Below are 115343 nucleotides of genomic sequence, written 5' to 3' on the forward strand. Positions count from 1 at the left end.
AGGACAATAGCGATCTGGCTTTGCTCATTAGAAGCTTTACCGGTCATATCTTCCCAGATCTTGGCTCCGGTTCCGTCCATTTGCATACTTACTGCAATACGACCTAACTGGTCATAAGTTTGCTGTGCATCGGTGATCACACTACCACTCAATGGCGGCTCCATGTTTCGGTTACCTTTTAAGGCGTATAACCCGGTAGTTTGAGTTTCTTCGTCTGGTACTCCCCAAACGAATTTGGCATATCTTTGCTCTGAAGGTAATAATGAACGAATTTGAGGATTTTGAAGGTAATCCATCACTTTCGCTGTATCCTGAACCTTGAAAGTTGCAAGTACAGGACCTCCCTGCATTCCTGGAGATACGATCAGATCAAAAATCGGGTTATTCCCGGTTTCTACCTGAGTAGTATCGTCAGCTTCTGCAAGTAATTCATCGATTTCATCATCTCCTGAAGTTTCGGTAGTATCTACCTCTTCAGTAGCCTGGTTAGCCTGACGCATTTCAGCAAGCCTGTTATTTGCCTGAACCAGGAAATTACCCAGTTCGTTGCTCTTATAAACATGCCAGAATTCTAACTGAGCCGTGCTTTGAAGAAGGTTCTTTACCCTGCTAATATCTTTAGCTCCCGGAAGTTCAACAAGGATTCTTCCTGAATTCCCTAAACGCTGAATATTGGGCTGAGTAACACCAAATTTATCGATACGCTTTCTTAATATCTCGAAAGCCGAAGTAATGGACTCATCGATCTTTCTGCGGATGATTGGCTCAACTTCATCATTGGTCATGTTGAAATTAACCTCATCGCTAAGAGTTTTATTTGCAAAAATATCTGGAGATGCCAGTTTTGCATTCGGGATCTCGTTGAACTTTTGAAAGAAAAGGTCTACATAATTTTCCTGACTATCGGTTTGAGCAGCATCGGCTTCAGCCAGAGCTTTTCTAAATGCCGGGTCGTTCGAATCATTAGCCAGCCCGCTTAAAATATCTTTAACCGAGATCTGAAGGATCACGTTGATACCTCCCTTTAAATCCAGACCTTTGTTAAGCTCTTTGTCTTTCGCCGCGTTATAAGTGATCCCGGCAATGATCTCTTCATTCCCGATTGAATCCAAATAACGGGCTTCTGCCTGGTCCCGTAGCTCTGAATAGTTTTCTACGTCCTCTCCAATTTTCTGCGCGGCAAACTCCTCAGCTTCAGTCTCTACATTATTTGTAATGAATGTGAAAGACAGCTGGTAAAGACATACCAGTCCGAACAAAATTGCAAAAACTTTAATCAGTCCTTTATTCTGCATTATTCCTCAAATTATTGATTATAGGTCTATTTTAAAAACGGACAAATATAGGACTTCAATAATCAAATCCCAATATTTTTTTTTTGATAATTTTAACTTTTAAAAGCATGAAAAAAGCCACAAAAATTGTGGCTTTTCATTAGATATTCACTGTATTTTTCTAAAAGAACTAAATTTCCAGCAGGCCGTTGGTTTTCTTCACTCCTTCAGCACTCTCCTTCATTTTAGCAATTTCGGCATCATCCAGCTTTAGCTCCACAATTTTCTCCAAACCATCTTTTCCAAGAATGGCAGGGACTCCAATACAAATATCATTCAGTCCATATTCACCATCCAGCATGGCTGAACATGGGAACATTTTTTTCTGATCGCAGGCAATAGCCTGAACCAATCCAGACACTGCTGCTCCTGGAGCATACCAAGCACTGGTTCCTAATAATTTAGTTAAGGTCGCCCCTCCTACTTTGGTATCTTCTGAAACCTGGTTCAATCTTTCTTCTGAAAGGAATGCAGAAACAGGAACCGAATTTCTGGTAGCCAGCCTGGTAAGAGGCACCATTCCGGTGTCGCTGTGACCCCCAATTACCATTCCGTCGACATCAGATGGAGGACACTCAAGAGCCTCGCTCAATCTGTATTTAAAGCGTGCACTGTCAAGTGCTCCACCCATTCCTATAATTTTATTCTTTGGAAGTCCCGTAGTTTTATGAACCAAATAGGTCATCGTATCCATTGGATTACTCACCACGATCAGGGTTACATTTGGAGAATGCTTGATCAGGTTAGAAGAAACTTCTTTTACGATCCCTGCATTGATCCCTATCAATTCTTCGCGTGTCATCCCTGGTTTTCTTGGAATACCACTGGTAATTACAGCGATGTCTGAATTTGCGGTTTTTGAGTAATCATTAGTACTTCCTGTGATTTTGGTATCGAAGCCATTAAGAGTAGCTGTTTGCATAAGGTCCATCGCTTTTCCTTCAGCATATCCCTCTTTAATGTCCAGTAAAACAACTTCAGAAGCAAAATTTTTAATGGCAACATATTCGGCACAGCTGGCACCTACGGCACCGGCTCCTACTATGGTAACTTTCATGTTAAAATATTATTTAATTTCTAATTAATGTGACTGCGAAATTACGAATAATGAAGCAGTATTAATAATAAGGAATGGTTAAAGTGGTCTCTTACAGGATAAAGTGCAAACCTAAATTGGCGTTTACGAATTTTCCGGCAGTAGCCATGGCAGAGATCTTAAATCTGTTGAAATACAGGTTAAAACCGATATCACCTTTAAATTGAGCTTCTTTGTCATTAAGCCTTGTTATTTCCGAATTGATCAGCGGAAGCGCTATACCACTACCTCCGAATTCGTATTCAAAATCTGACTGAGCCATTCCTAGTGCACCAAAAATTTCAAAATTTTCATACCTTTTTGATGCTAAAACTTCGGCCATCCATACGTTCGCTGAAACATCTATCAAATTCAACTGAACCACCTGCTCTATTGAAATTGGATCAAAATCATATTTAACATCGAATATATTATAAGATAGAATTGCAGCTACCTGAAGATTCTCCTCATCATCAAATCTGAAATATTGATTAAAATTATGTTTTAATCCGATCCCATAAGTACTAAACTCAGAACCATCGATTTCCATTGCAGGCAGAGCACGAACACCAATCTCAGTACCGTAGGGCAATCCAACAGATACCTGAGCGAAGGGATATATTAAAGCTCCTTTATCGATACCATCAATAGCGTCAAATCCACTAATCTGGATCATCTGTCCATTGTAATTGACCTCTCCTTCGAATTGCACATCAGTACTTTCACCAAAGGCTGTAGGCAGGACTGCTCTATTATCTCCTGTTATTGAAAGAATATTAAAATCATTATTATTAATAGTAAATTCCTTTTTACTATTTGGAACAAAAATTCCGTTACCATGTAAGGAAACATCAACCTTCCATTTTTCTAAGGCTCTGGCTGATGTAAACCATCCTGCGGTAGCCTGGTATGCCGCACTTTCGGAAGCCGGAGACGCAAAACCATCTGCCAGAAACAGCATATCATTAACGAAAAGCTCAAGATCGGTTTCTTCCTGTGCATTTACCTGCACTGAAAACAATACAATCCCAAGAAGGATTAGTCTGGATAAGTTTTTCAAAATAAGTAGGTTTAGTTGCTTCAAAATTAATAAAATATCTGTCTCATAACGCCTGAGACCTAAAAAAACCCACACTTTTAATTTAGGTGTGGGTCTTTTTTAATTAATCTATGTTTATTAACGAAAACTAAGCGTCAATATTGGCATATTTTGCATTCTTTTCGATGAATTCACGCCTTGGTGGCACTTCATCTCCCATCAACATGGAGAAAATCCTATCTGCCTCACCACCGTTATCGATATTCACCTGTCTAAGTTTCCTGAACTGCGGATCCATGGTGGTATCCCATAACTGCTCGGCGTTCATCTCCCCTAGACCCTTATATCGCTGTATCTGTACACCTCCGCTATATTCTGCAGCGATCTCATCACGCTCCTTTTCGTTCCACGCGTAGCGCTTCTTCTGTCCTTTCTTTACAAGGTAAAGCGGGGGAGTCGCAATATAGATATGACCGTTTTCGATCAACTCCTTCATATAACGGAAGAAAAAAGTCAGGATCAGGGTTTCAATGTGACTACCATCAACATCCGCATCACACATGATCACGATCTTATGGTATCTGAGCTTATCAAGGTTCAATGCCTTACTATCTTCCTCGGTCCCGATGGTTACACCAAGAGCAGTATAGATATTCTTGATCTCTTCGTTATCAAAAACCTTATGAGACATGGCCTTTTCAACGTTCAGGATCTTACCTCTAAGTGGAAGTATCGCCTGGAATTTACGGTCACGCCCCTGTTTGGCCGTTCCACCTGCCGAGTCTCCCTCAACAAGGAATACTTCACACTGGGCTGGATCCTGCTCAGAGCAGTCTGATAATTTCCCGGGCAGGCCACCAACACTCATGGCCGTTTTACGCTGAACCATTTCACGGGCTTTTTTCGCAGCATTTCTGGCCTGCGCAGCAAGTATCACTTTTTGAACGATGGTTTTCGCATCATTCGGATTTTCTTCTAAATAATTCTCAAGCATTTCAGAAACCGCCTGAGACACTGCTGAAGTTACCTCGCGATTACCTAGCTTGGTCTTTGTTTGACCCTCGAACTGAGGCTCGGCCACTTTTACTGAAATAATCGCCGTTAATCCTTCACGGAAATCATCTCCGGTGATCTCAAACTTCACTTTATCCAAAAGCCCGGAAGCATCAGCATATTTCTTCAGGGTAGTGGTAAGACCTCTTCTGAATCCTGAAAGGTGAGTTCCCCCTTCATGAGTATTGATATTGTTCACATACGAATGAAGATTCTCGTTGAAGGAAGTATTATAGATCATGGCAACCTCAACCGGGATATCATTCTTTTCACCTTCCATAGAGATCACATCTCCAATGATAGGCTCACGGTTTCCATCTAAAAACCGGATGAATTCTTTTAATCCATCTTCTGAATGAAAGTCTTCATGAACAAATTCACCATTATCTTCCTTATTCCTTTTATCGGTAAGGCTGATACGGATTCCCTTATTCAGGAATGCAAGTTCACGCATACGGCTTGCCAGCGTATCATAACTATACTCAAGAGTCTGCTGGAAGATACTTGGATCTGGTTTAAAGGTAACAACCGTACCACTGAGATCAGTCTCTCCAACTGGTTTTACCGGGTAAAGCGGCTTACCTATTTCATATTCCTGCTCCCAGATTTGATTATCCCTGTAAACCGTAGCCTTTAAATGAGTAGAAAGTGCATTCACACAACTAACCCCTACACCGTGCAGACCTCCGGAAACTTTATAGGAATCCTTATCGAATTTACCTCCAGCACCAATCTTGGTCATTACGACCTGAAGGGCAGAAACTCCTTCTTTTTTATGCATATCAATAGGAATTCCCCTACCGTTATCTTCCACGGTAATGGAATTATCCTCATTGATGGTAACTTTTATATTATCACAGTGTCCTGCAAGGGCCTCATCGATGGAGTTATCAACAACCTCATACACCAAATGATGCAGACCTCTAACACCGGTATCCCCGATGTACATAGAGGGTCGCATCCTCACGTGCTCCATACCCTCCAGCGCCTGAATACTATCGGCTGAATAGTTATGTTTTTTAGCTTCTTCGCTCATAAAATATCCTGATTAATTTCGTCTCTTTTGGATAACGAACAAATATAACAATTCGGATATTTTTAACAGGATACCACAGCCTTATACCCCCCTAAGTTATCAACAAAAAATGTGGAAAAACCCGAAACCGGAAATAGATTTTCCATGTTTCGGGTTCAAAAGATGTAAGGTGGGTAAAACTAAACTTTCAACATCTCCTTTTTCATACCGGGAGCCACGTGGGTCTCGTTGGCTCTTCCGCTCGGATCCAGGTCTTTTTGCCATTTTGGAACCCATCTTTTTACGGTTTTGGCGGCTGATTCCTGAGGGAAGTGTTTATGGAACAGTTCACGGTAGAAATACGCCTCCTTGGTCATAGGAGTATTCACCGGATATTTAAGTGCTGCAGTTTCCATTTGAACGTCGCTCACCTGCTTTGAAGCGTATTCGATAAGCTGATCTATCCAGTTGTAACCAACACCGTCGCTAAACTGTTCTTTCTGTCTCCACAAAACCTCATCTGGCAGGAATGGTCTTTCAGGAGTATCGAAGGCCTTTCTAAGAATATACTTCTCAACACCGTCATAGGTTTTGGGCATTTTTTCTTCTGGTACCATCTCCATAGCCGTTTTTAGAAATGCTTTGTCCAGGAATGGAACCCTTGCCTCCAGTCCATGAGCCATCGTTGATTTATCGGCTCTTAAACAGTCGGCTGTGGCGAGTCTCTGAACCCTTCTGATGGTTTCTTTCTGAAATTCTTCAGCCGAAGGTGCATTTTTGAAGTACAGGTAGCCACCAAAGATCTCGTCTGAACCTTCTCCAGATAATACCACCTTAATGCCCTTTTCGGCTATAGACTTAGAAAGAAAATACATTGGAGTACTTGCCCTGATCGAGGTCACATCATAGGTTTCAAGATGCCACACAAGTTTACTCAGGATCTCAATTCCATCTTCAACTGTGAAATGAATTTCATGATGTTCGGTTCCTAGGTATTCGGCCACTTTTCTTGCGGCGATCAAATCTGGAGCCTCAGGGTCTAATCCAATCGAAAAGGAATGCAATTTTTGACCGGTTCCCTCGATCAACCTGGCAGCGATTGAAGAGGTAAGGGAAGAATCCAGACCTCCGCTTAATAAAACGCCTAGCGGCACATCGGCCATCAAACGTTTCCTGGTAGCATCGATAAGGCTTTCTCTTAATTTAGTAAGATCGGCCGGTTGCACCGCTTTTTCAGAATCGAACCACTCAGGCGTATAGTACCTTACAAAACCAGTTGAAGGTGTGTAATAATGGCCTGGAGGAAAAGTGGAAAATTCCACACAACTTTCTGCAAGGGCCTTCATTTCACTGGCAAACCACATTGCCCCGGACTCATCTGTACCGTAATAAAGTGGTTTTACCCCAATAGGGTCTCTTCCCGCAATAAAATCATCTCCGTCTATCACCACAAAAGAGAACACGCCATCCAGTTTATCTACAAAATCATAACCGTACTTCTCGTACATATGAACGATCACTTCTGAATCTCCTGTTGTCCTGAAGCTATGATCTTTCAATTCATTATTCCTAAGTGACATTTGGTTATAGATCTCGCCGTTATGAACCATCCATGCCGAACCAGTTCCCTGGATAGGCTGAATTCCGGTTGTAAGATCTACAATTGAAAGGCGTTCATGAGATAGAACGTATCCTTTTTCTGTAATTTTTAATCCGCTTTCATCGGGTCCTCTATGGGACATTCTTTTTGACAGAGCGCTTATTTTTCCTGCTTCGATGTCTTTTCCGATTACTGCTAAAATTCCACACATGACTTGTTTGTTTTTAATTACAAGGCAAATATGACTACTTACTTATCTTTATAAAACATTCACGAAGTATTAGGTTATATTTACAAACAATTTTTTTGATTTTTAGATTCAGAATAAACCAAATTCCGCAAAAACAGCCCTGAAACTACCAGATATAAAGCTGATCAAATTTTAACACCTACTTTATTCTTTTTTAACAATTAGGACTACAAGCTTCAACTATCTTTATTAAAAATTAAAAAATCTAAGATTCAAGACATGAAAAAACTGATTATAGGTGGCTTTAGCGCCATTTGCTTACTGATTGCAAATCCGGTAAATGCTCAGGAAGACCAGGTTAATTTTTCGAAAGAAGAATTGAAGTTCTCAAAAATGGATGCCAGTCCAATGGATATGGCCGTATACCGGGACGGGGAGGAAAAAGCAGTAGCCAGAGTGATTTACAGTCGGCCACAAAAAAGAAACCGCGAGATCTTCGGAAAACTGATCCCTTATGGAGAAGTTTGGAGAACCGGGGCTAATGAAGCTACTGAGGTCACCCTGTACAAGGATATGACAGTGGCGAATGCTAAAATTCCTGCCGGCACCTACACTCTTTATACGATACCTGGTGAAAAAGAATGGACTGTAATTCTGAATAATAAAACCAACACCTGGGGAGCATACGAGTATTCCGAAAAACAGGATATCGCACGAATCACCGTTCCAGTTAGACAGGCTTCCTATACGATCGAATCGCTTTCCATGGCCTTTCACGAAGCAGATAATGGAACTGACCTGGTTATTGGCTGGGATGATCAATTCGTAAAAGTACCATTTAAGGCAGCAAACTAGTCCTTATTAAAAGTATTGAACTGAAAAACGCCCGTTTTGGGCGTTTTTTTATGGGATATTAAGATATTTATGAGTTTGCAGGGAAACCTTCCACTGTGGATTTTTCATTACATAATCCACGATTAATGGTATCATTTTTTCACGGTTGCTCCATTCGGGCTGCAGATAAAGAATACAATCCTTGCCTACGTTCTCAGCCTGTTCCTCAGCAAATTTAAAATCGTGCTTATTAAAAATGATGACCTTTAATTCATTAGCCTTTGAATAGATCTCAGGTTTTGGAAGCTTGATCTTTTTAGGAGATAAACAAATCCAGTCCCATGTTCCGGTTAGATCATAAGCCCCCGAAGTTTCTATATGAATATCACAGCCCTGCTTTTTTAAGTTTCCTGTTAACTGGGTCATATCCCAGGTTAAAGGCTCTCCCCCTGTGATCACAATTGTTTTACTATACTTAACAGCATTCTCCACAATCTGGCCAATGTGGGTTGGCGGATGCACATTGGCATCCCAGCTTTCCTTTACGTCACACCAGTGGCAGCCCACATCACAACCTCCAATACGAATAAAATAGGCAGCGGTACCTTTATGGTAACCCTCGCCCTGGATAGTATAAAACTCTTCCATTAACGGGAGCATCACTCCCCTGTCTACCAGCTCCTTTGTCTCTTCTGAAATCATAGCCTGCAAAGATACGTAATATCTAACATCTTACAATCTGGCAGACATTCCCTTTATACGAGGATCATTTACCGAAAGATCAGCGCATTCTCAACCTGCAATTCAGCGTTTTCAGGAGAACTTAAAAAGCCGTTCATCACAACAAATTCTACCTTTCCTTCACGAGTAAGGAAGAAACAGGCATTCATCCCAGGTTGCAGAGTTTTACTCACTTCAAACTCCCTGGAAACGAGGTTAATTGGAAAATCTGTATAGGCCTGCTCCGGTAATTTTTCCATTCGAATGTAAGCAACGCCCTTTTTTAAAAGCTCCTTCACATCAAGATTCGAAAGCTCTGTAGTATCTTTCAAGACTTCTGAATAAATCTTTCCAAACTCAAGTTTGTAACCTGAAGCATCAAAATTCTCATAGCCATAGCTGGTAGAAAGGTCTCCCTGGTCGATGATCCCGGCGGAATAATAAAAGCTGGTATTATCATCCAGATCTCTTTCGTATAGGTTAATCCCAAGGTCCAACACATATTCCTTCCCATTCAACTCGTATTTCACGGCCTCCAGCTTAAGATCAAAAAGCATTCGGTCGTTATTAGGTATCTCTTCATATTGTGCAATATCCGCATCACTATAGGCTCCGGTTGCAATGCTTTTAAGTGCACTAAGAATTGCAACAAAATTCAGTTTCCTGATCTCCTGTTTCTCGCGATCCCCGGGAAATCCTCCAGATTCGATTAGCACTGTACTCGTCCCCCATTTTTGAATATTATCGCCAAAAGCACGCGGTTCGAAATCGTCGTTATACCGACCTACCTGGCCAGGCGCGTATTTTTGAAGCACATCGTTCATTACCACGATTAATTTCATCGCATTTCCACGTACCTCATTGATATCCTTTTCATAATTATAGGCTGGCGCCAGGAATGAAATGGTCGCCGGTTTATCAGTGCGTTCAGCGTTGTAATATCGACTTTGGTCATGCAGATTAAAACCGAAATCGGCTTCCAGGCTATCGCGAACTCGCTTCAGGGTTTTAGCTTCAGGAGACTGCAACCTCAGCGCATCACGATTCACATCGATTCCAAGTGCATTGCGACGGGTGAATTCTTCCGCGCCATCGGGATTGAGCATCGGCAGGAAATGTACACGAAGGTTTTCGGATATTGATGCTACTGATTCGTCATCCTTTTCGGAATCTAAAAAATTCAGAATATCGAAAATAGCTATGGTGGCTGTAGATTCATCACCATGCATTTGTGACCATAGGAAAACATCAATATCTCCTTTGCCGAAACTAATAAGATCAAGGCTCCTGCCTTCTATGGATTCGCCTACTTTGCGAACCTCAAAATCAGCTTTGGTTCTGTAATTATCAATTAAAGGTTGAATATCCTGGTGCTTGAATCTTCTTTGGTCGAGATCCTCAGTTTTATAAGTCTCGTAATTTTCATAAAAAATATGATCAGAGTCAATTTGAGAAAAAATGCTATTCGGAATCATTAGAATAAGCAGCAGGACTTTATGAAGGCCTAATAATTTTTTATTCATAGGGTAAACTTTTAAATTTTGATTCTTTGAACTCACTTCTAAGTTTTCGCATAAATTCCTTTCCAGGATAGGTCTTTCATATAATCCACTGGAAACCTCAGACCGATCAGAATATCGCTTCAATTTTCATGGTTTTGAGAATAAAAAAAAGCCCTGTTCTCACAGGGCTTTAAATTAAACTATTTTTCTACTCATCCCAGAAGATAGGATCTAATAAAGTCACATCAGGAACATTGCTTCCATTTCTTGTAACTTCGGTATCTGGATAAGCCAGTCTTCTTAAGAAGTTTCCATTCAAATCCGGATTGAGATTAGCAGGTAAGTCAAAGTCTTCGTAATCATAATCATGACGACGCGCATCTACCCATGACTCGGGATTGAGGAACATAGCCACCCATTTCTCTTTAAAGATATCATCGATAGTGAACGCATCCACACCCATACTAACTTCAGGATTATTCATGTAAGCCTCGATCTCTGACTGTCCCACACCTATTTTATTCATATGAGCTCTTATTCCATCAAGATAGGCCTGATAAGACCTCGCTTTATCGATACCAAAAGCAGCTTCGGCCTCAATGAATTTTTGCTCAGCATATGTAGCGATCAGCACAGGCCCCTGTCTTTGGGTATAATAATCACCTTCTTCCAGTACCGATCGTGCTCCTTCTTCAGGTGCATCTCCACGGCCAGCTCCATTTTCGGTTCCTATATATTCACCATCGTCAGTAGCTCCAACCATAAGGGGTAATCTTGGATCATCATATCCATAAATTGTCCCATCCATGGCCTGAATAAATTGTTCAGATATCCACCCTCCAAGAAATAGATTCGCATTATCTATAGCCACTTGCGCCCAGGGATTAAAAGCCTGCTCAAAATATTCCATTTGAGCATCATCTTCGTTACCGTCGAAGCCGTTTTCAACAGCTGAAAGAACCGCGGCAGGGTCATAACTACCAGTTTCACTAAAATGATTTAGATAACGTGCCTTCAACATATTCCCAAATTTTATCCAATTGGAGATCTCGCCCTGATAAATAAAGTCATCTTCACCAACAGAAATACTGCTATCAGCCGAAAGATTTGCAAGGCCCTCATCCAGCAATCCCAGGATATTTGAATAAAGCTGGGCATCATCATCGTAGGAAGGTGTCACGGTAACAAAATTGAATGCCTCACTATAAGGAACATTCCCCCAGGCATCTACCGTTAAGCCCAGGTTATAAGCCATTAAAATCTGACCAATTCCCTCATAATGAGCAGCCTCTTCTTCCTGGGCTTTCAAAATCATATCATTGATATCTGTCATCACATTGTACAGCGCTCCCCAGGATCCACTATAACTAACGGGCTCCATCACATCAGATGCACTTGCAGCATTTGGAGATGCCAGATACTGTACGTAATTACTCGTAATATTCCCCATTCTGAAGGTATTCTGTGTAGACTCATAGGTAGAATTAACCAATAACGAAGACAGCGGAGCATCTATTGGGTTATTTGGATTATCATTGATATCCAGGTAATCATCACAGGAAGTAAAGGCGAAGGCCGCTGCGAGGATTACATATTTATATTTTTTGATCTTAAATTTCATATCTAAAATTTTTAATATTAAAGTCCTAGGTTAAGTGTAAAGAAATAACTTTTAACACCTGGATAACCTAAGCCTGTTAAACCTGTAGCATTTCCTCCAGCACCTGCGCTAAAGGATTCAGGATCAAATCCATCCCAGGGAGTATAAAGAATAATATTATTAGCTGCTACCGATAATCTTACCGATTCGAATGGCAAAACTGCAAGAGCATTTTCCTGTAAGCTATAACCCAGGGTAATATTTCTCAGTTTAATGAAAGATGCATCCTGTACAAAATTTTCACTGATCGTACGGTAGGTATTTCTATAGAATCCCGCTCCGTAGTTTCTATCATCCGGGCCTACACCCTGCCCAAGCCAAACAGGCTGGGTATTTGGTGAACCATCAGCAAGAACTCCGTCGAAAACGATGGTCTCATTCCTGTTCAAAGTATATTCAGAAATTCCGAAGGCAGAGAAGAAGTTATCGTACTGGTTGTACTGATCTACCCCAGCCCTGAAATCCATCAGAAAAGAGAAATCAATTCCTTTGAATGAAAAACTATTCTTTAGACCTCCAATCCATTTAGGTGTTGTGTTACCAAGCACTAATTGAGCTGGATTCCTCTCCGGGAATCCATTTGGACCAATAATAATAGGCAGATCCTCGTCAAGATAGATGCTATTATTATCAGCACCATACCTGGCATAACTTGTTCCGAATATATTTCCATAAGGCTCACCTTCTAGCAGGGTAATACTTACTGTAGAACCTGCATATCCAAATTGACTACCAATAGGAATAGCCTCAATTCCTTCCCGAATACTAACTACCTCATTTCTATTGTAGGCAGCGTTAAAGGAGACATCCCAACTAAAATCTTCGTTTCTAACAGGAGAGCCACGTAAAATGAATTCCCATCCACGGTTCTCGATCTCACCCGCATTAGTTACGAAAGTTGTAAACCCGGCTGTGGGACTTACCGGAACCGGAATGATCTGATCTTTACTATTGGATTTATACCAGGTTACATCCAGCCCTAAACGGTTTTCGAAAAAACTAAGATCGGCTCCAAACTCTATAGCGGTAGTTCTTTCAGGTTTAAGCTCAAGGTCACCAAAGCGGTCAAATCGAGAGAAACCTACATTTCCATTCAACGGGAATACTCCTGGAGAAGAATAGGTTTGTCCAATTTGATAAGGATCTGTATCCTTCCCTACTTCTGCCCAGGATGCTCTTAACTTTCCAAAAGTGAACCAGTCACCTGGATCGAATGTTTCTGTAAACACATATCCAAGGTTTACAGAAGGATAAAAGAATGAATTATTTCCGATTGGTAAAGTAGAGGTCCAGTCATTTCTTGCAGTAACATTAAGAAATAGGGTTTCATCATAATTCACCATAAGGTCGCCATAGACACCAACAAGCCTTCTTTTTCTTTTATCCTGGTCATTAAAGACCTGGTTCACATTGCTAAGATCATAGAACTCCGGGATCACAAATTCTCTACCAGTTGCATCAACCCTTTCGTAATCTCTTTCAAAAATATCATTACCTACTCTTAAGGTAGTATTCAATTTCTCTGTCCAGTCGTTTTTAAAGGTCACAAAGAAGTTGGAGTTGATATCACGGCTGGTAATTCTTGTTTCTGTTATAAAGCCCTGCGAGTCTAAAGGAAGTTCTCCATCTATTCCTAATGGTCCAGGTGTAATTTCCGTTCTCTTATCACTATAGTAATCTGTACCTACCAAATAAGTTAAATCTAACCATTTTGTCGGGCTGTAGGTAAACCTTAAATTTCCTACCGTTCTGTTCACCTCATCCTCGAAAGTACTGAAACGGGCATCATATATAGGATTAGTATTTCCGTAGGTCTTCATAGTACCATCCTCGTTGATATAATCGGTCACATCATGGTTGGGAGCCCAGTACACCAGGCGTTCCATAAACCTGTCATGTGGCACCCGATTTCCCCCGGTTATACTATAATTTATATTACCAGAGAATTTGAATTTATCACTCATCTTTACCTCTCCGCTTAATTTGGCTGAAGTACGGCCCCAATCACTAAAGGGTATGATACCTTCCTGATCTAATTTACCAATAGAACCATAAAAAGTAGCATTTTCACTACCTCCCGAAACGCTTATCGTATTATCTATTTGAGTTCCGGTCCTCATAGCATCATCCCATATATCGTAAAACCGAACATCGGGATCTATTTCGTTGATTTCCTCCATTGAAGGACCCCAATTTGGCCAAAAAGAACTCGCGTCATATACTCCAGAAAATCCCTGTCCGTAAGTTTCCTGAAAATCAGGAAATTGATTTACCTCATCAAAGCCTACAGAACTATTGATGTTTACCCTAACGCTTCCAGCCTGACCTTTTTTAGTGGTGATGATAACAGCACCATTGGCAGCTCTCACCCCGTAAAGAGCAGTTGCAGCCGCCCCTTTAAGAATATTAAGCGATTCTATATCATTCGGATTTAAATCTGCCGCACGGTTAGAAAGCCCCCTGGGAGTTCCACCAGATTCTATGGTAGAGTTATCGATAGGTACCCCATCTATAACGAACAAAGGCTGATTATCTGCCGTAGGATCCAGGGAGTTCACACCCCGAATAATGATTCTCGCACTCATCCCGGGAGCTCCTCCCGAGTTGGTGATCTGAACCCCTGCTGCCTGCCCCTGCAAAGCACTTACAAGGTTTTGCTGTTTAGTACTCGTGATCTCTTCAGAACTTATTTCCTGAACAGCATATCCCAGTGACTTCTTTTCCTGCTCTATACCGAAAGAAGTTACCACCACTTCTTCCAGGCTCTGAAGGTCTGGTGCCAGACTTACATCTATAGTTGTTTGATTTGCTGCTGTAATTTCCTTTCTTTCAAATCCCATGGAAGAGAAGACCAGGACTTCCCCGGAACTCACTTCGATTGAATAATTACCATCAAAATCGGTTACAGTACCCCGATCGGTGTCCTTAACCTGCACCGTTACCCCAGGTAAGGGCATCCCATCATCTGAAGAAGTCACTGTACCAGAAACCGTACGTTCCTGAGCAAATGTCGCAGACACCTGAATAACCGCCAGAATTAGTAAAAAAATAAGTTTGTTTTTCATTCTTTAGTTGTTATTGATTATCGATTGACTTTAAATATAAAGAAAAAGTTTTCACAAACTCTTAAGATTTTACATTAACGTATGTACTTTTATTAAATTATAAGTTAACCTACTATATTTATAAAAATTTTACTTAAATATGCATCAAAATTTCAAACATTTTAAAAGGAAGTTTTCCGGTCTTTACTTATTACTGTTGTTTCTTGTGGTAGCAACATCATGTTCATCGGTTAAGAGAACCAATAAGGAAATAAAGAAAAACCTCAATACCACCAGGGTTTTCGAGAATGGTTTTACCGGCCTGGCCGTGTATGACCCGGTTAAAAACGAGATGGTCTATGCCTATAATGCAGACAAATATTTCACCCCGGCTTCCAACACCAAACTATTTACTTTTTACGCCGGGTTAAAGATGCTTGGCGATTCGATTCCGGCTTTGAAATATGCAAAAAGAGAGGATTCTCTTATTTTTAAAGCCACCGGGGACCCTTCCCTGTTAAATCCAAATCTACCCGAATCCAGGGTGATCGATTTCCTTTCGAAAGCTGAAGAAAACCTATATTATATCGCTCCTGTTTTTACCGAAAAGTATTTTGGCCCGGGATGGTCATGGGACGATTATAATTACTCCTATTCTTCGGAAAGAACTCCCATGCCTATTTACGGGAACAATATTACTTTCGATTTTGATGAAAATTCAGATTTTGAAGTGATGCCGACTGTATTTAAAGATTCCGTAACGATTTCCGCCAATGGAAATGAGGCATCCCTAAAACGTGCGATGACTTCAAACAAATTCAAAATGAATAAAGGTTACACCAGCCGAAGCAGGGAAATCCCGCTAAAATATTCTGATCTTACCTTTACAAGATTGCTGGAAGACACTCTCAAAAAAGACATTACTATAATAGAGAAGTATTCTACCAACAAAGAATTCAAAACTCTTTACAGCATTCCAGCAGACAGCGTCTACAAAAAAATGCTGGAAGATTCTGATAATTTCATAGCCGAACAGATTCTCCTTATGGCTTCCGGAACCATTTCAGATAGTCTGAAGACCGAGATCACCATTGATTATATGAAAGAAAATCACTTAAAGGACCTGCCGGACGAACCGGTTTGGAGAGACGGGTCGGGCCTTTCCAGGTATAATCTTTTTACTCCGCGAAGTATGGTCAAACTGCTTGAAAAGATCCTGGCGGAACGTTCACATGAAGATCTTTTCAGTTTGATGGCGACTGGTGGCGAATCTGGAACACTTAAGAATTATTACAAGGCCGACGAACCATATATTTTTGCCAAAACAGGAACCCTGAGCAATAATCACAGCCTTAGCGGTTACCTGAAAACCCAATCGGGAAAAATACTCATTTTTAGTTTTATGAATAGCAATTACACCATTCCTACTTCAGAACTCAAGGCCGGAATGGAAAAGATCCTCGAAAACATCAGGGATAATTATTAAGTTTATCAAAACTTCAGCATGCAAAGAAGAAAATTCATTCAGAATATAGGAATAGGCAGTTTAGCCTTTCCACTCAGCTCATTCAATACCTCAGAAATCCTGGAAGATCGAATTTCAGAAGATGATATTCTTATTCCCTCAAGCCTTAAAGAAGGAGACACGATCGGGATCGTGAGCCCGGCAAGTGCGATCTTTGAAACCGAACCTTACGAGGTCGCCCGTGACACTTTTGAAGCCATGGGCTTAAAAGTCAAATTTGGGCAGTTCACCTCCAACAGGTACGGACATTTAGCGGGTACCGACGAAGAACGTGCCGAAGAACTGAACGACATGTTCAGAAACCAGGACGTAAAAGCTATTATTGCGCTAAGAGGCGGATCAGGTTCGGCTCGAATTCTTGATAAACTCGATTATGAAGCGATCCGGAACAATCCGAAGATCTTTGCGGGATACAGCGATATCACTGCCCTCCACCTTGCTATTTTCAAAAAGACTGGACTGGTTACTTTTCACAGCCCGGTAGCGGTGTCTACCTGGAATTCCTTCAGTTTTGATTATTTTAAAAAACTATTGTTTGACGGGGAGCAGATCAGTTACGAAAATCCACAGGAAAAAGGAGATAATCTGGCGATCACTAAAAACAGAATCAGAACCATCAATCCGGGAAAAGCAAGCGGACAGCTGCTTGGCGGAAACCTTTCGGTGATGACCGGCATCATGGGATCGAACTATTTCCCGGAAGACTGGAAGGGAAAGATCCTGTACCTGGAGGATGTGGGCGAAAAGATCTATGCCGTAGACCGGATGATGTCGCAACTTTATCTTGGCGGAATCTTTGAGCAAATTAGCGGTTTCGTCTTCGGAAAATGTACCGATTGTGATCCCGGTGGAAGTGGCTATGGTTCGCTCACCCTGGAAGAAGTGATTGACCACTATATAAAACCGCTTGGAATTCCGGCCTATTCCGGGGCTATGATAGGTCATATTGATGATAATGCCACCATTCCGAATGGTATACAGGCTGAAATCGATGCCGATAAAGGAACAATCAAACTGCTTCAGGCACCAACCAAATAGCTTATTGCTGAGATTTCATTTTTAATTCATACTCATAGATCTGGCGTCCCATTTCAGCAAGAAATGGGATTCCTTTTTGGTCATACTCGTATTCACCGTCATTAAAAATACCATTTTCATTAACAAGCAGGGTGGCCGTTAGAAAGAATTCCACCCCGTTGGCTGGATCGTATACATAGGCGTTATCTGTAAGGGTACCATAGGCGTAACCTACCTTATTATAGATCTTAACAGCCGAATTAATAGGCTCCTTGGAATCCCCGAACATAAAAAACTTCCCATAACTATCGTAAAATTCTGTACGATCGTACCCCTCTTTAAAAGGATAGGTCGCCATCTTTCCCTTAAGAAAAGCCACATCTTCCTTCTTTAGATCAAAGCGTTCCGATTCCTGGTAAACTTCTGGAAAGAATAGTCGTTTCATTAATTCCTGCTGGGTTCTAACAGGGAAATAATTCTTCAGGGAAAAATCGAAAACTCCTTTATGAAGGCTGTCATTTGCCATATACCCCTTTCCTTTTTTTATGGATTCCATATCCAGAGGCTTTGCTTCGGTATTCGTGGTGACCGGCAATTCAAATGTTCCGTCTTCCTGTACAAAGCTTATTTTCTGGGTAACCAGGTCTCGGGATCGGTCGCCAGCAAATCGATGTGATATCCTAACGGGTTCCAGCCCTTTCTCTTCTAATTTGGATTGGATATAGTCCTGGCCCAAAAATTCAAAGATCCGATTATAAGCATCATTATCGCTCACTGCAAAAATCTGCCTGATATCGTCTGCGATCGTATGCGAAATACTATCCCCTTCTATGGAATAAGGAGTATCCCGGCTTAATTCTGAATCCATTTCATTGATTTTTTCAAGCGCGAGAATAGCCAGTGGCAACTTTACGGTACTTGCCGGGTAGAAATAAGCACTGTCCTGAAGCCTGAATGACATTTCCTTAAATTGGGGTTCCCCGGAGGCATTTCGTTTAACCGAAGTATACAGGATCTGTAATTCATATTTAGCTGCATCGTTCATGATCACATCCACGATGCTATCATCAGATTTCCTAATAATTTCGACCAGCTTATTTTGAGCAGTTAATGAAAAGCTTAAAAAAAGTAAATACAGTAAGGCTAATTTTTTCATAATTGAGGGTGCTTATTCAAATATATTCAATTTTAGAAATTACTTCAATTCAACCGACAAAATTTTCAATCTCCGGACTTTTTAGCATTTTTATAATAAATTAGCCTCTAATGGAAACCAGTGAAAAATTCAAAGCTTCTGTTCAGGAAGGCTACAGGATAAAAGGCGAAAGCATTTACCTTGGTGCCGGAATGATCAACGGAACCGTGATTCCTGAAGCCGCCGTAAAACTCCCTTTAAAAACTCTTAACCGGCATGGCCTGATCGCGGGAGCCACCGGAACAGGAAAGTCTAAAACCCTCCAGATCATTGCTGAAAACCTTTCTGATAACGGGGTTCCTGTTTTACTAATGGACATCAAGGGAGACCTGAGCGGTGTGGCAAAGGCTTCGGAAGGAGCCGATTTTATTGACAAACGGCACCAATTGCTCAATTTCCCCTTCGAGCCTAAAGGATCACCCGTAGAGATCCTGAGCCTGTCTGATGAGCCCGGTATTAGGTTGAGAGCAACGGTAAGCGAGTTTGGCCCGGTTCTGTTATCCAGGATCCTGGACCTTACAGACACCCAGACCGGCATCATGGCCATTGTCTTCAAATATTGCGATGACAAGAAATTACCCCTACTGGACCTGAAGGATTTGAAGAAGATCCTTCAATATGCTACCGAAGAAGGAAAGGAAGAGTTTGAAAAAGAATATGGCCGTATCTCTTCTGCCTCTACCGGTGCGATCTTACGAAAGATCGTAGCCCTGGAGCAGCAAGGTGCAGACCGGTTTTTTGGAGAGCGCTCTTTTGAAGTGAACGACCTGCTTCAGAAAAATTCTGATGGGAAAGCCTATATCAATATTCTCAGGCTTACAGATATACAGGACAGGCCTAAATTATTCTCAACTTTTATGCTGAGCCTCCTGGCAGAGATCTATAGTACCTTTCCGGAACGCGGTGATCTTGAAAAGCCAGAACTGGTATTGTTCATCGATGAGGCTCACCTTATTTTCGAGCAGGCTTCAGATGCTTTACTGGACCAGATCGAAAGCATCGTGAAACTTATTCGTTCCAAGGGAGTGGGAATCTTTTTTGTTACCCAGAACCCGGCAGATATACCTGAGGAAGTACTAGGACAGCTCGGCCTTAAAGTTCAGCATGCCTTACGCGCCTTTACGGCAAAAGACAGGAAAGCGATCAAACTGGCTGCTGAAAATTACCCGCTTTCAGAATTTTACGATACCAAAAATATGCTTACTGCGTTAGGTATCGGAGAAGCTTTGGTTTCGGCACTCGATGAAAAAGGAAGACCAACTCCGCTTGTAGCCACGATGCTAAGAGCTCCTATGAGCCGGATGGATATTCTTAATGAGAATGAGTTAGATGAACTGATCAAAAAATCTGAATTATCAGTCAAATACAATGATCAACCAGACAGGGAAAGCGCCTACGAGATCCTGAACCGCAAGATAGAACAGGCCGAAGAAGAAAAGGCCAGGGAGAAAGCCGAAAAAGAAAGAAAAGAAGTTATAAAAACCAGTTCCCGACGAAGAAGTTCAAGCACGGAGGGAGCGGTAATAAAAGTATTAACCAGCGCCACCTTCATTAGAGGCGTGCTGGGAATTCTGAATAAAATTTTAAAGTAAACCCATCAAATTAAACATGTACAAAAGAACCTTATTCACCCTTGGCCTACTGGCAAGTTTAACTGCCTGCACCAGTGACGAAGAAAACCCTTTTCTAATTTCATCCACACAGGTTGGTCCGCTGAATAAAAACGTAAAGATAAACCAGCTGGATTCTATTTTTAAAGAAGACAGTATAGTGAGGCAAACCAGTGGCCCTGAGCAACTTAGGTCTACCGATGAGATCAAGATCTTTGACCGGGATGGGAATGCCCTTTTAAGCCTGGAACCCCTGCAGGAATTTGATTCTACCAGTACCATAGGTTATGTAAGGATTCTCGACCCCAGGTTTGAAACCAAAAGCGGGCTTACCATACAGAGCACCTTTAAGGATATCGTTGAAAATTATACGATTTCAAGGATTGAAAATACCATCAATTCGGCCGTGGTTTTCCTTGACGAGATCAATGCCTATGTCACTATCGACAAGAACCAGCTTCCTACCAGTTTACGTTATGACACTGACAGTAAGATCATGGCTTCACAAATTCCAGATGACGCCAAGATCAAATATTTTATGATCTACTGGAATTAAAATGAGAATACTGGGAATTCTTGTCATGCTTGTTCTTGTTGGCTGTAAGAGTCCTTATGATTACCTGAATACAGATCTTATATCAGAAAACGGTCATTACCGCGCAGTGATCGAGATACCGGCCGGCACAAATTCCAAGATCGAATACGATAAGAATTTAAAAGAATTCAAACCCTCATTTCGCAATGGCGAGGAACGAACCATCGACTTCCTCGCCTATCCTGCGAATTACGGATTTATCCCTTCCACTTACTCCGATCCTCAATCTGGAGGTGATGGCGACCCTTTAGACATTCTGGTACTAAGTTCTTCCCTGAATCCAGGTGATATTGTCGAAGTTCTTCCCATCGCTATTCTAAAATTAACCGATAACGACGAACAGGACTTCAAGGTAATCGCGATCCCCACAGATGCTTCTAAACAAACCATCAGGGTAGCCAACTATGAAGAATTCGTTAAAAAATACGACCCTGCCCGCAAAATAATAGAAACCTGGTTTTTAAACTACGATCTTCAGGACGATACAGTTTTACTGGGCTGGGGAGATGAAAAGGAAGCAATTCGGGAAATCGAGCGCTGGCGCGTAAAATCGTAAAGTGTGTTAATTAAGTATATCCTTTTAATTCTTTATCTACTTTTAGAACATAACCAATACGATATGTTATGATTAAAATCCTAGCACTTGTTATGACCATTGGAGGCGCCATCGCACTCGTAATGGGAGTACTTGGAATTTTTGGCAGTGTTGCCCTAATGCTTAGCCCATGGGCGCTTACTATTCTCGGGTTCATTTTCTTTGTAGCAGGAATAAGTATGCTCAAATACCGAAAAGACACCGATGAGGTCCAGGCACAGCGCCAGAGTTCTTAAAAGGTATCAGAATAAAAAAGGGACGCTAAATTGCGTCCCTTTTTTTCTGGCTAGGTTGAAATTAATCTACATTATCATGTAGAAAAGAATTGTTGGTTCTAAAGTGCAGTTCATTGTTTTCGTCCTGCTCGATGCTGGTTCGGGAAAGCTTTCCTTCCCCAGGTCTTGAGTTATCCAACTCGATCCCGGCACGCTTATAAGCAGGCTGCTTTTCGATCTCATCGATCTGTGCTGAACTACTTCTGAACTTATAATTGAATTCCTTCATTTTTGCCTTTCTTTCTGCAGTTCTTTTACGAACTACTTCTGAAGAAATAGGATTATCGAAAGGATTATCGTTTTCAGAAGGATTCGCTTCAGGTTTTGGCTCTACGGTTTTCTTCTTGAATTCAACAGATTCGTCCTTAGGCTCTTCTTTCTTAGGAGCCTTAGATCGCTCTAATTTTTGCTCCATTTCCATATAATCATCAAGGCTGTAACGCTTGATGCCCTGGGTAGAACTTTCAGTCACCGGTACGATCTCAACAGGCTCGTTAACCTTGATATCCTTCGCCTTCTTTTCCTCGTCTTCTAACTGGAATCTTTTTACGTCCTCTTCCTTCTTAGGCTTTTCTTCCTGATTAGGATTGGCTGGCATATCAAAAGTGAACATGAACTGCTCTTCTTTCTCCACACGCACTTCTTCAGGTTCGTTCACCTCCATGTTCCTGGCCTGTTCACTGGTGTCGTTGATGATGAAATCATCAGGATTCACCTCTTCAAAACTAACCTCGAGATCCCGCGCATATTCCGGAGTTCGCAAAGGATCGTCTTCCTTTGCAGCTTCCTGTCTTACCTCCTGAATTTCTTCTTCGGTTTCATCCAGGGTATGAACGATCTTTTCTTCTTTTTCGGGCTCATCGAACTGCAATTCGTTCCTGGTCTGGCCAGGAATAGGCCCGTTAGTAGTCTTTGAAATTGGAGCTGACTTTGGAGACAGGTCATGCTCTGCTTTCTGCTCATCCTCCAACGTATGAATGATCTTTTTGGTTTCAGTATTCGTAATCTCATTTTGCTGCTCCACATCGAAACCAGTAGCGATGATGGTAACAGCAATAGCATCTTCCAAAGCCTCGTCTTCACCCACACCCATAATGATGTTGGCACTGTGACCGGCTTCTGCCTGGATATGATCGTTGATTTCTCCAATTTCATCAATGGTGATCTCTTCATTACCAGAAACGATGAGCAGTAATACGTTCTTGGCACCAGTGATCTTATTATCGTTCAGTAACGGAGAGTCCAGGGCTTTCATGATCGCATCTGTTGCCCTGTTGGCTCCAGATGCCTGGGCAGACCCCATGATAGCTGTTCCAGAATTGCTGAGAACGGTCTTGGCGTCTCGCAAGTCAATGTTCTGGGTATAGTGATGAGTAATTACTTCAGCTATACCTCTTGAAGCGGTAGCAAGAACTTCGTCGGCTTTTGAGAATCCGGCCTTAAAACCAAGGTTACCGTAAACTTCCCTTAGCTTATTGTTATTGATAACGATTAGTGAGTCTACGTGCTTTCGAAGTCTTTCCACTCCTAGCTGGGCCTGCTCGTTACGGTTGCGACCTTCGAACATGAATGGAATGGTGACGATCCCAACAGTAAGAATATCCAGTTCCTTCGCCTGTTTGGCAATGATGGGCGCTGCCCCGGTTCCGGTACCACCACCCATTCCGGCAGTGATGAACACCATCTTAGTATTGGAATCAAGCATTTGCTTGATCTCCTCAAAACTCTCCACTGCGGCCTTCTCCCCGATCTCTGGATTGGCTCCTGCTCCAAGACCTTCGGTAAGGGTAACCCCTAACTGGATCTTATTGGGAACCGGACTGTTCTCAAGTGCCTGGGAATCGGTGTTACATACCACGAAATCGACTCCTTTAATCCCTAACTGGAACATGTGGTTAATGGCATTGCTTCCTCCTCCGCCAACTCCAATCACTTTGATGACGTTCGATTGATTCTTCGGTAAATCGAAAGAGATGTCTCCAAATTCTGTACTGCTCATATACTCTGTTTTACTGGTTGTATTGTATTTACTCTGCGTTATCTAAAAAATCTTTGAATTTCTCGGCCCACTTGTCAAAAATACTTTTTCGGGCCACCCGTTTCGAGGTGGTTTCTTCTTCCTCCTCATGACTGCTCATCTTCTCTTCAGTTTCTTCTCCCTCTACTTCTTCTGAAGGCGATTCTGAAAGAACAGCTTCTTCCTGATACCTGCTTTTCCCTTTTTCCAGGCTGTTCATCACCAGTCCTACTGCCGTAGCAAAAACCGGGCTGGTAGTTTCTGAATCATTGGTGCCGGCCAGATGTTCGTTCGGAAATCCTATACGGGTATCCATTCCGGTAATATATTCGGCCAGTTGCTTTAAATGTTTCAGCTGGGCACCACCACCGGTCAAAACGAGACCGGCAATCAGTTTTTTCTTCTGCTCATCATGCCCGTAGTTCTTGATCTCCAGGTAAACCTGCTCGATGATCTCTACTACCCGCGCGTGGATGATCTTGGAAAGGTTCTTTAGGGTTATTTCCTTAGGCTCCCTTCCGCGTAAACCGGGAATGGAAACGATCTCGTTATCCTTATTTTCACCAGGCCATGCTGAACCAAATTTGATCTTCAGCAATTCTGCCTGTTTTTCGATGATCGAACAACCTTCCTTGATATCTTCGGTGATCACATTTCCGCCGAAAGGGATCACTGCGGTATGGCGAATGATTCCATCTTTAAAGATAGCCAGATCGGTAGTACCTCCACCTATATCGATCAGGGCTACTCCCGCTTCTTTTTCTTCCTGGCTCAAAACTGCATTTGCTGAAGCCAGTGGCTCCAGTGTTACGGCCGAAAGTTCAAGGCCGGCGCTTTTCACACACCTCCCAATATTCCGAATAGAGGAAACCTGTCCCACCACCACGTGAAAATTGGCTTCCAGCCTGCCTCCGTACATCCCGATAGGCTCCTTGATCTCGGCCTGGCCGTCTACCTTGAATTCCTGCGGAAGAACATGTATGATCTCTTCTCCTGGAAGCATCACCAGTTTATGTACCTGGTTGCAAAGACTATGAATGTCCTCGGCATCTATAACCTCTTCAGGGTTTGGCCGTGTTATATAATCGCTATGCTGCAGACTTCTGATATGCTGCCCTGCAATTCCAACAACGACTTCACTGATCTTAAGACCGCTATCGGCTTCTGCTTCCTGTATTGCCTGCTGGATAGACTGGATGGTCTGGGTGATATTATTAACCACACCCCTGTGTACGCCCAGAGATTTGGATTTTCCAATCCCGATGATCTCTACCTTGCCATACTCATTCTTGCGACCAATCATAGCCACAATCTTTGTTGTTCCAATATCTAATCCTACTGCAATATCGTTATGCTCCATAAACTATTTTTTCGTGCACACAACCTGGTCTCCAAATTGTAAGTTCACTTTTTTGTAGGTATCTAATTTTTTGTCTTTCTGTGCTTTTTTATAAAATGCCTTGAAATTGTTGAATTTCAAAGCAACATTGCTTGAATCTCCGAAATAGACCTGAAAATCATGCTCACGGAGTTCCAGCAAATAGGCGTCCCCCTTTAATCGGCTAAGCCCGGTAATGTGACGGGTTAAAAATTCATCTTCCCTGATAGATTTCACAACCGGATAGGCCTTTTTTAGGTTCTTACCATCAAAACCGAACAAAAGCGGCACCCTGGCCGAATAATTCGGCGAAAGCGGCATGATCTCTCCATTTCTGTCTAAATAGTACGAAGAATTGCCAACCACTCTGCCGATGGGTTTTCTCTGACCGACGGTTGCATTCAGTTTTCCATCCAATGAAAGAAAAACCTCTGCACTTTCGATCATATCATGCTGATTTAACAGGGCTTCGACCCTATTCAAATCTAAAGTTTCTTTATCTATACCTGAGGCGGAGCCGTTATTTTGTATTAACAACTTATTAACCACTTCCTCAGTCACATAGAGGTTCTCACCTTCTGTGAATCGTACACTTATCTCGCTAATTTTGCGGTCTTTATGCCTTTTTTCAGCAAAACCGTATAACAGGCAAACCATTGCCAGCAGCCCAAAAGCTTTTATGTAACCTAAACTACGCTTCATTTAAAAGGCCCATTTTTACTTTTTCAACTTCTTCGCCAATATCTCCGGCTCCCATCATTACTACGATTGGAGCTTCTGAAGATCGAATCCTTTCGATAAGATCTTGCTTACTAACCAATGCCTTTTCAGGATTGGAAATTTTATCCAGCAACCAGGCTGAAGAAATGCCTTCGAGGGGTAGTTCTCTGGCCGGATATATATCCAGAAGGAGAATTTCATCGAATTTCGATAAGCTGGAGGCAAATTCTTCAGCGAAGTCACGGGTACGGCTAAACAAGTGGGGTTGAAAAACCGCAATATTCTTTTTGTTGGGGTACATTTCCCGAACCGCCTGGTGAACGGCGTCGATCTCCTGTGGATGATGTGCGTAGTCATCGATCAACACCAGATCGTCGGTTTTGATTTTATAGGTAAATCTACGCTTAACTCCCTTGAAGGAATATAAAGCCCTGGCCAGGTCGTTGGTTGGGGATCCAAAATCGATAGCCATCGCCAGGGCTGTTATAGCATTTAGCAAGTTGTGTTTGCCGGGTAGATTAAATCTTAAGTCTGTTAGGGTCGCAGATGGTGTCTTTAGATCAAAAACATAATGCCCATCCTCAATCCTGATATGTTGTGCTGAATAATCACTCTCATCATTTATGCCAATTGTGACTCCATCGAGAGGTAATCCGTTTTTTATATAAAGTTTTCCCTTTTTATCTATTCTCGCCGCAAAGTCCCTGAACGTCTTCTCCAGTTCTCCCTTATCGCCATAAATATCCAGGTGATCGGCATCCATAGAATTGATGGCGGCCAGATTTGGGGAAAGATGGAGGAATGAACGGTCAAATTCGTCCGCTTCCACCACAATAACCTCGTCGCCCTGCAGGATCAGGTTAGATTGAATATCTTCGCTGATCCCTCCAAGAAATGCGGTCACTTTAGCACCGGTTTCTTTAAGAAGGTGACCCAAAATAGCAGTTGTCGTGGTCTTTCCATGAGTACCGGCAACGGCCAGTGTATATTTTTGAGCGGTTACCATACCAAGCAGCTCGGCACGCTTAACGACCTGGAATCCTTCAGATTTCAAATAATTGAATTGCCTGTGGTCTTTTGGAATCGCCGGGGTATAGACGATCAGGCTGTTTTCCTTATTTTCCAGAACTCGCTTCGGAATAACATCAACAGAATCGGTAAAATTCAGCTCGATGCCTTCATCCTCAAGTTTTTTGGTCAATTCAGAAGTGGTTCGATCATAACCCGAAACAAACATATCCTGGGCATTGAAATACCTCGCCAGGGCACTCATGCCAATTCCACCGATTCCGATGAAATAGAGGTTTTCTATGTTATCCAGGGTTTTCATTATTTGTTCTTTTCGATTAATTTTTCAACTTCATCAACAATGGCTGAAGTTGCGTTTGGCAAAGCCATTTTTTTAATATTGGATGCAAATTTTTGCAAACGTTTTTCATCTTTCAGCAAGCTGAAAAAAGAAGGCTCAAAGGTTTCTGTTAGTTCATCTTCGGTTATGGTCAATCCCGCATCATGCTCAGTAACCGCCATGGCGTTCTTAGCCTGGTGATTTTCAGCCACATTGGGAGAAGGAATGAATACAACCGGTTTGCCCACGATACATAATTCTGAAACGCTTCCGGCACCTGCCCTGGAGATGATCACATCTGCAGCGGCATAAGCCAGGTCCATCCGGTTGATGAACTCCTTGGTTCTTATTATCGGGGATTCGTATTTTTTATATTCTGAAAAATATAATTTCCCGATCTGCCAGATCAACTGTACATTCTCCTGCTCAAACTTTTTCAGATAGGTCTCTACCAGTTTGTTGATCCTTCTCGCTCCAAGACTTCCGCCCAGAACCAAAACGGTTTTTCGATCTGCAGACAAATTAAAATGTTCCAGTGCTTCCTTTCGAAGCTCGTTCACATTCAGCAGATCCTGCCTCACCGGGTTCCCGGTAATAATTGTCTTTTCAGCAGGAAAAACCTCTTTCACTTTTTCATAAGCCGCGCAAATGGTATTGGCATATTTCGCCAGGATTCTATTGGTGATCCCAGGGATGGAATTCTGTTCCTGGATAAGGGTTGGAATTCCCTTTGAGATCGCCACTCGCAATAATGGCCCGCTGGCGAATCCGCCCGTACCAATAACCACGTCTGGTTTAAACTTTTTTATGATCTTTCTTGATCTTGAAAGACTGCTCATCAACTTGAACGGAAATACAAAATTCTTAAGACTGAACGAGCGGTCGATTCCGCTGATCCATAATCCTTCGATCTCGTAACCGGCCTGAGGCACTTTTTCCATTTCCATACGGTCTTTCGCGCCCACAAAAAGGATCTCCGATTCCGGGTATCTTCTTTTGATCTCATCTGCAATGGCGATCGCAGGGTAGATATGCCCACCTGTTCCACCACCAGATAATATGACGCGTAAACCTTTTTTCATATCGCTTCGCTTAAGATGTCCAGAGGATTCTCTTCCTCACCATCTATTTCTTTATTTTCAGATTCTTTGATCTCTTCCCGCTTTGCGCTTACACTAAGAATAATTCCCAGGGCAATGCAGGTCATCCAGATCGAGGTTCCCCCGCTACTTACCAGCGGCAGGGTTTGCCCGGTAACCGGAAATAATTCAACCGCTACTCCCATATTGATGAGCGCCTGGAAAACCACCGGCAGCCCAACTCCCATTACCACCAGTTTCCCAAAAACCGTATTAGCCTTGGTGGCCACGATCACTATTCGGAATAACAACAGCAAATATGCCAGCATGACAGCGAATCCTCCTACCAGCCCCATTTCTTCCACGATGATCGCATAGATAAAGTCTGAAGAAGACTGGGGTAAAAAATTTCTTTGAACGCTTTTTCCAATTCCCATCCCTGCAATGCCGCCACGTGCGATAGCGGTTTTTGCCCTTTCAACCTGGTACTGCTCCTGCCCCTCTTCATCATCGAAAAAAGTTTCGATACGACTGCTCCAGGTATCCACCCGGTTTGGGAGAAGTCCAGGAAAAGCTTTTGCGGTAAGGATGAAAATACTCAGCATCACGATACCCACTCCAACAATTGCGGCAAGGTATTTTATAGGGTATCCACCTAAGAACATCAGCACCAGAGTCATAGCGAAAATGATGGCTGTAGTGGAAAAATTGGCCGGCAAAATTAGTACTAAAACAGCAAATACGGGCAACCAAAGCGGAAGAATTGTTTCCTTAAAAGTGACCGTTCTTTCGGTTATTTTAGATAAGTACCTGGCAACGTAAACCATAAGCACTACGGCTGCGAGTGTTGAAGACTGAAATGATACATTCAGTACTGGTATCTGTATCCACCGGCTCGCATAGGAACCTTCTATGGTAGTTCCCTGGGCGATCGTAAAGATCAACAATACGATCACCACGGGTAGCAGGAGAATGGAAATTCCCCTGAAATAATGATACGGGATCTTATGAACGGCAAACAATACGCAAAATCCTAAAAGCAGGTGAAAGAAATGCATCACCAGGTATCCTGATGTGCTTCCATCTCCATGAAGATATGCAAGGTTACTACTGGCGCTGTAAACCGGCAAAAATGAAAATATCGCCAACAGCCCGGCTACTGCCCAGATCACCTTGTCTCCTTTAAGATTTGCAAAAAGATTGCTCATTAATCTTTCTTTATTCTTTAGACCTCACAGGTTTTTGAAACCTGTGAGGTCTGGTTTTACTTTATAGATTCCTTACCGCTTCCTTGAACTGTCTTCCACGATCTTCATAATTCTCAAAAAGATCAAAACTAGCACATGCCGGTGAAAGCAATACATTGTCACCTTTTTCAGCCAGCCTGTATGCCATTTGTACGGCTTCGTTCATAGAGGTGGTTTCCACTAGGGTTTCCACGATGTTACCGAACGAGGCCTTAATTTTTTCATTGTCCACTCCCAGGCAAATGATCGCCTTTACCTTTTCGTTTACAAGCGGGAGCAGGTCGTCATAAACATTTCCTTTATCTACCCCACCAAGGATCCAAACTGTTTCAGATTCCATGCTTTCCAGGGCGTAATAGGTTGCATTAACATTGGTCGCTTTAGAATCATTGATATAAAGCACATTATTGATCTTCAGTACTTTTTCAAGGCGATGTTCCACTCCCTGGAAATTGGCCATACTTTCACGAATGGTTTGCTTTCTAATTCTAAGGAGCTGAGCCGCCATACCGGCAGCCATGGCATTTTTAGTATTGTGTTTGCCTTGAAGGGCAAGATCTGATGTTGGCATAGTAGATTTGGTATTATTAATTGTTATGACAATGTTTTCATTTTCTAAGTAGGCACCATTTTCGATCTTCTTTTCTATCGAAAACGGAAGCTTTTGAGATTTTACAGGATGCCTCTCCAGCCAGCTGGTTATGTTCTTATCATCTGCATCATAGATGAAATAGTCTTCTTCGGTTTGATTCCTTGTAATTCGGAATTTTGATTCTATATAGTTTTCAAGTTTATAATCATATCGATCTAAATGGTCTGGTGTGATATTGGTCAAAATCGCGATATGTGGCCTGAACCTGTCGATCCCATCCAGCTGAAAACTGCTGATCTCCAGCACGAACCAGTCACGATCTTCTTCAGTGACCATTTTCGCAAAGGAATTACCGATGTTACCCCCCATTCCTGAATTAACACCTCCCTGCTTCAATACATGCTGAACGAGGCTCGTAACAGTGGTTTTTCCATTGCTGCCAGTGATCCCGATAACCGGAGTATCAGAAAACCAGCTCGCAAATTCGATCTCCGAAATAACCGGAATTCCCTTTTCTCGTAGTTCTATGATCATTGGAACCGAATCAGGGATTCCCGGGCTTTTCATCACCACATCTGCATCGAAAATTTTCGACTTTGTGTGCTGCTCTTCCTCCCAATCGATCTCATTATTTTCAAGAACGTCCTTATATTTTTGCTTGATCTTTCCTTTATCTGAAAGAAAGATCACGTAGCCTTCCTTTTTCGCAAGCAACGCGGTTCCCACGCCACTTTCACCACCACCCAGTATTGCTATCTTTTTGGCCATTATCTTACTTTTAGGGTGACAATGGTTAAAATAGCCAGCATGATCCCGATGATCCAGAACCTAACCACGATCTTGCTTTCATGCTTTCCTTTCTTCTGGTAATGATGATGCAAAGGAGACATCAAAAAAATCCTTCGGCCTTCTCCGTATTTCTTTTTGGTATACTTGAACCAGCCTACCTGCAATACAACTGAAAGGTTCTCTATCAAAAATATTCCGCATAAAAGCGGGATCAGTAATTCTTTTCTCGTGGCGATTGCCAATACCGCGATGATCCCTCCTATGGTCAAACTCCCTGTATCCCCCATAAAAACCTGGGCAGGGAAGGTGTTATACCATAGGAAACCAACCAATGCTCCTGCAAAAGCGGTGATGAAAATGGTCATTTCACCCGATCGTGGGATATACATGATATTCAGGTAATCTGAAAAGATTATGTTACCAGAAACCCAGGCAAAAATGCCCAATGTCAATACGATTATTGCTGAAGAACCCGCAGCCAGGCCATCGATCCCATCGGTTAGATTCGCTCCATTTGAAACCGCGGTCACGATAAAGATCACGATCGGGATAAAGATGATCCAGGCATAATTAACCAGGGAGGGATTGATCCAGGTTATCAGGCTGGAATATTCGAATTCGTTGTTCTTTACAAAAGGAATGGTAGTGCTGGTATCTTTAACCTCTGGCCCCATATCCACGACTTCAGCCCTGGCAATAATATTTTCCGTTGGACTAGTTTCAGTGATAACTTCCTTTGTAGTGATCTGCGGATGAAAATACATCGTACCTCCTACGATAAGTCCAAGACCTATCTGGCCTATCACTTTGAAAATGCCTTTCAGGCCTTCCTTGTCCTTTTTAAATGTTTTGATATAGTCATCCAGGAACCCGATCGCGCCCATCCAAAGAGTAGTTACGATCAAAAGGATGACATAGATATTTTCAAGCTTTGCGAACAACAAAACCGGGATCAGGGTGGAAATGATGATGATCACTCCTCCCATGGTTGGGGTACCGGCCTTTTCAGTCTGTCCTTTTAAGCCAAGGTCGCGAACACTTTCACCAATTTGTTTCCTTCGTAAATAATTGATGATCCTTTTTCCGTAAATGGTAGAAATGGCAAGGGACAAAATAATAGCCATAGCCGACCTGAACGAGAGGAACTCGAACAACTGCGCACCAGGTAACTGGTATTCTTCTTCCAGAAATTTGAATAAATAATACAGCATTATTTATCGAGTTGTTTTAAAAATTCATTCACGATCTTGAGGTCATCAAAATCGAATCGTTCTCCGTTGATCTCCTGGTAGGTTTCATGCCCTTTTCCGGCAATCAGGATTATATCATTCTTACCGGCGATCTGGCAGGCCGTTTTAATGGCCTGTTTCCGGTTTGTGACGCTCATTGTTTTCTTAAAATTCTGCGGTTCCACACCAGCTTCCACCTCCTGGATGATCTTATCTGGATCTTCGGTACGAGGATTATCGCTGGTAAAGATCACCTTGCTGCTCAGAGCTGAGGCGATATGCCCCATTTTTGGCCGCTTGGTTCTATCACGATCTCCACCACATCCCACAACGGTGATCAGATCTTCGTTTTTGGTTCGGATACTGTTGATGGTTTCCAGAACATTTTTCAAGGCATCAGGAGTATGTGCATAGTCCACGATGGCCGTAATTTTTTCCTTTTCTGAAATCAGATACTGGAATCTTCCGCTTACCGAATTCAATTCACTGATAATTCTAAGGATCTCAAGGGTTTCCAATCCTAAAAGATCGGCAGCTGCATAGATCGCCAGGATGTTATACGCATTGAAATTACCGATAAGCCGCGTCCACAATTCCTGGTCGTCGATCTTAAGCAACAACCCGGTAAAGTTATTTTCGAGGATCTGCGCCTTATAATCGGCATAGGATTTAAGGGCGTAGGTATATTTTTTCGCCTTTGTATTCTGAAGCATCACCGCGCCGTTCTTATCATCGGCATTAGTAAGCGCAAAAGCCGAAGAAGGAAGCTCATCGAAAAATCGCTTTTTCACGTCACGATATTCCGCGAAATCCTTGTGATAATCCAGGTGATCATGCGAAAGATTGGTGAAGATCCCTCCCCTGAATTTAAGCCCTGTAGTTCGGTGCTGATCAATCCCATGGGAACTTACCTCCATAAAACAGAACTCCACTCCAGCCTCATTCATTTTTTTCAGATACGAATTAATGGTAATCGAATCTGGTGTAGTCCTGATAGCTGTGTGTTCATCGCTTCCCACCATTACCTTTACCGTGGAAAGCAGACCGCATTTGAATCCGGCCTTAGTAAAAAGGTCATATAAAAGAGTAGCAATGGTAGTTTTCCCATTGGTTCCGGTAACTCCTACAAGCTTCAGTTTTTCTGAAGGATTGTCATAATAATTAGCTGCTATATAGGCCAGTGCCTTTTTGGTATCCTGTACTTCAATATAGGTGACGCCATTGATCTTCTCAGCTGGCATTTCTTCACAAACGATGGCCAGTGCACCCTGATTTTCGGCATTTTTGATAAAGTCATGACCATCTGAGATCGTTCCGCGTATGGCAACAAAGACATCATTCAACTTAACCTTCCTGGAATCAAAATGAACGTCATTGATGGTTACACCGGTATCTCCGGTCACCGCCTTCATATTCACCTTGTATAATATGTCTTTTAAAACGCTCATTAACTCAACTCCAGTTTTACTGTTTGATTATTCTTGATCTGCTGCCCGGCAGAAACCGACTGTCTTTTCACTATGCCTTTCCCGTTGAATCTCACTTCCAGGCCTAAATTCTCAAGGAGAGAGATCGCATCCATGGCCGGCATCCCGGTCACATCTGGCATTAGTAATTTCTCATTCTGGATCTTGGCGTAGTACTTTTCAAAATCGGTATTCACCTCATTATCCTCAACCTCCAGGCTCTCCAATTCTTCCATCACAGGCGTGTCTGTATAGATCTTCCTGGCGATATCCTTAAAGACCGGGGCGGCAACGATATTCCCATAATAGCCTTTTCTCCTGTTAGGTTTATGAATGACCACTATACAGGAATATTTTGGATCTTCAGCTGGGAAATAACCCGCAAAAGATGCGATATATCGTCCTGGTTCGATCCAGTATTCGGTCTGGCAGGTACCGGTTTTACCGGCCATGGAGAAATTATCGGTATAAATATTCGAAGCCGTTCCGCGGATCACCGTATTCTTCATCATCTCCCTTACTTTTTTGGCAGTCTCCGGGGAGCAAATTGAAGGATTAATCACTTCTTTATCTTTAACAAGAACAGGCTTATCCCGGTCTTTTACCTCTTTGATAAAACGAGGCTTGATCATTTCACCATCATTTGCGATGGCATTGTAAAAAGTAAGAGTTTGCAATGGCGTTAGGGAAACACCATAGCCAAATGCCATCCAAGGCAGGCTTAAACCATTCCAGGATTTGTCTTGAGGATGAGGGATTCGGGGGGATCCCTCACCTTTGATTTCAAGACCAATCTTACGGTTAAGTTGCATTGAATAAAGCCTGTCTACAAATTTTGAAGGATCCTTCTTATATCCTTCAGTGATCATTTTTGTGAATGCCGTGTTGGAAGAAACTTCAAAAGCCTTGGCAGCTGAGATCTTGCCATAGCCGCCATGATGTGAATCTCTTACTGGCCTTCCATAATATCTCACCACTCCTTTTTCGGTATCTACGATCTGGCTCGTGTCGATCACCTTATCCTCGAGTCCGGCAACCATGGCCATCAACTTAAAGGTTGACCCCGGCTCGTGTGATTCGTATACCGCGTAATTTCTTTTTTCAAAATAGGTTCCTTCCTTGGTACGCCCAAGGTTAGACATGGCCTTGATCTCACCGGTTTTGGTCTCCATGACCACTACCGTACCATGATCTGCTTCAAAATATTCAAGCTGGCGAAGCAGTGAGTGATGCGCAATATCCTGGATGTTCACATCTATGGTAGAAACCACATCAAATCCGTCTTTAGGCTCCAGTTCATTATTATCACTGATAGGCTTCCACTGACCTTTGGCGATCTTCTGCTTCAGTCTTCTTCCATCGGTGCCCCGCAAATAATTGCTAAAGGCTCCTTCCAGGCCCACCCTGGTGAAATAGCCATTTTCGTCCCTTCTTTCATAACCAACCGTTCTTTCTCCCATTTTACCAAGCGGATGCTCTCTAACGGTACTCTGCTCGGTGATCATCCCACCTTTGTAAGGCCCCAGGTTGAACATGGGAAACTGCCTGATCTTCATATAATCTGAATACCCAAGGTTCTTTGCTATTAACACATAACGCTGATGGTTAGCTCTGGCAGTTCTTAATTTCTGAGAATAGTAAGAAGGAGAATTTCCCAGCATTTTGGCCAGCTTATCGGAAAGCGGACCAATATTTTCTTCAAAGTTCTTATCAGATACCGTTACGGCATCAAATCGTATATCATATTTAGGAACCGAGGTAGCCAGGAGGTTTCCGTTCGCATCATAAAGATTACCCCGGTTAGCGGGAATTTTGAAATTCCGAAGGGTGCGCTCTTCAGCCAACTCCTTATAATAATCGCCCTGAACAAATTGAATATTGACCAACTTGAAACCTACCGCCGCTGCAAATAGAAACAGACAGGCAGCCACCAAATACATTCGATTCAGGATGCTTTTTTCAGTTGTTGCCATCGCAGGTTAGTCTTTAATTATCACTCGTATCTTATTGGGCGGGGTATCTGAAGGCCCAATTCCCTTTTCTACCATCTTTTCAGTTATGGTAGATTCCATTTTAATCTTCATCAGGTCTGAACGTCTTTCAACGAATTCACTCCTCAACTCTCTTACCTCATCGTTCAACCTTGCTATTTCATGTACTTTTTTCTCTGCACTATGCGAACTGGCTATCATCACGATGGCCAGGATGGTACAGAAAACAATAAAACGCCAGTTTTTATAAGCATCTTCACTTATCAGAAAATTCGCCTTCAATATGTTATAAAAACCCTTCTTCATATATCTATAGCTTTTTGGCTATTCTCAACTTTGCACTTCGGGCGCGGTTATTACTTTTGATCTCTTCTTTGGAAGGAACTATTAACCCACCTACTTTTTTAAAAGGAACCGAAATATTCCCAAACATGTCCTTCTCTGGCTCTCCCTCAAAAAGGCCACTCCTTATATATCGCTTCACCAGCCTGTCTTCAAGCGAGTGATACGAAATAAGACTTAATCTGCCTCCGGGCTTTACCACCTCTTCAGTTTGCTTAAGAAATTCCTTTAAGACCTCGATCTCCTGGTTCACTTCGATCCTGATCGCCTGGTAGATCTGGGCCAGTATCTTGTTTTCCTTCCCCTTAAAAAGCAAAGGTTTTAAAAGTTCGTTCAGCTGCTCGCTGGTCTCGATAGGTCCATTTCTTCTTTCCCCAACGATCACCCTGGCAAGCTTGGGAGCATTCTTGAGATCGGCATAATCATAGAACAACTTCTTCAATTGCTCCTCATCATACTCGTTGATCACCTCGTAGGCACTCAAAGCACTCCCCTGGTTCATCCTCATATCCAGCTTCGCATCGAACCTCGTGGAGAAACCTCTTTCGGCTTCATTGAACTGATGGGAGGAAACACCAAAGTCTCCCAGGATCCCATCCACCTGCTTCACACCATAGAATCTCAAGAAACGCTTCAGAAACCTGAAGTTCTCATTGATAAGCGTGAATCGCGGATCGTTAATCTTATTTTCAAGAGCGTCTTTATCCTGATCGAAAGCGAACAATTTTCCACCTTCTCCCAGCCTGTTCAATATTTCCCTGGAGTGTCCGCCACCACCAAAAGTGACATCCACATAAACCCCTTCTGGCTTTATATCAAGGCCATCAACAGATTCATGCAATAGAACGGGGTTATGATACTCCATCGAAATCGAAATCATCATTGCCCATCACCTCTTCGGCTAATTCTGCAAAATCTTCCGGAGAGTCTTCAAGGCTTTGTTCATATTTATCCTTATCCCAGATCTCAACGATATTAATTGCCGAAGAAAGAACGATCTCTTTCTCAATCCCGGCAAAACCAACGAGATCTCTAGGTATCAAAAGCCTGCCATTGGTATCCACCTCAACGGTTTTAACCCCGGCAGTAAATTTTCTTATGAAATCATTATTTTTTTTCTTGAACCTGTTCAGCTTGTTCATTTTCGCCATTAGACCATTCCATTGATCCATGGGATAAAGTTCAAGACAGTTTTGAAATACCGAGCGTTTGATGACAAATCCATGCTGCATGGCGGGAGCCAATTGCTTCTTCAAGGCAGAAGGCACCATCATACGGCCCTTTGCATCGACTTTGCATTCGTATGTCCCAATTAGATTTATCACGGTTAGGTATTATAGAGCCAAATATATTGAAAAAATTACCACATTTTACCACTTTTTACCACAATGTTGATAAATTTTGCCACCCTATATGTTTGAAAACCTTCTCAATAGCCCTATTTACTTAGGATTCAGTAAATTGAAAAAAGGTGGGAGAGTTTTTAACTTTTCAGCATAAAATGAAGCTAAAACGCAAGACCTCCGGAGCCGGAATTAACCGCTCCAGTTAAGCAAAATTGTTTATACTTGTATCGAAATCGCTATATTTGCGATTGCTAACCGCAAAGGCTATCAATGAAAGATCACTTAAGGCAAGAGGGGAAATTCACGTATCTTGAAAAAGGGGAAGGAACTCCAATCGTTATTCTGCATGGACTTATGGGCGGCTTAAGCAATTTTGACGGGGTTATAGATTATTTCCCGGAAAATGGCTACAAGGTACTTATTCCAGAACTTCCTTTATATTCTATGTCTTTATTAAAGACCAGTGTTGGCACATTTGCCAAGTACCTGAAGGAATTTATTGACTTCAAGGGCTTCGAAAAAGTGATCCTTTTAGGGAATTCCCTTGGTGGTCATATCGCACTTCTCGCGACTAAAATGTTTCCTGAAATTGTGGAAGCACTAGTCATCACCGGTAGCTCCGGGCTTTATGAGAATGCGATGGGTGAAAGTTACCCCAGGCGTGGTGATTACGATTTCATCAAAAAGAAAGCCCAGGCAGTATTTTACGATCCGGAGGTTGCAACCAAGGAGATCGTAGACGAGGTTTATGAGACCGTGAGCGATCGAAACAAACTGGTTAAAACACTGGCAATCGCTAAAAGTGCAATAAGGCACAATATGGCCAAGGACCTTCCAAAAATGAAAACCCCAACCTGTATAATCTGGGGTAAGAATGACACAGTTACTCCACCCGAGGTTGCAGAAGATTTTGATAGACTCCTACCCGATGCCAACCTATACTGGATCGACAAATGCGGGCATGCAGCCATGATGGAGCATCCCGAAGAATTCAACGAGCTCCTTCATACCTGGCTGAAGCAACGAAAAATATAAATTCACGATCCCATGAAGATCAAGTCAGCCGATTTTGTGATCAGCAATTCCAAGGTAGAACTCTGCCCGAAGAGCCATTTGCCTGAATACGCCTTTATTGGTCGTAGTAATGTTGGGAAGTCGTCTCTTATCAATATGCTTACCGGGAGAAAATCCCTCGCAAAAACCTCCGCCAAACCGGGAAAGACCCAATTGATCAATCATTTTTTGATCAATAAGAACTGGCACCTGGTAGACCTGCCAGGTTATGGATACGCGAAGGTTTCAAAATCTACTAAAAGGGTTTTCCAGAAGTTCATTACCGCCTATTTCGAAAAAAGAGAACAAATGGTTTGTGCGTTCGTACTGATCGATTCACGCCATAAACCGCAGGCCATCGATATGGAATTCATGCAATGGCTGGGAGAAAAGGCTATTCCTTTCTGCATTATTTTCACCAAAGCCGATAAGTTAAAGCCGAAGGAACTGGAAAAGAACCTGGCTAATTACAAGGCTGAAATGCTGGAAACCTGGGAAGAAATGCCCGAATATTTCGTCACTTCGGCGACATCGGGAATGGGACAGGATGAGATCCTGGATTATATCGATAAGTTAAATGAACTGCCAGCTATTCAATAGTTAAAACTTCTACTCTATTGGTTTAACCAAAACTAAAAACCGTATTTTAGAATGAAAACATTCATAACATTTTCAGTTCTTTTTATTCTAATATCGGGAAATATGGCTGCACAAACCAATAACGATACAGAAAAGGCCTTAACCATATATGACGTCGATGGCTTTGTTAATTCGGATGAAAACGGACTATTCCATTATATAATTAGTCTAAAAAGTAAAGACTCCTTATTCACAAGTGATGGCTATAAATTTATTATAGATAACCGCTTAGGTTTTGATAAATATGCAGACCTGAAAGGTATTGGTGAAGAGGTATCTTTAGATTCCGTAAAGTATCTAGATATTTCAGAACTATCTAAATTCACCAATTGTGAACTGCATAATTTTTTGAGCCTGCAAACGAAGATATTCGTCATTTTCAAACCTAAGGATAAAGCCCAATTTTATAAATACCCAATCATTTATACGGGTACTCAAAAAAATATTGAAATGCTAAAGAATTAATCTAACTTCAGTTTTGAAAATCGTATTCTGAAAGATAATGAACCAGAAGGGTATTCTAAAAACAGTCCAAATAATCTTCCTTTCAATTTTGCTAATACTATTTCAAAGTTGTGAAAACAAAATTGGGACCGAAGAAATCTTTAATGATTCCTTTAAGGAGATTTTGGAAAAAACTGTAATTGATCTCAGGAATAATATTCCTCCCAGGTATAAAAAAGATTCAGAAGAAGTTAAAAAGCCAATTGAGAAATGGAAGGTCGAGGTTTCGAAAACTCCAATAGCATTTGATTTTAGTTACATCGACAGGTTACCTCCGGAATTTTCCTTTGTCAGGAATAATGATGAAAACCTAGAAATCGGTTATTTACCCGAATCAGTCGAAAGCTTCACTCATGAAAACTTTGAGGTAAGCTTTACACCTACTAATGCAACTGAATCTCAATATGATGAAAAAATACTGGTAAGTGATCTTATCCTGAACAGCAGCCGGGATAAAGCTGTTCTGTTTTATGTAACATCAACATCCAGCAAGAATGTGGGAGGTGAATATATTCTATTTAAGAAATTAAACAACGAATGGCAGGTCATCGATTATATCGCCCTGTTTTTTTCATAGAAATTTTCTTTTCACCAAAAGACTTAAATAGCATTCAAGCGAGAATCTATCAATCTCATTAATTCTTGAATGGAATTAAGCTGACTTATCTCTTCTTTAGAAACAAAAACCTCCAATCCCTTATTCCCCCGAAACAATATCAGCGGGAATTCAAATTTGTGTCCGAATTTGGAAGCATACTGTTTTCGAAATTCATCGCGATGAAGAAACTCGGTTTCCAGATCAAGATTCTGCCTGAATTCCCGCCAGCTTTTCTTTTCTTCGGTCAAACCATGAGTCAGCGCACATAATTTGCAGTCGTAAGTCGAAGGACTAACCACCTTATGCAGGCTGTCCAGCAAACTGTTCAGCTTACCCGAATCGGCATTATAGACAAAAATGAGTTTTTCCAATTACTGTTTTTTGATCTCGGTCTTTTCTGCGAAATAATCACAAAAATCTTTCATCGTATCCCGCATCTTATCATCCTGGGTGGCCCTGTAATAAGTCTCGCTCATGGAAACCAGGGTCTGGTGAAAGAATTTTTTCATTTCATCAACTGGCATTTCCTTCGTCCAAAGGTCTATACGCAGGGTTTCCTGCTGTTTGCTATCCCAGACAGAAAGCATCAATGCCTTGGCCTCCTCCTTATACACATTCCCATCTTCAGCAGTCCAGGTGATGGTTTCCGGTACGTGGTTCTCATCGGTAACCACTTCAATATTGATATCAGATTTCTTGTATTGAGACATTATTTCTTCGGTTTATATTTTGCGTTATTGAATAGTTCTTCGGCTGAAGTGTTCAGCATTTTTTGAATGGAAACATCATTCTTGTCCATATAGGACCTTACGATCATCCAGCCAATATATTGCCCTAGCCTGGCAGGGGATTCGGCATCCAGCTGCAGGTAAAATTTGGAAAATGGCGCCGGGTATAAAAACCGGCTGTATAATTGGGAATCGGTATCGAAGATCAATTCATTTTCTACAAAATATCTCCAAACCTGGCCTTCATTGGAAACCGCCCAATCCAGCTCCTCCTGGGTATAGCCAATTTTTTCGGCATCGCTTTTAAACGGAATGAGCTTATCCTTCAGGTACAGGATCTTGCCGTAGTATAACAAGTGAGCCAGGAATGTCCTGGAATTGGGCCCTGGTACATATTCCTCCGCTAATTCGGTAGCTGCATCCACGGTGATCTGCTCTTTCCTGAAATTCTTTTTGAGGTATTCCTGTATCCCAATATAAAATTTATGCTCTTCACCAAGATAATTATCCAGGGCTATAAAAAGATAATCGCCCGTGTAGATCACCTTGTTCTTATAGTCTACTTCTGAAGTTACCGTGATCACATCGGGCGCCTCGAAAGCAGGAAAATAAAATTTTGTATGCTGAAACAGGCTGTGAAGTTCATCGTTAACAGCAGAGAACTCCGGAAAAGCCTTTTCCACTTCGGTCTCGATCTCCAGCTGAAGGCTATCATTCAGTTTCTGAACCCACATGCTATCGGGATATTGCTCGGGGAAAAGAAAGGGAAAGTCAGCCTTTAATTCTGAAAGATTTTCTTCTGTAGCCTCTGCAAATAATCGGTCAAATCTTACCAATTCAAAATCCACGTTCACTTGCTCGATCTTTTCTTCGACTTCAGAAGCTTCGTTACATGAAATTAGATTGAAGGCTAGTAATAATATCAAAAATCTCTTCAGCATAAATCCGTACTTTGAAGGCTTTAACGCCAGTGCCTTTCAAAAATTGAGTTTTAGTATTAGATTTGTGTGGCAAAGGTATTACTTACAATTAAAAACACCCAACATTTATGCAGACAGAAAAGGTTGCCGATCATATCATAAACTGGCTAAAGGAATACGCCACCAGGGCGAACATGAACGGATTTGTTGTAGGTGTAAGTGGCGGGATCGATTCAGCTGTAACCTCTACTCTTTGCGCTAAAACAGGTATGAACACGCTTTGCCTGGAAATGCCAATTCACCAGGATAAGGGCCAGATCACGCGTGCAAGAAAACACATCGATGAATTACAACATAACTTCGCCAATGTAAGCAGCCTGGAGGTGAATCTTACACCGGTTTTTGACGAATTCAGGAATGCAATGCCACAGCATCGCGAAACGGCTCCACTGGACCTGGCTTTGGCAAATTCCCGTGCCCGGCTTAGAATGACCACTCTTTATTATTTCGCCGGACTTCACAAATACCTGGTTGCCGGTACCGGCAATAAAGTTGAAGATTTTGGGGTTGGTTTTTATACAAAATATGGAGATGGAGGCGTTGACCTGAGCCCTATTGCAGACCTGGTTAAAAGCGAGGTTTACGAACTAGGGAAATACCTGAACATCATCGACGAAATCATGGTGGCACCACCTACCGATGGTTTATTTGGCGACAGCCGCAGCGATGAAGACCAGCTGGGTGCTTCTTACGATGAATTGGAGTGGGCAATGCTAGAAAAAGACGGTGGAAGAACTTCAGGTGATTTTGAAGGAAGGCAGCGTGAAGTTTTTGATATCTACTCCAGATTGAACAGCGCAAACCAGCATAAAATGCTCCCGATTCCAGTCTGCGAAATACCCGTTCATCTTAAGAAATAGGCTTCTTATCGAATATGTTAACAACTCTTATGGTTTAATTAACCAAAGCATTATTTTAGGTTAACAAAAGCAATCTCAACGAGTTACCCCCGGACTTGTTTTTAACTTAAAATCATGTATCGAGTACTAATTGCAGACCACCATCCTATAATTTTAGAAGGTGTAAAATGTGTATTACAAAACAACCCGGCATTACAGGTAACAGGAAGAGTTGGTAGCGGAACACAGCTATTCAACCAGTTGGAGAAGGATGCGCCAGATGTTTTGATCATTGAACTGGATCTCCCCCAAATTAACGGAATCAACGCCATACGACGAATCAAGCAGGAATATCCTGATGTAAAAACCCTGATTTTTAGCTCTCATCCTGAAGAAATGTATGCCCTGAGTGCCATCAAAGCCGGTGCTGCAGGATATATTTCCAAACATGCCGAGAACGACACTTTAGAGAAAGCGATCTACCAGGTTGCAAGGGGCGGAATTTACCTGAATCGCAAGATCACCGAAAAATTGAATTCAGGCATTTCGCGAGGTAAGAGTTTGATTACAAAATTCAAGAAGCTTTCTACAAGAGAATCGGAAGTTCTTAATTTGTTATCATCAGGAAAACGGAACAAGGATATCGCAGAAGCCCTGGATATCAACGAAAAAACCGTAAGCACCTATAAGACCAGGTTACTTAAAAAGCTCAAGGTAGATAATGTGGCAGATCTTATCACGCAGTCAAGACTGCTTCAACTTAATACTACATAACGCGACCAAGTCTTTCAGAAAGCAAGGTACGTAGTTTATTGAAGCCTACTACTTCATTCTTAATATCGGTTCGTTCGTCCTCGGTTTCGGCGGTGCGTATGCCTTCCAGAAGTTCCTGAAGCTTTCTGTCTATTAAATGACGCCTTAAATTGAGAATGGTCTGCGTCACATACTGGTTCACGGCCTGCTCCTTCTTCTTGACCGGTATATCATGGCGATCCCAGCTATGAAGTTCATACTGCTCTTCCTGCATCAGGATATCTGTGATCTCCTTAGACTGAGAAGGCTCCAGTTCGTTTACCACATTACCAATTTCGAACTCCTCCCCGGTATTGAGCCTGTTGATAAGGACCTGATACAATTCCCGGAAATCTTCATTGGAAAAAGCGATCTCATCTTCCTGCAAATCCAAAAATACCTTCTCAAAGACCTTTGATTGCTGAACATCGGGTTCTAAAATCAACTCGCCCGTATCATCATTTTGTTTGAGCAAAAGATCTTCAAAATCTTCCACTTCGTTTCCATATAGCATCAGGATCTTAATGATGTTTCTTTCCAGGATGTAGAGCTGATCAACTTTAGGAGTTGTAACTGGTTTTTCCCGGACCACTTCCATTTTTTGTTTGCCCTGCCTGGATGAAGATGGCACCTCTTTATTCTGAATTTGAGCCAGCGTTGCGTACAATACCTCGTCTGAAATATCCATGATACGGGAACATTCCTGCAGATAAACTTCCTGCTGGATATTATCGGGGATCTTGGCAATACTATTGACCATATCCCTGATCAATCCGGCCTTTTTCACCGGATCGTTCTTGGCCTCATCCATCAACAGCGAAGCCTTGTATTTGATGAAATCCTGGGAGTTCTCTTCAAGAAATTCCCTGATCTCCTCTTCCGAATTGGCTCGTGCAAAACTATCTGGATCTTCACCTTCCGGAAACGGACAAACTTTCACATTCATCCCCTGCTCCAGGATCAAATCGATACCTCTTAAAGAAGCACGGGTTCCTGCCGCATCCCCGTCAAAAAGAACGGTAATGTTTTTAGTAAGCCTGTTGATCAGTCTTATCTGTTCGGGAGTCAGGGCAGTTCCAGATGATGAGACCGTGTTCTCGATCCCGCTCTGGAAAAACTGGATCACATCGGTATAACCTTCAACCAGGTAACAGTTATCTTCTTTAGAGATTGCCTGTTTCGCATGATAAATACCGTAAAGCACCTTGCTTTTATGGTAAATATCGCTTTCAGGAGAATTCAGGTATTTCGCGGCTTTCTTGGTGTTGTTGAGTATCCTTCCGCCAAATCCCAGCACACGGCCAGACATGGAATGTATGGGAAACATCACCCTGCCTTTAAACCGGTCGAACTTTTTATCTTCCTTTACGATGGTCAAGCCGGTCTTTTCGAGGTATTCGAGCTTATAGCCATCATCACGAGCCTTATTGGTAAAGGCGTCCCATTTATCGGGTGAATAACCCAGATCAAATTTTTTGATCGTTTCAGAAGTAAAGCCACGTTCCTTAAAATAACTAAGGCCAATCGCCTTGCCCTCATCTGTTTCAAGCAGGGAATGCTGGAAAAATTTACTGGCATATTCCGAAACCAGGTACATGCTCTCCCGCTCATTGGCCTGCTCCTTCTGTTCGTCACTTTGCTGGGTCTCCTCGATCTCGATCCCATATTTCTTAGCCAGGTAACGAATGGCTTCCGGATAGGTGAAATGCTCGTGTTCCATTAAAAATGCCACCACATTACCACCTTTCCCACTACTGAAATCCTTCCAGATCTGCTTCACCGGTGAGACCATAAAACTGGGAGTTCGCTCATCGGTGAACGGACTCAAGCCTTTGAGGTTACTTCCCGATCTTTTCAATTGAACAAAATCACCAATAACCTCCTCTACCCGGGCGGTTTCAAAAACAGTATCTATAGTAGATTTAGAGATCAAAGATCAGGAATTTTGGGATCAGGTTTCAAAAATAAAGTTTTAAAACCAACTATTAAATTAAAAAAGGCTTCCTTTCGAAAACCTTTTTTAGTCATTAAAAATGAAGCTATAACTAATCCAAAATTTCGTTCAATTCAATGACCTTCCAGCCCCTGGTATATGAAAGTAACTGATCGAATATCGCAGCATGGCCCGCTCCTACCAGTATCATTATCTTATCATCTGAGTCTTCGGTTAATTTTTGAATTATGGACCACATATAAATGTTACGTCGATACCATTCAGAAGCAAGGTAAGCACCTACAAATTCGTCAACTTTCCCTACTTCGGTAGCAATTCCTGTATAGAAAGAAATATTTGCCTCCCGGCTCTCCCTGGTGTTTAAATTCAATAGAATCCTTTTTAATGACCAGCCACTACTTATTTGCGAATTAAACTCTTCTTCATATTTTTCAATTTCGCTTTCAATCTGCTTTTTTAATCCTAACTGCTCATTTTTATCAATCGTAGCCATTAAACTATCATAAGGAAAGTTGGTTCCCCTGTAATCCATCGGGTATACTTTAGGATGATCCAGTTTTTTCGCAGTCCTGAAGGCTAATTGAAAAATTTCGTTTTTCCGGTAGAAATCGGTTTTAGAAGTATCATTACTGAAACTTTCAACCGAGTACAAATCATAAATCGAATCTAATCCCCTGGTCCTGGCATAATTCCATTCCACAAAGATCTTATCTGGTCCAAATTCATTAATTGCTGAGGATATTTGATCCAAATCTTCCTGAGATCCCCGGGAAAGGACATCAAAAGATTCGGTTCGAGCAACATCCAGGCCTGGATTATGAAAGTGGAAGGTCCCGACTAACAGAACCTCTTTTTCCTGGGCCTGCATTGAAGCCATACAAATAAAGAAAAACGAAATAGGAGCAATTAAAATTCTCTTTATCATACCGCTTTGTTATTTAATCAACGTCGAACCTAAGTCCCACTGAAAAATTATGTAAATCGGAATTTGGGTCGGCGAATATTGGCTGCAGATCATATTTAGCGTAGAGCGTAGCCCAGCCCCAGCCCATGTAACCACTAAGACCGTAGACGAAATCATTAGTGTTATAATCGCCTTTTAGCTTGTCCTTTTGTTTGTCGCCATCGATCTCGTATTTCAGTTTCTGGCGCTCCCCAATCATCACCCCGGCATATCCACCAAGACCTATCTTGAATTTTCCTTCGGTAGAATAGCGCACGTAATTCTTGCTCTCTCTTTTTGAGGAAGGACCGAATTCAAAGTGAACAGGAGCTACCAGTTTATCCATTCTGAATTTGGATTTATCCAGATCATACTCGAATTCCTGAAGGAAAGTCTCGTCTCCATCCTCAACATAATACCGGTTATCTGTTGGCTTCAGACCGTCGAACATGAAGGAAAATCCGTATTTCAACCTCAACCAGTTGGAATTATCAAAAACACGGGTTTTCCAGGCCCACCCGATTTCGAAGAACCGGCTTCCGGCAAGCTTGAAGTCGGAATCATTAATAGACTGCCCGTCACCCAGAGCATTGTTAAAACCTGCTGCGATCACCAGGTCGCTGGTTGTTCGTTTATCATATTTTCGTTCGCGCTCTTCATTGACACGAACAGTAATCACCTTGCCATTTTCTGCTATTGCAATATAGCCGGTATCATCGTTATTCCGCTCTTCGAATTCGTATTCATTTTCCATGATGGTGATACGATTTTCGATGTTCAGGGCATGCAGTTCTGCCGCTTCTTTTTTCAGTTTTTCGGCTTCTTCTACCGTGATCTCCTCGTCTTCCAGCCTTTTATTGATCGCTTCGACCTTTTCACGAAGTTTTTCCTTTTCTTCCTTGATAATCTCCTGTCTCTTGTTTTCCAGGATCTGTTCTTTTGTTTGCTCCTTCTCTTCCTGCGCGTAGATGATTTGAGTTGAGCAGGTCAATGCTAAAAATACCAGTTGAAAAAATAATAGTCTCATGATTTTAGTGTTTAATTTTTGTTCGATTCAGGCAAAAGCCATCCTCTTCACATTTGATTGATGAATAACCCTTTTCGGGATGATTTATAGTTAAATTGAATTAATCGTTTCTAGTCGCGATCGCTGATTTAGCCTTCTGGAACTCATCTTTTAAGAAATCGAAAACTTCCATTCTAAAGGATTGGTCCAGATCATATTCCACTTCGTTCAGCAGCATTTGGGCCGCCACTCTTGCCTCTATATTTTGCCTTTCTGCCCTGATATCGCGGGTAGCTTCAGCCAGCAGGGCATCAACTTCTGAAACGACCTTAGAAGTTCCTGCAACTGCTTCCTGTTTCGGGGTTTGAGGAAAAAAATTCCTTTCCTCCAGCTGAATTTTGTTATCTGCTACCTGTTCCAGTACAGCAGGTTCTATATAACCAGGCTCAAGCTTAACTCTATTATTAGGTTCTGTTAAGGCAAGCCTGGAAGTTTTATTTTTATCCTGAATTCCCGCTTTCGGAGGCTCGTTTTCGTTGCTTTCAGAAGCAATTTTGTCCTTTTCAACCCCTGTGGCCGGCTCATTTGTTTCAGTAGCCAAACGGGTCTCAGGTTCGATCCTATTGCTGTTAACAGACTCATCTTCTGCATTTACCGGCGTTTCAACAACCGGAATATTTTCCTGCTGGTTCTCGATAAAAAGCAAACTTGCCACCAGTAAAACAACTACCGCTGCGGCGGAAGAGATCCACCACCTGGTTACAGGCTTCTTTTCAGCCTTATCAAGCCTGGAGCTTAGCTCCTCCCAGCTCTTTTCAGACGGAGCGATCTCTCTTTTTTCGAGCTGCTCCCTGATATGTTCTTCAAATTTAATTGGTGCCATAACCTGTTTCATTTAATTCACTCATTCGCTCCTGAAGCATTTTCCTTGCCTTGAAAAGCTGGGATTTAGAGGTACCTTCAGAAATATCAAGCATTTTTGCAATTTCAGAATGCTTATAACCTTCAACCGCGTATAACACAAAAACGGCTCGGTAACCTTCGGGAAGCGCATCGATCAATTTCTGTATTTCGGCTACTTCCATTTCAGAATTGATATTATTGAACAATTCTTTGTTCTCATACCCCAGATCTTCCTGAAATTCCAGTTTTTTATACTGTCTCAAAAACGAAATGGATTCCCTGATCATGATACGCCTTACCCAACCTTCAAAACTTCCTTCATTCCTATAATCTTTCAAATGTTTGAAGACCTTAAAGAAACCATTCAGCATCACCTCCTCGGCATGATGAATGTCCTTGATATACTGCCTGCAAACACTTAACATTTTAGGCGAATGCAATTCATACAGCTTTTGCTGGGCATCCCGTTTTCCGGCGGCTGCCCTTTTGATCAAAGAAGTTTCGTTCTTAAAAAGCTGTATTACTTTTACCATTCTCAAAAGACTCTCTATTTACATAGACGAATGAAAGTTACAAAAGGTTGCCTCAGGTTTTAAAATTTTTATTTTTTATTGATTTAGGTAGGCATATCATAACTTGTATCTTTGCTAAAGAACGTTCGATATGGCAAAGGAAGTCAGGATTAACAAGTATTTGAGTCAGTTAGGATATTGCTCCCGCAGGGAAGCCGATAAATTAATAGACCAGGGCAGGATCACCATCAATGGCAAGGTTCCGGAGATGGGCACCAAGGTATTGGAGGGAGATGATGTGCAGGTAGACGGTAAATCGGTTTCAAAGACCGAACTTAAAGAACCCAATGTTTACCTGGCCTTCAACAAACCTGTGGGGATCGTTTGTACGACAGACACCAGGGTAGAAAAGAACAATATCATTGATTATATCAATTATCCTAAAAGGATCTTCCCCATTGGCCGATTGGACAAACCCAGTGAAGGCCTTATTTTCCTTACCAATGACGGAGATATCGTAAACAAGATATTGAGGGCAAGGAATAATCATGAAAAGGAATATATCGTTTCGGTCAATAAACCTATTACTTCTGATTTTATAAGAAAAATGAGTAACGGCGTGCCGATCCTTGATACGGTAACCCGGAAATGCGAGGTAGAAAAACTGGGGAAACACACCTTCAGGATTGTTCTTACCCAGGGATTGAACAGGCAAATTCGAAGAATGTGTGAATTTTTAGGCTACGACGTAACTTCCCTGAAGCGAATACGAATCATGAATGTAGGGCTCGACATTCCTGTAGGCAAGTGGCGCGATCTTACCAAAGAAGAACTGAGTGAATTAAATGCATTATTAGAAGACAGCACCAAGACCGAAGAGGCTTCCATTGAGTCGGTTAACCGGAAACCGCCAACTGAAAAGCGCAGAAGGCCACGAAGGAACAAATCTTAACACATAATTAGTGAGAGAACCATCTTATTTGTACCTTCTTCTTATTATTTTTAATACGTTTTAAATCTAAAATTATTTTATAAGATGAAAATACAACCCTTCCACCTGGCCATACCTGTTTCAGATCTCGAAAAATGTAGAAAATTCTATAAGGAAACCCTGGGTTGCGGGGAAGGAAGAAGCAGTGATCACTGGGTGGATTTCAATTTCTTTGGTCACCAGCTTGTAATCCATTACCAGGATCCTGCAGAGACAAAGGCTTCCACTTCCAACCCTGTAGACGGTAAGGAAGTGCCTGTTCCGCATTTTGGAGTGGTTTTGCAATGGGATGTATTCCACGAATTTGCTAACTTACTAAAGGCTAAAAATATTGATTTCATCATCGAACCTTATATTCGATTTGAAGGAAAACCGGGAGAACAGGCAACGATGTTTTTTAAAGACCCATGCGGAAATGCACTGGAATTCAAAGCTTTTAAAGATATGAACCAGCTTTTTGCAAAATAATAGTCGTTTCGTTTACTCCCTAACCAACCAATTTAAATGGACAGACTTAAACCGTCATTAGTACGCCAGCTATTCGTATTGCTGCTTATTCTGTTTTTAACGGTTCTCATTTTTGTAGAATTACTGCCTTATCTCTCGGGGATTCTTGGTGCTATCACTCTTTACGTGCTGTTGAAAAAATGGATGAACAGGCTGGTTAGCAAAGGCTGGAAACCTCCACTCGCTGCAGCTCTCTTAATGACGCTTTCATTTGTTGGTATTCTGGTTCCCGTGATCCTGGTGGCGTTCATGCTAACTTCCAAAATTGGCAAAGCGGTATCAAATCTGGAACGGGTTCTCGCAGCCGTAAAGGAACAAATGAATAATGTGGAGAATTATATAGGCTATGATGTAAGTTCCAGCATTGATACTTCTGCCGTAACCGGCTGGATCTCCACCAATTTACAAAGCCTGGCAGGCGGAACCTTCAATGCCATCATTGCCATAGGTATCATGTATTTTCTCTTGTATTATATGCTTACCAACCGACAATCCATGCGCGGTTCTATGCTTGAATATATACCACTTGGGCAGGATAATCTGGAGATCATAGGAAAGGAAAGCAATCAACTTGTTAAATCAAATGCTCTTGGAATTCCATTGGTAGCTATTGTCCAGGGAGTCATAGCACTGATAGGATTTTTAATATTCGGCGTGCCGGATCCTTTTTTCTGGTTCGTGATCACCGCCATCGGGTCTATGATCCCGTTTATAGGAACAGCAATAGGCATCATTCCGGCCGCGATCTTATTGTTCGCCCAGGGAAATGACTGGCAGGGAGTTGCCATTATCATTTATGGTTTTGTAGTGGTAGGCTCTACAGATAATATCATCAGGTTATACGTACTGGAGAGGCTGGCGAGCGTACACCCGCTTATCACCCTGATCGGGGTGATCGTAGGGGTGCCGCTATTCGGATTTATAGGGCTAATTTTCGGCCCCTTGTTAATTTCCCTCTTTCTATTAATTTTAAAGATCTATAAGAAGGAATACGGCAACGCCCAGGACAGATTATAAACAACCAAACTATTAGATTATGTTCGGAAAAAAGAAAAAAGAAATCGACGAGGAATATGTCAAAGGTGAGATCACCAGGATCGATGACGACGATGTGCAGCTTGCGGTAAGAAACCAGGAGGAGATCGCAGAAAAGATCATCAATTCCAATATGCTGAAGAAGTATTCTGAACTGGGGAAAATAATGTTCGGAATGCTGAAGGATTACCGAAAAGGCATTTACACAAAGGTCCCCTGGTTCACCATTGCGACCATCGCATTCGCCTTTTTATATATTCTGAATCCGCTGGACATTGTGCCCGATTTTATTCCGGGTCTGGGTTATATCGATGATTTCGCAGTACTTACTTTTGGCCTGCGATTTATAGAGTCTGATATTCACAGTTACCTCGACTGGAAGATCGAACAGGCCGACGCCGAAAATGCATAAAAAAAGGGATCATTTCGATCCCTTTTTTTATTACTTAAGCTCTGAAGCTCTTTTTCTATGTCTTTCACGTGCCAGTAATGTGTTTTTTAACAACATCGACACCGTCATGGGCCCAACCCCTCCCGGAACAGGAGTGATATAAGAAGCCCTTTTACTTACATTATCGAAATCTACATCTCCCTTGATTACATAGCCTCTTTCAGCATTCTCATCAGGAACCCTTGTAATCCCCACATCGATGATAACCGCATCATCCTTGATCATTTCACCTTTCAGAAAATCAGGAATTCCAACAGCGATAATGATAATATCGGCTTGAGAGGTTACCTGGGTGATATTCTTGGTAAACTCGTGAGTTAATGTAACCGTTGAGTTTCCAGGAAATCCGCTTCTCCCCATCAGGATGCTCATTGGCCTTCCTACGATATAACTTCTGCCAATCACCACGGTATGCTTCCCTTTGGTAGGAATATCATATCGCTCTAACAGCTCAAGAATACCGAAGGGAGTCGCCGGAATAAAAGTGGTCATATCCAGGGCCATCTTCCCGAAGTTAGTAGGATGGAAACCGTCTACATCCTTATCAGGATCTACGGCATTCAGAACTTTTTGAGTGTTGATCTGCGGAGGTAATGGCAATTGAACTATAAAACCATCGATATCATCATTCTGGTTCAGTTCTTCAATCTTATCCAGCAATTCCAGTTCGCTAATTGTATTGGGCAGTCTGTAAAGGGAAGACTCGAAGCCAACACGCTCACAGGCTTTCACTTTGGAGTTTACGTAAGTCATACTCGCTCCATCCTTTCCTACTATGATAGCAGCCAGATGCGGAACTTTCTCACCACGTTTTTTCATTTTGGCAACCTCGGCAGCAATTTCATCCTTGATGTCATTGCTCACCTTTTTACCGTCTAATATTGTCATTATTTCAGTATTCAGTTGGCAGTTGCAGTTGGCAGTTTTTATTGCTCAACTCCAAATTTACCTGGGTTATTAATCATGAAATTTAAAAGCTTCCCTACTTCCTCACTTTTTTGATGTAACTTCTCAAACTCTTCGCTTGAAATATACCCGCATTCACTGGCAAAGTGCAACCAGCTTTGAGTTTCTGCATTTTCCGAATCACTGTCGCTTAACTTGCTTTTATAATGATTAGGATATGTACGCTTTCTATATGCTTCAGCTATATTGGAACAAACCGATCTTGAACTTCTTCTAATCTGATCGGTTAAGCTATAAGTTTCTTCTTTTGGAAATGTTCTTGAAGTTTCAAAAATCATCATTGCTAGATCAAATGCATTCTGATAAGCCTTCAGAGATTTAAAACTCATATTTTGACCGTTTAATTAAACTGCCTACTGGAACTGTTTACTGCCCACTAGTTATTTCATCCCCTTCATCATTTGCATCATTTTGCGGCCGCCGCCTCCCTGCATCATTTTCATCATTTTACCCATTTGATTGAATTGCTTCAATAACTGGTTAACTTCCTGAACAGAAGTTCCCGAACCTTTTGCAATTCTTTTCTTCCTGCTGGCATTAATGATCTTTGGCTCGCTTCGTTCACCTGGTGTCATGGAGTGAATGATCGCTTCGATACCTTTAAAAGCATCATCATCGATATCCACATCCTTCAGCATTTTACCTGCGCCGGGGATCATTCCAAGAAGATCTTTCATAGATCCCATTTTCTTGATCTGTTGAAGCTGGTTCAGGAAATCATCGAATCCAAAAGCGTTTTTAGCGATCTTCTTCTGAAGTTTCCTGGCTTCCTCCTCGTCATACTGCTCCTGGGCACGTTCAACAAGGGACACAACATCTCCCATTCCCAGGATCCTGTCGGCCATACGAGACGGATAGAAAATATCGATCGCATCCATCTTTTCACCAGTACCAATGAACTTGATAGGCTTATTAACAACCGATTTGATCGAAATAGCCGCACCACCCCTGGTATCACCATCGAGTTTGGTAAGGATCACACCGTCAAAATTCAGGCGATCATTAAAGGCTTTTGCCGTGTTCACGGCATCCTGACCAGTCATCGAATCCACCACGAATAGCGTCTCATGAGGCTCGATCGCATCATGTATATTCTTGATCTCGGTCATCATCGCCTCATCCACCGCAAGTCTACCCGCGGTATCGATGATCACCACGTTGTGACCATTTTCCTTGGCGTGAGCGATCGCATTCTTAGAGATCGCAACCGGGTCCTGGTTTCCTTCCTCGGAATATACCTCAACGCCAACCTGCTCTCCAACTACATGCAACTGGTTGATCGCCGCAGGACGGTAAACGTCACAAGCCACTAAAAGCGGCTTCTTTGTTTTCTTATTTTTCAGGAAATTTGCCAGTTTTCCAGAGAACGTGGTTTTACCACTACCCTGTAGACCGGACATTAAAATCACAGAGGGATTTCCGGAAAGATTGATCCCTTCAGCCTCTCCACCCATTAGCTGGGTAAGCTCGTCTTTCACAAGCTTCACCATTAACTGCCCGGGTTTCAGGGTTTTTAGAACGTCCTGTCCAAGAGCCCTTTCTTTCACCGTATTGGTAAAATCCTTGGCTATCTTGTAGTTCACATCGGCATCTACCAGCGCGCGTCGCACCTCTTTCAGGCTTTCCGCAACATTGATCTCTGTAATCTGCCCATGCCCTTTCAGGACGTGAAAGGCATTATCTAACTTATCACTTAAATTATCAAACATAATCTTTCCTGTAATTTTATAGTATTGCTGCCAGGCAGCGAGTTGCAAATTTAATGATTTGAAGCTGAAAGAGAAAGTTCAAAAATCAAAATTCTATTTCCCATTGGATGCCGAAACAAGTTCAGCATGACGAACTATCAAATTTCCTACTCCTAACTTCGTACTTCTAACTTCGTACTTCAGCTTACATTCTCTCCGGAACTTCGATTCCCAGCAATTTAAATCCTGATTTGATCACATTGGCCACTACCGCCGAAAGTTGAACCCTGAAAACTTTTTCGGCTTCGTCTTCCACTCCCAGGATCGGTACATTCTGATAGAACGAATTAAAAGATTTAACCAGTTCATAGGTATAATTTGCGATCAGGGCAGGAGAATGATTTTCGGCTGCCAGGCCTATGGTTTCCGGGAATAGCTGAATTTGCTTGATCAGTTCCTTCTCTTTTTCATGGAATTTGAAATCTGTCGACAGGTCTGCCGAAGTATCAAAATCGGCTTTTCTCAGGATGGATTGTATCCTTGCGTAGGTATACTGAATAAAAGGCCCCGTATTCCCCTGGAAATCTACCGACTCTTCCGGGTTGAACAGAATTCGTTTTCTCGGATCCACCTTCAGAATATAATATTTAAGTGCACCCAGTCCAATGATTCGGTACAACTCTTCTTTTTCGGTTTCTGAATAGCCATCCAGCTTTCCTAATTCTTCTGAAATGCTTTTTGCGGTTTCAGCCATTTCCTTGATCAGATCATCGGCATCCACCACAGTACCTTCACGGCTTTTCATCTTTCCGCTTGGCAGGTCTACCATTCCGTAGCTAAGGTGATATAAAGCGTCTGCCCAATCATAACCCAGTTTTTTCAGAATAAGGAAAAGAACCTTGAAATGATATTCCTGTTCATTTCCAACGGTATAAACCATCTGGTTGATATCAAAATCGGCAAATCGCTGTATGGCGGTACCAATATCCTGTGTCATATAGACCGCGGTTCCATCGCTTCGAAGCACGATCTTTTCATCCAGGCCTTCGTCGCTCAGGTCTATCCAAACGCTCCCGTCTTCTTTTTTAAAGAAAACCCCATCTTCAAGACCTTTCTGAACATTATCCTTTCCAAGAAGGTAAGTTTCGCTTTCGTAATAATTTTTGTCAAAATCTACACCCAGCGCATCGTAAGTCTTATCAAAACCATCATAAACCCACTGGTTCATAGTTGACCACAATTTCACGACCTCAGGATCGTTAGCTTCCCATTTTCTGAGCATTTCCTGTGCCTCTACAAAAATTGGAGCTTCAGCCTTTGCCTCATCTTCAGATTTTCCTGCTTCCTGTAACTGGGCGATCTCTTTTTTATATTCCTGGTCGAACTTCACATAATAAATCCCAACCAGTTTATCTCCTTTGAGTCCTGTAGACTCAGGAGTTTCTCCATTTCCAAATTTCTGCCAGGCCACCATGGATTTACAGATGTGTATTCCACGGTCGTTGATCACCTGCACCTTGTAAACTTCATTCCCCGCTGCTTTCAGAATTTCAGAAACCGAATAACCCAGCAGGTTATTTCTTATATGTCCTAAATGAAGCGGTTTATTGGTGTTAGGCGAAGAATACTCCACCATGATCCCGCTGGCATCACTTTGTGGAAGAAGGATCCCAAAATCCTCACGCTCCCTGATTTCATTGAAGAATTCTATATAGTAATCATCACTGATAACAATGTTCAAAAAACCCTGCACCACATTAAATCTCGCAACTTCTTTAACTTCTTCCTGCAGGTAGTTCCCGATGGTCTCAGCCAATTTTGCGGGATTTGTTTTTACCTGTTTCAGCATAGGAAAAACCACCAGGGTTATATCTCCCTCAAAATCCTTTCGAGTAGGTTGAAATTCAAAATTTTCGAGTTCTACATCATAGTGATTCTTGACAGCTTCTTTAACCCTGGATGCCAGATTTTTTTCGATATTCATTATCCGTTGCTTTTTTTAGGCGATAATCAGTTAACAAGTGCGCAAAGATAAAAAGAAATGAAGTTTCAAGCCCCAGGCTTTATGAGCAAATGCTTATATTTAAGAAAAAAGAATGCTACTGAACATATCTTATAACAGGCCTGCTATTTCTGAAAGGATCAATAACGAAGTAGGCAAGCCCTTCACCCTATTTGAGCGGGTAAAACTGAAAGGCACTGGATCCCCAAAATTACAGATCACCTCTTCAAGTATCGATATTCACAATCTACTGGTCCTGGACAACAATGCCAATGTTTGCAATGTAGAGATGAGAAACAGGGGCATCATCGTCATGTTTCGGTCTCTCCTGGAGACCTATGCGCTCATCATTCCCTATTTCAAACTGAATCTTTACAAGGGAAAAGCTGAGGAATACAGTATCTATATGGATCATTATTTTATTAAAGTGAAGGCCGATACGCCGGGCATCCATAAGTTCTTTAAAAAGATCCTTGATTATAAAGCCGATAATGCACCAACCCAGATAGACGACCTTTGATAAGGTTGATCTCACGGTAAGCCGAATTCATTGCTATTAAATAACCTAAATTTCATTTTCGGGTAATCCGCGCATTCGAAAGTTGCAGCAATTTTGCGGCAAAAACGAATGGATCTATTTATTTATGTTTTCGCAGCGCTCTTCTCGGTGATCAATCCGCTTGGAACAGTACCTATTTTTGTTGGGCTTACAAAAGATGATTCAACAGCAGAGAAATCCAAAACCTCCATGCTTACGGCGATCAATATCTTTGTGATCCTGCTAATCAGTTTTTTCACGGGAAGATACATTCTGAATTTCTTTGGTATCAGCCTCGACTCTCTTAGGATCGCCGGCGGACTTATTATTGCCAGTTCGGGTTTTGCCCTGCTTACCGGATCTTTTGTAAAACATAAAGGAATGCACCGTCCCAAGGTTCAGGAAGATGTTCAGCAGCGGGAAGGCGTTTCACTCACTCCGTTAGCCATTCCAATGCTCGCAGGGCCCGGAAGCATCTCTTTTCTTATAGGTCTTTACCAGGAATACCAGTCCTGGAATGATAAATTGATTGCAGTATCGGCAATTTTCGGCGTATGCCTCGCAACATTCCTGGTTTTAAGAAGTTCACACTATATCGTTGGCATCCTTGGCGCATCTGGAATAAATGCCATCTCAAGGATCATAGGGTTCATTGTTATCGCGATCGGGATCGAATATATCAGTTCTTCAGTACTAAATCTTATGGGTAAGATCTTGGGCTGATTAACGCTTTTTAAAAGCCATACCGCCAAAAAGGGATAGAATTCCAAAAGCGATCATAGCATAGGATTGCGTGTTATCACCATGAGCCTCTACCTGGATAGGACCAGCATCAATGGCAAATTCAGGAGTGATAAGAGTGTAAAGTCCGTAACCAACAAGTCCAACCCCAATGATCAGAAGAACGAATTTCAACACGTTATTCATTTAATAAAGTTTTATTAATCTGCGGTGAAAGTAGTGATTAAATTTCTAATTTAAGATCAAATCTTCGCAATGCGCATATTACTTACCGGGGCTAATGGCTACATAGGCATGCGACTCCTACCACAATTACTGGAAAAGGGCCATGAGGTCGTTTGTGCCGTACGAAACAGGAATCGATTTACCTCCAATGATGAACTGAAAGAAAAAGTCGAGATCGTAGAGATCGATTTTTTAAAGGATTCTGAAGCCCCAGAAAAAATCAGGAAAATTGATGTCGCCTATTACCTCATCCATTCCATGACCGCATCTACCAAAGATTTCGATGAGAAAGAGGCCAAAGCGGCAACCAATTTCAATAAAATGATGGCCGAAACCAGTGTGAACCAGGTCATCTATCTAAGCGGGATCATCAATGAAGAAAAACTTTCCAAGCACCTTAAATCCAGGAAGAAAGTAGAGGAAATACTCTATAAAGGTGATTTTAATCTAACGGTACTGCGAGCTGCGATCATTGTAGGCTCTGGTAGTTCCTCGTTCGAGATCATAAGGGACCTGTGTGAAAAGTTACCGGTAATGATCACGCCAAAATGGGTTAAAACCCGATGCCAGCCAATAGCCATCAGGAATATCATTCAATATCTAACCGGAGTAATTGGCAATGAAGAATGCTACAACGAATCTTTCGACGTAGGAGGTCCAGATATACTTACCTACCAGGAAATGATGGAACAATATGCTGAAGTGAGGAAACTTAGTATCTGGATAATTGGTGTTCCCGTTATGTCTCCAAAATTGAGTTCCTACTGGCTCTATTTTGTTACCTCTACCTCGTATCGCCTGGCCCAGAACCTGGTTGAAAGCATGTCGGTAGAAGTGATCACACGCGATACGCGGCTTCAGGAAATCCTGGGCATTGAACCTATTTGCTATAAGGATGCCATCGAAATGGCCTTTTACAAGATCGAACAGAACGAGGTGGTTTCCAGCTGGAAAGACAGTTTAAGCAGCGGGAGGTTCAGAAAAGATGTGAACAAGTATGTTCAAATCCCCCAACATGGCTGTTTAAAAGACAAAAAGTCCGTAAAAATAACGAATCCTGAAGAGGTCCTTGGCAGGATCTGGGCAATAGGCGGCACAACAGGATGGTATTATGGCAGCTGGCTATGGGATGTGCGTGGATTTTTAGATAAACTGGCTGGCGGAGTAGGTTTAAGGAGAGGCCGCACCCATCCCAATAAGATCAATGCCGGTGACTCCCTGGATTTCTGGCGAGTACTCTTGGCCGATCGCGAAGAACGGAGGTTATTACTTTTTGCCGAAATGAAAGTTCCCGGGGAAGCCTGGCTGGAATTCAAGATAGATGAGAATGACGTATTACATCAAAATGCGGTATTTAGACCAAAAGGCATCTGGGGCAGGATCTACTGGTACGCAATGTATCCGTTCCATTTTTTCATTTTTGAAGGTATGATCAACAAAATAGCCAGGGGAAATAAAAAATAAGTAGCTTTAAGGCAGATGCTACCTGGTTTGAGATCCATATTCAAAGTCTTCCGAAACAATAAAGTGCTATCGATTTCATCGATTATACTTATTTCCGGTTCTCTTTTTATTTTCAATTTCACAGAAACATTATACAATCTTATTGAGGAAACTTCCCTTTGGATCCGGGAAAGTTTTGGCATTTTCTATCTCTGGCTGGGATTGATCTGCGTATTATTTCTGCTGTTGATCTCTTTTTCTCCCTTCGGAAAGATAAAACTGGGAAATTCGCCACCGCAATTCGATCGGATTTCCTGGATCGCCATGCTTTACAGCGCCGGGATGGGGGCGGGCATTCTTTTGAGAGCCATACAGGAGCCTGTATTTATGTATTTGAATCCTCCCATCGACACGGGTTCTTCCAATGAGGTGATCGCGCTCGAATATACTTTTTACCAATGGGGTTTTACAGCCTGGGCCTTTTACGGCATTTTCGCCCTTATTATCGCTTATAGCATTTTTGTTAGAAAAGAACAGGTTAGGCTTGGTGCTTCATTGAGGTATTTCAAGAAGATCAAATTCCTGCCACAGGGTGTAGACCTGCTTACAATTTTAACTACCATAACCGGCCTGGTAGCAGCCATAGGATTGGGAACCACACAAATTGAAGGCGGATTAAGCCATTTATTCTCGCGACCACCCGGAAACCTGTCTATCATCCTGGGACTCACGTTTATTATTTGTTTCCTGGCATTTCTTTCGGCCTGGGCCGGGGTTGAAAAAGGGATCAAACGAATTTCCAACTGGAATATTTACACCACGCTCATTATCCTGATCTTCGTATTCTTCCAGGGTGATAGTCTAAAAATGCTTGAGCATTTTGGCAGCTCGCTCTATCATTACATCCTGGATTTTGTACCATTAAGCCTTGCCATGGGAAATTATGACCCCGGTGTGGAGTTTTTAACCGACTGGACCTATTATTACTGGGCATTCTGGCTGGCATGGGCTCCATTTACCGGTGTTTTTATAGCCAGGATCTCGAAGGGGCGAAGTATTAGAGAATTGATCTGGGGAGTTTTGCTGATCCCTTCTCTTGGGAGCTTCTTTTGGTTCAGTGTTTTTGGCTCCTCAGCTTTTGACATGATCGAGGGCTTTGGAAGTTATCAGAATCAATTTGACAACGTGTTCACCTCGATCTTCATTTTCTTTGAAAACCTTCCGTTTTCTAATATACTGAATATAGTAACCATACTTTTGCTTATTAGTTTTCTGGTCACCTCGGTAGATTCGGCCATCTTTGTTCTTAGCATGTTTAGCGATAAAGGTAAAGAAGAGCCGGGAAGGCCCTTCCGGTTCATCTGGGCAGTTTTATTATTGCTTTTTTGTGAGGCGATCGTTGTGCTGGGAGATGTAAAACCTGAAAGCAACGTGCTCACGGCCATGCAGAAGTTCCTGATCATCAGCTCACTTCCCTTTGCCTTTTTTACTGTTTTTATCATTATCGCATTCGTGGTCCAGCTATTTCGTGATAAGAAAAAGAGGTCTTGATCATTTAATTTTATTGACGAGCTTATTTAATCGATCTCCCCCATCATTCCAGTCCAGATCTCCTGCTGAAGTTCTGATCTTTCGGAAAGCTTCTCAATTTTAAGGTGCTGTTCATTTTGCTCGACTTCAGCTCCCGCGTACTTTAAATAAGGCTGAAGATGAACAGTTTCAAAACCAGACAGAAAACTTGCGAAAAAATCATCAAAACCAATGAATCCATATGTTCTGATCCTTTCCTTCAGTAATTCATTGTTCACCAGGCTATCTTTACCGGCAAACTCGGTATACAATTCGCGCATTATAACCCGCCATATATAAGGCGGAATCTTCCAGATATATTCGGGCCTCAACACCAATTCGCTCTTTTACCGGTGAATAGTCCAGCTTATACCTATCACTCTTTTGATGAAATACCAGGACGGAAAGAAAAACGAAGAAAAGGCTTGAAATTGAACTTTTGAGATGATTCATATTAATCTAATTTTTTTGATTGATGCTTTGGTATAAAGATGAAGCCAAATCTTGTTTGCTACACCTGGCGTTATGAAGTTCCATGAGCAGGAAAACTGAACTAATTTCCCGGTCTAAGTGACTTCGATTTCTCGAAAAGTAGAACAGAAGCAAATGAAATCTTAAATTGAAAATCTAATTTTCAGAAAATTTTTGGAGGAACGCCTACAAAGGTACAATCTCAAAAGCCCTTTGAATTCAAGCTATTTCACCGTTTTAACATTTAACTGCCTCAGCTACAAAAAACTAGCAATTGCATTTTGTCGATTTTTTTTGCATTTAATCGGAATAATGTTTTACTTGCACAACGAATTAAGCCCCCGAATTGGAAATAATGTTATATCAAAATTGAACAGCGAATGAAGCCTGGAAATGAACAAAATCCGAAAAGGTTCATTTCAGGAAGATTAGCTGCCGATCTATCATCGATTCCAAACCGGCAAAAATGTTGAAAATTGAAGCCTTCGAATCTCCCCAGGTTCGAATCTGAAAATTGAGAATTGCCATGACCCTAACCTACAACTTAAAGCCTCTATTTGAGGCACGAATCTCCAGATCATTATTCTACCTGTTTATCGCTATGATGATAAGCTCATGTTCAACCGATGCAGATGACATTCTGGAAGAAACCCCTATCGAAAGCGGAACCGAAAAAGACCTGAGTCAGGATCTTAACGGAAAAACCAGCCTGTACAAAGGTATCTTCGCCACGACAACTTCTGGTTACCGCGGCACTTTTAAACTGGAAATCCCCGGCGGCGTCCAGGATCTTAGCAATATCGATCCTGAATCCAAGGGCACCCTTAAGCTCTCGAATGGAGAAACTTTCATTGCTGAATATTCGAATACCAGACAATCCTCTGCTACCAATAAAAGTGCTGATGTAAAGGTAGATTTCGATTCAAAAGATTTCAGCTTCACCTTTACCGTAGACGAATATGACAACCCTGTTCTTTCTGATGTAGTTCTTAAAGAACGTGACGGGGCCATAGTGGCTGCGGAAGAAACGGAAGGCACTTCCATCACCCCGGTCACAGGAACTTATAAATGTACCAATTGCCAGGATCAGGATTCTCCCCTGGAAGGTATTGACCTGGATAATTCAGACAGGACCTTTAACATGCTTCTTACGAATGCCGATGGAACCACTAGCATTGACATCCAGGCACTGGTAGGGATCCTGGTAGACACCAAACTTGTTCTTGAACAAAGCTGTACCAATAGTGAAGATTATAGTTTTTGCGTCCTGAAAAGCGGTGAAAACGGGCAGAATGAAGACCTAGATTGGTCTGCCGTTCACCGTTTTACAAATACCACCACTAATGAGACCTGCTCTAACCTTGCAGGAAACTTCGCGTTCCAGTACCAGGGATTTGGAACCATTGAAGGCGAATTCAACAGTGACAGCACCTGCCCCAATAAAACGTATTTTGTAAGCAGCACCGGAAATGACAGCAATACGGGCCTAGCGCCCGAAGATGCCTGGCGTAGCATTGAAAAAGTGAACAGTATAGACATTCAACCAGGCGATGTGATCCAGTTTGAAGGTGGACAGGAATTCGAAGGCAATCTGTACCTTGATGCCAACGATGCTAATAATAGCGCCAGCCCGGTTCTAATTTCCTCCTACGGTGATGGCCGGGCCATTATCAATGCCGGGAATAGTTTTGGCATCTATGCTTATAACACTTCCGGCGTAAAGATTGACCAGCTTATTGTAAAAGGTAGCGGGATGAATACCAATGAAAATTCAGGAATTTATTTCTATACCGATCTTCCCGGGGATGTAAAACTGGATTTTGTGGAGATCACCAATTCTGAAGTATATGGCTTCCGGGATTTCGGAATCGTCATTGGTGCTTACAACCATAATTCAGGCTTCACCAATGTACTCATCGAAAATAACAAGGTTCATGGTATTTTGGACGCTGGTATATCATCCTACGGACATTTTAAGGCCAGTAAAACCGGTTATGCCCATTCAAATATCACGGTTAGAAATTGCGAGGTTTTCAATGTTCCCGGGTATTCGAAGAACACTCATTCTGGAAATGGAATCGTTTTATCTGACGTTCAGAATTCGGTTATAGAACATTCAACTGTTTATGACTGCGGAAGCGGAAATACAAATTGTGGTGGCCCGGTTGGGATCTGGTATTGGGACGCCGATAATGTGACCATTCAATATTCTGAAGTTTACAATATGAGTTCAGGTACAGGCTGCGATGGAGCCGGATTTGACCTGGACGGTGGTGTCACCAATGGAGTTATGCAGTATAATTATTCTCATGATAACGATGGAGCTGGCTTTATGGTGGGACAATTTGGTGGAGCAAGACCTATGAGCAATATCATTGTGAGGTACAATGTAAGTCAAAACGATGCTGCCACTAATGGCGGAAGCGTGTATTTGTTCAACGGAAGTTCAGAAGACTCCATGAAAGACATACTGGTACATAATAACACACTGTTCATTAGCAAAAGAGCTAATATCAAATACACTTCCTGGAAACCATTTATGCACAACATCAACTTCCAGAACAATATCTTATATGCTACGAACGGAGCCAGCCTGATCAGCATCCCCAGTGGATACGACGGGAATTTCGCGGGCAACCTTTATTATGCCCCAGATGGATTTAAAATTAATTACAAGGGAACTTCCTATTCTTCTCTGGAAGAATTCAGGAACACTGGAAATGAGATATACGATGCTGCTCCAGTGGGCTACCAGGGAGATCCATTATTATCCAATCCAGGTAAAGCGGGCATCGTAGGTTTCGGGAATCCGTTATCAGACCTTACCGAATACACCCTCCAGGCTTCTTCACCTGCAATTAATTCGGGTATCCCGATCTCAAACCCAGGAAGCCGGGATTTCTACGGAACTAATTTCTCTGGCACTCCTAATGATATTGGGGCTCACGAAGCAGATACTTCCAACAAGAATTATAACAACCTGGCCTCGAAATAAGTAATTATATTCAACCAGAAAAGGGAAAACTTCCTGTAGTGTTCTACCATATAAGTTTTCCCTTTTTTATTTCTTGAATTAAGATTTAAGCCTTAGGCAGAAAGACCTCAGCCATCATACAACGCGCACTGCCTCCACCGGCGATCTCGATTGTTTGAATTTCTGAACTCAGGATCTCACAGTGTTTTTCAATTTTCGCAACCTGTTCTTCGGTAAGACTTCGGTGTGCCCTCGCGCTCATTACAAGGTACTTTTTTCCAAAAGTACCCTGCACCTGCAACATATTCCCTGCAAATTCATGCATTTGCTTTTCAGAAATTGCAATGATCTCCTTCCCATCCTGCTTTAAATGCTTTAAAACGTTCTTTCGTTCCTTCTTTTCATCTATTGTATCAAGACAAATAACAGCAAACTCTTCACCCAAACACATCATAACATTGGTGTGATAGATAGGTAGGCGCTTATCCCCCACGCTTTGATAGGCATTAAATATCACCGGGGTGTATTCAAAATCTTCACAAAACTCTATCAACAAGTCTTCATCAGCCCGTGGAGAAATGGCGCAGTAGGCCTTTTCGTTAACCCTGTCAAGAATAAGGCTTCCTGTACCCTCAAGAAAAACATCATCTTCTTCGGCCGCGGTATAATCTACAATATCAGTAATCTTGAAGCCAGCTTCCTCGAGCTTGGAAAAATATTCCAGTCTTCTTTCCTTACGCCTGTTTTCCGCGAACATGGGATAAAGGGCCACCTGTCCGTCTTCATGGAAGGAAACCCAGTTATTCGGAAAAATAGAATCTGGAGTATTATCTTCCAGCACATCATCCACCACGATAACATTAACTCCCACAGCCTTGAGTTTCTTAACAAAATCATCGAACTCCCTGGCTGCCGAAATATTCAAATCGGGGTCATTCATGTTTTTCTGAAAGTAATTATTAACCGAGGTTTGCTCATTCATCCTGAAGGCAACCGGTCTTACCATTAAAATCGTATCTGTGATCTGTTTCATCTTGTTTTCTTTAATCCCTAATCAAAGGCAGAGTTGAACACCTCAACAGTCCTTCCTGTTTGGAAATTTCGGCATAGGGAACTTCTTCAACGGTGATCCCCTGTTCTCTCATCCAGGTGTTGAGCCTGGTAAAATTCTTTTCTGAAATCACCACATCTTCAGAAATTGAGAAGATGTTGGAATTCATTTCATACATCTCATCCCTGGTTATTTCGTATACATTTTCCTTTCCGAAGAAATCGATCAACCAGTTATACTCATCCTCTATAAGAAAACCATCTTTATAGATGATCGCCTTATTTTTACCCACAGGCTGGAAACAGCAATCCAGGTGAAGCGCATTATCTTTGGCAATGCTATTCGATTTTTTAAGGCTAAAAGACACAACCTTCTTTCCCGGAAACAGTTTCTCCAGGGCTTCTACAGCTTTCAAATTGGTTCTTGCGGTAATAAAGTCCTTATAATCCTTGCCTTTATAGGTGCCTACAAAAATATAGTCTCCCATAGGCATTACATCGCCGCCTTCAATATGAGCTTCCTGTGGCAAAGTGATTATTTTGCCAGGATCTATTTGTTTCAGAACATGGTCAATCGCCTCAATTTCCTGATCCCTATCGGGAAGAATATTTGATTTGATAAATTTATCATCAATCACAAAGGCAATATCGCGAGTAAAGATCTGGTTGTAATCCTCGATAATGTGAGGCCTGTAGACCTTTACATCATACTTTTCAAGCACCCTGGCCACCGATTCTATCTCGTTGACCATGTCTTCTTCAGCAGGATAGGTTCCAGCCTTGATATGCTCCTTTGATTTTGGATCATAAGCCTCTTCCAGGGTTGGAATAGGACCGTTGCTTTTGGCAGTTCCAAGTACTACGGCTCTTAGCCGTGAAGTTTCATTATTAATATGCAATTTCATATCGCAAATTTTTGCAAATATAGAAAAAGAAGGCCGGTCTATAGTGGTCCCTGGCCAGGAATCGATGCTCAATTTCAACACTAACCGTAAGGCTTTAACCGCATCAATTTTTAAGGAGGCTAAGCAGGCCAATTAAATTAACTTTAATATATTCGTAGCGCCCAATTAGCTTAACCTACCCCTAATATTGTTTTCTGAAGAAACCTGTATCTATACTATTTTGGGGCTTGCTGCTTATCGCTGTGTTTTCGTGTGGCCCAGAGGAGTGCGAAAAGCATTCGGCTAGCGTACACATTGAAGAAACCGAAGAGGGCTACCGATTGATTCGCAATGGAAAGCCCTACTTTATTAACGGGGCTGCTGCAGAAAAAACCTATCTAAAAGAATTAAAAGAGGCCGGAGCCAATACGGCCCGTATCTACGATACCATTAATTTGAAGAGGACCCTGGACCAGGCACAACTCCTGGACCTCGCGATCGTTGCCGACATCCCGATGCCCAAATTCAATAACGCTTCTGAATATTATGTAAATGACAGCCTATTTGGGCTGGTAAAGACAAACGTGAAGCGAGTAGTAATGCAACATAGAAACCATCCTGCACTGTTGTACTGGAATTTAGGGAATGAATTATACTATCCTTATTTCCATCAGGATACCGAGCCAATTTCCAGGTATAACGAGTTGATTGATATGATTCATGAATTAGACCCCAATCATCCGGTGAGCACCACTACTATTGGCGCTAACAAATTAAGGGTTCTTTCCATCGAGGCCATGAGCCCTCAGCTTGATTTTATTTCATTCAATTCTTTTGGTGTTTTAAGCATGTTTTCCAGCAAATTAAAACCTATTACTCCAATCTGGGACGGCCCACACGTGATCACCGAATGGGGAGTGAATGGCCCCTGGGAAGCTGAAGTCACGGCCTGGGATGTCCCAATAGAAGAAACAAGCACAAAAAAAGCCGAACAGGTGAGGGAACGTTATAAATCCTACCTGGAGCCTATTAAAAATGAAGGATCCTTGGGAAGTTTCATCTTTTACTGGGGCAAGAAAAATGAATACACTCCATCCTGGTATAGCCTTTTCGGTCCAAACAGGCTTAAAACTGAAGCCATTCATGAAATGACCAATATCTGGAAGAACCAGAACAGGCCATTTCCCGGACCTCAGCTGGAATATATCATGCTGAACCAAAAAGGAGCAAAGGATGATATCGTTCTGGCTCCGGAAGAAACAGCCGTTACAGAAATATTCTTTACGGAAGAAATGAAGACCGAAAACCTCGAAGTAAGATGGGAAATCAGGAAGGAATCCTGGTTTCAATTTGGAATTAGCGAGGTGATCGCAGATACTGGTTTTAGAATTGAAGGCAACAAGATGACCTTTAAAACTCCTGCTGATGAGGGCCCGTACCGACTCTTTCTATACCTTACCAATTCAACCGATTATTATGCTACCGCAAATATTCCTTTTTTTGTACTAAGTACAGCTGATGAAAAATAATATCAAGGAGCCAAATAAAGCGGAAGAAAGGACTATCAAATTATTGATAGTCCTGGGCCTGTTTAGCATCCTTAATTTCCTTTTCTTCTTTTTCCAGCCAGACTCCTGGGGCAATTTGTTACTGTTCGCCCTACTGATGATCACAATGCTATACAGCCTGGTTAAAAAGCTGTATATGTGGTATAATTATTCGAATATTTCGGTTCCTGAGACACCAGAACTTGAAAAAGAATTCAGCGTGGATATCCTAACCACCTACTTCCCTGGCGAGCCTTACCAGATGATCATTACCACCCTGGAAGCCATCAACAGGATAACCTATCCTCATACCGCCTATTTGTGTGACGAAGCGAACGATCCTTTCCTGAAAAAGTTCTGTGAAGATAATGGGATCGTACATGTAACCCGAAATAACCGAAAAGATGCAAAGGCTGGAAATATAAATAATGCCCTGCGAAAAGCTGCGTCTGGTGACATATGTGTGGTTCTTGATCCCGATCACATTCCAGAACCCGATTTTCTGGATGAGATCGTTCCGCATTTCAGCGATCCCGAAATAGGTTTTGTTCAGATCGTTCAGGCTTATTATAACACTAAGGAAACACTGGTTGCCAGGGGTGCCGCTGAACAGACCTTTCAATTCTACGGTCCCATGATGATGACGCTTAATTCCTATGGCACAGTTAACGCGATAGGTGCGAATTGCGTTTTCCGAAGAAAGGCATTGGACAGTATTGGCGGTCATTCACCAGGCCTTTGCGAGGATATGCATACCGCGATGAACTTATATTCAAAAGGCTGGAAAGCGGTTTATGTTCCAAAGATCCTGGCCCAGGGGCTTGCTCCTTCCAACCTGACCAGCTACTTCAAACAACAATTAAAATGGTCTAGGGGCACCTTCGACCTGCTTTTTAAAGTTTACCCAAAACTCTATAAAGATTTTACGGTTCGCCAGAAGATACATTTTGCCGTACTACCGTTACACTACTTAAGCGGAGTTATTTGCCTGATAAACTTCCTGATACCCATCGTTTCCCTTCTATTTTCTACCACTCCGTGGAACGGAAATATCATCGATTTTGCCCTGGTACTCCTGCCGGTAATCATGAGCTCACTGCTTATTAGAACCTACATCCAAAAATGGGTTATAGATAAAAAGGAACGCGGTTTCCATGTAATAGGAGGTCTTTTACAGATCAATACCTGGTGGATCTATATTTTGGGACTTTTTTATACGCTAATAGACAGAAAGATCCCTTACCTCCCTACACCTAAAGAGAATGAATTTGCAACTAATCTCAGGATCGTGGTTCCCAATCTGGTTATTGCTATTCTATCAATACTCGCAATCATTATTGGCCTGCGCAGGGATCTTACTCCGTTCTCTATTGTGATGGCAGGATTTGCACTCTTCAATGCCCTGATCATGTTTTTTGGTATTTATCTAGCGGTGAAAGCCACCAACCAGAATAATCTACTTAAGGAAAACCTTCAGAAAAGCACCTTAAGATCCCTTCAAAATATAAGATCTGGTTCGCTGAATATTGCCAATGTCCTTTTCAATATTACCAGAAAAGCTGCATTACCCTTATTACTGGCTGCGGTAATTTTTGCGGTTGGATTTAAGCAAAAACACGATTATTTACGATGGAAGAATGTGTATCCGTCTTATCTTGATAAGATGAACAGTTCATTCCTGGGAATCTATCACCCGCCTGAAGACACCGGCCTCGTTAATATTTCTGAAATAGGTACTATAGAGATAGATCAAAATGTTGATTTTGATGTCATTTCCTTCTATCTGGGATGGAATGACGAGGAAATGGATCAGTTTCCGTTCAAACTGATGGATTCCATCACCGAAATGAATGCGTTGCCACTTATAACCTGGGAACCCTGGCCATCGCGTACAGATGATCAAAATATACTACAAACAATCGCAAATGGTGGTTATGATCCTTACATCAGGCAATTTGCCAAAAACCTGGCAACCTACGATCGACCTGTGTTTCTTCGTTTCGCCCATGAATTCGACAACCCGCAGTATCCATGGTTCAAGTCTACTCCCGGTTTTCCAGCTGAATTCAAGTCGGCCTGGAAAAGGCTTCACCGTATTTTAAAGGAAGAAGCCGCAAATAAGGTGATGATGGTCTGGAATCCCTGGAGGGCTGAAGGAATGAGAAATTTTTATCCCGGAGATGAATTTGTAGACTGGATTGGAGTTACACTACTTAATTACGGTCCATTACATTCTAATGGGCAATATTACTCTTTTAAAGAGCTGTATCAGAATTTCCATGACAAACTCTTCTGGTTCACCAGGAAGCCAGTTATGCTGGCCGAATTTGGTTCAGTGGATATCGATGGGCGACAGGACGAATGGCTAAAGGAAGCAGCCCGCCAGCTTTCAAAGGAATTCGAGGAAGTAAAGGCAGTTGTCATGTTCAACAGCGCCTATGATAACAATATCCCAGCCGGCAGGTTTTATAAGGAAGAATATATAGACTGGACCACAGATTCTCTGGGAATTTTTAAATCCTTCCAGCAAGGTTACCCACCTGTCAACGAGCCTACCGAAATGATAGGTCAAAAATCAAGAATTTCCCTGGGCCAGGATTCTATAAAAGGCGTCATTTATAAAAAAGGGCTAGACTGGAGGGATAATTATTATGTGGTCACCCGCAAAACCTTTAAAAAAGACCTTAAGCTCATGAAAGAGCTTGGTATAAATACTATCCAGTTTACAGGTGGTAATATATACGACTATAATATTCTCAAATATTCAGAAGACGCCGGAATTAAGGTGATCTATCAATTCGGTTTACCCGAAGACCCTAATTTTCTGGAAGATGAAGCTGCATTAAATGATTTAAAACAGGATGTATTTGAAAAGCTGGAAGACCTTGCAGAATTCAGAAATCTTAAAGCCATTTCTTTCGATTTTCAACTGGAGGAATATTTCAACAAGCCACTTTTATTTGCTCAGCGCGACGGCTATCTAAGGTGGCTTAAAAATACGCTGATCGAAATTAGGGCAAATTATCCCCAGTTACCAGTAGTTCTTAACTTAAAATTGAATTCAGAAACCAGGAACCTAATCAGCGAAATCGACCCCAAACTTCCAGTAGATTCCTATGGTTTGATTGTGAACGAGAATTCCAAAGCTGAAGAAGTTGTCGATATCGTTGAATCAGGAGAAATCCCGGTATTCCTGAGTTCGGTTTCGCCGAAACTTATAAGGGAGCTTCCGGCCAACCTGGATAAATCTAAAATCGTGTTTGAAAACTGGCAGGATGAACGAAAAAGCAATCGACTAAGCTTTGATGGTCTCCTGGATTTTGAAGGAAGGAAAAAGTCCCGGTTTACCGCAGCAAGGTCAATCTGGAACCCTTCAGAAAAGCCTACTGAAGATTTAACAGTAAGGATTTTGAAACCAGCTATTCCACTACTAACGGGTGAGAAACTGGTTTACAAAGCTTACCTTTTTCACAACAACAACTGGATTTCTGGCAACAAAATTCCTAATGACTACAAATTTGAATGGAGCCTTATCAAAAACGATATTTTCGGTAATCCCATGGCGTTAAGGAAGCTGGGCACAGGAATCAGCGTTGAAGTAAGCATTCCTGAAGATTATTACAGATATCAACTCCTATTAACTGCAGTGCCGCCAGATTATAATCATGTCTCCAGAACCTTCTCCACCTTAAATATGCATTTAAATCCCTGATCCCAGTGTGCTAAACACTGGCTATATTCCACGACAACTTTCACAGTTTTAGCGCTATCAACCTGCACCCCAAAGGTCTTAGGCAGATCACAACGGATACTGCTGGATTAAAATTTTTCATAATTTCATCATTTTAAACACTACAACTAACTAATTGTCTAATTTTTTTACAAATTTAAAAGCAATACAGGGAGTTTGATAAGCCATGATATCCAGTATCAATATCTTGAAAATGAAATCTGAAAATATGCAGAAAGATTGTGAATTAAAAAAGCCCCATATTTCTATGGAGCTTCTTTAAATTAAATTTTATAATATTTCAGAAATCTATCTGCTTCCAAGAGGTTTAAATTCTCTGTGACTCTCACCAACATAGATCTGTCTTGGACGACCAATTGGTTCTTTCTTAAGTCTCATTTCTCTCCACTGAGCGATCCAACCTGGAAGTCTTCCCAGTGCAAACATCACGGTGAACATTTCTACCGGGATTCCAAGTGCACGGTAAATGATTCCTGAATAGAAATCTACATTAGGATACAATTTTCGTTTTACAAAATAATCGTCTTCCAGCGCTTCTTTTTCAAGGCCTTTGGCGATATCCAGAACCGGATCTTCAACACCAAGCTGACCTAAAACTTCGTCTGCCGATTTCTTGATGATCTTAGCACGCGGGTCAAAATTCTTATAAACCCGGTGTCCGAATCCCATTAAACGGAAAGGATCTTCCTTGTCTTTCGCCTTTTGCATGAATTTGTGGGTATCACCACCATCTTCCTTGATTCTTTCCAGCATTTCGATCACTGCCTGGTTAGCACCTCCGTGAAGTGGCCCCCAAAGCGCAGAAATACCTGCTGAAAGTGACGCGAACAATCCTGCATGAGAAGAACCTACCATTCTTACGGTAGAAGTAGAACAGTTCTGCTCATGATCGGCGTGAAGGATCAATAATTTATCAAGCGCATCGATCACCGCCTTATCAACCTTGTAAGTCTTGTTCGGTTTTTCGAACATCATTTTATGCAGGTTCTCCACGTAACCAAGATCTTCATCTCCGTAGTTAAGCGGAAGGCTGTTCTTTTTTCTTAAAGTCCAGGCAGCAAGAACCGGAAATTTCCCAAGGATCTTAACGATGGCCTTATACATATCTTCTTCTGAAGAAACATCTACTGAAGAAGGATTAAAGGCGATAAGAGCACTGGTCAATGAAGCAAGCACTCCCATTGGGTGAGCAGATTTAGGAAATCCATCCAGGATCTTTTTCATCTCCTCATCTACATGAGACTGCTCTTTGATATCATTAGTGAACTTACTAAGCTGTTCTTTGGTTGGCAGTTCTCCGAATATTAGAAGATAAGCTACTTCAAGAAAATCGGCTTTTTCAGCCAGATCCTCAATAGCATAACCACGATATCTTAAGATACCTTTCTCTCCGTCTAAAAAAGTGATCGCACTCTCGCAGCTTCCAGTATTTTTATATCCGGGATCTAACGTGATAAGCCCTGCTTCTCCACGTAATTTCTTGATATCTATCCCTATTTCGTTCTCGGTCCCCACGGTAACGGGAAACTCATATTTCTTTCCGTCAAATTCGAGTGTAGCTGTTTTAGACATATTATATATTCTTCTTTTTTAGTAATTATTTTTTAAGGATTGCTAAATTACGAAATTTAGTGTTAAAATAATTTTAAGCAGCCTAAGGAAATTTCAGAAATAGGCCGATTTTATTCGCTTTTCGGGAATTTTAACTTTAATGCGGCCTTCTTTTTAACCTCTTTTAGGATATATATCCAGAATATCTGAAAAATTAGTATCCGGAAATCCAATTTTAAATGGTAATTACCGGCTAAACATTCCTATTATGGCAGCTGGTAAAGTCGTTCATAATATTCATCTACCGATTTCTCCCAGGTAAATCGCTGGCGTTTTGCTGCCGCGCATATTTTTTTCCAGGCCTTCCTATCATGAAAGAAAAGGTCTACGGTTTCTGAAAATACCTTAATAAAATCTGCTTCTTTTTCTTCTATGGTTTCGCCGGAAAAGCTGAAGCCAGTCTTGCCGTGGCTCACCGTATCTTTTAATCCACCTGTATGATGAACCAGGCAGGGCTGACCATTTCGCATTGCCAGCATCTGGCTAATTCCGCAAGGTTCGAACAAACTGGGCATCAGGTAAAGATTGGATTCCTGGTAAAGCATATCTATGATACTTTCAGACTGGGCATTGATGAATATGAAATTCTTGAGCCGGTAACTCGCTTCCCTGAAAATGCTTTCATATTCCGGCGCTCCGGTCCCCAGCAAAATATAAACTCCATTGACTTCGGTCAATTTGGCGATCAATTTATCCAGTAGTTCGGGATTGTTCCGGAAGAAATAGAATTTCTGCTCCGTGAGTCGCGCAACACTGGTACAAATGAAATCTGGTTTTTTCTCCTGGAAACGGGTGATCTTTTCCCCGGTGTGGGCGAGATAATGTGCTTTATAATCCTTTTTTTCTTCCTGTAACCACCGGAACAACCTCCTGACGCACTGCCTGAGGAGTATTCCCTTTTCAACCGTATTGATATTGGCATAATTGGCACCGTTCAAAATTCCGAAGAGCCTGTTTTCACTTTCGGCTTTGGTCAGGTCGGCTTCCAGGCCTTCCCCTCCTATAAAATGTGGCGGGTCGCTTTGTTTCTGAATGTCTTCCTTGTAGGATGGAGATACGGTGTGAACTGCATCTGCAAGCCTTATTCCAACGGCCATAAGGTTGATACAGTCCGGATATCGATGGTCGTATAATTTTTCCCGGTCATATTCTATATCCGGAAAAAAAGCGCTTACCGAAGAATAATTGTGTTCAAATGGTCTAATTCCCTGGATCGCGAGGTTATGTATCGAATAAACGAATCTCAGGCTTTTAAGGTTTTCGAATTCACGATTAAATTCCCTGTGGAAAAGCATCATGCTCGTATGCCAGTCATGAAGATGAACAATTTGAATGTTATCAAACACACCATCACGTAATCCAGCAGCTACAGCTGTACAGAATAGCGAAAATGTAGTGGCATCGGTATAAAAGGGCTGATCGGGATCGTTGAAATAAATATGAGCGATATCACCCGATTTGATCTCGGGATGATGGATCACAAAATGCCTGATTCCTTTTACCTGTTTTTTCCCCGGCACCTCGTAGACCTCGGCCTGATGATAATTTCCCCTGAAATTAAAACCTACCTCTGCCAGCTTTTCACCATCCCGATGAATTCTCGAATAGGAAGGCGTCACCACTGAGACCGTATCACCTCTAAAGCCGATCTGCCTAGGCACATCTCTTACCACATCACCCATTCCTCCAGCCTTGCACCGGGGGATTGCATCATTTTCAGCCGCTACGAACAGGAAATTAGTTTTCAAATTAGTTGGTTGGTTTCTGACTGAAGTTAAGAATTAAGGGAGCTTTCAGCCATTTATTTTCATTAAATGATTGTTAATATACCATTTAATTAAAATATTCGGAACTAAAAAAGCCCCTTCGAGTGAAGAGGCTTTCCATGAATATTATCTAAAACAGAATCTTTACTCTATTTTGAAGGCTTTGTTCTGCGGATAGTAGGCCACATCACCAAGCTCTTCCTCGATACGTATCAACTGGTTGTATTTCGCCATACGATCACTTCTCGATGCTGAACCGGTCTTGATCTGCCCGGTATTTAAAGCCACAGCAAGATCGGCGATGGTGTTGTCTTCGGTTTCACCTGAACGGTGAGACATTACCGAAGTATAACCGGCATTATGGGCCATGTTTACAGCGGCAATGGTTTCGGTTAAAGTACCAATCTGGTTTACCTTGATAAGAATTGAGTTAGCGATATTTTCATCGATTCCCCTTCCAAGACGCTCTACATTGGTCACGAAGAGATCATCTCCTACCAGCTGAACTTTCTTTCCGACCTTGTCTGTAAGTGCTTTCCAGCCTTTCCAGTCATTTTCATCCATACCGTCTTCGATAGAGATGATAGGGTATTTTGAAGCCAGTTCAGCAAGATATTCAGCCTGCTCTTCACTGCTTCTCACTTTTCCTTTATCTCCTTCGAATTTGGTATAATCGTATTTTCCATCCACGAAGAATTCAGCAGCAGCACAATCCAGAGCGATCATTACTTCCTTTCCTGGCTTGTAACCTGCCTTTTCAATTGCTTTCAGAATAGTATCCAGAGCATCTTCAGTTCCATCCAGAGTCGGAGCAAAACCACCTTCGTCACCTACAGCGGTACTTAGTCCTCGGTCATGAAGAACTTTTTTAAGATTATGGAAGATTTCGGTTCCCATTTTAAGGGCGTGAGAAAAACTTTCAGCCATCACAGGCATGATCATGAATTCCTGGAAAGCGATAGGCGCATCACTATGGGAGCCACCGTTGATGATGTTCATCATAGGAACAGGAAGTGTATTAGCGCTCACTCCACCAACATATCGGTAAAGAGGCATATTTAGCTCGTTGGCTGCGGCCTTAGCGACTGCAAGAGAAACACCAAGAATGGCGTTTGCGCCGAGTTTTGATTTATTTGGAGTTCCATCAAGATCTCTCATGGTCTGATCGATCAGGTTCTGTTCAAAAACAGAAAAACCCAATAATTTCTGTGCAATCTCACCATTCACGTTTTCCACGGCTTTTGAAACGCCTTTCCCCATAAAATCCTTACCGCCGTCACGTAATTCAACTGCTTCATGTTCTCCTGTGGAAGCTCCCGAAGGAACTGCGGCACGGCCCATGATCCCGTTTTCGGTATAAACATCTACTTCTACCGTTGGATTTCCTCTTGAATCAAAAATCTGCCTGGCATGAATATCTAAAATAGCACTCATAATTTCGTTTTAATTAGTTAATTGAACAGCTGCAAGATACAAATCCAAGTATTAAAAAGCCAGTGTACAAGCGAGATTTAAGGCATTTATAACGATTCATGCACTTCAAACGTTTTCGGAAAAATGAAATAGAAGAAAACCCTAATTTTTGAAAATATCGAAATAAGCGCGGAATGTTATTCCCAGTCCATCACTGCTAGCTTCCGAATAATTATCGTTCGTTTCTGAAAATTGAAGATCCTCAAAGGCTTTTTCTGAATTTAAGGTGTTATAAGTCAATAGGAGGCTAAAATTTATATGCTCGAGGCTGAAAAAATCCCCTTCAACTCCAGCTGAAAAAGTCCAGAACTGATGCCTGGAAGATTCGCTTATATCTTCACGTAATTCATATCTATTTCCATTTCTCTGAAAGAATCGCTCGTAAACTCTCATAGTTCCGAAGTTATATTCCGGAAGAATGACCAGGGCGGCCTCCTTATTGCCAAATATCAGTTTTGGCGCAATGGAAAAATTAAAGGAATGAAACCTGCCGTCGTACCTCGCTACGCCCTGGGGAGGTGAACTTTCAAAATCTAATTTTTCAAATTCATTAGGCGTACCGGCATAGTAATTAATTCCAATTTCCGGAGCCAGGAATTTAAATCGAAACACCTCGGCTCCTGCTTCAAAAGCCCCGTATAAATTAGATTCGTATGCTTTATTATAGAACATCTTCCCTCCGGCGTACAGCCTGGGTTGGAATTGAGCATGGCTGAAAAATGAGCAAAAAAGCAGGGCCATGAAGATTGCTAAACGCACCAATTATTCTTTTCCTAATTTAAATCCAAGCTGTATGTCGATAAGTGGAGCGAAATATTTATCTCCTTGATCGTTGAACCCCAAGCCGGCACCAAGATTTAGATTTAATTTAAAATTGCTGTTATAAACTCGCTGTAGCCCCCATGTTGGCCCTACAAAACCAGTAAGGTCATTTTCCATATCCCCAATTATGGCCTCACCACTTCCTAGAACAGCCGCCAGGGCGATATAATTACCGCTGTTCTCAGATACCTTTTTACCTTTCTCTATCCTTTTGTCAAAATTGTAATAATAGCGGTATTGTGCTGCGAATTGGGGAAAAACCCCGTATTCCGGTTCTTCTAAATATTCAGCGTCATGATAACCGAAGCCGAATCCTAGCATTAGATCCAAGGAAGTAAGATCAGACAATGCGACTTCATACTCGGCAGATGGAATTAAAAAGTTTAAAGAAAATTGGTTTTGTGTAGACTGGGCATTAGCTGTTAAACCTGCGAAAAGCAGGAAACCTAGGATAATCTTTTTCATGTTAGAATTGGGTAGTTTCAAATTGAATCCGAAACTATACAATTCCAACAGGGCCGGCAAATTTATTTTATTACTAACCGTTAACCAATAAAAAAGGCCGGGATTACCCGACCTTTTTTACTTTTATATCACATGTTTATGCCTTTACCGATTTGATCCTGTCGATGAATTCATCGAATAAATAGCTCGCATCGTGAGGGCCTGGACTTGCTTCAGGGTGATACTGTACAGAGAACACGTTCTTGCTCTTCATGGCAAGCCCCCCAACAGTGTTATCGTTCAAACAAATGTGAGTCACTTCTACATCTGCATGTGCCTCGGTTTCATCTTTATCTACCGAGAATCCGTGGTTCTGGGAAGTGATCTCCCCTTTCCCGGTGATAAGATTTTTAACCGGATGGTTTATTCCCCTGTGACCATGGTGCATTTTATAGGTTTTGATGCCATTTGCGATCGCGATGATTTGATGGCCAAGACAGATCCCAAACAACGGATGATCGTTCTCAATGATGGTCTTAGTAACATTGATAGCGCTTTCCAATGGTTGTGGATCACCAGGACCGTTAGACAGGAAGTATCCATCAGGATTCCATTCTTTCATTTCATCGTAGGTAGCATCATAAGGAAACACTTTGATATAAGCATCTCTTTCAGCTAGATTACGAAGAATGTTGGTCTTGATCCCCACATCTAAAGCCGCAATCTTATAGGTCGCGTTCTCATTTCCGAAGTAATAAGGCTCTTTAACCGAAACTTTTGAAGCCAGCTCCAGTCCGTTCATGTCTGGCACTTCGGCAAGTTTTGCTTTTAAACCTTCAATGTTATCCACATCGGTAGAAATGATGGCATTCATGGCCCCATTCTCACGGATATAAGTAACAAGTGCGCGGGTATCTACATCAGATATCGCAAAAATGTTGTTTTCTTCAAGGAATTGCTCCAGGCTTTTATCTGAAGCCGGTCTTGATTCGGTATAACTGAAATTCTTACAGATTAATCCAGCGATCTTGGCGCCATCAGATTCATTTTCCTCTTCATTGGTTCCATAGTTTCCAATATGTGCATTGGTAGTTACCATCAACTGGCCAAAGTAAGATGGATCTGTAAAGATCTCCTGGTAACCCGTCATCCCGGTATTGAAGCAAACTTCGCCTGCTGCGCTTCCTTCTTTGTTTCCAACGGCCTTTCCGTAAAAAATGGTACCGTCTTCCAGTAAAATCAATGCTTTTCTTTTAGCCTGATATTTCATAGTTGTGTGGTTTGTGGTGCTGTAAAATTAATTATGAAAGGGGTATAAAAAAAGGATAAACTATTAAAGCTTATCCTTTTAAAATTTAGATCTTGAAAAGAATCATTATTATTCTTCTTTTTTATCATCTTTTTTTTCTGCCTTTGGCTCTTCAGCTTTTGGCTCTTCTTTTTTGGTTTCCTTTGCAGAAGCCTCTTTTGGCTGCGCAGTAGAAGCAGTGTCATCAGACTTCTTCTTACCGGCACGACGAGTAGACTTTTTCTTCTTAGGCTTATCTACACCATAAGTTTCATTGTAATCTACCAATTCGATCATCGCCATTTCAGCAGCATCTCCAAGACGGCTACCTAACTTGATCACTCGGGTGTAACCTCCTGGACGATCTCCAACTTTAGGAGCTACATCTCTGAAAAGTTCACTAACAGCTTCCTTGCTTCTAAGTTTGCTGAATACGATCCTTCTATTGTGAGTCGTATCTTCTTTAGACTTGGTTACAAGTGGCTCAACAAAAACTTTAAGGGCTTTCGCCTTTGCAACAGTTGTGTTGATTCTCTTGTGCTCGATAAGAGAACAAGCCATGTTCGCCAACATCGCCCTGCGATGCGCTGTTTTTCTACCTAAGTGGTTTCCTTTTTTTCCGTGTCTCATGACATTTTATTTTCATCATCTTGCTGCAACCCGCTCTGGGGAGCAAAATATGATGGGATTTATATTAAAATTTCAGGCGTGAACCAGGTTCACTAATGCCTAGTCTTTATCTAATTTATATTTTGAAAGATCCATTCCAAAGTTAAGGCCCTTGTTGCTTACCAGCTCTTCAAGCTCAGTTAGCGACTTCTTACCGAAGTTTCTGAATTTCATCAGGTCGTTCTTATTGTAAGAAACAAGGTCTCCAAGAGTATCAACTTCAGCAGCCTTCAAACAGTTAAGAGCTCTAACTGAAAGATCAAGATCTACCAGTTTGGTCTTAAGCAACTGTCTCATGTGAAGAGATTCTTCATCATAAGTTTCGGTTTGAGCGATCTCATCAGCCTCAAGAGTGATTCTCTCATCAGAGAATAACATGAAGTGGTGGATAAGAGTCTTTGCTGCTTCGGTCAATGCATCTTTAGGATGGATAGAACCGTCACTGATAATTTCAAATACCAGTTTCTCATAATCAGTCTTCTGCTCTACTCGGTAGTTTTCGATACTGTATTTTACATTCTTTATAGGAGTGTAAATAGAGTCGGTGAAAATAGTACCTAGAGGAGCATTGGCTTTCTTGTTTTCTTCCGCCGGAACATAGCCTCTACCCTTTTCGATAGTGATCTCCATATTCAGGCTCACTTTCTTATCCATGTGGCAAATAACCTGGTCTGGATTAAGAATCTGGAAACCTGAGATGAACTTCTGGAAGTGACCGGCAGTAAGTTGCTCTTCTCCGGAAACAGAAACGGTAACCGATTCGTTATCGATCTCATCGATCTGTCTCTTGAACCTGATCTGTTTCAGGTTAAGGATGATCTCAGTTACGTCTTCCACTACTCCCGCGATGGTCGAGAATTCGTGATCTACACCTTCGATACGTACCGAAGTGATCGCGAAACCTTCCAAAGAAGATAAAAGCACTCGTCTTAAAGCGTTACCAACGGTTAATCCATATCCTGGTTCCAAAGGGCGAAATTCAAATTTCCCTTCGAAATCGGTTGAATCAATCATTATAACTTTATCGGGCTTCTGAAAATTTAGTATTGCCATATTTCGACTTCTGTGTGAATTATTATTTCGAATATAATTCGACTATAAATTGCTCGTTAATGTTTTCAGGAATTTGAACTCTTCCAGGAACAGATACGAAAGTTCCTTCTTTCTTTTCTGAATTCCAAGAGATCCACTCGTATACATTGCTATTGTTAGACAATGACTCCTGAATTACACCAAGTGATTTAGATTTTTCTCTTACACCTACAACATCTCCGGCCTTTAGGTGGTAAGAAGGAATATTAACAAGTTCCCCGTTTACAGTGATGTGACGGTGACCTACCAATTGACGGGCAGCTCTTCTTGATGGAGCGATTCCCATACGGTAAACCACGTTATCTAAACGAGATTCGCAAAGTTGAAGAAGTACCTCACCGGTAATTCCCTGTGCACGCGTTGCTTTTTCGAACATGTTACGGAACTGACGCTCAAGGATACCATAGGTATACTTGGCTTTTTGCTTTTCCATCAACTGGATAGCATATTCCGATTTTTTTCCACGACGACGGTTGTTCCCGTGCTGTCCTGGAGGATAGTTTCTTTTTTCGAAAGATTTGTCGTCTCCAAAGATAGGCTCACCGAACTTACGTGCTATCTTAGTTTTTGGACCAGTATATCTTGCCATTAGTATTATTGATTTTGGAAAGGGATTATGAATTAAGGCATAAGTCCTTCGATAATCTAATTCCTCTCCTAATTAAAATTTAATTAAACTCTACGTCTCTTAGGTGGACGACAACCGTTGTGTGGAAGTGGAGTGATATCGATGATCTCGGTTACTTCTATCCCACTGTTGTGGATAGTTCTAATCGCAGATTCTCTTCCGTTTCCAGGACCTTTTACATAAACCTTAACTTTACGCAGACCAGCTTCGTGTGCGATCTTAGACGCATCTTCAGCAGCTAGCTGTGCAGCATAAGGAGTATTCTTCTTAGATCCTCTAAAACCCATCTTACCCGCAGACGACCATGAAACAACATCACCTTTCTTATTGGTAAGAGAGATAATAATGTTGTTAAAAGAAGCAGTTACGTGAGCTTCACCATTAGCTTCAACGCTTACTTTACGTTTCTTCTGAGTCTTTCCGGCCTTTTGATTTGTCTTCTTTGCCATACTACTTACTATTTAGTCGCTTTTTTCTTGTTAGCAACTGTTTTTCTTCTTCCTTTTCTGGTTCTGGAGTTATTTTTGGTTCTTTGACCTCTCAAAGGAAGTCCCGCTCTGTGACGGATCCCTCTGTAACATCCAATATCCATTAGACGCTTAATGCTGATCTGAACCTCAGTACGTAATTCTCCTTCGATTGTATATTCTCCAACAGCTTCACGAATCTTACCGATCTCATCATCATTCCATTCAGAGACTTTCTTATTCTCGTCAACTTTAGCTTTAGCAAGTATCTCCTGAGCCCTGCTTTTGCCAATTCCGAAGATATAGGTTAGCGCTATAACTCCTCGCTTTTGTTTTGGTATATCAACCCCTGCAATTCTTGCCATAATTAGCCTTGTCTTTGTTTAAATCTAGGATTCTTTTTGTTAATTACGTAAAGGCGCCCTTTCCTGCGTACAATTTTGCAGTCGGCACTTCTCTTTTTTATTGATGCTCTTACTTTCATCTTATCTGTTTTTAATTCACCGGCAGGCAACTAACCATTCCGTGAAATTCTAAGCAATCATAAATTTTTCAGAGTGCAAAAGTATAAAAAATTTATAAAAGCCTGAAAATTACTTTTTAGTATCTGTAAGTTATTCGAGCCTTCGTTAAATCGTAAGGACTCATTTCCAGTTTTACCTTATCACCAGGAAGCAATTTAATATAGTGCATACGCATCTTCCCGGAGATATGGGCGGTCACTACGTGACCATTCTCCAATTCTACGCGGAACATCGCATTTGACAATGCTTCAATGATCGTTCCGTCCTGTTCAATTGGTGGTTGTTTTGCCATACTTAGTCTTTAGTTTATAGTTGTTAGTTCGTAGTTTTTAGATGCTAATTTTTAGCAAGGTACAATATTGTAGTTCTATTGACTAAAAACCAACGACTACTCGCTGTTTAAGCTACTGCTTTTCTGTTTTTACCTGTTTTCATTAATCCGTCATAGTGTCTATTCAGCAGGTAAGAATTCACCTGTTGCATAGTGTCTATTGCAACTCCAACCATAATCAAAAGCGAGGTACCTCCAAAGAATAACGCCCAGTTCTGCTGAACACCCAGCAGTTGAACCACTATCGCAGGGAACACTGCAATAAGCGCCAGGAAAACAGATCCCGGAAGCGTGATTTGAGACATAATACGATCCAGATATTCTGATGTCTCAGTTCCCGGACGAATACCAGGAATAAATCCACCACTTCTCTTAAGATCGTCAGCCATTTTATTTGTTGGAACCGTGATCGCAGTATAGAAATAGGTAAACACAATGATTAACAATGCGAATACCAGATTATACCAGAATCCGAATATGTTCTGAAATGCAGCCGTCACACCCTGGGCAGCATCTGAATCTGAAAGCCCGGCTAAGGCTACAGGAATGAACATAATCGCCTGGGCAAATATGATAGGCATTACACCTGATGCATTTAGCTTTAACGGTATATACTGTCTTGAACCAAATACATTCTTCTCATATCCACCAGAAGCAGATCTTCTGGCATACTGAACTGGAATTTGACGTACCGCCATTACCAGCATAACTGATGCCATAATAATTGCGAACCAGATAACTAATTCGATAAGGATCATTACCATACCCCCGTTAGACTCAAATACCCTGGAAGCGAATTCCTGGATAAAGGCCTGTGGAAGGGTTGCAATGATACCAACCATAATCAACAATGAAATACCATTCCCAATACCCTTATCGGTAATCTTTTCACCCAACCACATTGCAAATATGGTTCCGGTGGTAAGGATAATCACCGATGAAACGATAAATGTAATGTTGTCGCCTAACATGAACGCCTCTGAAGGAAGGGTTCTGAACAGGTTATAAATATAACCTGGCCCCTGTACCAACGTAATGGCGATTGTCAACCAACGCGTGATCTGGTTAATTTTCTTTCTCCCGCTTTCTCCTTCCTTCTGTAGTTTCTGAAGATAAGGAATAGCGATTCCCATCAACTGGACCACAATCGAAGCAGAGATATAAGGCATAATCCCAAGTGCAAATACCGAAGCATTCGAGAATGCTCCACCGGTAAAGGCATTAAGAAGTCCTAATAATCCGCTTTCGGTCTGGCTAGACAAATTAGAAAGCTGGGCAGCATCGATTCCGGGAAGCACTACCTGCGCCCCGAATCGATATACCAAAAGCAAACCGAGGGTTACTAAAATACGGTTTTTTAGCTCCTCGATTTTCCAAATATTCTTGATCGTATTGATGAATTTCATTTGATTATCTATTATAAAGTAACAACTTCACCTCCGGCAGCTTCTATAGCTTCTTTCGCTGAGGCCGTAAATTTATGAACAGATACTTTCAACTTTGCCTTTAATTCACCTCTACCTAATATCTTAACAAGCTCGTTTCTTCCGGCCAGGCCGTTCGCTACTAGAACATCCATATCTACCGTATCCTTAATTCTTCCTTCATCAACAAGAGCCTGAAGGGTATCAAGGTTGATCCCCTGATATTCCTTGCGGTTTCTGTTGTTGAATCCAAATTTAGGAACTCGTCTTTGAAGTGGCATTTGCCCTCCTTCAAATCCGATCTTTTTGGAATATCCAGAACGTGACTTGGCACCTTTATGTCCTCTGGTAGCAGTTCCACCTTTTCCGGAACCTTCACCGCGTCCTATACGCTTGCTATTCTTTTTAACTGAACCTTCTGCAGGTTTTAAGTTACTTAAATCCATGAGAGATTATTATTTTGATTCCTCTACAGAAACCAGGTGTTTAACTTTATTTACCATACCAAGGATGTTTGGCGTATCGTCATGCTCAACCGTCTGACCCATTTTTCTAAGTCCTAAAGACTCAAGAATACGTTTTTGGTTCTGTGTGCGGTTGATGGCGCTTTTTACTTTTGTGACTTTTATCTTTCCCATCTTATTCCTTGATTTATCCTTTAAATACCTTTTCCAATGAAACACCTCTTTGTTTTGCAACAGTTTCGGCACTTCTTAATTGTAATAGAGCATCAAAGGTTGCTTTTACAACATTGTGAGGGTTAGAAGATCCCTGGTTCTTAGAAAGTACATCGTGTACTCCTACAGATTCCAATACCGCACGAATTGCACCACCGGCAATGATCCCGGTACCGGCAGCAGCTGGAAGCAACATTACTCTTGCTCCACCATACTTACCTTTTTGCTCGTGAGGAAGGGTTCCCTTGTGCAAAGGAATGCGTACCAGATTCTTCTTAGCATCTTCTACGGCTTTAGAGATCGCATCGGCAACTTCTTTAGATTTACCAAGTCCGTGACCAACAACTCCATTCTCATCTCCTACTACCACGATAGCAGAAAATCCGAAGGCTCTACCTCCTTTTGTAACCTTAGTAACACGTTGTACTCCTACCAAACGGTCTTTCAATTCAAGACCTCCTGGTTTTACATGTTCTACGTTTTTATAATCTTGATACATATTTTCTAGAATTTTAGTCCTCCTTCGCGAGCACCTTCAGCTAATGATTTAACTCTTCCGTGATACAGATACCCACCTCTATCGAATGAAATAGTATCTATTCCGGCTTTCTTTGCTTTCTCTGCAATGGCTTTTCCAACCAGTACAGCCTGCTCCTTCTTATCTTTAGAAGCAGATGCGATATCTTTATCTCTTGAAGAAGCTGAAGCTAAAGTTTTACCTTCAACATCATCGATGATCTGTGCATAGATCTCTTTGTTACTTCTAAAAACAGATAATCTAGGACGACTTTCAGTTCCAACGATATCCTTACGGATACGTCTTCTGATCTTGTTTCTTCTATCTTGTTTTGACACTGCCATAACTATACTTTATTAAGCTGATTTACCTGCTTTTCTTCTCAACTGCTCTCCAACAAACTTAATACCTTTTCCTTTGTATGGTTCAGGTTTTCTGAATGAACGGATCTTAGCTGCAACCTGTCCTACAAGCTGCTTGTCGTGAGAAGTTAGTTTCACAACAGGGTTCTTACCTTTTTCTGAGACAGTCTCCACTTTAATTTCAGGAGCCAAATCTATCACAATATTATGAGAATAACCAACAGCAAGATCAAGCTTGTTCCCCTGGTTGCTGGCTCTGTAACCAACACCTACCAGTTCAAGTTGCTTAGTGAAACCGTTAGTAACTCCTTCAATCATATTGTTTACCAAGGCACGGTAAAGACCGTGCTTAGCTTTCTGGTCGCTCTTATCAGAAGAACGCTCAAAGGAAATCTCATTATCTTCGATCTTCACATCGATATCTGTAATTTCCTGCTTAAGCTCTCCTAACTTTCCTTTTACCGTTACAATTCCATCCTTGTAATCTACTGTTACTCCTTCAGGAATTGAAACTGGACTTTTACCTATTCTTGACATTTCTTTCGTCTTTTAAGTATTAGTATACGTAACAAAGTACCTCTCCACCAACTTTCTCGGCTTTTGCCTGCTTACCTGTCATCACTCCGTGAGAAGTAGAAACGATAGCTACACCAAGACCGTTAAGGATTCTTGGGATCTCGTTAGCTCCGGCATACTTACGTAGACCTGGTTTACTTATTCTTTGAATCTTCTTAATTACCGGCTCCTTAGTAAGCTTATCATACTTAAGGGCGATTTTGATGATTCCCTGCGCGGTACTATCATCGAATTTGTAACTAAGAATGTATCCCTGATCGAATAATATCTTAGTGATCTCTTTCTTAACATTAGAAGCAGGAATTTCCACTACTCGGTGGTTTGCTGCATTTGCATTCCTGATTCTTGTAAGAAAATCTGCAATAGGATCTGTATTCATTTATATCTATTTGCGGATGTGGTTTTCAGTTTACCTGAACCTTCATCCAGTTTATAATTTACCAGCTAGCTTTTTTAACTCCTGGGATAAGACCTTGATTGGCCATTTCTCTGAACATTACACGAGAAATTCCAAATTGTCTCATATACCCCTTTGGTCTTCCTGTAAGTTTACATCTATTGTGTAAACGTACCGGAGAAGAGTTTTTTGGTAGTTTCTGTAATGCTTCATAATCGCCAGCTTCTTTAAGCGCAGCTCTTTTTTCAGCATACTTCTTAACCAATTTTTGTCTCTTCACCTCACGGGCTTTCATTGATTCTTTAGCCATAATTAATTCTTTTTAAAAGGTAATCCTAGTTCGGTTAACAATGCTTTTGCTTCCTTATCGGTGTTGGCCGAAGTAACAAAAGTGATATCCATACCAGCAATTCTGTTCACCGCATCGATGTCGATCTCAGGGAAAATGATTTGCTCGGTAATACCAAGGTTGTAATTACCTCTACCATCAAATCCATTAGATTTGATTCCGTTAAAATCTCGTACACGCGGTAAAGCGGTAGTGATCAATCTATCTAAGAATTCAAACATTCTATATCCACGTAAAGTAACTTTAGCACCAATTGGCATTCCTTTACGCAGCTTAAACGATGCAACGTCTTTCTTGGAAATAGTAGCGATTGCTTTTTGACCACTGATTGCTGATAGTTCATCAATTGCATGATCGATAAGCTTTTTATCGGCTACCGCACCACCAACACCACGGCTGATGACGATTTTCTCAAGTTTAGGCACCTCCATTACATTGGAGTAGCTGAATTCTTCAGTAAGCGCGTTCTTCACACGCTCGTTATATTCCTGTTTAAGTCTTGGTACGTATGCCATAACTAAATTACTTCATTAGATTTTTTAGAAAATCTTACTTTCTTCCCATCCTCTTCTTTGTAACCTACGCGAGTTGCGTTTCCGCTCTTGTCTACAAGGGCCAGGTTAGAAATATGGATAGGAGCTTCCTTCTCTTTAATACCACCCTGTGGATTCGAAGCGCTAGGCTTCTCATGTTTAGAGATCATATTGATCCCTTCCACGATGGCTTTATTTTTTTCAAGAAATACCTTCTGAACTTTGCCTTCCTGACCTTTATGGTCTCCAGCGATCACTCGTACTGTATCTCCTGATTTGATTTTAAGCTTTGCCATTTTCTTAATGTATTAAAGCACTTCAGGTGCCAATGATACAATTTTCATGAATTGCTTATCACGAAGTTCACGAGCCACAGGTCCAAATACACGGGTTCCGCGCATTTCTCCCTGAGGGTTCAAAAGAACACATGCGTTATCATCGAAACGGATATATGATCCGTCTGGTCTGCGCACTTCTTTCTTGGTACGAACAACCACAGCGGTTGAGACAGCTCCTTTTTTGATGTTCCCGTTTGGAGTGGCTTCTTTGACACTCACAACGATCTTATCACCAACAGATGCATACCTTTTCTTTGTACCTCCCAATACACGGATAGCTAATACTTCCTTAGCTCCTGTATTGTCTGCTACTTTTAGTCTGGATTCTTGTTGTACCATGATTACTTCGCTCTTTCAATTATTTCTACTAATCTCCAACACTTGGATTTACTCAAAGGTCTTGTTTCCATGATCTTTACAGTATCACCTTCGTTGCAGTCGTTATTTTCGTCGTGTGCTACGTATTTTTTCGTTTTCAAAACGAATTTTCCATACATAGGGTGTTTTACTTTTTTCACTTCAGAAACCACGATAGATTTCTGCATTTTGTTACTTGTAACAACACCAATACGCTCTTTTCTTAAATTTCTTTTTTCCATCTTTCAGCAGAATAACAATTATTGTTGTTCTCTTTTAGTTAACTCTGTAGCCAGTCTTGCGATATCCCTTCTTACGGTTCTTAACTGTATTGGGTTTTCAAGAGGCGAAACAGCGTGAGCCATTTTTAAATCTGAATAAGCTTTCTGAGACTTACCAAGCTCTTCTTGCAATTCTGCAACAGACAATTCTTTTACTTCTGATTGTTTCATAATTCCAATATTATTCTTGATAATCTCTCGCTACAACAAATTTGGTTCTCACAGGAAGCTTTTGAGCTGCAAGGCGAAGTGCCTCTTTTGCGATATCCATTGGTACACCACCAATTTCAAACATGATTCTTCCTGGTTTTACTACGGCTGCCCAATATTCCACGGCACCTTTACCTTTACCCATACGTACTTCAAGAGGTTTCTTAGTGATAGGCTTATCTGGGAAAATTTTGATCCAGATAGATCCTTCTCTTTTCATATAACGGGTAGCGGCAATACGCGCTGCTTCAATCTGGCGTGCGGTAACGAAGCTGGAATCCATAGATTTGATTCCGAAGGTTCCGTTAGAAAGTCTGTGCCCTCTTTGAGCATTTCCCTTCATACGCCCCTTTTGCTGCTTACGGTATTTTGTTCTTTTAGGTTGTAACATTTTTCTTTACTTTAAAAAATTACTTTCTACGACGTGATTTGTTTCCACCTCGTCCGGCACCGGATTTCTTACCTTGGTTCTTTGCAAGGCCAACTAGAGGCGAAAGCTCTCTTTTTCCGTATACCTCACCTTTCATGATCCATACTTTAACTCCCAGTCTACCGTAGGTAGTGTGAGCTTCAACTAAAGCATAATCAATATCAGCCCTAAAAGTTGACAATGGAATTCTTCCATCCTTGTATGATTCTGAACGTGCCATTTCAGCACCGTTTAGACGACCAGAGATCTCAATTTTGATCCCTTCGGCGTTCATTCTCATAGCAGCCGCGATAGCCATCTTGATTGCACGACGGTAAGAGATACGATTCTCGATTTGTCTTGCAACACTTGCCGCCACTAGGTGCGCGTCAAGCTCTGGCCTCTTAATCTCAAAGATGTTAATTTGAACTTCCTTGTCGGTAATCTTTTTTAGCTCTTCCTTAAGCTTGTCTACCTCCTGACCGCCTTTACCAATAATGATACCAGGTCTGGCAGTGGTGATAGTAACGGTTACAAGCTTAAGCGTGCGCTCGATGATTACACGCGATACACTCGCTTTAGAAAGACGAGCATGGATATACTTTCTAATCTTATCGTCTTCGGCTAACTTATCGCCGTAGTCATTTCCTCCGTACCAGTTGGATTCCCAACCTCTAATGATACCAAGGCGATTCCCGATTGGATTTGTCTTTTGTCCCATACTATCTCTTAGCTTTGTGTATTATTGTTTGCTCCAAGCACTAATGTAACGTGGTTGGATCTCTTTCTAATTCGGTGTGCACGACCCTGTGGAGCAGGACGAAGTCTCTTTAACATACTTCCTCCGTCTACACGAATCTCTTTCACAAATAACTCAGCATCTTCGATACTAGCTTCTTCGTTCTTAGCCTGCCAGTTGGCGATAGCCGAAAGCAAAAGCTTCTCTAAACGATTTGATGCTTCTTTATTGCTGAATTTTAGAATATGAAGCGCTTTTTCTACTTTTTCACCCCTAACCAGATCCGCAACAAGGCGCATCTTTCTAGGCGAAGTAGGGCAGTTATTCAACTTAGCAAAAGCTACCTGCTGTTTGGCTTCTTTTATTTGCTCTGCTCTTTCTCTTTTACGAACTCCCATAGCTTCAATTATTTTCTACCTTTATTTTTTGCACCTGCATGCCCTCTGAAAGAACGTGTTGGTGAAAATTCTCCTAACTTATGACCTACCATGTTCTCAGTCACATAAACAGGAACAAATTGCTTCCCGTTATGTACGGCGATGGTTTGTCCAACGAAATCTGGAGTAATCATTGAAGCTCTAGACCAGGTTTTGATCACGGCTTTCTTTCCAGACTCAACATTCTGAGCCACTTTTTGCTCCAGTTTATAGTGAACGAAAGGTCCTTTTTTTAATGAACGTGCCATATCTTAATTTTTCTTTCTAGTCTTTCTTCGTTCTACAATGTATTTATTACTCGCTTTCGTTCTTGAACGCGTCTTGAATCCTTTAGCCGGAAGACCTTTTCTAGAACGTGGGTGACCTCCTGAAGCTCTACCTTCACCACCACCCATTGGGTGATCGATTGGGTTCATCGCTACTGGTCTTGTTCTTGGCCTGATACCTAACCAGCGTTTTCTACCGGCTTTACCGGAGATCAATAGCTGGTGGTCACTGTTGGAAACAGCTCCAATTGTCGCCATACAGGTAGAAAGAATTCTTCTAATTTCTCCTGAAGGCAATTTAATGGTAGCGTACTTTCCCTCTCTTGCCAATAACTGAGCGAATGCCCCGGCACTACGAGCCATTACAGCTCCCTGCCCGGCTCTAAGCTCGATACAAGAGATAATAGTACCTAGTGGAATGTTAGCCAAAGGCATTGCGTTTCCTATTTCAGGAGCAACTCCTTCGCTTCCAGACACAAGGTTCTGACCTACTTCTAGCCCGTTTTGAGCAATAACATACCTTTTCTCACCATCCTGATAGTTCAATAATGCGATAAAGGCCGTTCTGTTTGGATCGTATTCTATTGTCGCAACTGTACCAGGTACTCCCTGTTTGTCACGTTTAAAATCGATTACTCGGTAACGTCTTTTGTGACCACCACCTTTGTAGCGCATGGTCATTTTACCCTGACTGTTTCTACCACCTGATTTTTTTATCGGCGCCAATAGGCTTTTCTCCGGCTTATCAGTAGTAATGGCGTCATACCCATTAACTACTCTAAAACGCTGACCAGGTGTGATTGGTTTTAATTTTCTAACTGACATTGTTTAATCTTAAAGATTACTGTATAAATCAATTGTTTCACCTTCCGCCACCTGTACTACTGCTTTTTTGTAAGCACTAGTTTTACCAGTGATCATACCAGACTTAGTGTACTTGGTTTTGCGATCCGGGCGGACATTCATTGTTCGAACGTAAGTAACAGACACGCCATAAGCTGATTCGATCGCGTCTTTGATCTGAATCTTATTTGCCTTGTTACTTACCACGAAAGTGAAGCGATTATTCATCTCGCTATCTGCGGTAGCTTTTTCTGTAATAACAGGTTTTATCAAGATGCTCATAACGGTTTATTAACTTAATTTCGACTCAATTCCTTCTAAAGAACCCTCTAAAAAGACAATATTATTAGCATTCAGAATTTTGTAAGTACTTAATTCTGAGCTATTTATCACTTCAGAGGTCTTCAAATTACGCGACGACAAATATACATTTTTATTTGCGTCACCCAACACTATTAGTGATTTTTTCGTCTCAATCCCCAGAGCCTGAAGAACTTCGATGAAATTCTTGGTTTTTGGAGTATCGAATGAAAAATCTTCAATGACCATTACGGCCTTATCTTTAGCTTTGATAGAAAGCGCAGATTTTCTGGCAAGACGCTTAAGGTTCTTGTTCAGTTTGAAACCGTAGTTTCTTGGTCTAGGACCAAAAACACGTCCACCACCTTTAAAGATCGGAGACTTGATACTTCCTGCTCTTGCAGTACCTGTCCCTTTTTGTTTCTTGATCTTACGGGTAGAACCCGCGATCTCTGCTCTTTCCTTAGCCTTATGAGTACCCTGTCTCTGGTTAGCAAGATATTGCTTAACATCAAGATATACAGCATGCTCATTAGGCTCAATAGCGAAAACAGAATCAGAAAGCTGTGCTTTTCTGCCTGTTTCTTTTCCTTTTATATCTAAAACTGCTACTTCCATTACTTACTAATGATTACGTATGAGTTTTTGTGTCCTGGCACACATCCTTTTACTACTAAAAGGTTCTTATCTGCCACAACCTTCAAAACTTTCAGGTTTTCAACTTTAACTTTCTCACCGCCCATTCTACCGGCCATCTTCATTCCTTTGAAAACTCTCGCAGGATAAGATGCAGCACCAATAGAACCAGGAGCTCTTAATCTGTTGTGCTGACCGTGAGTGGCCTGCCCAACTCCTCCAAATCCGTGTCTCTTAACAACACCCTGGAATCCTTTTCCTTTAGATGTACCTGCGATATCCACAAATTCACCTTCTTTGAAAACATCCACGGTAACAGAGTCACCTAATTTGTAATCTTCTTTGTAACCCTGGAATTCAACGACTTTGCGCTTAGCAACAGTTCCTGCTTTTTTAGCATGCCCTTCAGCAGCTTTATTAACAGTCTTTTTGTCATCGAAACCAAGTTGAAGTGCTTCATACCCGTCAACCTCATTGGTTCTGACTTGGGTAACCACGCATGGTCCAGCTTCGATCACGGTACAAGGGATGTTCTTCCCATTCTCGTCGAAAATGCTGGTCATGCCGATCTTTTTTCCTATTAACCCAGACATATTTAATTAATTATTAATTGTTTACTTATTTTAAAAACTTAGGGCCGAAAAACACATTTCAGCCCTGAATTGTATTTTTCACCGTTTTTCCTTTGCGAAACGCGCCGGACATGTTAACCGCGCACCGAAGTGCGCGGACATTGTTTTTATCACACTTTGATCTCTACTTCTACACCACTTGGTAATTCAAGCTTCATCAACGCATCGATCGTTTTTGAAGAAGAGCTATAAATATCAAGCAATCTCTTGTAAGAGCTTAACTCGAACTGCTCTCTGGACTTCTTGTTCACGTGAGGCGAACGAAGAACAGTAAAGATTTTTTTATTTGTTGGCAACGGAATTGGTCCGGTAACAACAGCTCCCGTAGTCTTTACGGTTTTTACGATTTTCTCGGCAGATTTGTCTACCAGATTATGATCGTAAGATTTTAGTTTTATTCTGATTTTTTGACTCATTTCCTTAAGATTATTCGTTAGCTGCTCCTTTCGCTGCTTTGATCACTTCTTCAGAAATATTAGAAGGAGTTTCAGCATAGTGAGAGAATTCCATAGTTGAAGTTGCTCTACCAGATGAAAGCGTTCTTAACGTAGTTACGTAACCGAACATTTCAGAAAGCGGCACTTCAGCTTTGATTACTTTCGCTCCAGATCTATCGCTCATATTGTTAACCTGACCTCTTCTTCTGTTAAGGTCACCAACGATATCACCCATGTTCTCTTCTGGAGTTACAACTTCTACTTTCATGATTGGCTCAAGGATCACAGCTCCTGCTTTCTTAGCAGATTCTTTATATCCCATCTTAGCAGCCAATTCGAAAGAAAGTTGATCAGAATCCACAGGGTGGAAAGATCCGTCTTTAAGAACAACCTTGAGGCTATCCATAGTAAATCCAGCTAGTGGTCCGTTTTTCATAGCCTCTTCAAATCCTTTTTGAACTGAAGGGATGAATTCTTTAGGAATACGTCCACCTTTGATCTCGTCTACGAACTGAAGACCATTTCCTTCGAAATCTTCATCTACAGGCCCTAATTCGAATACGATGTCTGCGAACTTACCACGACCACCAGACTGTTTTTTGTAAACTTCTCTGTGATCTGCAGGTCTTCTTACAGCTTCCTTGTACTCTACCTGAGGCTCACCAACATTAACCTCCACTTTAAACTCACGCTTCATACGGTCGATAATGATCTCCAGGTGAAGCTCACCCATACCAGAGATAATTGTTTGACCAGAGTTTTCGTCAGTCTTAACTGTAAAAGTTGGATCCTCCTCAGCTAGTTTACCAAGAGCCATTCCCATTTTCTCAACATCAGCCTTAGTCTTAGGCTCAACAGCAATACCGATTACCGGCGCAGGGAAGGTCATTGATTCAAGAACGATAGGACTCTTAAGATCGGTAAGTGTATCTCCCGTCTTAATATCCTTAAATCCAACAGCAGCTCCAATATCTCCAGCCTCGATCTTATCTATAGGCTCTTGCTTGTTAGAGTGCATCTGGTAAATTCTTGAAATACGCTCTTTCTTACCAGAACGAACGTTCAATACGTAAGAACCAGCTTCCAAAGTACCTGAATAAGCACGGAAGAATGCAAGACGACCTACGAAAGGATCGGTAGCAATCTTAAATGCAAGCGCAGAAAATGGAGAATCCACATTAGGCTTACGGCTTTCTTCTTCACCGGTCTCAGGATTGGTTCCAACGATCGCGTCTACATCTACCGGAGAAGGCAGGTAACGCATTACAGCGTCAAGCATAGCCTGAACACCTTTATTCTTAAATGCAGAACCACACATCATTGGGATGATGCTCATATCGATTGTTGCAGCTCTAAGAGCAGCGATGATCTCGTCTTCTGTGATAGAATCTTCATCTTCAAAGAATTTCTCCATCAACGCCTCATCATATTCAGCAACAGCCTCTACTAACTCTGCACGATATTTATTTACATCAGCTTCCAGTTCAGCAGGAATATCGATAGTCTCATAGGTCATTCCATGATCCTCATCATTCCAAATAATTGCCTTCTTGGAAATTAGGTCAACCACACCTTTAAAATCAATTTCGTCACCAATTGGAACCTGAAGCGGCACTGGATTTCCTCCTAACATTTCTCTTACCTGACGGCAAACGTTGAAGAAATCTGCACCCTGACGGTCCATTTTGTTTACGAAACCTAGACGCGGTACTCTATATTTATCTGCCTGTCTCCAAACAGTTTCAGACTGAGGCTCAACCCCGTCTACTGCAGAGAACAATGCAACCACACCGTCTAGTACACGTAATGAACGCTCTACCTCAACAGTAAAGTCAACGTGACCAGGGGTGTCAATAATATTAACGGTATACTCCTGGTCTCTGTAAGGCCAGGTACAGTGAGTGGCTGCAGAGGTAATGGTAATTCCACGCTCCTGCTCCTGCTCCATCCAGTCCATAGTGGCCGCACCATCGTGCACCTCACCAATCTTGTGACTGATTCCTGTATAATAAAGGATACGCTCAGTAGTTGTGGTTTTACCCGCATCAATATGAGCTGCAATTCCAATATTTCTAGTAAATTTTAAATCTCTTTGTGCCATTTTTTTAGAATCTAAAGTGAGAGAATGCTTTATTAGCTTCAGCCATTTTATGAGTATCTACTCTTTTCTTAACAGCAGCTCCTTCTTCTTTCGCAGCAGCAAGAACTTCAGCAGCCAGCTTTGCAGCCATAGACTTCTCATTTCTCTTACGCGCGAAACTGATTAACCACTTCATAGCAGTAGACACCTTACGGTCTGGTCTTATCTGCATTGGGATTTGAAAGGTAGCACCCCCAACACGTCTACTTCTCACTTCAACGTGAGGCATAACGTTTGAAAGAGCATCTTTCCAGATCTCTAAAGCAGATTTCTCTTCGTCCTGTTTCTTTTGCTCTACGATATCTATAGCATCATAGAAAATTTTAAAGGCTACGGATTTTTTACCATCCCACATCATCATGTTCACAAAACGTGTAACAAGCTGATCGTTAAATTTTGGATCTGGTAAAAGAGGTCTTTTTTTCGCCTGTCTTTTTCTCATTTCTTTACATTAAAAGTTTTTAATTACTTCTTAGGGCGTTTTGCTCCGTATTTAGATCTACGCTGAGTTCTACCTTCAACACCGGCAGTATCTAGCGCACCACGAACAATGTGGTATCTAACACCAGGCAAATCCTTTACCCTTCCACCTCTAACCAATACTATCGAGTGCTCCTGGAGGTTGTGTCCTTCTCCCGGAATGTAGGCGTTAACCTCTTTTCCGTTCGTTAACCTTACCCTTGCTACTTTACGCATAGCCGAGTTTGGTTTCTTAGGAGTGGTAGTGTACACACGTGTACAAACACCTCTCCTTTGAGGGCACGAATCCAAAGCAGCCGATTTACTCTTCTTGGTTATTTTGGCTCTTCCTTTTCGTACTAATTGTGAAATTGTTGGCATAATTTCCTATACACTAATTATTAATAAAATTTACTCCCTGTTTTTTTAGGGTCTGCAAAGGTAGAAATAAAAATATATAATTCAAATACTGAAATGTTTATTTTTCAGAATTTTACGTTTCCAGGTCAGTTAACCACTCCCCGTCGCCTAAATCGGATTGAAAATCTCTTAGGAATTTCAAAGAATTAAATTTTTAAGGCAGATTATTGAATTATCAATAAAACAACCTTTTTGATCACTTATTAACTGAAGAAATTTAATCTTTTTAGCATTTCACAGCGTTTTTCAAAGCTTTTATGGCTACAATGTTAAATTTAGAGTTTTTAACAACTGTTTATCAATGAGTTAGACTGTTAACAATGCATTAACTTAATATTAAACTTGCATTAATGTGTAATTCTGAGCACATTTGGCGTTGGCTAATTCAAACAAATTTTTAAAATGAAAACAAAGTTTAGTAGTATTTTAACACTATTACTGGCGTTTGTTGTGCAATTAACTTTTGCCCAAGAACAAACGATTACCGGTACGGTTACAGACTCTGACGGCTTACCCCTGCCCGGAGTTAATGTAATGATCAAGGGGACATCTACAGGTACTCAAACTGATTTTGATGGTAATTACTCCATTCAAGCCAATCAGGGAGATGTACTTGTTTTTTCTTTCGTGGGATTGCAAACCGCAGAATACGCTGTTCAGGCAGTTGATGTAATTGATGTAGTGATGCAACCCGACGCTGCACAATTACAGGAAGTCGTTGTTACCGCACTTGGTATTAAACGAGAAAAGCAAAGTCTGGGATACGCACAACAAAGCGTTGACTCAGAGTCTCTTGTAAAAGCTCGTGAAGTTAGTGTAAACAATGCACTGGCAGGTAAAGTTGCCGGGGTTCAGTTTAGAGGTGCTCCCTCATCTGGTTTCGGAAACTCCAATATTAGACTACGTGGTAACACTGATGTCCTCTACATCGTAGACAACATTAAAGTAGACAACCCATCTGATATTATAGTTGACGATATTGCGGAAATGTCTGTACTTAAGGGTGCTGCTGCAACCGCTCTTTATGGTCCACAAGGACGAAATGGAGTTATCATGATCACGACCAAACAAGCAGGAAAAGGTGTTAGTGAAATTTCCATTAACCACTCTTCCGCTATGGAGAACGTTTACCTTTTACCGGAATATCAGAATGAGTACGGTGGAGGTTATTCTCAAGATTTCAATGTTTTCTCTTACGATCCTTCTGTTCATCCTGCTGACTGGGCTGGATTCGATGGTCAATTAATGGTTGAATATTATGCAGATGAAAGCTGGGGTCCTAGAATGGAAGGGCAGCTAGTTCGTCATTGGGATTCATGGATTCCCAATACTCCTGAATTTGGAGAGCTTAGACCATTTTCTCCTCAGCCAGATAATGTTAGAAACTTCTTCGAAACAGGAATCACCACCAACACCAACCTTACTTTTCAAAAAGGCGGTGAGGGCTACAACATTAGAGCATCTATTGCTAAAATTGACAGGACTGGGGTAATTCCAAATTCTGAAAGAAACACTGTTCAGGGATCTGTAAATGCAACCCTTGATATCACTGATAAATTAACTGGATTTGTAAACGTTAACTATCAGGATAGAAGAACATCTAACTATCCAAACAACGGTTACGGAAACATTGCATCTAACTTTAACCAGTGGTGGCAAAGACAATTAGATATTGACCGTTTAAGAGATTACAGAAGAAACGGACAGGTGGTATCCTGGAACCTTAATTCCCCTACCAACCTACAACCTCTTTATTGGGACTCACCTTTTTTTGATCCTTATGAAAATCTAAATCCGCAGGATAAAAATGCCTTCTATGGTAGAATAGGTCTTACTTATGAATTCACTGATGATTTAAATGCTACAGTTGAATTAAGAAAAACTCTGAACTCTTATGAATCGAATGACAGATTTGCTTTTGGAGGTTTAGGGCAACCTTATTACCTTGAAGACGAAAGTATCGATGGAACAGATGAATTATTTGGTATCTTAAACTATGACACTGATCTTTCAGATGATTTCGATTTAACTGCAAACGTTGGTTTTGAGATTTTTGATTCTAACTACAAAAGGCTTTACGCTGCTACCAATGGTGGATTAACTGCAGAAGGCTTCTATAGTCTTAACACTTCTAGAGATAGACCAACTTTATTTAGCACCAAGGAAGAATTTGCAAGAAGATCTACATTTGCAAAGGCCTCTTTAGGTTTTAGAAACCTATTATATCTTGATGGATCTGCTCGTCTCGACTGGCAATCTACTGCGAATGAAAATGATAACCGCGTAGAAACCTACGGAGGATCAATCAGTTTCATCTTTAGCAGATTACTACCTGAGAACAACATCCTTAGTTTTGGTAAACTTAGAGCAAGTATCGCGGAAGCACCTTTCTTCCCGAATATCTTCGCCACTAACGAAACTTTCACAGTGAACCAGCCTTACGGTAGCTACGGAAAACTATCTGTAAAACCAACCCTTCCAAATCCTAATATTCAGGGTGGTGTAGTTCAGGAATATGAGATTGGACTTGAGACAAGGTTCTTTGACAACAGATTCGGATTGGACGTAACAAGATTCAATAGAGAAAATGATCAATTACCTGCTTCTGTTTCTCTAGATCCAACCACCGGTTATTCAAGTTTTCAGGTGAACTCAGGAAAGCAGTCTTTTGAAGGATGGGAATTTACTGTAAATGTAGTTCCAGTTAGAACTGATGCTTTCACCTGGGATATTAGTGCCAACCTTGCTACTTTAACAAGAACGGTAGATGCTATCGCTCCAGGAACAGATGTAAATGTTCTTAGTACTTCATGGAGAGGAATTCAGCTTCAGGAAAGAACTGGTGAAGAATGGGGTGCTATATACGGTCGTGCTTTTAGAAGAAATGAAAATGGAGAAATTCTACTTTCTTCTACAGGTAACCCACGTTATGACGCTAACCAATACCTTGGACAAATTTTACCTGATTTCACAGGTGGTGGTACTTCATACATGACCTTCAAGAATTTTAGCCTTGGCCTGGATTTTGATTTCCAGAAAGGAGGAAAAATTTTCTCAACAACAAGAATGTTTAATGCTTATTCTGGTTTAGGAATAGAAACAGTAGGAAATAACGCAGCTGGCAATCCGCTTCGTGATCCTGTGACTGGTGGTGATGTATCCATACCTGTTGCTGATGCAGATGCAGATACCGGTGGTATCTTAATTGAAGGTGTTGATGAAACTACAGGAGAGCCTGCATCTTATTATGTAGATGCCCTAACTTACTACGCACGTTTATTTGCTTTACATGAGAACTGGATCTACGATGCATCGTATGTTAAACTAAGACAGGCAAGACTGGATTACCAGGTTCCTGCTAGTGCATTAGAAAATACTTTTATCAAATCTGCCAATATTGGTGTATTTGCCAGTAACTTATGGATGATCTACACTGCAGTAGATGGAATAGACATTTCAGAGATCGAAGATAGTGGTACACTTGGTGGTGATGGATTTGGATGGACCGAAGGTGGACAATCACCAAACACAAGAACCATCGGTCTTAACTTAAACGTAACATTCTAAAAATTTTAGATAAGATGAAAAAATTAATTAATTCGATATTGGTATTTACAGTGGTTTTTGCCGGTTTCACCTCCTGTGAAACGGTAGACTTTGCTGATATTAACCAGAATCCTAATGAACCTAATCAACCCGTAGCAAGTAGTTTACTTGCTAACGCGGAAGGAGCCTTAGCAGATCTTTTAACTGCAACTACACCTAATTTATATGTTCAGTACCTTTCCAATGGTCAGTATGAGGAGGAATCCAGATATCAGACCCTGAACTGGGACTGGGAGGGGTGGTATGCCGTTCTTACCGATTTGCAGAGAGTAATAGATTTGAACACTAACGAAGATACCCGTGAAGCAACAGCTACAGGAGATGCATCTAATGCCAATCAAATTGCTGTAGCCACGATACTAAGGGTATATTTCCTAGAAATGATGACTACGCGTTGGGGACAAATCCCTTATTCTGAGGCATTACAAGGATTGGATGCTCAATTCCCTACTTATGATACTCAGGAAGAAATCTACAATGGTTTATTTGACGAACTGGATATGGCACTTGACATGATAGAGCCAGGCCAGGGACCAAATGGAGATTATTTGTTTGCTGGAAACATGAGCAGATGGGAAACGTTTGGGCAAACCCTAAAAATGACAATGGCACTTAGACTTTCTGTAGCTAATCCTACCCTAGGAGCACAAAAGTTCAACGAAGCCCTGGGGAATGCAATTTCTTCTAATAACGAAAACCTATACTATAGTTTCCTTGCTGATGAAAACAATGATAATCCTTGGGAAGACAGATTCCTAGCACCTAGTTTCCGACGTGACTATTTAGTAAGTGATGTTTTTGTAGATAACCTGGTAGGTAGTGGAGCAAGTAACATGCCTGAAGATCCTAGATTAAAGGAAATGGCTGAACCAGCTACCAGTTCTCCTGGTAATTACATTGGTGCACCTTACGGAGCTGTAAACTCAGCTACAGATGATTATTCTTTCATTACAGAAGATATTATTTTTACTCAAGATGCTCCAGCATATATTTATACCTACGCGCAAGTTCTTTTCGCGAGAGCAGAGGCAGCTCATTTAGGCTGGACTGATGAGGATGCTGAAATGCTATATGACATGGGCGTTCTGGCGTCTATGGAGCAATGGGGATCTTCAAACGAAGAAGCAACAGCCTATCTTGCTGCTAATCCATATACCGGACCTCAAGATATTGGTTACGAGAAATGGGTAGCTCTTTATCTTCAAGGATATGAAGCTTGGGCTGAATGGAGAAGACTGAAGGCGATGGGCTATGAAAAAGAATTAACCGCTCCAGCCGAGTTATTAAGTAACGCTACTGATATTCCAGACAGACAGGCTTACCCTGCAACTGCTGGCTCTTTGAACGAAGAGAATTACAACCAGGCAGTAAGCTCTCAGGGACCTGACGAGTTGAATACGGTACTATGGATTTTTGGAGGATAGTACTCTAAAAGTTTTCTTTAGACAAAAACCTGCTCACTATGAGCAGGTTTTTTTTATATTGTAAACTAAAATCTATTTTGATGAAATATTTGATTTACCTCAGCATATTCTTTATATCTGTATTAACTCAGGCACAAAATCCGGTTAATTCTGGAGATCTTAGTGATGGATTCAAAATTATGCGTAATGACCTTAAGGGCTCACCTTTTCTCACCCAGAAATGGTATGTTGGCCATGGCGTGTTAAAAGATGGCAAACTTACCACACCGCAAATAATGAATTATGATATTCATGGAAATAACCTCGTTTATAAAGCCAATGAAAACGAGGATGTATTAAAACTTCTAGACAACAATTTTACTGGTTTCATATTAAAAGCTGAAACGGGCGAATTAATATTCACGAAGATTCCCGGAGAGCAATTTGAAAAAAATAAAAAAGACACTAAATACTATCAAATTGTTAACCCTCCATCAAGACTTGTGGTGACAGAATTCTATAAGGAATTAGACGACCCTAACGCCAGCGGTTGGACTTCCAGCACGCAAAGTACAAAATCAGCTGAGTATGATTTGGAGGTTGATTATTACGTATTAAACCCAAAGAATAAATATGAAGAAGTAAAATTGAAAGAAAGAGCCATTCTCAAGATATTTGATGACAAAAAGAAAGAATTAGAATCTTTTATTAATAGTAACGATATCGATATTAATTCTCCTGAAGACTTATTTAAAATCGTCGAGCACTATTATTCCCTTAAATAAATTTTCAGATACGATTTATATAATCTAACTTATCTGACGGTCTCGGAACTCTTGCCGGAGTAATAGCACTTAATTTATGTAATGAGTAATTAGCCTGATAATGTGAATTTTTAAACCACCTCTTTCGAGGTGGTTTTTTTATTTTAAAGCAATTCTAACATAGACCAATATTAATTTTAAATTTGCCCTATGGAAACAGAAAACAGGATCTACGGAATAAGAGCCGTAATTGAAGCTATTGAAAGCGGAAAAAGCATTGAAAAACTATTCGTTCAGAAAGGTCTTTCCGGATCCCTGTTCCAGGAATTGAACAGGCACCTGAAAAAGGCCAATTTCACGATATCTTATGTGCCTGTTGAAAAACTGAACAAACTCAGCAAAGGAAACCATCAGGGAGTGGTTGCAAGCATTTCGCCGGTAAGTTACGTAGGCCTTGACGAGTTGATGGAGATCTCACAAAAATCAACTACCCCTCCCCTATTTTTATTACTGGATGGCTTAACCGATGTAAGGAATTTTGGAGCGATTATTCGAACTGCCGAATGTTGCGGCGTTACCGGGATCATTATCCCTGAAAAAGGAGCAGCCCCTATTAATGCCGATACGGTAAAGACTTCAGCGGGTGCAGTATTTAAATTACCGATTTGCAGGGTGAACCATATCCTCGATGCAGTTTATCACCTTCAAACCTATGACATCAAATTGATCGCCGCAACCGAAAAGACCGACGATACTATTCACGATATCAAACTGGATCAGCCTATTGGAATAATTATGGGTAACGAAGCAAAGGGAGTTTCGAATTCTATCTTAAAAGCCGTTGACCATAAGGCTAAATTGCCCATGCTTGGCAGTATAGCCTCGCTGAACGTTTCAGTAGCCTGCGGAGCTATCTTGTACGAAGTAGTTAGGCAACGCCTTTAATCCTTTTTAGAATTTTCTTTATAGATATACCGATATTCAGTTTCAGGATTGTCATCTTCCTCTTCCGGAAGCTTTTCAATAAAATTACCGTTTTCATCAAAGTGTTTCATGAATTCGTCGTCTTCTTCAGAATAATCATCCCGTTCCCAGGCATATTTGGGAGTTTCAGCAATATTCTGCCTGAAGATCACTGCAAGGCCAAGACCGCTTAACATTCCTGAAAGGTGACCTTCCCAGGAAATTGTTGGATCTATAGGTGTAACATACCATACCATTCCGCCATAGATAAAAACGACGATCAAGGAGAGCGCAACCAGGCGGTAATATTTTGAAAAAATACCTTTAAAAAACAGGAAGGACGCCAGCAAGTAAATGATTCCACTCGCACCAATATGATTGGAAGGCCGACCAATGATCCAGGTTAGTAATCCGGTAGTAACGAGACCTATAAGTAAAACCTTCCAGCTGATTGGCCTGTAGAAATAGAAAAGCGCAAGAGATAATATAAAAAGTGGAATGGTATTATTGAACAGATGCTCAATATCTGAATGTATGAACGGAGAAAACAATATTCCCCTTAAACCCACTGTTTCACCAGGCCTTACTCCAAAACCACTGAAATCTATATTGAACCTCACCTCGATCCAGAACACGATCCAGATTAAAAGGACAAAAAGTATGGGAAAACCTATGGTTCCGGTAGTAAAAACAAAAGGCGAGTTAGCTTTCAAATTTTCTTCATTTTTATTTAATATTACAAAAAAGCATCCAAACTGAATTAGATGCTATAATGTCATTGATATTTGCTAGTTATGAATCAACCTCTGGCTGAAAGGCTACGCCCAAAAACCCTTGATGATTATTTAAGTCAGCAACATTTGATTGGTGAACAGGGTGCACTTAGGAACCAGATCAAACAAGGGATCATTCCCTCGATGATCTTCTGGGGCCCACCAGGCGTTGGAAAAACAACGCTCGCAAACATCATTGCTACTGAATCTGGTAGACCATTTTTTACTCTAAGCGCAATAAGCAGCGGAGTAAAAGATGTTCGGGAGGTAATTGATAGGGCAAAAAAAAGTGAAGGCCTGTTCACAACAAAAAGCCCGATCCTTTTTATTGATGAGATCCACCGTTTTAGTAAATCCCAGCAGGACTCCTTATTAGGTGCAGTGGAAAAAGGCTGGGTCACCCTTATTGGCGCTACTACCGAAAACCCAAGTTTCGAGGTGATTTCGGCTTTGCTATCCAGGTGCCAGGTTTATATTCTAAAGCCATTTTCAAAAGATGATCTAATCGCACTGCTTGAAAGGGCTATCGAAAAAGATGCGGTAATTTCAGCTAAAAACGTTCAGCTAAACGAAACTGAAGCCCTTTTAAGATTAAGTGGCGGGGATGCCCGAAAATTGCTGAACATCTTTGAACTGCTGGTCACTTCAGAAGAAAAAGACGTGGTGATCACAAACGACCTCGTGCTTGCGAAGGTTCAGCAAAACACGGTTTTGTATGACAAAACCGGAGAACAGCATTACGACATAATTTCAGCTTTTATAAAATCGATTCGCGGAAGTGATCCAAACGCGGCCGTTTACTGGCTGGCGCGAATGATCGAAGGTGGAGAGGACGTGAAATTCATCGCCCGAAGGCTTCTTATCCTTGCCAGTGAGGATATAGGTAATGCCAATCCAACTGCACTTGTAATTGCAAATAATACCTTCCAGGCGGTTAATACCATAGGTTATCCTGAGGCAAGGATCATACTGAGCCAGTGTGTGACGTATCTCGCCACCTCTCCAAAAAGCAACGCGTCTTATATGGCGATCAATGAAGCTCAAAGACTGGTTAAACAAACCGGGAATCTTTCGGTCCCTTTATCTATCAGAAATGCGCCTACTAAACTGATGAAGGACCTGGGCTATGGTAAGGATTATAAATATGCCCACAACCACGAAGGTAACTTTGCAGAAGCTGAATTTCTTCCGGAGGAGATCAAAAATACCACGCTCTACCAGCCCGGAAATAACCAGCGTGAAAATGCACAACGGGAATTTTTAAGAAAGCGCTGGAATAAAAAATATGATTATTGATCGATGAGATCATAAACCATCTGAACCTTCTGATTGGTTTGCCTGTTCACATATTCAACCACCAGGTTCTTTTCTGAATCAAAATAGGCAATTCCCTGATTGGTAAGCGAATTATAGATAAAACTATTGGAGTCCCCCGTTTTGATCAGTAAGGCGATTGGTTCGCTCGCATCTTTTAAATAGAGCCCGTAGCCGTCGCTGCTGTCTTTAAGCAGATAGATTTTTCCCTGAAGACTATATTCTAAAGACTTTTCGGCATTTGGCAAAACAGGTTTTTCTTCAACTGTATTGTCAACTACTGAATCTTCAACAGGCATTTCCTCTTCGGGGGTAACCTGCTCTTCTTTCACCGGAATTTCTTTTTGATTGACTCTGAAACTCACGGCCGCCTGCCCAGGTTCATATTGATAGTCTATTTCTTCCAGACCAGCAAATGCCTCTCTTAAGGCTTCCTGGTATCCAGCCTCATATTCCTTTTCCTTGCTAATTCCTTCAGGACTTCTGTAAACGGTCTTTCCATAGCAATCTTCAAGAATCAAAACAAGTTTTGAAGTGAACAGGCCTGAATTGTTCTCCAGCCTGGTATTCAAAGCAAGACAGGGGTTTTGCTGAAGGTCTGCCGGTTTCTCTTCGGTTTTCATCAAGGTATTATAACCCTGTTTATTAAATAGGAATTTGGTTAACGAATTCAATCGGTACTGGTCTTTTTCCCCAAGAAACTCATAGGATTCGGGGATCAATACATATTTGTAATTATTCAATTCCTGGGCAGCAAGCCCAGAAATCATTCCAAAAAATATAATTATTGAAAGTATAATTCTCATAGATCTTTAAAAATAAATTGCATCCCAAATTGCATCGAAGCAGAATTTGCCCTGGCTAAATTAGTATAACCAATAATATCGTTGGCAGCAAGATAGAAATTAAAATTCTTTAAACGTGCAGAAGCCATCAATCCGATTTTGGTGAGACTAAATTCATCCACGCCATAAGCTACACGAAATCGCAGATTATTTGTTAATTTTCTATCCCAGTAGGTAGTAACACCATAGGTAGGACCTTTAGGACGATTAACACCCGAAACCAGCATCCCAAAAAGGTTCATGTATCTTGGCTTTTTACTAATTAGGTAATCACAAGGAAGAATAGCCTTACCAGTACCTATCTCAAATGAAGCGTTAAATTTTAAAGGCCTCCAGGTGTTGTACGGCGAAGTGGTTGTTTCATCCAACAAATTTGCATCTAATTCTTCCTCGAAAATATCCCAATAAGGAATGGTGGCTTCATCTTCGTCCAGCTCAGGAAAAAGAGGTTCTATACCCTCTGTAGAATAGGAACCAAAATATTGGTAATTCTCCACATCTTTTTGATGAAACATCAACCCAAGATCCTGAATGGAGGCATTGATGGCGAATTGCTCCGTAAGTCTATAATTGAAGCCGAGATCTACACCTAATCCAAAATTCTGCCCAAAAAAGGACCTCCTTAGTAATTCTGCCACGGCCTGGTCTACGGTCATCCCTTCTTCATCCTTTAAAGAGGCATAGCCCGATGTGCGAACCATCACATCCAGTCCTTCCAGAGTATGCCTGTAAAAATTTGAACCACCAGGCGTAGCATCGGTTCTAAACACTCCCTCGTTTTGTGTACTTTCAGCATTGAAAATTCCAGAATATAATTTTACCCTTCCGCCTATGGAAAGCTGTGGATCGAGCTTGTAGGTAAAGCCAGCGTGATAGACGGTAAGAACTTCCCCGGTGAAATTGGCATCCGAAAAATCAAAATTCTCACCAATATAATCGGCATTTCCTTCAAAAGCCAGAACCGCTGGATCTTTAGGAAAATAAGCGAATACATCCAGCTCCTGGTAGATTCCAGCCGAGAAATAGCCCCGCTGACCCATTTTCCAGCCGAAAGACAGGACCTCAAGCTGTTGATTAACCGAAAAGAAATCACCGGAGGACAAATCATTCATCACCCTTCTAATGCGGTCATTGATGTCGGTATCATTATCTGCAAATACATCATAAGCCGTAACTCCTGTACTACCGGCAAAAACATGAAATTGTGAAAAAAAAGGCACCCCTATATGTCTGGTAAAATCGATTCGGGTTCCGGGGTTTTGAAGCAGCGCTTGCGGAAGGTCATCTACATTATACAGCAGCGGTCTATTCTGGGAATGGCTAATTCCGAAGAGTAAAAAGATGACAATAACAAGGATTTTCTGCATATTAGAATTCGAATCTGAATAAGCCTTTTGAAGAAAAATCCAGACTTCCTTCCAGTTCCTGGCCACCGCCAAGGATATCCAACTCCATCACCATTTGAATAGATCTTCTTACGTTTCTAATGTCATTGCCCTCCATAACCTTAAGAGTATCCACGACCGATGGCATAGCCGTTGAACCTTCAGGAATCGTATAGGCAATGCTAAACTCCCTGCGGTTATTTTCATTTAAAAACTTGATATTGCTCCTAACCGGAAAGGGAAAGCGGTTTTCATGCCTGAATCGAAATTCAACAAACATCAATCCATCCTGAATGTAGTCGTCGTCCAGGAATTCAAGGCGAAGCGTGTCTCTGATTAAAGGAGTATATAGGTTGGTTTCTGAATCGAAAAAGTCGGTTTCATTCAGCTCATAGTAGGCAAGATCTACCTGCAGGTCTGGTTCGAGTGCTATATCTGGTGCCTGTCCAAAATCAACGTCTTTAAAGCAGGAAGTTAGACTAAGGCAACTAATAATGAGCGTGGGGACTATTATTAACTTCAGTCGAAACATTTAAGGGCTTTCTATGGCAACGAAAATACCTATTCTTTATTGTTATAAATAATTAAGAACCTCTTTTAACTTTTGAATTTCAGCAAATTGGTGCTGACCAACCTCTCTATCAGGGTTCAAATAGATCACATGAAAACCAAATTTTGAAGCACCTACAATGTCTGCCTCCAGGTTATCCCCGATCATCACCGAATTTTGAGCTACCGCGCTACTTTTTATCAAAGCTTTCTCAAATATCTGTGGATGCGGCTTTTTTACACCCGCCTCTTCGGAAGTGGTTACCGTACTGAAATATTCCTGTATACCCGAGTTTCGCATTTTCAAATGCTGAACTTCTTCAAAACCGTTGGTGATGATATGCAATTTATATCTTTTATGAAGATTGGTCAGAAGCTCCTTACTGCCTTCCAAAAGGTGATTGTTCTTTGGCAAATATTCGATATAATCGTTCGCGATAAGGTTGATAGTTGCATCGCAGGCTTCGAATTGAAGAGCATCAAAACTTTCTTTCAAACGCCCAAACCTTAAGGCTTCCTTGGTTACAGAATTATTGCGGTACAATTCCCAGTATCTGAAGTTTATTGGTTTGTATACCTTCATGAAATCATCCAGGTTCAGGTCCAGTTTCTGTTTATTGAAGATCTCATTAAAAGCCAGGGCCGAATTTCGTTCGAAATCCCACAGCGTATGATCCAGATCAAAGAAAACATCGGTTACTTCATTCAGCTTCATGGATATGTTTTAAAAAGGAATAATATAAGTCTTTATCGGAATATGCAGAAAAATCGCTGTTCTTAAAAACCGCCCTGAACTTTCCATCTACCGCCTTCACCTCCTCCAGCATCCTGGTTAATTCTTCCATCACCTTTGTTTTATTGGTGGTGTTGATGATTTGAGAGTTAAAAGCATAAGGATGTATTTTTAGCGGAGTGGTCACCTCCATATTGATATCGTAAAAAAGAAAAGGGGAACAGGTTCCGGCCCTAAAACCCGATTTTTCAGGGTACCCCATGGAATGATCATTTGTGATCTCAAGTTCGGTAAGGGAGTTATAATGATCTGGTAGCTTGAGATCATACTTTGAATTCATCACATGATCAACCGTATTATGAACGATCTCCTCCAGCCTTAATTTCTCCTTTCTCAAATTCTGAATATCTTCCATCGCATAATAACCCACCAGCAGCCCAACCTGGGCATAATCTGCAACCGATTTGATCACTGCCCTGTGTGGAATACGATTATGACTTATGTTGCGATCGTGAATGGAGAAATCGCTTAATTGGAACATAAAAATCATGTAAATATTATGCTCCTTGATAAGCTCAATGAGGTCTTCAAAAATATTATGTGGATCATCCTTAAGCCTTGTCCATACCTGAAGCCTATCCACTACCTTACCCAACTGCAAACTAAACAGGTCCAGCATCATCCCCATAAAACTTCTTAAAAATCCTTTATTTTTATAAATAAATGTGTTTTCAGAAGTTATAATGCTCCCGGTTCTGAACTTTCTTGGAGTATACTCCAGGTCAGGAAAACGGTCCAGTAGAATTTCAAGAAATTTCAATGCCCAGATATCAACTACGGGTTTATGCAGAAAACTTTCCTGGGCGGCCAGGCTTTCACCTGCTGGAAACCTGCCTGCTTCATCTTTTACATGCGGCAAGTATTCCTCATAACGGCTTAATAAATAAAAGGATGCCGCAAAAATATCGAATGGAAGATCACTGGATTCGGGCAATGGAAAAAAGCATACGGTATCGTCCCAGGTTTGTATCTTGATCTCAATTTCAGAAAATCCCTGTTCCATTAAAAGGTCCACCTTCTGAATAAAAAATTCATTTCCAAGAGCCTGCTTACCATAACTGATTTTAGCCCCCTCGTGAGCGATGAATTCTTCAATTTTTGAAGTGAATTTTATAGGGATTCCCAGTAAATGTGAACACAGATGTTTGAACACATACATGATCCTGGGTGTGACTTTTTGAGTATAAATCAATAGCATGCGGGCAGTGCTTAAAGAATTCCTTCGTCGGCGAAGCTAAGGTAGGACTTTTCAGTAACAATAAGATGATCCAGCACTTTAATATCCAGACTCTCGGCGGCGACTTTTAATTTTCTGGTGAGCTGCTTATCGGCCTCACTGGCTGTCAAGGTTCCGGAAGGATGATTATGGACCAGGACAAGGGAAACCGCTCCAAGCTCAAGCGCTTTTCGCAAAGTGATCCTAACATCTACCAGAGTACCTGTAATTCCACCTTTGCTAATCTGGAATTGCTCGATTACCTTATTACTATTATTAAGGTAAAGTATCCAAAATTCTTCGTGGGCCAGCTCCCCGATGATTGGCTGCATAATCTCAAAAACCGACAGGCTTGAGCTGATCTTCTTTTGCTCAAGTGCCTCTTCAAGCCGGCGCCTTCTCCCCAATTCCAGGGCTGCGACAATAGTAATCGCCTTGGCCGGACCAATGCCTTTAAACTTACACAGCTGGTTAACTGAAAGTTTACCTAACTGGTTAAGATTATTAGAAGTTGAAGAAAGAATGCGTTTAGCAAGCTCAACCGCCGTTTCGTTCTTGCTGCCGGAAGCGATCAGGATCGCGATCAATTCAGAATCGCTAAGGCTCAACTTTCCTTTTTGCAATAATTTTTCGCGGGGCCGGTCATCTTCCGCCCATTTTTTGATGCTAAGCTTGGTTTTTTCATTGTCCATCTTGAGCTAAAGATAAACATTGAAAATAATTTCGGCCTTAAAATTATTGAAATTGAATGCCTTAGATCGAATCTTTCAATTTTTCCAGATCCAAACCACCGTAATTCCCACTGCTCATTAATAGGAGGACTGAATTATTGAGATCGAGATGTGTCAATTCATCTTCCAGATCTTCAGAATTGGTAAAAACCTTCAAATTTTGTTTCTGAAAAGCCTCCCTTATCTGTTCAGGGCTTACCGGTTCCAGTTTTTTGATCTGTACAGCATCTGGAGAATAAAAAACGATGGCTTCATCAGCCGAAGTAAGACAATCCCTGTACTCTTTTAAAAATTCAGCATTCAAACTGCTATACGTATGAAGTTCAAGGCACGCGATCACCTTTTTATTCGCGTATTGCTCTTTTACGGCTGCCGTTGTGGCTTTAACTTTAGAAGGACTATGAGCAAAATCCTTGAAAATGATATTAGAATCGCTTTCGGCTATTTTTTCCAGTCGTTTGGAAGCCCCTTCGAAGCCTGCTATAGCCTCATAGAAATCATCTTCATCAATTCCCATATGCTGGCAGATCCACTTGGCACCGGCCAGATTATTCATATTATGCTTTCCGAAGATCTCTAATGGCAGCTCACCTTCTGCCACATCCAGGTAAGTCACCTCATCCTGAGTATGATAGGAGGGAGTCTGGTATGGATGTTTCCGAATAGGGTTTTCAGTTTCCTCGGCCAGTTTCTTTACTTCAGCATCTTCCTCATTGTAAACCAGGATACCTCCATTAACAATAGAGTTAACGAATATTCTGAATTGCTCTACATAGTTCTCATAGGTAGGAAACACATTGATGTGATCCCAGGCAATTCCACTGAGCAAGGCAATATTTGGCTTATATAAATGGAATTTCGGCCTGCGATCTATAGGTGAAGAAAGGTATTCATCTCCTTCCAAAAGGATAAAATCGTTTTCGGCAGTAAGATGAACCGGATTTTCAATTCCTATCACAGGAGCACCCACCAGAAAATCGATTTGTCTATCGTGATAGTCCATCACATAAAGGATCATGGAAGTGATTGTTGTTTTACCGTGTGATCCTGCAATGACCACCCTGGTTTTTTCTTTAGACTGCTCATAGATAAACTCTGGATAGGAATAAACCGGAACTCCCAACTCCTGGGCTTTAAGCAATTCAGGGTTATTCTCCCTGGCGTGCATTCCAAGGATCACTGCATCGAGATCCCCATGTACTCTGTTTTCAAACCAACCCAGTTCATCGGGCAGGATATCAAATTTTTGAAGTCGGGATTTGGAAGGCTCAAAAATAGCGTCATCACTACCAGAAATTTCATAGCCTTTTTTCTTTAATGCAATTGCCAGACTATGCATTGCGCTACCTCCTATTGCAATAAAATGAACCTTCATAATTTTTTTTTGCAAAGATAAGAGTTTGAAAATGCTGTAAAAGGAATTACAATCGCTGAATTTTTTGTTTTTCTACAATAGCTTTTTCAAATCCGGGTTCTATGGCCAGAGACTTTTCAATATGCTCAAGAGCTGCTTTCTGGTTCTCCTGTAATCTCTCTATCTGAGCCAGCCTCAGGTAAGCCCAGGCAGGAGACTTTAAGTCTTTATAACCGTAATCATTGATATATTCCTGAAGAAGCTGTTTACCCTCCTTCAACTGAACTTCGAAAATAGCTGAAGCTTCCCCAAGTTCATATTTCAAATAATTACGGGTAATCAAATTTGGTTTTCGAACGGCGGTTCTTATGGCATTTTCGTACTTAGACTTTGCTAATTCCCGGTAATCCTCGATTTTGTAGATGTAAGCGTCTGCCAGAAGTGCATCCACCTCATTTAGTCTATCCAGGTCTGATGCGTAACTTTGCGCAATTGTTTTGCTGCCTCCAATAAAACCGGGGATTTGCATATATAATTCAACCAACGCCCGCCTGGTTTCGGTATGTTTTGGGTCGAGCTCTGCGGCCTTTTTGAGATAATTTTTAACATCGGTTATAAGCAGCGCTGCCTGAAATTTAGAACCGTAGTAGGCTTTCATTCCCATAGCCCCTCCAAGTTTAAAGTTATACATGGCATTACTAGGCTCCGCTTCAACTAATTCTTTATAATAATCAATAGCCGCATCCCAATCCTTTTCAAAACTGGCAATATCTCCTAAATATTCAATAGCTTCCAGATCATCTTCGTACTGGACAAGCAATTCCCTGGCTTCTTCAATTTTTCCCTCTTCCAGATGTTTTTTTGCCTCATTTAAATTTTGTTGAGCCACCGCCGTACCTACAAAGAGGTATATTATCCCGATGATATACTTAAAATTTGTTAACATAAATAAAATTTTCTTAAATTTAACCACTATACAGCCCTGTGTTCGAGTCTATTTAGCCTAATATCCTAATAATTGTTAAGATGTTCCTTAAAACAACTCGGCATATTAAAAATTATTTTAATATTTGTGCAACTTTTATTGAGTTTTAACCGAATAATAATTTTGAATTTAACACCTAGCCTATGCAAAATTTTACTTTTAGGAGGAAGGGAATTAATTGGTTCCTTTTCGCCTTTATTCTATTTGTTGGGAATTTACCAGCGGCCCAAGCCCAAAATTGCCCCACAGTAACTTCGGAACAGGAGTCCCAAAACTTCTGCTATCTTTCCCGAGTTTCAGACCTACAAGCGACTCCTAACGGAGACGGAGTACAATGGTACCGTACTGCAACTTCAACTGTACCAATTCCAAGTGACGAGATACTTCAAGATGGCTCCTACTTCGCCGGAAATAATTCCGGAAACTGTAATGCCAGACCGGAAGTAACTGTAACCGTTGATGATTTAGGACCACCAACCACAACTTTCGGAAACTTTTATGAGCCATGTGAATACAGCTCAGAAGACGTAACTACCGTTGGAGACCTAAAAAACCTGGTGGTTACTTCAGAGTCTGGATACGATATCAATGTTTTTGGACAGGAGGACGAATTTGGAACCAATGAATTACCAGATAATGCTGTTCTTGTTGATGGAAACAGTTATTTTATCGGTCAGGACGACCCTTCAAGCAGCTGTGAATATTCGTCAAGAATTGCTATACAGTACAACCCAATATTAGCAACTGCACCTGCAGCTGAAGCTGCTCAGGTATATTGCGAAGGAGCGACCGTATCCGATTTGGAGGCAGAAGGAATTAACAGATGGTATAGCACTGCTACTTCCAATCCATTCCTTGACCCTTCAACTCCACTGGTAGACGGCGCTACTTATTACGCATCTCAAATTGTAAACAGAACCAATTCTTCCCTTCCTCCATGTGAGAGTCAGGATAGAACTGCGGTTACTGTAACTATTACCGAAGGCCCAGATGCCGGAGAAGATAATGTAGGAGTGGTTTGCCAACCTGAAGTTTCTACTACCTTCCCAAGTGAAGATGCCGTTAGAAACTTTTACTTAGATCTATTAGCTGAAGGGGTACCAAGCAATGGAACCTTCTCTCCATCTATTTCCAATATTGTGTCTCAATATCAAGCAGATGAAGATGGCCTTGGAGACTTTACCGTAACCTATACTATTGGAGAAGATGAATGCTCAGACTCTGTAGATCTTACAATTAGAATTATTGAAGAGACACCGGCTGAAGCTGGTAGTTTTAATGATATAAATGATGTATGTGCAGAAGATATGATGATCGATCTAACTGCATTGACAAACAATGATTCTGAAGCCACCACTGGCGGAACTTTTTCAGGAACCGGTGTTTCTGAAAACCAGTTTGACCCTTCTGTAGGAGAAGGCGAATACGAGATAACCTATTCAGTAGATGAAACTAGCGCACCGTGTACCACAGGAAGCGATTCAACTACATTTACCATTTTTGTAAGTGAGGCTAATGCAGGTGATGACATTTCTGAAACGCTTTGTAGTTCAGATTTGGAAAACCTGGCCGATTTTGCTGATGAAATTGCGGCGCTTCTTGAAGGAAGAGATACTGACGGAACTTTTTCACCAGATCCTGCTATCGTGTATGCTCGATATCAGAACGATCTTGCATCTGGAAGTCTTCCTCAAACTTATGATTTGGTTTATACTGTAAATGATGGTACTTGTACCGATCAGGCGAACATAGAAATTACTGTGAACCCATCACCCGATGCTGGTGAGGATGCCATAGTTGATCTTCTGCCAACAGACGATCCAATTAACTTATTCGATGAGCTAGGTGGAACTCCAGATATGGGAGGAACCTGGAGTCCTGGAGATGGAACTTTCGACCCAGCTACTGATACACCTGGCACGTTCACCTACACTGTAAGTAACGATTTTGGCTGTGAAGATTCAGCAACTGTAACTGTTAGTGTTGAAACCGAAACCGAATGTGAAGGTGCAGCAGGTAATGATAATATTGGAGTAGTGTGCGAAGATGATGTTGCGAATACTTTTCCATCTAATGATGAGGTTAGAAAATATTATCTAAGT

General features: G+C 41.5%; 117 protein-coding genes (2 of these 117 cut by a window edge). 30 read left to right on the forward strand and 87 right to left on the reverse strand.

What is annotated here, in order from left to right; all coding sequences use genetic code 11:
• From secDF to asnB, 5 genes are all read right to left on the reverse strand, one after another.
• Positions 1–1295: the 5' portion of a protein translocase subunit SecDF gene (gene secDF / locus MKO06_RS16215; protein ID WP_241552303.1), read on the reverse strand. It extends 1702 nt beyond the left edge of the window; 1295 of the gene's 2997 nt are visible here — the first part of the coding sequence; its start codon is at positions 1293–1295; its stop codon lies off the left edge, out of view.
• A 169-nt stretch (positions 1296–1464) separates the two neighbouring features.
• A complete protein-coding gene (mdh, locus tag MKO06_RS16220) occupies positions 1465–2391 on the reverse strand; it encodes a malate dehydrogenase (protein ID WP_241552304.1) in 927 nt (308 codons plus the stop codon).
• A 91-nt stretch (positions 2392–2482) separates the two neighbouring features.
• On the reverse strand, positions 2483–3469 hold the full coding sequence (locus MKO06_RS16225; protein WP_241552305.1) for a DUF6588 family protein: 987 nt from the start codon (positions 3467–3469) through the stop codon (positions 2483–2485).
• Between the two features lie 127 nt (positions 3470–3596).
• Positions 3597–5537, reverse strand: coding sequence for a DNA topoisomerase (ATP-hydrolyzing) subunit B (gyrB, locus tag MKO06_RS16230; RefSeq protein ID WP_241552306.1), 1941 nt, complete (start codon positions 5535–5537; stop codon positions 3597–3599).
• 179 nt (positions 5538–5716) lie between these two features.
• A complete protein-coding gene (asnB, locus tag MKO06_RS16235; protein WP_241552307.1) occupies positions 5717–7327 on the reverse strand; it encodes an asparagine synthase B in 1611 nt (536 codons plus the stop codon).
• Between the two features lie 258 nt (positions 7328–7585).
• On the opposite strand from asnB, the gene MKO06_RS16240 reads away from it, so the two are divergent.
• The gene (locus MKO06_RS16240) at positions 7586–8161 is read left to right on the forward strand and encodes a DUF2911 domain-containing protein (RefSeq protein WP_241552308.1); all 576 of its coding nucleotides are present in this window, start codon (positions 7586–7588) and stop codon (positions 8159–8161) included.
• A gap of 48 nt (positions 8162–8209) precedes the next feature.
• On the opposite strand, the gene MKO06_RS16245 is transcribed toward MKO06_RS16240, so the two are convergent.
• The 4 genes from MKO06_RS16245 to MKO06_RS16260 all read right to left on the reverse strand — a co-directional run bounded on the left by MKO06_RS16245 (position 8210) and on the right by MKO06_RS16260 (position 15087).
• Positions 8210–8842, reverse strand: a complete 633-nt coding sequence (locus MKO06_RS16245; protein ID WP_241552309.1) for a 7-carboxy-7-deazaguanine synthase QueE — start codon at positions 8840–8842, stop codon at positions 8210–8212.
• 68 nt (positions 8843–8910) lie between these two features.
• Positions 8911–10383 (reverse strand): M14 family metallopeptidase, encoded by a 1473-nt coding sequence (locus MKO06_RS16250; RefSeq protein WP_241552310.1) that lies wholly within the window; start codon positions 10381–10383, stop codon positions 8911–8913.
• 187 nt (positions 10384–10570) lie between these two features.
• Positions 10571–11983, reverse strand: coding sequence for a SusD/RagB family nutrient-binding outer membrane lipoprotein (locus MKO06_RS16255; RefSeq protein ID WP_241552311.1), 1413 nt, complete (start codon positions 11981–11983; stop codon positions 10571–10573).
• 17 nt (positions 11984–12000) lie between these two features.
• Complete coding sequence (locus MKO06_RS16260; protein WP_241552312.1) at positions 12001–15087, reverse strand: SusC/RagA family TonB-linked outer membrane protein; 3087 nt, start codon at positions 15085–15087, stop codon at positions 12001–12003.
• Positions 15088–15226: 139 nt separating this feature from the next.
• Here MKO06_RS16260 and dacB point away from each other — a divergent pair, with 139 nt between their 5' ends.
• A complete protein-coding gene (gene dacB / locus MKO06_RS16265; protein WP_241552313.1) occupies positions 15227–16552 on the forward strand; it encodes a D-alanyl-D-alanine carboxypeptidase/D-alanyl-D-alanine endopeptidase in 1326 nt (441 codons plus the stop codon).
• A gap of 18 nt (positions 16553–16570) precedes the next feature.
• Entirely contained in the window at positions 16571–17629 is a 1059-nt protein-coding gene (locus MKO06_RS16270) for a S66 peptidase family protein (protein WP_241552314.1), read from the forward strand.
• Position 17630: 1 nt separating this feature from the next.
• Here MKO06_RS16270 and MKO06_RS16275 read toward each other — a convergent pair whose 3' ends face one another.
• Positions 17631–18764, reverse strand: a complete 1134-nt coding sequence (locus tag MKO06_RS16275) for a serine hydrolase (RefSeq protein WP_241552315.1) — start codon at positions 18762–18764, stop codon at positions 17631–17633.
• A gap of 110 nt (positions 18765–18874) precedes the next feature.
• Here MKO06_RS16275 and MKO06_RS16280 point away from each other — a divergent pair, with 110 nt between their 5' ends.
• From MKO06_RS16280 to MKO06_RS16295, 4 genes are all read left to right on the forward strand, one after another.
• Positions 18875–20395 (forward strand): helicase HerA-like domain-containing protein, encoded by a 1521-nt coding sequence (locus tag MKO06_RS16280; RefSeq protein ID WP_241552316.1) that lies wholly within the window; start codon positions 18875–18877, stop codon positions 20393–20395.
• Positions 20396–20411: 16 nt separating this feature from the next.
• Positions 20412–20969, forward strand: coding sequence for a hypothetical protein (locus MKO06_RS16285; protein WP_241552317.1), 558 nt, complete (start codon positions 20412–20414; stop codon positions 20967–20969).
• A 1-nt stretch (position 20970) separates the two neighbouring features.
• The gene (locus MKO06_RS16290; RefSeq protein WP_241552318.1) at positions 20971–21564 is read left to right on the forward strand and encodes an inorganic diphosphatase; all 594 of its coding nucleotides are present in this window, start codon (positions 20971–20973) and stop codon (positions 21562–21564) included.
• A gap of 68 nt (positions 21565–21632) precedes the next feature.
• Positions 21633–21839, forward strand: coding sequence for a hypothetical protein (locus MKO06_RS16295; protein ID WP_241552319.1), 207 nt, complete (start codon positions 21633–21635; stop codon positions 21837–21839).
• 61 nt (positions 21840–21900) lie between these two features.
• Here the strand turns inward: MKO06_RS16295 and ftsZ are convergent, their stop codons facing one another.
• The 13 genes from ftsZ to mraZ form a co-directional block, all read right to left on the reverse strand.
• A complete protein-coding gene (ftsZ, locus tag MKO06_RS16300) occupies positions 21901–23877 on the reverse strand; it encodes a cell division protein FtsZ (protein ID WP_241552320.1) in 1977 nt (658 codons plus the stop codon).
• A 28-nt stretch (positions 23878–23905) separates the two neighbouring features.
• The gene (ftsA, locus tag MKO06_RS16305; protein ID WP_241552321.1) at positions 23906–25255 is read right to left on the reverse strand and encodes a cell division protein FtsA; all 1350 of its coding nucleotides are present in this window, start codon (positions 25253–25255) and stop codon (positions 23906–23908) included.
• 3 nt (positions 25256–25258) lie between these two features.
• Positions 25259–25975 carry a cell division protein FtsQ/DivIB gene (locus tag MKO06_RS16310; protein WP_241552322.1) on the reverse strand — a complete coding sequence of 239 codons (717 nt, stop codon included), beginning with the start codon at positions 25973–25975 and terminating at the stop codon, positions 25259–25261.
• Positions 25965–27323, reverse strand: a complete 1359-nt coding sequence (gene murC / locus MKO06_RS16315) for a UDP-N-acetylmuramate--L-alanine ligase (protein WP_241552323.1) — start codon at positions 27321–27323, stop codon at positions 25965–25967. Before murC ends, MKO06_RS16310 begins: the two co-directional genes overlap by 11 nt.
• Positions 27323–28423 (reverse strand): undecaprenyldiphospho-muramoylpentapeptide beta-N-acetylglucosaminyltransferase, encoded by a 1101-nt coding sequence (gene murG, locus MKO06_RS16320; protein ID WP_241552324.1) that lies wholly within the window; start codon positions 28421–28423, stop codon positions 27323–27325. The genes murC and murG overlap by 1 nt, the downstream gene beginning before the upstream one ends.
• Positions 28420–29628 carry an FtsW/RodA/SpoVE family cell cycle protein gene (locus tag MKO06_RS16325; RefSeq protein ID WP_241552325.1) on the reverse strand — a complete coding sequence of 403 codons (1209 nt, stop codon included), beginning with the start codon at positions 29626–29628 and terminating at the stop codon, positions 28420–28422. Before MKO06_RS16325 ends, murG begins: the two co-directional genes overlap by 4 nt.
• 61 nt (positions 29629–29689) lie before the next feature.
• Positions 29690–31027, reverse strand: a complete 1338-nt coding sequence (gene murD, locus MKO06_RS16330; protein WP_241552326.1) for a UDP-N-acetylmuramoyl-L-alanine--D-glutamate ligase — start codon at positions 31025–31027, stop codon at positions 29690–29692.
• Positions 31027–32259: a phospho-N-acetylmuramoyl-pentapeptide-transferase gene (gene mraY, locus MKO06_RS16335; protein WP_241552327.1), complete on the reverse strand. Its 1233-nt coding sequence runs from the start codon at positions 32257–32259 to the stop codon at positions 31027–31029. The genes murD and mraY overlap by 1 nt, the downstream gene beginning before the upstream one ends.
• On the reverse strand, positions 32259–33725 hold the full coding sequence (locus MKO06_RS16340) for a UDP-N-acetylmuramoyl-L-alanyl-D-glutamate--2,6-diaminopimelate ligase (protein ID WP_241552328.1): 1467 nt from the start codon (positions 33723–33725) through the stop codon (positions 32259–32261). The genes mraY and MKO06_RS16340 overlap by 1 nt, the downstream gene beginning before the upstream one ends.
• Positions 33725–35716, reverse strand: a complete 1992-nt coding sequence (locus MKO06_RS16345) for a penicillin-binding protein (protein ID WP_241552329.1) — start codon at positions 35714–35716, stop codon at positions 33725–33727. Before MKO06_RS16345 ends, MKO06_RS16340 begins: the two co-directional genes overlap by 1 nt.
• 6 nt (positions 35717–35722) lie before the next feature.
• Positions 35723–36040 (reverse strand): FtsL-like putative cell division protein, encoded by a 318-nt coding sequence (locus MKO06_RS16350; protein WP_241552330.1) that lies wholly within the window; start codon positions 36038–36040, stop codon positions 35723–35725.
• A 4-nt stretch (positions 36041–36044) separates the two neighbouring features.
• Positions 36045–36941 carry a 16S rRNA (cytosine(1402)-N(4))-methyltransferase RsmH gene (rsmH, locus tag MKO06_RS16355; RefSeq protein WP_241552866.1) on the reverse strand — a complete coding sequence of 299 codons (897 nt, stop codon included), beginning with the start codon at positions 36939–36941 and terminating at the stop codon, positions 36045–36047.
• The gene (gene mraZ / locus MKO06_RS16360; RefSeq protein ID WP_241552331.1) at positions 36928–37401 is read right to left on the reverse strand and encodes a division/cell wall cluster transcriptional repressor MraZ; all 474 of its coding nucleotides are present in this window, start codon (positions 37399–37401) and stop codon (positions 36928–36930) included. The genes rsmH and mraZ overlap by 14 nt, the downstream gene beginning before the upstream one ends.
• A gap of 291 nt (positions 37402–37692) precedes the next feature.
• Between mraZ and MKO06_RS16365 the strand changes: the two genes are divergently transcribed.
• The 4 genes from MKO06_RS16365 (at position 37693) to MKO06_RS16380 (ending at position 40195) form a co-directional block, all read left to right on the forward strand.
• Positions 37693–38457 carry an alpha/beta fold hydrolase gene (locus MKO06_RS16365; RefSeq protein WP_241552332.1) on the forward strand — a complete coding sequence of 255 codons (765 nt, stop codon included), beginning with the start codon at positions 37693–37695 and terminating at the stop codon, positions 38455–38457.
• 12 nt (positions 38458–38469) lie between these two features.
• Positions 38470–39075, forward strand: coding sequence for a ribosome biogenesis GTP-binding protein YihA/YsxC (gene yihA / locus MKO06_RS16370; protein ID WP_241552333.1), 606 nt, complete (start codon positions 38470–38472; stop codon positions 39073–39075).
• A 51-nt stretch (positions 39076–39126) separates the two neighbouring features.
• Positions 39127–39579, forward strand: coding sequence for a hypothetical protein (locus MKO06_RS16375; protein ID WP_241552334.1), 453 nt, complete (start codon positions 39127–39129; stop codon positions 39577–39579).
• Positions 39580–39667: 88 nt separating this feature from the next.
• Positions 39668–40195, forward strand: coding sequence for a hypothetical protein (locus MKO06_RS16380; RefSeq protein WP_241552335.1), 528 nt, complete (start codon positions 39668–39670; stop codon positions 40193–40195).
• Positions 40196–40218: 23 nt separating this feature from the next.
• On the opposite strand, the gene MKO06_RS16385 is transcribed toward MKO06_RS16380, so the two are convergent.
• Genes MKO06_RS16385 through gldB form a run of 3 tightly spaced genes read right to left on the reverse strand, consistent with a single transcriptional unit; the run spans position 40219 to position 41885 of the window.
• A complete protein-coding gene (locus tag MKO06_RS16385; RefSeq protein ID WP_241552336.1) occupies positions 40219–40587 on the reverse strand; it encodes a GTPase in 369 nt (122 codons plus the stop codon).
• Positions 40588–40926: a gliding motility protein GldC gene (gldC, locus tag MKO06_RS16390; RefSeq protein ID WP_241552337.1), complete on the reverse strand. Its 339-nt coding sequence runs from the start codon at positions 40924–40926 to the stop codon at positions 40588–40590.
• Positions 40926–41885, reverse strand: a complete 960-nt coding sequence (gene gldB / locus MKO06_RS16395) for a gliding motility lipoprotein GldB (protein WP_241552338.1) — start codon at positions 41883–41885, stop codon at positions 40926–40928. Before gldB ends, gldC begins: the two co-directional genes overlap by 1 nt.
• A gap of 107 nt (positions 41886–41992) precedes the next feature.
• Here gldB and nadE point away from each other — a divergent pair, with 107 nt between their 5' ends.
• Together nadE and MKO06_RS16405 are read left to right on the forward strand one after the other, a co-directional pair.
• The gene (gene nadE / locus MKO06_RS16400) at positions 41993–42784 is read left to right on the forward strand and encodes an NAD(+) synthase (protein ID WP_241552339.1); all 792 of its coding nucleotides are present in this window, start codon (positions 41993–41995) and stop codon (positions 42782–42784) included.
• Positions 42785–42898: 114 nt separating this feature from the next.
• Positions 42899–43537, forward strand: coding sequence for a response regulator (locus tag MKO06_RS16405; protein WP_156283834.1), 639 nt, complete (start codon positions 42899–42901; stop codon positions 43535–43537).
• On the opposite strand, the gene dnaG is transcribed toward MKO06_RS16405, so the two are convergent.
• The 5 genes from dnaG to MKO06_RS16430 form a co-directional block, all read right to left on the reverse strand.
• Positions 43530–45488: a DNA primase gene (gene dnaG, locus MKO06_RS16410; RefSeq protein WP_241552340.1), complete on the reverse strand. Its 1959-nt coding sequence runs from the start codon at positions 45486–45488 to the stop codon at positions 43530–43532. The genes MKO06_RS16405 and dnaG overlap by 8 nt on opposite strands.
• A 112-nt stretch (positions 45489–45600) precedes the next feature.
• On the reverse strand, positions 45601–46434 hold the full coding sequence (locus MKO06_RS16415; RefSeq protein ID WP_241552341.1) for a DUF5694 domain-containing protein: 834 nt from the start codon (positions 46432–46434) through the stop codon (positions 45601–45603).
• Positions 46435–46447: 13 nt separating this feature from the next.
• Positions 46448–47479, reverse strand: a complete 1032-nt coding sequence (locus MKO06_RS16420) for a hypothetical protein (protein WP_241552342.1) — start codon at positions 47477–47479, stop codon at positions 46448–46450.
• Positions 47480–47579: 100 nt separating this feature from the next.
• Positions 47580–48341 carry a hypothetical protein gene (locus tag MKO06_RS16425; RefSeq protein WP_241552343.1) on the reverse strand — a complete coding sequence of 254 codons (762 nt, stop codon included), beginning with the start codon at positions 48339–48341 and terminating at the stop codon, positions 47580–47582.
• On the reverse strand, positions 48328–48894 hold the full coding sequence (locus tag MKO06_RS16430; protein ID WP_241552344.1) for an RNA polymerase sigma factor: 567 nt from the start codon (positions 48892–48894) through the stop codon (positions 48328–48330). Before MKO06_RS16430 ends, MKO06_RS16425 begins: the two co-directional genes overlap by 14 nt.
• A 130-nt stretch (positions 48895–49024) precedes the next feature.
• Between MKO06_RS16430 and rluF the strand changes: the two genes are divergently transcribed.
• The 4 genes from rluF to MKO06_RS16450 all read left to right on the forward strand — a co-directional run bounded on the left by rluF (position 49025) and on the right by MKO06_RS16450 (position 51818).
• On the forward strand, positions 49025–49825 hold the full coding sequence (gene rluF, locus MKO06_RS16435) for a 23S rRNA pseudouridine(2604) synthase RluF (RefSeq protein WP_241552345.1): 801 nt from the start codon (positions 49025–49027) through the stop codon (positions 49823–49825).
• Positions 49826–49909: 84 nt separating this feature from the next.
• Complete coding sequence (locus MKO06_RS16440; RefSeq protein WP_241552346.1) at positions 49910–50332, forward strand: VOC family protein; 423 nt, start codon at positions 49910–49912, stop codon at positions 50330–50332.
• A gap of 36 nt (positions 50333–50368) precedes the next feature.
• Positions 50369–51388, forward strand: a complete 1020-nt coding sequence (locus tag MKO06_RS16445) for an AI-2E family transporter (RefSeq protein WP_241552347.1) — start codon at positions 50369–50371, stop codon at positions 51386–51388.
• A 19-nt stretch (positions 51389–51407) separates the two neighbouring features.
• The gene (locus tag MKO06_RS16450) at positions 51408–51818 is read left to right on the forward strand and encodes a YkvA family protein (protein ID WP_241552348.1); all 411 of its coding nucleotides are present in this window, start codon (positions 51408–51410) and stop codon (positions 51816–51818) included.
• A gap of 30 nt (positions 51819–51848) precedes the next feature.
• Here MKO06_RS16450 and MKO06_RS16455 read toward each other — a convergent pair whose 3' ends face one another.
• From MKO06_RS16455 to argS, 4 genes are all read right to left on the reverse strand, one after another.
• A complete protein-coding gene (locus MKO06_RS16455) occupies positions 51849–52745 on the reverse strand; it encodes a bifunctional 5,10-methylenetetrahydrofolate dehydrogenase/5,10-methenyltetrahydrofolate cyclohydrolase (RefSeq protein WP_241552349.1) in 897 nt (298 codons plus the stop codon).
• Positions 52746–52783: 38 nt separating this feature from the next.
• Positions 52784–53152, reverse strand: coding sequence for a four helix bundle protein (locus MKO06_RS16460; protein ID WP_241552350.1), 369 nt, complete (start codon positions 53150–53152; stop codon positions 52784–52786).
• 51 nt (positions 53153–53203) lie between these two features.
• Positions 53204–54532 carry a signal recognition particle protein gene (ffh, locus tag MKO06_RS16465; protein WP_241552351.1) on the reverse strand — a complete coding sequence of 443 codons (1329 nt, stop codon included), beginning with the start codon at positions 54530–54532 and terminating at the stop codon, positions 53204–53206.
• 184 nt (positions 54533–54716) lie between these two features.
• Positions 54717–56495: an arginine--tRNA ligase gene (gene argS, locus MKO06_RS16470; RefSeq protein ID WP_241552352.1), complete on the reverse strand. Its 1779-nt coding sequence runs from the start codon at positions 56493–56495 to the stop codon at positions 54717–54719.
• 112 nt (positions 56496–56607) lie between these two features.
• Here argS and MKO06_RS16475 point away from each other — a divergent pair, with 112 nt between their 5' ends.
• Positions 56608–57033: a hypothetical protein gene (locus tag MKO06_RS16475; RefSeq protein WP_241552353.1), complete on the forward strand. Its 426-nt coding sequence runs from the start codon at positions 56608–56610 to the stop codon at positions 57031–57033.
• A gap of 108 nt (positions 57034–57141) precedes the next feature.
• Positions 57142–57774, forward strand: a complete 633-nt coding sequence (locus tag MKO06_RS16480; RefSeq protein WP_241552354.1) for a MarC family protein — start codon at positions 57142–57144, stop codon at positions 57772–57774.
• On the opposite strand, the gene MKO06_RS16485 is transcribed toward MKO06_RS16480, so the two are convergent.
• On the reverse strand, positions 57775–57978 hold the full coding sequence (locus MKO06_RS16485; protein ID WP_241552355.1) for a hypothetical protein: 204 nt from the start codon (positions 57976–57978) through the stop codon (positions 57775–57777).
• Positions 57979–58047: 69 nt separating this feature from the next.
• Between MKO06_RS16485 and MKO06_RS16490 the strand changes: the two genes are divergently transcribed.
• Positions 58048–59481 (forward strand): SDR family oxidoreductase, encoded by a 1434-nt coding sequence (locus MKO06_RS16490; RefSeq protein ID WP_241552356.1) that lies wholly within the window; start codon positions 58048–58050, stop codon positions 59479–59481.
• A 63-nt stretch (positions 59482–59544) separates the two neighbouring features.
• A complete protein-coding gene (locus MKO06_RS16495) occupies positions 59545–61011 on the forward strand; it encodes a BCCT family transporter (RefSeq protein ID WP_241552357.1) in 1467 nt (488 codons plus the stop codon).
• A 26-nt stretch (positions 61012–61037) separates the two neighbouring features.
• Here the strand turns inward: MKO06_RS16495 and MKO06_RS16500 are convergent, their stop codons facing one another.
• Positions 61038–61310, reverse strand: coding sequence for a hypothetical protein (locus MKO06_RS16500; RefSeq protein ID WP_241552358.1), 273 nt, complete (start codon positions 61308–61310; stop codon positions 61038–61040).
• Positions 61279–61482: a hypothetical protein gene (locus MKO06_RS16505; protein WP_241552359.1), complete on the reverse strand. Its 204-nt coding sequence runs from the start codon at positions 61480–61482 to the stop codon at positions 61279–61281. The genes MKO06_RS16500 and MKO06_RS16505 overlap by 32 nt, the downstream gene beginning before the upstream one ends.
• A gap of 544 nt (positions 61483–62026) precedes the next feature.
• Here MKO06_RS16505 and MKO06_RS16510 point away from each other — a divergent pair.
• A complete protein-coding gene (locus MKO06_RS16510) occupies positions 62027–64495 on the forward strand; it encodes a right-handed parallel beta-helix repeat-containing protein (protein WP_241552360.1) in 2469 nt (822 codons plus the stop codon).
• A gap of 85 nt (positions 64496–64580) precedes the next feature.
• Here the strand turns inward: MKO06_RS16510 and ctlX are convergent, their stop codons facing one another.
• Positions 64581–65507, reverse strand: coding sequence for a citrulline utilization hydrolase CtlX (gene ctlX, locus MKO06_RS16515; RefSeq protein ID WP_241552361.1), 927 nt, complete (start codon positions 65505–65507; stop codon positions 64581–64583).
• A 10-nt stretch (positions 65508–65517) separates the two neighbouring features.
• Entirely contained in the window at positions 65518–66429 is a 912-nt protein-coding gene (locus MKO06_RS16520) for a dimethylarginine dimethylaminohydrolase family protein (protein WP_241552362.1), read from the reverse strand.
• A gap of 227 nt (positions 66430–66656) precedes the next feature.
• Between MKO06_RS16520 and MKO06_RS16525 the strand changes: the two genes are divergently transcribed.
• Both MKO06_RS16525 and MKO06_RS16530 read left to right on the forward strand, forming a co-directional pair.
• The gene (locus MKO06_RS16525; protein WP_241552363.1) at positions 66657–67937 is read left to right on the forward strand and encodes a glycoside hydrolase family 2 TIM barrel-domain containing protein; all 1281 of its coding nucleotides are present in this window, start codon (positions 66657–66659) and stop codon (positions 67935–67937) included.
• A complete protein-coding gene (locus MKO06_RS16530) occupies positions 67927–71667 on the forward strand; it encodes a glycosyltransferase family 2 protein (protein ID WP_241552364.1) in 3741 nt (1246 codons plus the stop codon). The genes MKO06_RS16525 and MKO06_RS16530 overlap by 11 nt, the downstream gene beginning before the upstream one ends.
• Positions 71668–71994: 327 nt before the next feature.
• Here MKO06_RS16530 and MKO06_RS16535 read toward each other — a convergent pair whose 3' ends face one another.
• The 38 genes from MKO06_RS16535 to rpsL all read right to left on the reverse strand — a co-directional run bounded on the left by MKO06_RS16535 (position 71995) and on the right by rpsL (position 96521).
• Positions 71995–73278, reverse strand: a complete 1284-nt coding sequence (locus MKO06_RS16535) for a citrate synthase (protein WP_241552365.1) — start codon at positions 73276–73278, stop codon at positions 71995–71997.
• A 245-nt stretch (positions 73279–73523) separates the two neighbouring features.
• Entirely contained in the window at positions 73524–75065 is a 1542-nt protein-coding gene (locus MKO06_RS16540) for a glycogen synthase (protein ID WP_241552366.1), read from the reverse strand.
• A gap of 162 nt (positions 75066–75227) precedes the next feature.
• Positions 75228–76517 carry a phosphopyruvate hydratase gene (eno, locus tag MKO06_RS16545; RefSeq protein WP_241552367.1) on the reverse strand — a complete coding sequence of 430 codons (1290 nt, stop codon included), beginning with the start codon at positions 76515–76517 and terminating at the stop codon, positions 75228–75230.
• Positions 76518–76658: 141 nt separating this feature from the next.
• Complete coding sequence (locus MKO06_RS16550; protein ID WP_241552368.1) at positions 76659–77315, reverse strand: hypothetical protein; 657 nt, start codon at positions 77313–77315, stop codon at positions 76659–76661.
• 3 nt (positions 77316–77318) lie between these two features.
• Positions 77319–77843 (reverse strand): hypothetical protein, encoded by a 525-nt coding sequence (locus MKO06_RS16555; RefSeq protein ID WP_241552369.1) that lies wholly within the window; start codon positions 77841–77843, stop codon positions 77319–77321.
• A 136-nt stretch (positions 77844–77979) separates the two neighbouring features.
• Positions 77980–79092 carry a glutamine-hydrolyzing carbamoyl-phosphate synthase small subunit gene (gene carA / locus MKO06_RS16560; protein WP_241552370.1) on the reverse strand — a complete coding sequence of 371 codons (1113 nt, stop codon included), beginning with the start codon at positions 79090–79092 and terminating at the stop codon, positions 77980–77982.
• Positions 79093–79200: 108 nt separating this feature from the next.
• Positions 79201–79740, reverse strand: a complete 540-nt coding sequence (gene rplQ / locus MKO06_RS16565; protein ID WP_156283780.1) for a 50S ribosomal protein L17 — start codon at positions 79738–79740, stop codon at positions 79201–79203.
• Positions 79741–79839: 99 nt separating this feature from the next.
• Positions 79840–80832: a DNA-directed RNA polymerase subunit alpha gene (locus MKO06_RS16570; RefSeq protein WP_241552371.1), complete on the reverse strand. Its 993-nt coding sequence runs from the start codon at positions 80830–80832 to the stop codon at positions 79840–79842.
• A gap of 22 nt (positions 80833–80854) precedes the next feature.
• Complete coding sequence (rpsD, locus tag MKO06_RS16575) at positions 80855–81460, reverse strand: 30S ribosomal protein S4 (RefSeq protein WP_156283776.1); 606 nt, start codon at positions 81458–81460, stop codon at positions 80855–80857.
• A gap of 83 nt (positions 81461–81543) precedes the next feature.
• Positions 81544–81948 (reverse strand): 30S ribosomal protein S11, encoded by a 405-nt coding sequence (gene rpsK / locus MKO06_RS16580; RefSeq protein ID WP_241552372.1) that lies wholly within the window; start codon positions 81946–81948, stop codon positions 81544–81546.
• A gap of 8 nt (positions 81949–81956) precedes the next feature.
• Entirely contained in the window at positions 81957–82331 is a 375-nt protein-coding gene (gene rpsM / locus MKO06_RS16585; RefSeq protein ID WP_241552373.1) for a 30S ribosomal protein S13, read from the reverse strand.
• A gap of 2 nt (positions 82332–82333) precedes the next feature.
• Complete coding sequence (gene ykgO / locus MKO06_RS16590) at positions 82334–82450, reverse strand: type B 50S ribosomal protein L36 (RefSeq protein ID WP_010519235.1); 117 nt, start codon at positions 82448–82450, stop codon at positions 82334–82336.
• 116 nt (positions 82451–82566) lie between these two features.
• Positions 82567–82782 carry a translation initiation factor IF-1 gene (infA, locus tag MKO06_RS16595; RefSeq protein ID WP_072553873.1) on the reverse strand — a complete coding sequence of 72 codons (216 nt, stop codon included), beginning with the start codon at positions 82780–82782 and terminating at the stop codon, positions 82567–82569.
• Positions 82783–82889: 107 nt separating this feature from the next.
• Entirely contained in the window at positions 82890–84227 is a 1338-nt protein-coding gene (secY, locus tag MKO06_RS16600; RefSeq protein WP_241552374.1) for a preprotein translocase subunit SecY, read from the reverse strand.
• Positions 84228–84238: 11 nt separating this feature from the next.
• Positions 84239–84691: a 50S ribosomal protein L15 gene (rplO, locus tag MKO06_RS16605; protein ID WP_156283768.1), complete on the reverse strand. Its 453-nt coding sequence runs from the start codon at positions 84689–84691 to the stop codon at positions 84239–84241.
• Between the two features lie 9 nt (positions 84692–84700).
• Positions 84701–84883 carry a 50S ribosomal protein L30 gene (gene rpmD / locus MKO06_RS16610; protein ID WP_231608455.1) on the reverse strand — a complete coding sequence of 61 codons (183 nt, stop codon included), beginning with the start codon at positions 84881–84883 and terminating at the stop codon, positions 84701–84703.
• 13 nt (positions 84884–84896) lie between these two features.
• Positions 84897–85421, reverse strand: a complete 525-nt coding sequence (gene rpsE / locus MKO06_RS16615; protein WP_156283766.1) for a 30S ribosomal protein S5 — start codon at positions 85419–85421, stop codon at positions 84897–84899.
• A 5-nt stretch (positions 85422–85426) separates the two neighbouring features.
• The gene (rplR, locus tag MKO06_RS16620) at positions 85427–85783 is read right to left on the reverse strand and encodes a 50S ribosomal protein L18 (protein WP_241552375.1); all 357 of its coding nucleotides are present in this window, start codon (positions 85781–85783) and stop codon (positions 85427–85429) included.
• Positions 85784–85795: 12 nt separating this feature from the next.
• A complete protein-coding gene (gene rplF, locus MKO06_RS16625; protein WP_156283762.1) occupies positions 85796–86338 on the reverse strand; it encodes a 50S ribosomal protein L6 in 543 nt (180 codons plus the stop codon).
• Positions 86339–86357: 19 nt separating this feature from the next.
• Positions 86358–86756 carry a 30S ribosomal protein S8 gene (gene rpsH / locus MKO06_RS16630; RefSeq protein ID WP_241552376.1) on the reverse strand — a complete coding sequence of 133 codons (399 nt, stop codon included), beginning with the start codon at positions 86754–86756 and terminating at the stop codon, positions 86358–86360.
• A 58-nt stretch (positions 86757–86814) separates the two neighbouring features.
• A complete protein-coding gene (rpsN, locus tag MKO06_RS16635) occupies positions 86815–87084 on the reverse strand; it encodes a 30S ribosomal protein S14 (protein ID WP_156283758.1) in 270 nt (89 codons plus the stop codon).
• A 2-nt stretch (positions 87085–87086) separates the two neighbouring features.
• Positions 87087–87638, reverse strand: a complete 552-nt coding sequence (gene rplE, locus MKO06_RS16640; RefSeq protein WP_241552377.1) for a 50S ribosomal protein L5 — start codon at positions 87636–87638, stop codon at positions 87087–87089.
• Between the two features lie 2 nt (positions 87639–87640).
• Positions 87641–87952: a 50S ribosomal protein L24 gene (gene rplX / locus MKO06_RS16645; protein ID WP_241552378.1), complete on the reverse strand. Its 312-nt coding sequence runs from the start codon at positions 87950–87952 to the stop codon at positions 87641–87643.
• A 12-nt stretch (positions 87953–87964) separates the two neighbouring features.
• Positions 87965–88333: a 50S ribosomal protein L14 gene (rplN, locus tag MKO06_RS16650; protein ID WP_156283752.1), complete on the reverse strand. Its 369-nt coding sequence runs from the start codon at positions 88331–88333 to the stop codon at positions 87965–87967.
• 2 nt (positions 88334–88335) lie between these two features.
• Entirely contained in the window at positions 88336–88593 is a 258-nt protein-coding gene (gene rpsQ, locus MKO06_RS16655; protein WP_083643378.1) for a 30S ribosomal protein S17, read from the reverse strand.
• A gap of 18 nt (positions 88594–88611) precedes the next feature.
• Positions 88612–88803, reverse strand: a complete 192-nt coding sequence (gene rpmC, locus MKO06_RS16660; RefSeq protein ID WP_241552379.1) for a 50S ribosomal protein L29 — start codon at positions 88801–88803, stop codon at positions 88612–88614.
• Positions 88804–88813: 10 nt separating this feature from the next.
• Entirely contained in the window at positions 88814–89233 is a 420-nt protein-coding gene (rplP, locus tag MKO06_RS16665) for a 50S ribosomal protein L16 (RefSeq protein ID WP_156283748.1), read from the reverse strand.
• A gap of 19 nt (positions 89234–89252) precedes the next feature.
• Entirely contained in the window at positions 89253–89972 is a 720-nt protein-coding gene (gene rpsC / locus MKO06_RS16670) for a 30S ribosomal protein S3 (RefSeq protein ID WP_083643381.1), read from the reverse strand.
• Positions 89973–89980: 8 nt separating this feature from the next.
• A complete protein-coding gene (rplV, locus tag MKO06_RS16675) occupies positions 89981–90388 on the reverse strand; it encodes a 50S ribosomal protein L22 (RefSeq protein ID WP_241552380.1) in 408 nt (135 codons plus the stop codon).
• An 8-nt stretch (positions 90389–90396) separates the two neighbouring features.
• Complete coding sequence (gene rpsS, locus MKO06_RS16680; protein ID WP_011710692.1) at positions 90397–90675, reverse strand: 30S ribosomal protein S19; 279 nt, start codon at positions 90673–90675, stop codon at positions 90397–90399.
• 3 nt (positions 90676–90678) lie between these two features.
• Positions 90679–91518: a 50S ribosomal protein L2 gene (gene rplB, locus MKO06_RS16685; protein WP_241552381.1), complete on the reverse strand. Its 840-nt coding sequence runs from the start codon at positions 91516–91518 to the stop codon at positions 90679–90681.
• Positions 91519–91527: 9 nt separating this feature from the next.
• On the reverse strand, positions 91528–91818 hold the full coding sequence (rplW, locus tag MKO06_RS16690; RefSeq protein WP_241552382.1) for a 50S ribosomal protein L23: 291 nt from the start codon (positions 91816–91818) through the stop codon (positions 91528–91530).
• A gap of 9 nt (positions 91819–91827) precedes the next feature.
• Complete coding sequence (rplD, locus tag MKO06_RS16695) at positions 91828–92454, reverse strand: 50S ribosomal protein L4 (RefSeq protein ID WP_241552383.1); 627 nt, start codon at positions 92452–92454, stop codon at positions 91828–91830.
• A complete protein-coding gene (gene rplC, locus MKO06_RS16700) occupies positions 92454–93065 on the reverse strand; it encodes a 50S ribosomal protein L3 (RefSeq protein WP_156283738.1) in 612 nt (203 codons plus the stop codon). The genes rplD and rplC overlap by 1 nt, the downstream gene beginning before the upstream one ends.
• A gap of 149 nt (positions 93066–93214) precedes the next feature.
• Positions 93215–93520 carry a 30S ribosomal protein S10 gene (gene rpsJ, locus MKO06_RS16705; RefSeq protein WP_010519396.1) on the reverse strand — a complete coding sequence of 102 codons (306 nt, stop codon included), beginning with the start codon at positions 93518–93520 and terminating at the stop codon, positions 93215–93217.
• 10 nt (positions 93521–93530) lie between these two features.
• A complete protein-coding gene (gene fusA, locus MKO06_RS16710) occupies positions 93531–95642 on the reverse strand; it encodes an elongation factor G (RefSeq protein ID WP_241552384.1) in 2112 nt (703 codons plus the stop codon).
• A gap of 4 nt (positions 95643–95646) precedes the next feature.
• A complete protein-coding gene (gene rpsG / locus MKO06_RS16715) occupies positions 95647–96123 on the reverse strand; it encodes a 30S ribosomal protein S7 (protein WP_156283734.1) in 477 nt (158 codons plus the stop codon).
• Positions 96124–96146: 23 nt separating this feature from the next.
• On the reverse strand, positions 96147–96521 hold the full coding sequence (gene rpsL, locus MKO06_RS16720) for a 30S ribosomal protein S12 (RefSeq protein ID WP_010230128.1): 375 nt from the start codon (positions 96519–96521) through the stop codon (positions 96147–96149).
• Between the two features lie 441 nt (positions 96522–96962).
• Here rpsL and MKO06_RS16725 point away from each other — a divergent pair, with 441 nt between their 5' ends.
• From MKO06_RS16725 to rlmB, 4 genes are all read left to right on the forward strand, one after another.
• Positions 96963–100127, forward strand: a complete 3165-nt coding sequence (locus MKO06_RS16725) for a SusC/RagA family TonB-linked outer membrane protein (protein ID WP_241552385.1) — start codon at positions 96963–96965, stop codon at positions 100125–100127.
• 38 nt (positions 100128–100165) lie between these two features.
• A complete protein-coding gene (locus MKO06_RS16730; RefSeq protein ID WP_241552386.1) occupies positions 100166–101590 on the forward strand; it encodes a SusD/RagB family nutrient-binding outer membrane lipoprotein in 1425 nt (474 codons plus the stop codon).
• An 80-nt stretch (positions 101591–101670) separates the two neighbouring features.
• Positions 101671–102354 carry a hypothetical protein gene (locus MKO06_RS16735; protein WP_241552387.1) on the forward strand — a complete coding sequence of 228 codons (684 nt, stop codon included), beginning with the start codon at positions 101671–101673 and terminating at the stop codon, positions 102352–102354.
• Positions 102355–102543: 189 nt separating this feature from the next.
• Positions 102544–103278, forward strand: a complete 735-nt coding sequence (gene rlmB / locus MKO06_RS16740; protein WP_241552388.1) for a 23S rRNA (guanosine(2251)-2'-O)-methyltransferase RlmB — start codon at positions 102544–102546, stop codon at positions 103276–103278.
• On the opposite strand, the gene MKO06_RS16745 is transcribed toward rlmB, so the two are convergent.
• Positions 103275–104009: a rhomboid family intramembrane serine protease gene (locus MKO06_RS16745; RefSeq protein ID WP_241552389.1), complete on the reverse strand. Its 735-nt coding sequence runs from the start codon at positions 104007–104009 to the stop codon at positions 103275–103277. The genes rlmB and MKO06_RS16745 overlap by 4 nt on opposite strands.
• An 81-nt stretch (positions 104010–104090) precedes the next feature.
• Between MKO06_RS16745 and MKO06_RS16750 the strand changes: the two genes are divergently transcribed.
• Complete coding sequence (locus tag MKO06_RS16750; protein WP_241552390.1) at positions 104091–105365, forward strand: replication-associated recombination protein A; 1275 nt, start codon at positions 104091–104093, stop codon at positions 105363–105365.
• On the opposite strand, the gene MKO06_RS16755 is transcribed toward MKO06_RS16750, so the two are convergent.
• The 8 genes from MKO06_RS16755 to MKO06_RS16790 form a co-directional block, all read right to left on the reverse strand.
• Entirely contained in the window at positions 105359–106153 is a 795-nt protein-coding gene (locus MKO06_RS16755) for a hypothetical protein (protein ID WP_241552391.1), read from the reverse strand. The genes MKO06_RS16750 and MKO06_RS16755 overlap by 7 nt on opposite strands.
• Before the next feature lie 32 nt (positions 106154–106185).
• Positions 106186–107595 (reverse strand): DUF5723 family protein, encoded by a 1410-nt coding sequence (locus MKO06_RS16760; RefSeq protein ID WP_241552392.1) that lies wholly within the window; start codon positions 107593–107595, stop codon positions 106186–106188.
• 1 nt (position 107596) lies between these two features.
• The gene (locus MKO06_RS16765; protein WP_241552393.1) at positions 107597–108145 is read right to left on the reverse strand and encodes a hypothetical protein; all 549 of its coding nucleotides are present in this window, start codon (positions 108143–108145) and stop codon (positions 107597–107599) included.
• A 42-nt stretch (positions 108146–108187) separates the two neighbouring features.
• Entirely contained in the window at positions 108188–108877 is a 690-nt protein-coding gene (locus MKO06_RS16770; protein WP_241552394.1) for a YjjG family noncanonical pyrimidine nucleotidase, read from the reverse strand.
• On the reverse strand, positions 108864–110153 hold the full coding sequence (locus MKO06_RS16775) for a polysaccharide deacetylase family protein (protein WP_241552395.1): 1290 nt from the start codon (positions 110151–110153) through the stop codon (positions 108864–108866). Before MKO06_RS16775 ends, MKO06_RS16770 begins: the two co-directional genes overlap by 14 nt.
• Positions 110154–110164: 11 nt before the next feature.
• Positions 110165–110863, reverse strand: coding sequence for a RadC family protein (gene radC, locus MKO06_RS16780; RefSeq protein ID WP_241552396.1), 699 nt, complete (start codon positions 110861–110863; stop codon positions 110165–110167).
• Positions 110864–110924: 61 nt separating this feature from the next.
• Positions 110925–112277 (reverse strand): UDP-N-acetylmuramate--L-alanine ligase, encoded by a 1353-nt coding sequence (locus MKO06_RS16785; RefSeq protein WP_241552397.1) that lies wholly within the window; start codon positions 112275–112277, stop codon positions 110925–110927.
• Positions 112278–112323: 46 nt separating this feature from the next.
• Entirely contained in the window at positions 112324–113202 is an 879-nt protein-coding gene (locus tag MKO06_RS16790; protein WP_241552398.1) for a tetratricopeptide repeat protein, read from the reverse strand.
• Positions 113203–113384: 182 nt separating this feature from the next.
• Between MKO06_RS16790 and MKO06_RS16795 the strand changes: the two genes are divergently transcribed.
• Positions 113385–115343, forward strand: the 5' portion of a protein-coding gene (locus MKO06_RS16795; RefSeq protein ID WP_241552399.1) for a T9SS type B sorting domain-containing protein. It continues 3198 nt past the right edge of the window; 1959 of the gene's 5157 nt are visible here — the first part of the coding sequence; it begins with the start codon at positions 113385–113387; the stop codon falls past the right edge of the window.

Source organism: Christiangramia oceanisediminis (genome assembly GCF_022570735.2).
Taxonomy (GTDB): domain Bacteria; phylum Bacteroidota; class Bacteroidia; order Flavobacteriales; family Flavobacteriaceae; genus Christiangramia; species Christiangramia oceanisediminis.

Excerpts from the sequence above, each read along its gene's own strand:
- mdh (WP_241552304.1), bottom strand. The coding sequence starts at position 2,391 with ATGAAAGTTACCATAGTAGGAGCCGGTGCCGTAGGTGCCAGCTGTGCC.
- gyrB (WP_241552306.1), bottom strand. The coding sequence starts at position 5,537 with ATGAGCGAAGAAGCTAAAAAACATAACTATTCAGCCGATAGTATTCAG.
- asnB (WP_241552307.1), bottom strand. The coding sequence starts at position 7,327 with ATGTGTGGAATTTTAGCAGTAATCGGAAAAGACATCGAAGCAGGAAAA.
- MKO06_RS16240 (WP_241552308.1), top strand. The coding sequence starts at position 7,586 with ATGAAAAAACTGATTATAGGTGGCTTTAGCGCCATTTGCTTACTGATT.
- MKO06_RS16245 (WP_241552309.1), bottom strand. The coding sequence starts at position 8,842 with ATGATTTCAGAAGAGACAAAGGAGCTGGTAGACAGGGGAGTGATGCTC.
- MKO06_RS16250 (WP_241552310.1), bottom strand. The coding sequence starts at position 10,383 with ATGAATAAAAAATTATTAGGCCTTCATAAAGTCCTGCTGCTTATTCTA.
- MKO06_RS16255 (WP_241552311.1), bottom strand. The coding sequence starts at position 11,983 with ATGAAATTTAAGATCAAAAAATATAAATATGTAATCCTCGCAGCGGCC.
- MKO06_RS16260 (WP_241552312.1), bottom strand. The coding sequence starts at position 15,087 with ATGAAAAACAAACTTATTTTTTTACTAATTCTGGCGGTTATTCAGGTG.
- dacB (WP_241552313.1), top strand. The coding sequence starts at position 15,227 with ATGCATCAAAATTTCAAACATTTTAAAAGGAAGTTTTCCGGTCTTTAC.
- MKO06_RS16270 (WP_241552314.1), top strand. The coding sequence starts at position 16,571 with ATGCAAAGAAGAAAATTCATTCAGAATATAGGAATAGGCAGTTTAGCC.
- MKO06_RS16275 (WP_241552315.1), bottom strand. The coding sequence starts at position 18,764 with ATGAAAAAATTAGCCTTACTGTATTTACTTTTTTTAAGCTTTTCATTA.
- MKO06_RS16280 (WP_241552316.1), top strand. The coding sequence starts at position 18,875 with ATGGAAACCAGTGAAAAATTCAAAGCTTCTGTTCAGGAAGGCTACAGG.
- MKO06_RS16285 (WP_241552317.1), top strand. The coding sequence starts at position 20,412 with ATGTACAAAAGAACCTTATTCACCCTTGGCCTACTGGCAAGTTTAACT.
- MKO06_RS16290 (WP_241552318.1), top strand. The coding sequence starts at position 20,971 with ATGAGAATACTGGGAATTCTTGTCATGCTTGTTCTTGTTGGCTGTAAG.
- MKO06_RS16295 (WP_241552319.1), top strand. The coding sequence starts at position 21,633 with ATGATTAAAATCCTAGCACTTGTTATGACCATTGGAGGCGCCATCGCA.
- ftsZ (WP_241552320.1), bottom strand. The coding sequence starts at position 23,877 with ATGAGCAGTACAGAATTTGGAGACATCTCTTTCGATTTACCGAAGAAT.
- ftsA (WP_241552321.1), bottom strand. The coding sequence starts at position 25,255 with ATGGAGCATAACGATATTGCAGTAGGATTAGATATTGGAACAACAAAG.
- MKO06_RS16310 (WP_241552322.1), bottom strand. The coding sequence starts at position 25,975 with ATGAAGCGTAGTTTAGGTTACATAAAAGCTTTTGGGCTGCTGGCAATG.
- murC (WP_241552323.1), bottom strand. The coding sequence starts at position 27,323 with ATGAAAACCCTGGATAACATAGAAAACCTCTATTTCATCGGAATCGGT.
- murG (WP_241552324.1), bottom strand. The coding sequence starts at position 28,423 with ATGAAAAAAGGTTTACGCGTCATATTATCTGGTGGTGGAACAGGTGGG.
- MKO06_RS16325 (WP_241552325.1), bottom strand. The coding sequence starts at position 29,628 with ATGAGCAATCTTTTTGCAAATCTTAAAGGAGACAAGGTGATCTGGGCA.
- murD (WP_241552326.1), bottom strand. The coding sequence starts at position 31,027 with ATGGCCAAAAAGATAGCAATACTGGGTGGTGGTGAAAGTGGCGTGGGA.
- mraY (WP_241552327.1), bottom strand. The coding sequence starts at position 32,259 with ATGCTGTATTATTTATTCAAATTTCTGGAAGAAGAATACCAGTTACCT.
- MKO06_RS16340 (WP_241552328.1), bottom strand. The coding sequence starts at position 33,725 with ATGAGCGTTTTAAAAGACATATTATACAAGGTGAATATGAAGGCGGTG.
- MKO06_RS16345 (WP_241552329.1), bottom strand. The coding sequence starts at position 35,716 with ATGGCAACAACTGAAAAAAGCATCCTGAATCGAATGTATTTGGTGGCT.
- MKO06_RS16350 (WP_241552330.1), bottom strand. The coding sequence starts at position 36,040 with ATGAAGAAGGGTTTTTATAACATATTGAAGGCGAATTTTCTGATAAGT.
- rsmH (WP_241552866.1), bottom strand. The coding sequence starts at position 36,941 with ATGGAGTATCATAACCCCGTTCTATTGCATGAATCTGTTGATGGCCTT.
- MKO06_RS16365 (WP_241552332.1), top strand. The coding sequence starts at position 37,693 with ATGAAAGATCACTTAAGGCAAGAGGGGAAATTCACGTATCTTGAAAAA.
- yihA (WP_241552333.1), top strand. The coding sequence starts at position 38,470 with ATGAAGATCAAGTCAGCCGATTTTGTGATCAGCAATTCCAAGGTAGAA.
- MKO06_RS16375 (WP_241552334.1), top strand. The coding sequence starts at position 39,127 with ATGAAAACATTCATAACATTTTCAGTTCTTTTTATTCTAATATCGGGA.
- gldC (WP_241552337.1), bottom strand. The coding sequence starts at position 40,926 with ATGTCTCAATACAAGAAATCTGATATCAATATTGAAGTGGTTACCGAT.
- gldB (WP_241552338.1), bottom strand. The coding sequence starts at position 41,885 with ATGCTGAAGAGATTTTTGATATTATTACTAGCCTTCAATCTAATTTCA.
- nadE (WP_241552339.1), top strand. The coding sequence starts at position 41,993 with ATGCAGACAGAAAAGGTTGCCGATCATATCATAAACTGGCTAAAGGAA.
- MKO06_RS16405 (WP_156283834.1), top strand. The coding sequence starts at position 42,899 with ATGTATCGAGTACTAATTGCAGACCACCATCCTATAATTTTAGAAGGT.
- MKO06_RS16415 (WP_241552341.1), bottom strand. The coding sequence starts at position 46,434 with ATGATAAAGAGAATTTTAATTGCTCCTATTTCGTTTTTCTTTATTTGT.
- MKO06_RS16420 (WP_241552342.1), bottom strand. The coding sequence starts at position 47,479 with ATGAGACTATTATTTTTTCAACTGGTATTTTTAGCATTGACCTGCTCA.
- MKO06_RS16425 (WP_241552343.1), bottom strand. The coding sequence starts at position 48,341 with ATGGCACCAATTAAATTTGAAGAACATATCAGGGAGCAGCTCGAAAAA.
- MKO06_RS16430 (WP_241552344.1), bottom strand. The coding sequence starts at position 48,894 with ATGGTAAAAGTAATACAGCTTTTTAAGAACGAAACTTCTTTGATCAAA.
- rluF (WP_241552345.1), top strand. The coding sequence starts at position 49,025 with ATGGCAAAGGAAGTCAGGATTAACAAGTATTTGAGTCAGTTAGGATAT.
- MKO06_RS16440 (WP_241552346.1), top strand. The coding sequence starts at position 49,910 with ATGAAAATACAACCCTTCCACCTGGCCATACCTGTTTCAGATCTCGAA.
- MKO06_RS16445 (WP_241552347.1), top strand. The coding sequence starts at position 50,369 with ATGGACAGACTTAAACCGTCATTAGTACGCCAGCTATTCGTATTGCTG.
- MKO06_RS16450 (WP_241552348.1), top strand. The coding sequence starts at position 51,408 with ATGTTCGGAAAAAAGAAAAAAGAAATCGACGAGGAATATGTCAAAGGT.
- MKO06_RS16455 (WP_241552349.1), bottom strand. The coding sequence starts at position 52,745 with ATGACAATATTAGACGGTAAAAAGGTGAGCAATGACATCAAGGATGAA.
- MKO06_RS16460 (WP_241552350.1), bottom strand. The coding sequence starts at position 53,152 with ATGAGTTTTAAATCTCTGAAGGCTTATCAGAATGCATTTGATCTAGCA.
- ffh (WP_241552351.1), bottom strand. The coding sequence starts at position 54,532 with ATGTTTGATAATTTAAGTGATAAGTTAGATAATGCCTTTCACGTCCTG.
- argS (WP_241552352.1), bottom strand. The coding sequence starts at position 56,495 with ATGAATATCGAAAAAAATCTGGCATCCAGGGTTAAAGAAGCTGTCAAG.
- MKO06_RS16475 (WP_241552353.1), top strand. The coding sequence starts at position 56,608 with ATGCTACTGAACATATCTTATAACAGGCCTGCTATTTCTGAAAGGATC.
- MKO06_RS16480 (WP_241552354.1), top strand. The coding sequence starts at position 57,142 with ATGGATCTATTTATTTATGTTTTCGCAGCGCTCTTCTCGGTGATCAAT.
- MKO06_RS16485 (WP_241552355.1), bottom strand. The coding sequence starts at position 57,978 with ATGAATAACGTGTTGAAATTCGTTCTTCTGATCATTGGGGTTGGACTT.
- MKO06_RS16490 (WP_241552356.1), top strand. The coding sequence starts at position 58,048 with ATGCGCATATTACTTACCGGGGCTAATGGCTACATAGGCATGCGACTC.
- MKO06_RS16500 (WP_241552358.1), bottom strand. The coding sequence starts at position 61,310 with ATGCGCGAATTGTATACCGAGTTTGCCGGTAAAGATAGCCTGGTGAAC.
- MKO06_RS16505 (WP_241552359.1), bottom strand. The coding sequence starts at position 61,482 with ATGAATCATCTCAAAAGTTCAATTTCAAGCCTTTTCTTCGTTTTTCTT.
- MKO06_RS16510 (WP_241552360.1), top strand. The coding sequence starts at position 62,027 with ATGACCCTAACCTACAACTTAAAGCCTCTATTTGAGGCACGAATCTCC.
- ctlX (WP_241552361.1), bottom strand. The coding sequence starts at position 65,507 with ATGAAACAGATCACAGATACGATTTTAATGGTAAGACCGGTTGCCTTC.
- MKO06_RS16520 (WP_241552362.1), bottom strand. The coding sequence starts at position 66,429 with ATGAAATTGCATATTAATAATGAAACTTCACGGCTAAGAGCCGTAGTA.
- MKO06_RS16530 (WP_241552364.1), top strand. The coding sequence starts at position 67,927 with ATGAAAAATAATATCAAGGAGCCAAATAAAGCGGAAGAAAGGACTATC.
- MKO06_RS16535 (WP_241552365.1), bottom strand. The coding sequence starts at position 73,278 with ATGTCTAAAACAGCTACACTCGAATTTGACGGAAAGAAATATGAGTTT.
- eno (WP_241552367.1), bottom strand. The coding sequence starts at position 76,517 with ATGAGTGCTATTTTAGATATTCATGCCAGGCAGATTTTTGATTCAAGA.
- MKO06_RS16555 (WP_241552369.1), bottom strand. The coding sequence starts at position 77,843 with ATGAAAAAGATTATCCTAGGTTTCCTGCTTTTCGCAGGTTTAACAGCT.
- carA (WP_241552370.1), bottom strand. The coding sequence starts at position 79,092 with ATGAAATATCAGGCTAAAAGAAAAGCATTGATTTTACTGGAAGACGGT.
- rplQ (WP_156283780.1), bottom strand. The coding sequence starts at position 79,740 with ATGAGACACGGAAAAAAAGGAAACCACTTAGGTAGAAAAACAGCGCAT.
- MKO06_RS16570 (WP_241552371.1), bottom strand. The coding sequence starts at position 80,832 with ATGGCAATACTAAATTTTCAGAAGCCCGATAAAGTTATAATGATTGAT.
- rpsD (WP_156283776.1), bottom strand. The coding sequence starts at position 81,460 with ATGGCAAGATATACTGGTCCAAAAACTAAGATAGCACGTAAGTTCGGT.
- rpsK (WP_241552372.1), bottom strand. The coding sequence starts at position 81,948 with ATGGCAAAGAAGACAAATCAAAAGGCCGGAAAGACTCAGAAGAAACGT.
- rpsM (WP_241552373.1), bottom strand. The coding sequence starts at position 82,331 with ATGGCAAGAATTGCAGGGGTTGATATACCAAAACAAAAGCGAGGAGTT.
- ykgO (WP_010519235.1), bottom strand. The coding sequence starts at position 82,450 with ATGAAAGTAAGAGCATCAATAAAAAAGAGAAGTGCCGACTGCAAAATT.
- infA (WP_072553873.1), bottom strand. The coding sequence starts at position 82,782 with ATGGCAAAACAACCACCAATTGAACAGGACGGAACGATCATTGAAGCA.
- secY (WP_241552374.1), bottom strand. The coding sequence starts at position 84,227 with ATGAAATTCATCAATACGATCAAGAATATTTGGAAAATCGAGGAGCTA.
- rplO (WP_156283768.1), bottom strand. The coding sequence starts at position 84,691 with ATGGATTTAAGTAACTTAAAACCTGCAGAAGGTTCAGTTAAAAAGAAT.
- rpmD (WP_231608455.1), bottom strand. The coding sequence starts at position 84,883 with ATGGGAAAGATAAAAGTCACAAAAGTAAAAAGCGCCATCAACCGCACA.
- rpsE (WP_156283766.1), bottom strand. The coding sequence starts at position 85,421 with ATGTATCAAGATTATAAAAACGTAGAACATGTAAAACCAGGAGGTCTT.
- rplR (WP_241552375.1), bottom strand. The coding sequence starts at position 85,783 with ATGGCAGTGTCAAAACAAGATAGAAGAAACAAGATCAGAAGACGTATC.
- rplF (WP_156283762.1), bottom strand. The coding sequence starts at position 86,338 with ATGTCAAGAATAGGTAAAAGTCCAGTTTCAATTCCTGAAGGAGTAACA.
- rpsH (WP_241552376.1), bottom strand. The coding sequence starts at position 86,756 with ATGAATACAGATCCTATTGCAGATTTTCTTACAAGAATCAGGAATGCA.
- rpsN (WP_156283758.1), bottom strand. The coding sequence starts at position 87,084 with ATGGCTAAAGAATCAATGAAAGCCCGTGAGGTGAAGAGACAAAAATTG.
- rplE (WP_241552377.1), bottom strand. The coding sequence starts at position 87,638 with ATGGCATACGTACCAAGACTTAAACAGGAATATAACGAGCGTGTGAAG.
- rplX (WP_241552378.1), bottom strand. The coding sequence starts at position 87,952 with ATGGCAAAGCTTAAAATCAAATCAGGAGATACAGTACGAGTGATCGCT.
- rplN (WP_156283752.1), bottom strand. The coding sequence starts at position 88,333 with ATGGTACAACAAGAATCCAGACTAAAAGTAGCAGACAATACAGGAGCT.
- rpsQ (WP_083643378.1), bottom strand. The coding sequence starts at position 88,593 with ATGGAAAAAAGAAATTTAAGAAAAGAGCGTATTGGTGTTGTTACAAGT.
- rpmC (WP_241552379.1), bottom strand. The coding sequence starts at position 88,803 with ATGAAACAATCAGAAGTAAAAGAATTGTCTGTTGCAGAATTGCAAGAA.
- rplP (WP_156283748.1), bottom strand. The coding sequence starts at position 89,233 with ATGTTACAACCTAAAAGAACAAAATACCGTAAGCAGCAAAAGGGGCGT.
- rpsC (WP_083643381.1), bottom strand. The coding sequence starts at position 89,972 with ATGGGACAAAAGACAAATCCAATCGGGAATCGCCTTGGTATCATTAGA.
- rplV (WP_241552380.1), bottom strand. The coding sequence starts at position 90,388 with ATGGGAGTTCGTAAAAGAGAAAGAGCAGAGCAAATAAAAGAAGCCAAA.
- rpsS (WP_011710692.1), bottom strand. The coding sequence starts at position 90,675 with ATGGCACGTTCATTAAAAAAAGGACCTTTCGTTCACTATAAACTGGAG.
- rplB (WP_241552381.1), bottom strand. The coding sequence starts at position 91,518 with ATGTCAGTTAGAAAATTAAAACCAATCACACCTGGTCAGCGTTTTAGA.
- rplW (WP_241552382.1), bottom strand. The coding sequence starts at position 91,818 with ATGAGCATCTTGATAAAACCTGTTATTACAGAAAAAGCTACCGCAGAT.
- rplD (WP_241552383.1), bottom strand. The coding sequence starts at position 92,454 with ATGGAAGTAGCAGTTTTAGATATAAAAGGAAAAGAAACAGGCAGAAAA.
- rplC (WP_156283738.1), bottom strand. The coding sequence starts at position 93,065 with ATGTCTGGGTTAATAGGAAAAAAGATCGGCATGACCAGCATTTTCGAC.
- rpsJ (WP_010519396.1), bottom strand. The coding sequence starts at position 93,520 with ATGAGTCAAAAAATCAGAATAAAACTAAAATCTTACGATCATAATCTG.
- fusA (WP_241552384.1), bottom strand. The coding sequence starts at position 95,642 with ATGGCACAAAGAGATTTAAAATTTACTAGAAATATTGGAATTGCAGCT.
- rpsG (WP_156283734.1), bottom strand. The coding sequence starts at position 96,123 with ATGAGAAAAAGACAGGCGAAAAAAAGACCTCTTTTACCAGATCCAAAA.
- rpsL (WP_010230128.1), bottom strand. The coding sequence starts at position 96,521 with ATGCCAACAATTTCACAATTAGTACGAAAAGGAAGAGCCAAAATAACC.
- MKO06_RS16725 (WP_241552385.1), top strand. The coding sequence starts at position 96,963 with ATGAAAACAAAGTTTAGTAGTATTTTAACACTATTACTGGCGTTTGTT.
- MKO06_RS16735 (WP_241552387.1), top strand. The coding sequence starts at position 101,671 with ATGAAATATTTGATTTACCTCAGCATATTCTTTATATCTGTATTAACT.
- rlmB (WP_241552388.1), top strand. The coding sequence starts at position 102,544 with ATGGAAACAGAAAACAGGATCTACGGAATAAGAGCCGTAATTGAAGCT.
- MKO06_RS16750 (WP_241552390.1), top strand. The coding sequence starts at position 104,091 with ATGAATCAACCTCTGGCTGAAAGGCTACGCCCAAAAACCCTTGATGAT.
- MKO06_RS16755 (WP_241552391.1), bottom strand. The coding sequence starts at position 106,153 with ATGATTTCTGGGCTTGCTGCCCAGGAATTGAATAATTACAAATATGTA.
- MKO06_RS16760 (WP_241552392.1), bottom strand. The coding sequence starts at position 107,595 with ATGCAGAAAATCCTTGTTATTGTCATCTTTTTACTCTTCGGAATTAGC.
- MKO06_RS16765 (WP_241552393.1), bottom strand. The coding sequence starts at position 108,145 with ATGTTTCGACTGAAGTTAATAATAGTCCCCACGCTCATTATTAGTTGC.
- MKO06_RS16770 (WP_241552394.1), bottom strand. The coding sequence starts at position 108,877 with ATGAAGCTGAATGAAGTAACCGATGTTTTCTTTGATCTGGATCATACG.
- MKO06_RS16775 (WP_241552395.1), bottom strand. The coding sequence starts at position 110,153 with ATGCTATTGATTTATACTCAAAAAGTCACACCCAGGATCATGTATGTG.
- radC (WP_241552396.1), bottom strand. The coding sequence starts at position 110,863 with ATGGACAATGAAAAAACCAAGCTTAGCATCAAAAAATGGGCGGAAGAT.
- MKO06_RS16785 (WP_241552397.1), bottom strand. The coding sequence starts at position 112,277 with ATGAAGGTTCATTTTATTGCAATAGGAGGTAGCGCAATGCATAGTCTG.
- MKO06_RS16790 (WP_241552398.1), bottom strand. The coding sequence starts at position 113,202 with ATGTTAACAAATTTTAAGTATATCATCGGGATAATATACCTCTTTGTA.